Annotated in this window: 93 protein-coding genes, 1 pseudogene and 1 riboswitch (1 of these 95 running past the window's edge); of the genes and pseudogenes, 66 read left to right on the forward strand and 28 right to left on the reverse strand. The window is 73.8% G+C overall.

What is annotated here, in order from left to right; genetic code table 11:
• The 4 genes from ACF08D_RS00330 to ACF08D_RS00345 all read left to right on the forward strand — a co-directional run.
• On the forward strand, nt 1-1,320 hold a 1,320-nt coding region (locus ACF08D_RS00330), incomplete at its 5' end, for an alpha/beta fold hydrolase (RefSeq protein ID WP_392220095.1).
• Nucleotides 1,317-2,144: an ABC transporter permease gene (locus tag ACF08D_RS00335; RefSeq protein WP_392220097.1), complete on the forward strand. Its 828-nt coding sequence runs from the start codon at nt 1,317-1,319 to the stop codon at nt 2,142-2,144. The genes ACF08D_RS00330 and ACF08D_RS00335, both read left to right, overlap by 4 nt.
• A gap of 26 nt (nt 2,145-2,170) precedes the next feature.
• Nucleotides 2,171-3,442: a cytochrome P450 gene (locus tag ACF08D_RS00340; RefSeq protein ID WP_392220098.1), complete on the forward strand. Its 1,272-nt coding sequence runs from the start codon at nt 2,171-2,173 to the stop codon at nt 3,440-3,442.
• Nucleotide 3,443: 1 nt separating this feature from the next.
• A complete protein-coding gene (locus tag ACF08D_RS00345; protein WP_392220100.1) occupies nt 3,444-4,403 on the forward strand; it encodes a TauD/TfdA family dioxygenase in 960 nt (319 codons plus the stop codon).
• A gap of 136 nt (nt 4,404-4,539) precedes the next feature.
• Here ACF08D_RS00345 and ACF08D_RS00350 read toward each other — a convergent pair whose 3' ends face one another.
• Nucleotides 4,540-5,331, reverse strand: a complete 792-nt coding sequence (locus ACF08D_RS00350) for an FkbM family methyltransferase (protein WP_392220102.1) — start codon at nt 5,329-5,331, stop codon at nt 4,540-4,542.
• 196 nt (nt 5,332-5,527) lie between these two features.
• Here ACF08D_RS00350 and trpC point away from each other — a divergent pair, with 196 nt between their 5' ends.
• A complete protein-coding gene (gene trpC / locus ACF08D_RS00355; protein ID WP_392220103.1) occupies nt 5,528-6,334 on the forward strand; it encodes an indole-3-glycerol phosphate synthase TrpC in 807 nt (268 codons plus the stop codon).
• A gap of 49 nt (nt 6,335-6,383) precedes the next feature.
• Here the strand turns inward: trpC and trpD are convergent, their stop codons facing one another.
• Nucleotides 6,384-7,490, reverse strand: a complete 1,107-nt coding sequence (trpD, locus tag ACF08D_RS00360; protein ID WP_392220104.1) for an anthranilate phosphoribosyltransferase — start codon at nt 7,488-7,490, stop codon at nt 6,384-6,386.
• Nucleotides 7,491-7,624: 134 nt separating this feature from the next.
• On the opposite strand from trpD, the gene ACF08D_RS00365 reads away from it, so the two are divergent.
• Complete coding sequence (locus ACF08D_RS00365; RefSeq protein ID WP_392220106.1) at nt 7,625-9,019, forward strand: PLP-dependent aminotransferase family protein; 1,395 nt, start codon at nt 7,625-7,627, stop codon at nt 9,017-9,019.
• A gap of 25 nt (nt 9,020-9,044) precedes the next feature.
• On the opposite strand, the gene ACF08D_RS00370 is transcribed toward ACF08D_RS00365, so the two are convergent.
• A complete protein-coding gene (locus tag ACF08D_RS00370) occupies nt 9,045-9,656 on the reverse strand; it encodes an anthranilate synthase component II (RefSeq protein WP_392220108.1) in 612 nt (203 codons plus the stop codon).
• The gene (locus ACF08D_RS00375; RefSeq protein WP_392220109.1) at nt 9,653-11,173 is read right to left on the reverse strand and encodes an anthranilate synthase component I family protein; all 1,521 of its coding nucleotides are present in this window, start codon (nt 11,171-11,173) and stop codon (nt 9,653-9,655) included. The genes ACF08D_RS00370 and ACF08D_RS00375 overlap by 4 nt, the downstream gene beginning before the upstream one ends.
• A gap of 181 nt (nt 11,174-11,354) precedes the next feature.
• Here ACF08D_RS00375 and ACF08D_RS00380 point away from each other — a divergent pair, with 181 nt between their 5' ends.
• Complete coding sequence (locus tag ACF08D_RS00380; protein ID WP_392220111.1) at nt 11,355-12,734, forward strand: class II 3-deoxy-7-phosphoheptulonate synthase; 1,380 nt, start codon at nt 11,355-11,357, stop codon at nt 12,732-12,734.
• On the opposite strand, the gene ACF08D_RS00385 is transcribed toward ACF08D_RS00380, so the two are convergent.
• A complete protein-coding gene (locus tag ACF08D_RS00385) occupies nt 12,706-13,431 on the reverse strand; it encodes a thioesterase II family protein (protein ID WP_392220112.1) in 726 nt (241 codons plus the stop codon). The two genes, ACF08D_RS00380 and ACF08D_RS00385, sit on opposite strands and share 29 nt — an antisense overlap.
• Before the next feature lie 154 nt (nt 13,432-13,585).
• Between ACF08D_RS00385 and ACF08D_RS00390 the strand changes: the two genes are divergently transcribed.
• Genes ACF08D_RS00390 through ACF08D_RS00400 form a run of 3 tightly spaced genes read left to right on the forward strand, consistent with a single transcriptional unit; the run spans nt 13,586 to nt 17,279 of the window.
• On the forward strand, nt 13,586-15,016 hold the full coding sequence (locus ACF08D_RS00390; protein WP_392220114.1) for a cytochrome P450: 1,431 nt from the start codon (nt 13,586-13,588) through the stop codon (nt 15,014-15,016).
• Between the two features lie 26 nt (nt 15,017-15,042).
• Nucleotides 15,043-16,533, forward strand: a complete 1,491-nt coding sequence (gene miaB / locus ACF08D_RS00395; protein WP_392221171.1) for a tRNA (N6-isopentenyl adenosine(37)-C2)-methylthiotransferase MiaB — start codon at nt 15,043-15,045, stop codon at nt 16,531-16,533.
• 38 nt (nt 16,534-16,571) lie between these two features.
• Nucleotides 16,572-17,279, forward strand: coding sequence for a class III extradiol dioxygenase subunit B-like domain-containing protein (locus tag ACF08D_RS00400; protein ID WP_392220115.1), 708 nt, complete (start codon nt 16,572-16,574; stop codon nt 17,277-17,279).
• Between the two features lie 103 nt (nt 17,280-17,382).
• Here the strand turns inward: ACF08D_RS00400 and ACF08D_RS00405 are convergent, their stop codons facing one another.
• Together ACF08D_RS00405 and ACF08D_RS00410 are read right to left on the reverse strand one after the other, a co-directional pair.
• The gene (locus ACF08D_RS00405) at nt 17,383-17,646 is read right to left on the reverse strand and encodes an antitoxin (RefSeq protein ID WP_392220117.1); all 264 of its coding nucleotides are present in this window, start codon (nt 17,644-17,646) and stop codon (nt 17,383-17,385) included.
• Nucleotides 17,647-17,699: 53 nt separating this feature from the next.
• Entirely contained in the window at nt 17,700-17,951 is a 252-nt protein-coding gene (locus ACF08D_RS00410) for a hypothetical protein (protein WP_392220119.1), read from the reverse strand.
• Nucleotides 17,952-18,133: 182 nt separating this feature from the next.
• On the opposite strand from ACF08D_RS00410, the gene miaA reads away from it, so the two are divergent.
• The 6 genes from miaA (at nt 18,134) to hflX (ending at nt 26,425) form a co-directional block, all read left to right on the forward strand.
• Entirely contained in the window at nt 18,134-19,072 is a 939-nt protein-coding gene (gene miaA / locus ACF08D_RS00415) for a tRNA (adenosine(37)-N6)-dimethylallyltransferase MiaA (RefSeq protein WP_392220121.1), read from the forward strand.
• A 76-nt stretch (nt 19,073-19,148) separates the two neighbouring features.
• On the forward strand, nt 19,149-19,643 hold the full coding sequence (locus tag ACF08D_RS00420) for a hypothetical protein (RefSeq protein ID WP_392220122.1): 495 nt from the start codon (nt 19,149-19,151) through the stop codon (nt 19,641-19,643).
• A gap of 52 nt (nt 19,644-19,695) precedes the next feature.
• Entirely contained in the window at nt 19,696-20,583 is an 888-nt protein-coding gene (gene dapF / locus ACF08D_RS00425; protein WP_392220124.1) for a diaminopimelate epimerase, read from the forward strand.
• A gap of 206 nt (nt 20,584-20,789) precedes the next feature.
• On the forward strand, nt 20,790-23,063 hold the full coding sequence (locus tag ACF08D_RS00430) for a RelA/SpoT family protein (protein WP_392221172.1): 2,274 nt from the start codon (nt 20,790-20,792) through the stop codon (nt 23,061-23,063).
• Nucleotides 23,064-23,183: 120 nt separating this feature from the next.
• On the forward strand, nt 23,184-24,695 hold the full coding sequence (locus tag ACF08D_RS00435; protein ID WP_392220126.1) for a M1 family metallopeptidase: 1,512 nt from the start codon (nt 23,184-23,186) through the stop codon (nt 24,693-24,695).
• A gap of 236 nt (nt 24,696-24,931) precedes the next feature.
• The gene (gene hflX / locus ACF08D_RS00440; RefSeq protein ID WP_392220128.1) at nt 24,932-26,425 is read left to right on the forward strand and encodes a GTPase HflX; all 1,494 of its coding nucleotides are present in this window, start codon (nt 24,932-24,934) and stop codon (nt 26,423-26,425) included.
• Between the two features lie 149 nt (nt 26,426-26,574).
• On the opposite strand, the gene ACF08D_RS00445 is transcribed toward hflX, so the two are convergent.
• Nucleotides 26,575-27,759, reverse strand: coding sequence for a trypsin-like serine peptidase (locus ACF08D_RS00445; RefSeq protein WP_392220129.1), 1,185 nt, complete (start codon nt 27,757-27,759; stop codon nt 26,575-26,577).
• 294 nt (nt 27,760-28,053) lie between these two features.
• The gene (locus ACF08D_RS00450; RefSeq protein WP_392220131.1) at nt 28,054-29,241 is read right to left on the reverse strand and encodes a trypsin-like serine peptidase; all 1,188 of its coding nucleotides are present in this window, start codon (nt 29,239-29,241) and stop codon (nt 28,054-28,056) included.
• A gap of 298 nt (nt 29,242-29,539) precedes the next feature.
• Here ACF08D_RS00450 and ACF08D_RS00455 point away from each other — a divergent pair, with 298 nt between their 5' ends.
• The 5 genes from ACF08D_RS00455 to ACF08D_RS00475 all read left to right on the forward strand — a co-directional run bounded on the left by ACF08D_RS00455 (nt 29,540) and on the right by ACF08D_RS00475 (nt 37,863).
• Nucleotides 29,540-30,907: a diaminobutyrate--2-oxoglutarate transaminase family protein gene (locus ACF08D_RS00455; protein ID WP_392220133.1), complete on the forward strand. Its 1,368-nt coding sequence runs from the start codon at nt 29,540-29,542 to the stop codon at nt 30,905-30,907.
• A gap of 153 nt (nt 30,908-31,060) precedes the next feature.
• Nucleotides 31,061-32,953 (forward strand): IucA/IucC family protein, encoded by a 1,893-nt coding sequence (locus ACF08D_RS00460; RefSeq protein WP_392220134.1) that lies wholly within the window; start codon nt 31,061-31,063, stop codon nt 32,951-32,953.
• Nucleotides 32,954-32,995: 42 nt separating this feature from the next.
• Entirely contained in the window at nt 32,996-33,766 is a 771-nt protein-coding gene (locus ACF08D_RS00465) for a GNAT family N-acetyltransferase (RefSeq protein WP_392220136.1), read from the forward strand.
• 71 nt (nt 33,767-33,837) lie between these two features.
• Nucleotides 33,838-35,832 (forward strand): IucA/IucC family protein, encoded by a 1,995-nt coding sequence (locus tag ACF08D_RS00470; protein WP_392220138.1) that lies wholly within the window; start codon nt 33,838-33,840, stop codon nt 35,830-35,832.
• Between the two features lie 12 nt (nt 35,833-35,844).
• The gene (locus ACF08D_RS00475; protein ID WP_392220140.1) at nt 35,845-37,863 is read left to right on the forward strand and encodes an ATP-dependent DNA helicase; all 2,019 of its coding nucleotides are present in this window, start codon (nt 35,845-35,847) and stop codon (nt 37,861-37,863) included.
• A 352-nt stretch (nt 37,864-38,215) separates the two neighbouring features.
• Here the strand turns inward: ACF08D_RS00475 and lexA are convergent, their stop codons facing one another.
• Nucleotides 38,216-39,001, reverse strand: a complete 786-nt coding sequence (lexA, locus tag ACF08D_RS00480) for a transcriptional repressor LexA (protein WP_392220142.1) — start codon at nt 38,999-39,001, stop codon at nt 38,216-38,218.
• Between the two features lie 619 nt (nt 39,002-39,620).
• On the opposite strand from lexA, the gene nrdR reads away from it, so the two are divergent.
• Both nrdR and ACF08D_RS00490 read left to right on the forward strand, forming a co-directional pair.
• Nucleotides 39,621-40,133: a transcriptional regulator NrdR gene (gene nrdR, locus ACF08D_RS00485; protein ID WP_392220143.1), complete on the forward strand. Its 513-nt coding sequence runs from the start codon at nt 39,621-39,623 to the stop codon at nt 40,131-40,133.
• Between the two features lie 271 nt (nt 40,134-40,404).
• Nucleotides 40,405-43,314 carry a vitamin B12-dependent ribonucleotide reductase gene (locus ACF08D_RS00490; RefSeq protein WP_392220145.1) on the forward strand — a complete coding sequence of 970 codons (2,910 nt, stop codon included), beginning with the start codon at nt 40,405-40,407 and terminating at the stop codon, nt 43,312-43,314.
• Between the two features lie 108 nt (nt 43,315-43,422).
• Here the strand turns inward: ACF08D_RS00490 and ACF08D_RS00495 are convergent, their stop codons facing one another.
• On the reverse strand, nt 43,423-43,953 hold the full coding sequence (locus ACF08D_RS00495; RefSeq protein ID WP_392220147.1) for a TerD family protein: 531 nt from the start codon (nt 43,951-43,953) through the stop codon (nt 43,423-43,425).
• A 115-nt stretch (nt 43,954-44,068) separates the two neighbouring features.
• On the reverse strand, nt 44,069-45,028 hold the full coding sequence (locus ACF08D_RS00500) for a DUF1152 domain-containing protein (protein WP_392220148.1): 960 nt from the start codon (nt 45,026-45,028) through the stop codon (nt 44,069-44,071).
• A gap of 173 nt (nt 45,029-45,201) precedes the next feature.
• Between ACF08D_RS00500 and ACF08D_RS00505 the strand changes: the two genes are divergently transcribed.
• The 7 genes from ACF08D_RS00505 (at nt 45,202) to ACF08D_RS00535 (ending at nt 52,173) form a co-directional block, all read left to right on the forward strand.
• Nucleotides 45,202-45,807, forward strand: coding sequence for a YdbC family protein (locus ACF08D_RS00505; RefSeq protein ID WP_392220150.1), 606 nt, complete (start codon nt 45,202-45,204; stop codon nt 45,805-45,807).
• 122 nt (nt 45,808-45,929) lie between these two features.
• Nucleotides 45,930-46,589, forward strand: a complete 660-nt coding sequence (locus ACF08D_RS00510; protein ID WP_392220152.1) for a histidine phosphatase family protein — start codon at nt 45,930-45,932, stop codon at nt 46,587-46,589.
• 12 nt (nt 46,590-46,601) lie between these two features.
• Nucleotides 46,602-47,516 carry an ADP-ribosylglycohydrolase family protein gene (locus ACF08D_RS00515; protein WP_392220154.1) on the forward strand — a complete coding sequence of 305 codons (915 nt, stop codon included), beginning with the start codon at nt 46,602-46,604 and terminating at the stop codon, nt 47,514-47,516.
• A 248-nt stretch (nt 47,517-47,764) separates the two neighbouring features.
• Nucleotides 47,765-49,825, forward strand: a complete 2,061-nt coding sequence (locus ACF08D_RS00520; RefSeq protein ID WP_392220156.1) for a DUF4153 domain-containing protein — start codon at nt 47,765-47,767, stop codon at nt 49,823-49,825.
• A gap of 15 nt (nt 49,826-49,840) precedes the next feature.
• On the forward strand, nt 49,841-50,314 hold the full coding sequence (locus ACF08D_RS00525) for an NUDIX hydrolase (protein WP_392220158.1): 474 nt from the start codon (nt 49,841-49,843) through the stop codon (nt 50,312-50,314).
• 349 nt (nt 50,315-50,663) lie between these two features.
• Nucleotides 50,664-51,374 (forward strand): ribonuclease HII, encoded by a 711-nt coding sequence (locus tag ACF08D_RS00530; RefSeq protein WP_392220160.1) that lies wholly within the window; start codon nt 50,664-50,666, stop codon nt 51,372-51,374.
• A 133-nt stretch (nt 51,375-51,507) separates the two neighbouring features.
• Complete coding sequence (locus ACF08D_RS00535; RefSeq protein ID WP_392220161.1) at nt 51,508-52,173, forward strand: hypothetical protein; 666 nt, start codon at nt 51,508-51,510, stop codon at nt 52,171-52,173.
• A 754-nt stretch (nt 52,174-52,927) separates the two neighbouring features.
• Here the strand turns inward: ACF08D_RS00535 and ACF08D_RS00540 are convergent.
• Nucleotides 52,928-53,557, reverse strand: a complete 630-nt coding sequence (locus ACF08D_RS00540; protein ID WP_392220163.1) for a hypothetical protein — start codon at nt 53,555-53,557, stop codon at nt 52,928-52,930.
• Nucleotides 53,558-53,774: 217 nt separating this feature from the next.
• Complete coding sequence (locus ACF08D_RS00545; protein WP_392220164.1) at nt 53,775-55,955, reverse strand: RecQ family ATP-dependent DNA helicase; 2,181 nt, start codon at nt 55,953-55,955, stop codon at nt 53,775-53,777.
• A 202-nt stretch (nt 55,956-56,157) separates the two neighbouring features.
• Between ACF08D_RS00545 and ACF08D_RS00550 the strand changes: the two genes are divergently transcribed.
• The 5 genes from ACF08D_RS00550 (at nt 56,158) to ACF08D_RS00570 (ending at nt 63,877) form a co-directional block, all read left to right on the forward strand.
• A complete protein-coding gene (locus tag ACF08D_RS00550; RefSeq protein WP_392220165.1) occupies nt 56,158-57,720 on the forward strand; it encodes a DUF4192 family protein in 1,563 nt (520 codons plus the stop codon).
• 115 nt (nt 57,721-57,835) lie between these two features.
• A complete protein-coding gene (locus ACF08D_RS00555; protein ID WP_392220167.1) occupies nt 57,836-59,911 on the forward strand; it encodes a glycogen debranching N-terminal domain-containing protein in 2,076 nt (691 codons plus the stop codon).
• 130 nt (nt 59,912-60,041) lie between these two features.
• Nucleotides 60,042-60,812, forward strand: a complete 771-nt coding sequence (locus ACF08D_RS00560) for an NUDIX domain-containing protein (RefSeq protein ID WP_392220169.1) — start codon at nt 60,042-60,044, stop codon at nt 60,810-60,812.
• Nucleotides 60,813-60,935: 123 nt separating this feature from the next.
• On the forward strand, nt 60,936-62,807 hold the full coding sequence (locus ACF08D_RS00565) for an ATP-binding cassette domain-containing protein (RefSeq protein ID WP_392220170.1): 1,872 nt from the start codon (nt 60,936-60,938) through the stop codon (nt 62,805-62,807).
• Between the two features lie 182 nt (nt 62,808-62,989).
• A complete protein-coding gene (locus tag ACF08D_RS00570; RefSeq protein WP_392220172.1) occupies nt 62,990-63,877 on the forward strand; it encodes a FadR/GntR family transcriptional regulator in 888 nt (295 codons plus the stop codon).
• A gap of 585 nt (nt 63,878-64,462) precedes the next feature.
• Here ACF08D_RS00570 and ACF08D_RS00575 read toward each other — a convergent pair.
• On the reverse strand, nt 64,463-64,630 hold the full coding sequence (locus ACF08D_RS00575) for a hypothetical protein (protein WP_179166852.1): 168 nt from the start codon (nt 64,628-64,630) through the stop codon (nt 64,463-64,465).
• Between ACF08D_RS00575 and ACF08D_RS00580 the strand changes: the two genes are divergently transcribed.
• A complete protein-coding gene (locus ACF08D_RS00580) occupies nt 64,563-66,113 on the forward strand; it encodes an RNA polymerase sigma factor (protein ID WP_392220174.1) in 1,551 nt (516 codons plus the stop codon). The genes ACF08D_RS00575 and ACF08D_RS00580 overlap by 68 nt on opposite strands.
• Before the next feature lie 248 nt (nt 66,114-66,361).
• A complete protein-coding gene (locus ACF08D_RS00585) occupies nt 66,362-67,183 on the forward strand; it encodes a serine protease (protein ID WP_392220175.1) in 822 nt (273 codons plus the stop codon).
• A gap of 120 nt (nt 67,184-67,303) precedes the next feature.
• On the opposite strand, the gene ACF08D_RS00590 is transcribed toward ACF08D_RS00585, so the two are convergent.
• Nucleotides 67,304-67,531: a hypothetical protein gene (locus ACF08D_RS00590; RefSeq protein WP_392220176.1), complete on the reverse strand. Its 228-nt coding sequence runs from the start codon at nt 67,529-67,531 to the stop codon at nt 67,304-67,306.
• A 441-nt stretch (nt 67,532-67,972) separates the two neighbouring features.
• Here ACF08D_RS00590 and ACF08D_RS00595 point away from each other — a divergent pair, with 441 nt between their 5' ends.
• The 3 genes from ACF08D_RS00595 to ACF08D_RS00605 all read left to right on the forward strand — a co-directional run bounded on the left by ACF08D_RS00595 (nt 67,973) and on the right by ACF08D_RS00605 (nt 72,418).
• Complete coding sequence (locus tag ACF08D_RS00595; protein WP_392220177.1) at nt 67,973-70,090, forward strand: type IIA DNA topoisomerase subunit B; 2,118 nt, start codon at nt 67,973-67,975, stop codon at nt 70,088-70,090.
• A 229-nt stretch (nt 70,091-70,319) separates the two neighbouring features.
• Entirely contained in the window at nt 70,320-70,811 is a 492-nt protein-coding gene (locus ACF08D_RS00600; protein ID WP_392220178.1) for a DUF485 domain-containing protein, read from the forward strand.
• Nucleotides 70,808-72,418 (forward strand): cation acetate symporter, encoded by a 1,611-nt coding sequence (locus ACF08D_RS00605; RefSeq protein ID WP_392220179.1) that lies wholly within the window; start codon nt 70,808-70,810, stop codon nt 72,416-72,418. Before ACF08D_RS00600 ends, ACF08D_RS00605 begins: the two co-directional genes overlap by 4 nt.
• A gap of 90 nt (nt 72,419-72,508) precedes the next feature.
• Here ACF08D_RS00605 and ACF08D_RS00610 read toward each other — a convergent pair whose 3' ends face one another.
• Nucleotides 72,509-73,186, reverse strand: a complete 678-nt coding sequence (locus tag ACF08D_RS00610; RefSeq protein ID WP_392220180.1) for a response regulator — start codon at nt 73,184-73,186, stop codon at nt 72,509-72,511.
• Nucleotides 73,183-74,886, reverse strand: coding sequence for an ATP-binding protein (locus tag ACF08D_RS00615; RefSeq protein WP_392220181.1), 1,704 nt, complete (start codon nt 74,884-74,886; stop codon nt 73,183-73,185). Before ACF08D_RS00615 ends, ACF08D_RS00610 begins: the two co-directional genes overlap by 4 nt.
• A gap of 199 nt (nt 74,887-75,085) precedes the next feature.
• On the opposite strand from ACF08D_RS00615, the gene ACF08D_RS00620 reads away from it, so the two are divergent.
• On the forward strand, nt 75,086-76,180 hold the full coding sequence (locus tag ACF08D_RS00620; RefSeq protein WP_392220182.1) for a CobW family GTP-binding protein: 1,095 nt from the start codon (nt 75,086-75,088) through the stop codon (nt 76,178-76,180).
• Between the two features lie 28 nt (nt 76,181-76,208).
• Here the strand turns inward: ACF08D_RS00620 and ACF08D_RS00625 are convergent, their stop codons facing one another.
• A complete protein-coding gene (locus ACF08D_RS00625) occupies nt 76,209-78,662 on the reverse strand; it encodes a DNA topoisomerase (ATP-hydrolyzing) subunit A (RefSeq protein WP_392220183.1) in 2,454 nt (817 codons plus the stop codon).
• Between the two features lie 276 nt (nt 78,663-78,938).
• Between ACF08D_RS00625 and ACF08D_RS00630 the strand changes: the two genes are divergently transcribed.
• The 4 genes from ACF08D_RS00630 to ACF08D_RS00645 all read left to right on the forward strand — a co-directional run bounded on the left by ACF08D_RS00630 (nt 78,939) and on the right by ACF08D_RS00645 (nt 83,896).
• The gene (locus tag ACF08D_RS00630; RefSeq protein ID WP_392220184.1) at nt 78,939-80,294 is read left to right on the forward strand and encodes a M16 family metallopeptidase; all 1,356 of its coding nucleotides are present in this window, start codon (nt 78,939-78,941) and stop codon (nt 80,292-80,294) included.
• A gap of 26 nt (nt 80,295-80,320) precedes the next feature.
• Complete coding sequence (locus tag ACF08D_RS00635; RefSeq protein WP_392221173.1) at nt 80,321-81,688, forward strand: M16 family metallopeptidase; 1,368 nt, start codon at nt 80,321-80,323, stop codon at nt 81,686-81,688.
• A 287-nt stretch (nt 81,689-81,975) separates the two neighbouring features.
• A riboswitch (cyclic di-AMP (ydaO/yuaA leader) is annotated at nt 81,976-82,138 on the forward strand.
• 13 nt (nt 82,139-82,151) lie between these two features.
• Nucleotides 82,152-82,940 carry a M23 family metallopeptidase gene (locus ACF08D_RS00640; protein ID WP_392220185.1) on the forward strand — a complete coding sequence of 263 codons (789 nt, stop codon included), beginning with the start codon at nt 82,152-82,154 and terminating at the stop codon, nt 82,938-82,940.
• 260 nt (nt 82,941-83,200) lie between these two features.
• Nucleotides 83,201-83,896, forward strand: coding sequence for a GntR family transcriptional regulator (locus ACF08D_RS00645; RefSeq protein ID WP_392220186.1), 696 nt, complete (start codon nt 83,201-83,203; stop codon nt 83,894-83,896).
• Between the two features lie 232 nt (nt 83,897-84,128).
• On the opposite strand, the gene ACF08D_RS00650 is transcribed toward ACF08D_RS00645, so the two are convergent.
• A complete protein-coding gene (locus ACF08D_RS00650) occupies nt 84,129-84,410 on the reverse strand; it encodes an HPr family phosphocarrier protein (RefSeq protein ID WP_392220187.1) in 282 nt (93 codons plus the stop codon).
• A 176-nt stretch (nt 84,411-84,586) separates the two neighbouring features.
• Here ACF08D_RS00650 and ACF08D_RS00655 point away from each other — a divergent pair, with 176 nt between their 5' ends.
• The 4 genes and pseudogenes from ACF08D_RS00655 to ACF08D_RS00670 form a co-directional block, all read left to right on the forward strand.
• On the forward strand, nt 84,587-87,520 hold the full coding sequence (locus ACF08D_RS00655; protein ID WP_392220188.1) for a GNAT family N-acetyltransferase: 2,934 nt from the start codon (nt 84,587-84,589) through the stop codon (nt 87,518-87,520).
• Between the two features lie 201 nt (nt 87,521-87,721).
• Entirely contained in the window at nt 87,722-88,324 is a 603-nt protein-coding gene (locus ACF08D_RS00660) for a DUF5998 family protein (protein WP_392220189.1), read from the forward strand.
• The gene (locus ACF08D_RS00665) at nt 88,324-89,529 is read left to right on the forward strand and encodes an alkaline phosphatase family protein (protein ID WP_392220190.1); all 1,206 of its coding nucleotides are present in this window, start codon (nt 88,324-88,326) and stop codon (nt 89,527-89,529) included. The genes ACF08D_RS00660 and ACF08D_RS00665 overlap by 1 nt, the downstream gene beginning before the upstream one ends.
• An 81-nt stretch (nt 89,530-89,610) precedes the next feature.
• A pseudogene (locus ACF08D_RS00670) lies at nt 89,611-90,246 on the forward strand (thymidine kinase); the annotation flags it as partial.
• 163 nt (nt 90,247-90,409) lie between these two features.
• On the opposite strand, the gene ACF08D_RS00675 reads toward ACF08D_RS00670, so the two are convergent.
• Nucleotides 90,410-91,183 (reverse strand): VOC family protein, encoded by a 774-nt coding sequence (locus ACF08D_RS00675; protein WP_392220191.1) that lies wholly within the window; start codon nt 91,181-91,183, stop codon nt 90,410-90,412.
• 304 nt (nt 91,184-91,487) lie between these two features.
• Between ACF08D_RS00675 and ACF08D_RS00680 the strand changes: the two genes are divergently transcribed.
• Nucleotides 91,488-92,315, forward strand: coding sequence for a sulfurtransferase (locus tag ACF08D_RS00680; protein ID WP_392220192.1), 828 nt, complete (start codon nt 91,488-91,490; stop codon nt 92,313-92,315).
• A gap of 156 nt (nt 92,316-92,471) precedes the next feature.
• On the opposite strand, the gene sepH is transcribed toward ACF08D_RS00680, so the two are convergent.
• A complete protein-coding gene (gene sepH, locus ACF08D_RS00685; RefSeq protein WP_392220194.1) occupies nt 92,472-93,524 on the reverse strand; it encodes a septation protein SepH in 1,053 nt (350 codons plus the stop codon).
• Between the two features lie 466 nt (nt 93,525-93,990).
• Here sepH and ACF08D_RS00690 point away from each other — a divergent pair, with 466 nt between their 5' ends.
• Nucleotides 93,991-95,040, forward strand: a complete 1,050-nt coding sequence (locus ACF08D_RS00690; RefSeq protein WP_392220195.1) for a hypothetical protein — start codon at nt 93,991-93,993, stop codon at nt 95,038-95,040.
• A gap of 6 nt (nt 95,041-95,046) precedes the next feature.
• Here ACF08D_RS00690 and ACF08D_RS00695 read toward each other — a convergent pair whose 3' ends face one another.
• Both ACF08D_RS00695 and ACF08D_RS00700 read right to left on the reverse strand, forming a co-directional pair.
• The gene (locus tag ACF08D_RS00695; protein ID WP_392220196.1) at nt 95,047-96,390 is read right to left on the reverse strand and encodes a D-arabinono-1,4-lactone oxidase; all 1,344 of its coding nucleotides are present in this window, start codon (nt 96,388-96,390) and stop codon (nt 95,047-95,049) included.
• Nucleotides 96,335-97,597, reverse strand: a complete 1,263-nt coding sequence (locus ACF08D_RS00700) for an MFS transporter (RefSeq protein WP_392220198.1) — start codon at nt 97,595-97,597, stop codon at nt 96,335-96,337. The genes ACF08D_RS00695 and ACF08D_RS00700 overlap by 56 nt, the downstream gene beginning before the upstream one ends.
• 251 nt (nt 97,598-97,848) lie before the next feature.
• Between ACF08D_RS00700 and ACF08D_RS00705 the strand changes: the two genes are divergently transcribed.
• Both ACF08D_RS00705 and ACF08D_RS00710 read left to right on the forward strand, forming a co-directional pair.
• Nucleotides 97,849-98,976, forward strand: coding sequence for a ferrochelatase (locus tag ACF08D_RS00705; RefSeq protein WP_392221174.1), 1,128 nt, complete (start codon nt 97,849-97,851; stop codon nt 98,974-98,976).
• A gap of 10 nt (nt 98,977-98,986) precedes the next feature.
• Nucleotides 98,987-99,823 (forward strand): inositol monophosphatase family protein, encoded by an 837-nt coding sequence (locus ACF08D_RS00710; protein WP_392220199.1) that lies wholly within the window; start codon nt 98,987-98,989, stop codon nt 99,821-99,823.
• Nucleotides 99,824-99,971: 148 nt separating this feature from the next.
• Here ACF08D_RS00710 and ACF08D_RS00715 read toward each other — a convergent pair whose 3' ends face one another.
• Nucleotides 99,972-100,145, reverse strand: coding sequence for a hypothetical protein (locus ACF08D_RS00715; RefSeq protein WP_392220201.1), 174 nt, complete (start codon nt 100,143-100,145; stop codon nt 99,972-99,974).
• A gap of 379 nt (nt 100,146-100,524) precedes the next feature.
• Between ACF08D_RS00715 and ACF08D_RS00720 the strand changes: the two genes are divergently transcribed.
• From ACF08D_RS00720 to ACF08D_RS00735, 4 genes are all read left to right on the forward strand, one after another.
• The gene (locus ACF08D_RS00720; protein ID WP_392220202.1) at nt 100,525-101,178 is read left to right on the forward strand and encodes a response regulator transcription factor; all 654 of its coding nucleotides are present in this window, start codon (nt 100,525-100,527) and stop codon (nt 101,176-101,178) included.
• Between the two features lie 3 nt (nt 101,179-101,181).
• A complete protein-coding gene (locus ACF08D_RS00725; RefSeq protein WP_392220204.1) occupies nt 101,182-102,405 on the forward strand; it encodes a sensor histidine kinase in 1,224 nt (407 codons plus the stop codon).
• Nucleotides 102,406-102,799: 394 nt separating this feature from the next.
• Entirely contained in the window at nt 102,800-103,096 is a 297-nt protein-coding gene (locus ACF08D_RS00730) for a DUF4193 domain-containing protein (protein ID WP_003955561.1), read from the forward strand.
• 12 nt (nt 103,097-103,108) lie between these two features.
• Entirely contained in the window at nt 103,109-104,026 is a 918-nt protein-coding gene (locus tag ACF08D_RS00735) for a hypothetical protein (protein ID WP_392220206.1), read from the forward strand.
• Nucleotides 104,027-104,119: 93 nt separating this feature from the next.
• Here ACF08D_RS00735 and ACF08D_RS00740 read toward each other — a convergent pair whose 3' ends face one another.
• Nucleotides 104,120-104,686: a DUF3093 domain-containing protein gene (locus tag ACF08D_RS00740; RefSeq protein WP_392220207.1), complete on the reverse strand. Its 567-nt coding sequence runs from the start codon at nt 104,684-104,686 to the stop codon at nt 104,120-104,122.
• Between the two features lie 58 nt (nt 104,687-104,744).
• Between ACF08D_RS00740 and ACF08D_RS00745 the strand changes: the two genes are divergently transcribed.
• The 7 genes from ACF08D_RS00745 (at nt 104,745) to ACF08D_RS00775 (ending at nt 111,370) form a co-directional block, all read left to right on the forward strand.
• Nucleotides 104,745-105,320 (forward strand): PaaI family thioesterase, encoded by a 576-nt coding sequence (locus ACF08D_RS00745; RefSeq protein WP_392220209.1) that lies wholly within the window; start codon nt 104,745-104,747, stop codon nt 105,318-105,320.
• Nucleotides 105,320-105,832, forward strand: coding sequence for a dUTP diphosphatase (gene dut / locus ACF08D_RS00750; RefSeq protein ID WP_392220210.1), 513 nt, complete (start codon nt 105,320-105,322; stop codon nt 105,830-105,832). The genes ACF08D_RS00745 and dut overlap by 1 nt, the downstream gene beginning before the upstream one ends.
• 1 nt (nt 105,833) lies before the next feature.
• Nucleotides 105,834-106,598 carry a DUF3710 domain-containing protein gene (locus tag ACF08D_RS00755; protein ID WP_392220212.1) on the forward strand — a complete coding sequence of 255 codons (765 nt, stop codon included), beginning with the start codon at nt 105,834-105,836 and terminating at the stop codon, nt 106,596-106,598.
• Between the two features lie 326 nt (nt 106,599-106,924).
• Nucleotides 106,925-109,492 carry an ATP-binding protein gene (locus ACF08D_RS00760; RefSeq protein ID WP_392220213.1) on the forward strand — a complete coding sequence of 856 codons (2,568 nt, stop codon included), beginning with the start codon at nt 106,925-106,927 and terminating at the stop codon, nt 109,490-109,492.
• Nucleotides 109,489-110,175: a response regulator gene (locus ACF08D_RS00765; RefSeq protein ID WP_392220214.1), complete on the forward strand. Its 687-nt coding sequence runs from the start codon at nt 109,489-109,491 to the stop codon at nt 110,173-110,175. Before ACF08D_RS00760 ends, ACF08D_RS00765 begins: the two co-directional genes overlap by 4 nt.
• Before the next feature lie 34 nt (nt 110,176-110,209).
• Complete coding sequence (locus ACF08D_RS00770; protein ID WP_392220216.1) at nt 110,210-110,608, forward strand: OB-fold nucleic acid binding domain-containing protein; 399 nt, start codon at nt 110,210-110,212, stop codon at nt 110,606-110,608.
• A 3-nt stretch (nt 110,609-110,611) separates the two neighbouring features.
• Nucleotides 110,612-111,370 (forward strand): DUF3159 domain-containing protein, encoded by a 759-nt coding sequence (locus ACF08D_RS00775; RefSeq protein ID WP_392220217.1) that lies wholly within the window; start codon nt 110,612-110,614, stop codon nt 111,368-111,370.
• A gap of 118 nt (nt 111,371-111,488) precedes the next feature.
• Here ACF08D_RS00775 and ACF08D_RS00780 read toward each other — a convergent pair whose 3' ends face one another.
• A complete protein-coding gene (locus ACF08D_RS00780) occupies nt 111,489-112,169 on the reverse strand; it encodes a potassium channel family protein (RefSeq protein ID WP_392220219.1) in 681 nt (226 codons plus the stop codon).
• Entirely contained in the window at nt 112,169-112,837 is a 669-nt protein-coding gene (locus ACF08D_RS00785) for a potassium channel family protein (RefSeq protein ID WP_392220220.1), read from the reverse strand. The genes ACF08D_RS00780 and ACF08D_RS00785 overlap by 1 nt, the downstream gene beginning before the upstream one ends.
• A 366-nt stretch (nt 112,838-113,203) precedes the next feature.
• On the opposite strand from ACF08D_RS00785, the gene ACF08D_RS00790 reads away from it, so the two are divergent.
• The gene (locus tag ACF08D_RS00790; protein WP_392220222.1) at nt 113,204-115,252 is read left to right on the forward strand and encodes an APC family permease; all 2,049 of its coding nucleotides are present in this window, start codon (nt 113,204-113,206) and stop codon (nt 115,250-115,252) included.
• A 73-nt stretch (nt 115,253-115,325) separates the two neighbouring features.
• A protein-coding gene (locus ACF08D_RS00795; protein WP_392220223.1) for a class I SAM-dependent RNA methyltransferase crosses the window boundary here: on the forward strand, nt 115,326-115,343 show its 5' portion. The gene runs 1,308 nt beyond the window's last position; 18 of the gene's 1,326 nt are visible here — the first part of the coding sequence; the start codon lies at nt 115,326-115,328; its stop codon lies beyond the right edge, outside the window.

The raw sequence follows: 115,343 nt of genomic DNA on the forward strand, positions 1-115,343 counted from the left end.
GCGCCGGGGGCGAGCATGGACAGCATGAAGTCGCTGCGGCTGGTGAGTCTGGCGCGCAAGGCCGGGCTCCGGGTGAGCATCGCGGACGTCTTCGTCCATCAGACCGTCCGCGCCCTCGCCGCCACCCTCACGGAGCAACTCTCGCCCGCCGAGGAGGTGTTGTGCGGGATCGTGGCGGAGGTGCTGGGTGTGGCGTCGTTCGGGGTCGAGGAGAACTTCTTCGAGGCGCCGGGGGCGAGCATGGACAGCATGAAGTCGCTGCGGCTGGTGAGTCTGGCGCGCAAGGCCGGGCTCCGGGTGAGCATCGCGGACGTCTTCGTGCACCAGACGGTCCGCGCCCTCGCCGCCACCCTCGGCACCGAACCCGCCGAACCCGCCGAACCCGCCCCCCGGCCCGCCGCACCGCAAGGGCCCGCGCCGCGCCACAGCACCCGGGTCATGGCGGAGGCCATCGACGAGACCGACCGCCTCGGCCACGCCGACCCGTTCGCCCACCTCCTCAGCATCCGGCCGACCGGGACCCGGCTGCCCGTGTTCTGCCTGCACAGCGGCGTCGGGTTCGCCCTGTCGTACCTGCCGCTCGCCCGCCACCTCGGCGACGCGTACCCGCTCTACGGCATCCAGGCGCCCTGCGTCGTCGGCGACGCCCCACTGCCCGGCAGCGTCGAGGAGATCGCCGCCGACTACATCAGGACGATCAAACAGGTGCGGCCCGAGGGCCCCTACCACCTGCTCGGCTGGTCCCTCGGCGGGCTGCTGGCCTACGAGATCGCCGTCCAGCTCCGGCTCGCCGGCGACGAGGTGGGGCTGGTCGCCAACCTGGACTCCTACCCCCGCACCGGCGTCCAGGACGAACGCGACGAACAGAGCCTGCTGGCCTGGCTGCTGGAGGGAGTCGGACACCACCGCTCCGAGTTCGGGGACCGCGACCTCGTCCCCGGCGACGTCCTGGACGCGCTGCGGCGCGACAACAGCCCGATGGCGCGCATGGGGGAGCAGCGCATGACCCGGATGGTCGACCTGATGATCCACCACCAGGCGCTCAACACCCGCTACGCACCCCGCGACCTCGACGCCACCATGCACCTCTTCCTCGCCGAGCGGTCGGCGTGGGGCGAGGAGGGCGCCGGCCAGGTGGAGAAGGGCCCCGACAAGGACCGGCTCTGGAAGCCCTGGTTCACCGGCGACCTGCGCGTCCACCGGCTCCCCTGCACCCACGACGACATCCTCGCCCCGGAACCGCTCGCCGCGCTCGGCCCGGTCGTCGCCGCCGAGCTGGACCGCCTCCACCAGCAGCGGGACGGACGTGAGCGGTCATGACGACGGCGACGTACACCGAGGCCGGCCGCGGCGGCACCACCGCGGCCCTCCTCACCGAGATCCTCGCCGTCACCGGCCGCCGGCTGCGCCACCTGCGCCGCGCGCCCGGGCGGGTGATCGGCGTGGCGCTCAGCCCCCTGGTGTCGATGGTGATGCTCGGCTACCTCTTCCGGGACGCCATCCGCCTCCCGGCGGGCGGCTCCTACGGCGAGTACGTCTTCGCCGGCGGCGCCGTCCAGGTCGCCCTGGCCTGCGTCGGGCCCACCGCCGTCTCCGTCGCCATGGACATCAGGGGCGGACTGGTCGACCGCTTCCGGTCCCTGCCCATCAGCCGGTCCGCCGTCCTCGCCGGACACACCCTCGCCGACTGGCTGGTGGGGATGCTCGGCCTGGCCGTCGTCACCGGCGCCGGACTGCTCCTCGGCTGGCGGACCCGGACCGGGCTCCTGCCCACCCTCGCCGCGTTCGGGCTGATCGCGCTGTTCGTGTACGTGATGCTCTGGGTCGGCGTCCTGCTGGCGACGACCCTGCGCACCGTGGAGACCATCAGCGTCGTCACCCCGTTCATCGTCGTGGTCCTGCCCTTCCTGTCCAACGCCTTCCTCGCCCCGCAGTCCATGCCCGCGGCGGTCCGCCCCCTCGCGGAGTGGAACCCGCTCAGCGCCGTCATCGCGGCCTGCCGCGACCTGTGGGGCAACCCGGCGGCGACCGGCGGCAGTTTCCCCGCCGAGCACCCGGTGGCCGTCGCCGCCGTGACGCTCGCCGCGCTGCTCGCCGTCTGCTCCGCCGTGAGCCTTCGCCGCTACCGCACCGCGGGCTCCTGACCCCGCCGCCTGGAGGAAACCCAGCCATGACCACGCAGCAGCCCGCAGCGCCGTCCCTCGGCGCGTACGACCTCACCGACCCCCAGACGTTCCTCGACACCGACCACCACACCCTGTGGCGCCGGTTCCGCACCGAGAGCCCGGTCCACTGGCACCCGGCCGGCACCCCCGTGCCGGGCTTCTGGGTGGTCTCCACGTACGCCGACGTCGTCACCGTCTACCGGGACAACAAGCGCTTCACCTCCGAACAGGGCAACGTGCTGGCCACCCTGCTCCAGGGCGGCGACTCCGCCTCCCGCAAGATGCTGGCCGTCACCGACGGGCCGCGCCACCGCGAGATCCGCAACCTCATGCTGAAGTCCTTCTCGCCGCGCGTCCTGGAGCCCGTCGTCGCGGGCGTCCACCGCCGCACCCGCGAACTGGTCGACCGGGCCCTGGAGCACGGCAGCCTGGACTTCGTCACCGACGTCGCCGACCACATCCCCATCAACACCATCGGCGACCTGATGGACGTCCCGGCCGCCGACCGCGAACGCCTCGTCGCCTGGAACACCCAGACCCTCTCCCGGCACAGCTCCGAGGACAGCGTCCTCGACGAGGTGATGGCCCGCAACGAGATCCTGCTCTACTTCTCCGAGCTGGCCGCCGAACGCCGCCGCAACCCCGGCGACGACGTCATCAGCGCGCTCGCCACCGCCACCGTCGACGGCACCCCGCTGTCGGAGGAGGAGATCGTCTTCAACTGCTACAGCCTGATCCTCGGCGGCGACGAGTCCAGCCGGATGTCCTCCGTCGGCGGCCTCATCGCCTTCTCCGAACATCCCGGGCAGTGGCGCCGGCTGAAGGACGGCGACGTGGGCGCGGACACCGCCACCGAGGAGGTGCTGCGCTGGACCACTCCCGCCATGCACTTCGGGCGGCGCGCCCTCACCGACGTACCCCTGCGCGACCAGGTGATCCGGGCCGGCGACGTGGTCACCCTCTGGAACAGCTCCGCCAACTTCGACGAGGACGCCTTCGACGACCCGTACCGCTTCGACATCGGCCGCACGCCCAACAAGCACGTGGCGTTCGGGCACGGGCCGCACTTCTGCCTCGGCGCCTTCCTCGGCCGGGTCCACGTCAACGCCATGGTCGACGCCCTGCGCACCGCGGTCCGCGACATCGAGCTGCTCGGCCCGCCGCAGCGCCTCTACTCCAACTTCGTCCACGGCTACAGCGGCCTGCCGGTGCGGCTCACCGCCGAACCGGCGGGCCGGGTCCCCGCACCGGCCGCGGCGGGGGAGGTGACGGGCTGACATGCGGGAGGAGAGGAGAACGGCGGGCGGCACCACCCTGGCCGTCCTGTACGTCGACGAACCCCTCGGACAGGACGGCGCCTGGGACCCCGGCCGGCTCGGCGAGGTCGGCGACCGGGTGGAGGACCTGCTCGCCGAGTGCGGGGCGGTGATGCTGCGCGGCCCCGGCATCGAGGACGCCGACGGCTTCCACCGCGCGGTCAGCGCGTTCGGCGACCCGCTGATCGACAGCTACCGGGGCGGCAACACCCCGCGTGCCGCCGTCTCCGACGGGGTGTTCACGTCCACCGAGTACCCGGCGCGCTTCGACATCTCGCTCCACAACGAGCTGTCGTACGCCCACCGCTGGCCCAGCCGCCTGTTCTTCTGCTGCCTCCGGGCGCCGGAGACCGGCGGGGCCACCCCGGTCTGCGACGGGCACGCCCTGCTGGCGGACCTCGACCCGGAGGTGCGCCGGCGGTTCGCGTCGGGCGTGGTCTACCGGCAGCACCTGCACGGCGGCCTCGGTCTCGGCAAGTCCTGGCAGGACACCTTCGAGACCGGCGACCGGAAGGTGGTCGAGGACTTCCTGGAGGCGTCCCGCGCCCAGTACCGGTGGACCGCCGACGGCGGCCTGCGCGTCAGCCAGCACCGCCCCGGCATCCGCGTCAACCCGCTGACCGGGCGGGACGTCTGGTTCAACCAGGCCGACCAGTGGCACCCGTCGAACCTGCCCGGCGACGAGGCCGAGACGCTGCTGTCGCTCATCGACGACGTCGACGACCTGCCGCACTGGGTGACGTACGGCGACGGCTCGCCCATCCCGGACGAGGACCTCGCCCAGGTGCGCGCGGCGGCCCGGCGCAACCGGCTCGTCGAGCCGTGGCACGACGGCGACATCATGATCGTCGCCAATATGTCGGTCCTGCACGGGCGGGAGGCGTACACCGGCCCCCGCAAGGTGGTCGTCTCCATGACCTGAGGGGCGGCGCCCGGGAGGGGCCCGGCCACCGCCGGCCGGGCCCCTCCCGCACGCCGCCCCCCGGGCGGGCCGCGCACCCCACGGGCGGGCCGCGCCTCGGGCGGGGCTCGCCTTTCTCAGGCGGGCCGCGCCTTTTTCAGGCGGGGCGCGACGCGAAGACCGAGTACCGCCCCGGCTCCACCAGCCCGTCGTCCCCGAGCGGGGCGACCGTGAAACCCCGGGCGGTCAGCCCGGCGCACAGCTCGCCCAGCCGCCCGTCGGTCGCCGTGCCCGGCTCGTCGTGCACCTCCAGGGCGATGCGCCGGACCAGCGGCCAGTGCTCCTCGTCCAGCCCGCGCAGCACCTCCGCCTCCGCCCGCTGCACATCCACCTTCAGCATGTCGATCCGCTCCACGCCCTCCTCGGCGATCACGTCCGACAGCCGCCGGATCCGGCAGGCGTGGGACTCCTCGCGGAACCGGTACGCCAGCATCTCGTCCAGCAGGTCCAGGTCCTCGCCCCACTGCGCCACCTCCGGCCCGCCCAGCACCTGGCGCTTGACGAACTCCCGGTCGGTCGCGGTCGCCGCGTGCGCGGAACGGGCCGACATCGTCGTGTAGCCGGGGTAGTACGTGAAGGCCGCCTCGCCCTCGGCGTCGCCCAGCGCACAGGGGTGCAGCCGCGCCGGCACGCCGAACGCGGCCATGTTCTCCGCCAGTCGCGCGAAGACCGGCGGCAGTGGCTCGAACGCGTGGATCACGGCGTCCGGGCACTCCGCGCGCACGAACAGCGAGTACACCCCGATGTTGGCCCCCACGTCGAAGACCACGGCGTCCCGGGGGAGCGTCGTCCCGTCCGGGAGGTAGGCGCGGCGGACGAAGATCTCCTCGTAGAGGAAGGCCGTCTCATGGGCGTTGACGCCGGCGATCCGGCTCGGATCGATCTCCATGGCGCACTCCTGACTGGTCGCGGACAGGCGGCGGTTGCCAGGGTGCCGCAGCGCGCTGACGCCCGGCTGACGTGCCGGGACCGTCACCACCAGGGACTTTCGCCGAATGCTTAAGGACGTGGCCGCCCCCCGGACCCCTCCCTAGGGTCGGGCGTGTTCCCCGTCCCCGTACTCCCTCTGCTGCCGGAGGCTCACCATGAGCGTGCTCGACGAGATCGTCGAAGGGGTGCGTGCCGATCTGGCGGTACGCCGGAAGTCGGTGCCCGAGGCGGCGCTGCGCGAACGGGCCGCCGCGGCCGGGCCCCCCGTGGACTGCGCGGCCCTGCTGCGCGCCGGGGCCGGGGGCCCCAGGATCGTCGCCGAGGTGAAGCGGGCCAGCCCCTCCAAGGGCACCCTCGCCGAGATCGCCGACCCCGCGGACCTCGCGGCCCGGTACGCCGCCGGGGGCGCCGCGGCGATCAGCGTGCTGACCGAGGGGCGCCGGTTCGGCGGCTCGCTGGACGACCTGGACGCGGTCCGGGCGCGGGTCGCCGTCCCGGTGCTGCGCAAGGACTTCATCGTCACCCCGTACCAGCTCTGGGAGGCGCGGGCGCACGGCGCGGACCTCGCCCTGCTGATCGTCGCCGCGCTGGACCAGCCCCGGCTGGCCGACCTGGTGGCGCTGGCCGCCGAGATCGGCCTGACCCCGCTGGTGGAGGCGCACGACGAGGCCGAGGCGGAGCGGGCCGTGGCCGCCGGGGCGCGGATCGTCGGCGTCAACGCGCGGGACCTGCGCACCCTGGAGGTGGACCGCGGCACGTTCGCCCGGGTCGCGCCGCACCTTCCGGCCGGTGTGGTGAAGGTCGCCGAGTCGGGGGTGCGCGGGCCCCTGGACGTCGCCGGCTACGCGAGCGCCGGCGCCGACGCGGTCCTGGTCGGCGAGGCCCTGGTCACCGGGCCGGACCCGCGCGCCACGCTCGCCGCCCTGCTCGCGGGCGCCCGGCCGGTGCCGTCCGCCCGCTGACCCCGCCCGGCCGGTGCCGTCCGCCCGCTGACCCCGCCCGGCCGGGCCGTCACAGCCCGGCCGCCTCCGCCCGCTTCGTCGTGACGGCGGCCCACCGCTCCAGGACGGCCGCCGCCGCGCCGGAGTCGATCGACTCGGCGGCCCGCTCCACCCCCGCGGCCAGCCGCTCCGTGACCGTCCCCGAACCCGCCGGGCCGCCCACCCCCGCCGCCCCCTCCAGCGCCGCGATGCCGGCCGCGGCCGACAGCAGGACCGCGTCCCGCACCGGGCCCCGCGCCCCCGCGAACACCTCACGGGCCACCCGGGCGTTGCACGCCCGGTCCCCGCCCCGCAGGGCGTCCCGCGGCGCGAGCGCCATCCCCAGGTCCCGCGGATCGAACACCTCCCGGCGCACCACACCAGCACCGCCCGCCGCCGGACCGCTCACCGACCAGACCGTGGAGGTCGTGGTGACCGTCAGCTCGTCCATCCCGTCGTCGCCCCGGAACACCAGCGCCGACACCCCCCGCCGCACCAGCACGCCCGCCAGCAGCGGAGCCAGCCGCGCGTCCGCCACGCCCAGCGCCAGCCCCGCCGGGGACGCCGGATTGACCAGCGGACCCAGGGCGTTGAACACCGTCCGCACCCCCAGCTCCCGGCGCGGCCCCGCCGCGTGCCGCATCGCCGGGTGGAACTCCGGCGCGAAGCAGAAGGTGATGCCCGTCTCCTCGCACACCTCCGCGAGGTCGCCCGGCGGCAGCCGCAGCGCCACCCCCAACTCCTCCAGCACATCGGCCGATCCGCACGCCGAGGACGCCGACCGGTTCCCGTGCTTCACCACCCGCAGCCCCGCCCCGGCCACCACCACGGCCGACATCGTCGAGACGTTCACACTGTTCGAACCGTCCCCGCCGGTCCCCACGACGTCCACGGCGGGCCCCGGCACGCGCAGCGGGACCGCGTGCCGCGCCATCGCCCGTACCAGGCCCTCGATCTCCTCGACGGTCTCGCCCTTCGCGCGCAGCGCCACCAGCAGCCCGGCCAGCCGCACCGGGCCCGCGGTGCCGGACATGACCCCGTCCATCGCCCAGTCTGTCTCGTCGGCGGACAGGTCTCTGCGCTCCAGCAGTGCGTTCAGCAATTCCGGCCAGGTGGGGCCCTGCGATTCGGCGGTCACGGGAATTCTCCTTGGACGGCACCTTCGGACACTTCTCCGCCCAGTCTCCGAATGACGGCCAACACCCACCAGACCACTGCCCGGCGAGATGAGCGGACCAATTCGAGAGGGACCACTGCGAAAGGGGGAGGGCCATGGCCCTGCACATGGCGGTCGAAGTGGTCAGGGATTCCCGGACGTCCCTGACCGCGCAGATCCAGAGTTTCATCAAGAGGGAGATTTCCGAGGGAATTCTCCATCCCGGCACCCGCCTGCCGTCCAGCCGCAGGCTCGCCGGGGACCTGGACGTCTCCCGCAGCGTCGTGGTCGAGGCGTACGGGCAGCTCGTCGCCGAGGGCTACCTGGAGGCCACCCAGGGCGCCGGCACCCGCGTCGTCACCCACCTCGACGCCGCGCCGCCCGTCGTGCCCGCGCTGCTGGACGAGGCCCCGGTGCCCGCCGTCCGCTGGGACCTGCGCACCGGCGGGCGCAACCTCCCCGCCTTCCCGCGCCGCGAATGGCTCGCCTGCTACCAGCGCGTCCTGCAGGCGGCGCAGCCCGCCGACCACGGCTACCCGCCCCTGGCCGGCGAACCCGGCCTGCGCACCGAACTGGCCCGCTACCTCGGCCGGGTGCGGGGCGTCCGCGTCACCGCCGGCCAGGTCATGGTCGTCGCCGGCTTCGCCCAGGCACTGGGGCTGCTGTGCACCGTGCTGCGCCAGGACGGCGTCGACGCCCTCGGCATCGAGGACCCCGGCCACCCCGGCCAGCGCCAGTTCGTCCACGAGACCGGGCTGCGGCCCGTCCCCGTACCGGTCGACGAGGAGGGCATCGACGTGGACGCGCTGGCCGCCACCGGCGTCCGCGCGGTCCTGGTCACCCCGGCCCACCAGTTCCCCACCGGCGTCACCCTCTCACCGGCCCGCCGCGAGGCCCTGGTCCGCTGGGCGCGCGACACCGGCGGCCGGATCGTCGAGGACGACTACGACGGCGGCCTCTGGTACGAGCGCGGGCCCCGCCCGCTCGCCCTCCAGCGCCTGGCCCCCGAGCACGTGGTCTACGCGGGCACGGCCAGCAAGGCGCTCGCCCCGGGACTGCGCCTGGGCTGGGTCGCCGCCCCGCCGGACCTCCTCGCCCGGCTGCTGCGCACCCGCGCCCGGCACGACCTGGGCACCGACGGCCTCACCCAGCTCGCCTTCGCCGAACTGCTGCGCGGCGGACTGTTCGACCGGCACCTGCGGCGGCTCGGCGCCCACTGCCGCGAACGCCGCGAGGCCCTGGAGGAGGCGGTGCGCCGCCACCTGCCCGGCGCCACCGTCACCGGCCGCGCGGCCGGGCTGCACGCCTATGTGACGCTGCCCCGCCACACCGACGAGGCGGCGCTGGTGGCGGGGGCGCTGCGCCGCTCCGTGGTGGTGCGCGGGGGCTCCGCGTTCCGGGTCCGCCCCCGCCGCGACGCCCCCGCCCTGGTGGTCGGCCACGCCCATCTGCCCCGCGCCGGGGTGGCGGACGCCCTCCGCGCGATCGGCGCGGCGTACCCCGGCGGCTGACGCCCCCCGGCCCGCCCCGGGGGCGTCAGACGACGGCCGCCGCGGCCCTCGGCCCGCGGGCCGCGGCGAGGAAGTTCTCCATCATCGCCAGGCCACCGGTCGTCATGATGCTCTCGGGGTGGAACTGCACCCCCTCGACGGGCAGCGTCCGGTGGCGCAGGCCCATCACATAGCCGTGGTCGACCGCGACGGCGGTGGTCACCAGCTCCCCGGGCAGCGGGTCGGCGACCACCAGCGAGTGGTAGCGGGTGGCCTCCAGCGTGTGGCCCAGCCCGGTGAACACCCCCGCCCCGTCGTGCCGCACGGTGCTGGTCCGCCCGTGCATCACCTGGCCGGCCACCTCCACCCGCCCGCCGTACGCCAGCGCGATCGCCTGGTGCCCCAGGCACACCCCGAGCAGCGGCACCCGCCCGGCGAACCGGCGCACCAGCTCCACATGGCCCGACGCCGCCGGATGGCCCGGCCCCGGCCCCAGCACCACCGCGTCTGGCCGGGAGCCGGCCAGCTCCTCCGGGGAGCGGGTGCGCGAGCGCACCACCTCGGTCCGGGCGCCCAGCGTGCGCAGGTACTGGTCGATGATGTGGACGAAGCTGTCGTACGCGTCGATCAGCAGCACCCGTGTCCCCTGCCCGCTCACGGCAGCAACTCCTCACCGGTCAGCGCCCAGTGGGCGGCCCCCATCTTCGCCAGCGTCTCCCGCCACTCCGCCTCCGGCTCCGACTGGGCCACGATGCCCGCCGAGCTCTGGGTGGAGTACGTCGTCCCGTCGTACGCGACCGTACGGATGCACAGCGCGAACTCGCTCCACCCGCGCACGTCGACCAGGCCGACCGCCCCCGCGTAGCTCCCGCGCCGCTCGCGCTCCAGACCGTCGATGATCTCCATCGCGCGGACCTTCGGCGCCCCCGTCATCGTCCCCGCCGGGAAGGTCGCGCGCACCGCGCTCCAGGTGTCGACGCCCTCCTCCAGCCGCCCGGACACCGTCGACACCAGGTGGAAGACGTGCGAGTAGCGCTCCACCGCCATCAGCCGGTCCACCGGCTGCGTACTGGGCCGGCTCACCCGCCCGATGTCGTTGCGGCACAGGTCCACCAGCATGATGTGCTCGGCCTGCTCCTTGGTGGACTCGCGCATCTCCTTCACCCGCCGCTGGTTCTCCTCCTCGTCCGCGCCGCGCCGCGCGGTCCCGGCGATCGGCCGCATCACGATCTCGCCGTCCTCGATCCGGAAGAACAGCTCCGGACTGGCACCGATCAGCATGTGGCCCGCACGGGGCATCAGATACATGTACGGCGAGGGGTTGCGCGCCCGCAGCCGCCGGTAGACGTCCACGGGGGTGAGCGTCGTCGTCACGTCGATGCGGTGCCCGATCTGGATCTGGTAGATGTCACCGACCCCGATGTGCTCCAGGCAGGTGGCCGCCCAGTCCAGGAACGTCTCCCTGCCGACGCTGTCGCGCACCGACAGCGGCACGGGCGCCCCCGGCACCTCCGCCGCCCGCCCGCCGGCCCCCGGCCGGGCGGCGTCCCGGGCCGCCGTCACCACCGCGTCCGCCGCGGCGGCCGTCCGCTCCGGGAACGCGTCGCTGCGGGCGCCCAGCAGCCGCACCTCGCCCGTCACCAGGTCGTACCAGACGGTGTCCCGGAACAGCGTCAGCGTGATGTCGGGCCCGTCCGGTTCCTTGGTCCGGGCCGGCAGCGTCTCCATGTGCCAGACCGACTCGTACGCGAAGGACGTCAGGAACCCGAAGGCGTACGAGGCGGCCGGGGCGTCCGTGTCCACCGCGAACAGCCCCTGCGCCCGCGCCAGCAGCTCCCACACGTGGTCGCCGCCCCCGGGCAGCTCCAGCCGGCGCACCGCGCCCCGCCCCGGCGCGGGCCGCAGCCCCGCCCCCGCGGCGGCCGACACCAGCGCGTCCGCCACCCCCGGGGCGCCGTCGATCTCGACGTGACCGCCGAAGACCCTCAGCTCCGCCAGCCGCCCGAACCCGACGACCGCCCACCGGCGGTCGGGCTCCGCGCCGTCGGCGCTCTCGAAGAGGAAGACCTCCCCGTCCCCGTGCGCGACCCGCAGCCGCTCGTACACGTCGAGGGGATCGTGCGGGGGCAATCCGGTCGCGGTGACCCGCACCCCGATCCGTTCCGCTGCTGTCATGGTGAACTCCCGTCGGCATCCCGATGTCCGCGATCAGGAAAACAGCGGGCGCGGTGGCGTCGCCAGACCAATCGACCGCCGCCCGTGCGGACCACTTCCACAATTCCTTGACCCCGCACGGCCGGTGCACTGAGCTGAATATCCCGATCCATCCGGCCGGCGCAGAAGCGAGGAACCGAGGATGACGACCGAATTCACCGAGTCCTGGCGGGAATTCCCCGCGGCCCAGCAGCCGCACTGGCCGGACGAGGAGGAACTGCGCGCCGTGACCCGGTGGCTGGCCGCCGCGCCGCCGCTGGTCTTCGCCGCCGAGTGCGACCTGCTGCGCCACCGCATGGCGGCCGTCGCCCGGGGAGAGGCGGTCCTCCTCCAGGGCGGCGACTGCGCCGAGACCTTCGAGCGGGTCACCGCCGACGCCATCCGCGGCAAGCTCCAGACGCTGCTCCAGATGGCCGTCGTGCTCACCCACGCCACCGCCCTGCCGGTGGTGAAGGTCGGCAGAATGGCCGGCCAGTACGCCAAACCCCGCTCCTCGCCCACCGAGTCCAGAGACGGCACCGAACTCCCCTCCTACCGGGGCGACGCGGTCAACGGCCTGGAGTTCACGGCCGAGGCGCGCCGGCCCGACCCCCGCCGCATGCGGCGCATGTACGAGAGCTCCGCCACCACCCTCAACCTCGTCCGCGCCCTGACCACCGGCGGGTTCGCCGACCTGCGCCAGGTGCACGCCTGGAACCGCGGGTTCGTCGCCGGGTCACGGGCCGGCGAGCGCTACGAGCGGCTGGCGGACGAGATCGACCGCAGCCTCGCCTTCATGCAGGCGTGCGGCGTCGACACCGCCGGCCTGGACACCGCCGAGTTCTTCGTGGGCCACGAGGGGCTGCTGCTGGACTACGAGTCCGCCCTGACCCGCGCCGAGCCGGCGGTGGGCGCCGCCGGCCGGTCGTACGCCACCAGCGGCCACCTGCTGTGGATCGGCGAGCGCACCCGGGCGCTCGACGGCGCCCACGTCGAGTACTTCTCCCGGGTGCACAACCCGATCGCCGTCAAACTCGGCCCCACCACCGGCCCGGACACCGTCCTCGGCCTCCTCGACCGGCTCGACCCGCAGCGCGAGCCCGGCCGGCTGACCTTCGTCGTCCGCGCGGGCGCCGACCGGGTCCGCGACGTGCTGCCCGACCTGGTGGAGAAGGTCACCGCGGAAGGCGCCCTGGTCTGCTGGGTCAGCGACCCCATGCACGGCAACACCATCACGGCCCCCAGCGGCCACAAGACCCGCCGCTTCGACACCGTCCTGGACGAGGTGCGCGGCTTCGTGGAGGTCCACCGGGAGCTGGGCACCCACCCCGGCGGCGTGCACGTCGAACTCACCGGCGACGACGTCACCGAGTGCGTCGGCGGCGGCAACGAGGTCCTCGCCGAGAACCTCCACCACCGCTACGAGACGGCCTGCGACCCGCGTCTCAACCACACCCAGTCGCTCGACCTCGCGTTCCTGCTGGCCGAGATGTACCGCGACCGCCCCGCGCCCCTCACTCCCCGTCCGGCGCCGCGCCGATGAGGCCGAACGGCGGCTCGGCCGCCAGGTAGAAGTGGTCGCCGGGCACCGTGCGGAAGCGGAACGGCCCCCGCGTCGCGGCCCGCCAGGCGGCGACGCCGTCCGCCGGCACCCGCGGGTCGCGGTCCCCGACCAGCGCGGTGACGGCGCACCGCAGCGGGGTGCGCGGGCCCGGCCCGTACGAGGCCAGCATGCGGAAGTCCGCCCCGATGTACGGCATCACCAGCTCCACGAACGCCGGGTTGCGCAGCAGTTCGGCGTCCGTGCCGCCCAGCTCCACCAGCGTCCGCGCGATCGACTCGTCGTTCCAGGTGGTGGCCACGTCCGGGTCCGGCCGCAGCAGCTGCGGCGCCCGGGCGCTGGACGCGACCAGGTGCGCCGGCGCGTGGCCCGCCGCCTCCAGCGCCGCCACCACCTCGTACGCGACGATCGCGCCCATGCTGTGCCCGAAGAACGTGGTGGGCCGTCCGTCCAGCCACGGCAGCAGCGCCCCGGCGACGTCCGCCGCCATCGAGGCGAGGTCCGTGGCGGGCGGCTCCGCGATCCGCTCGGCCCGGCCCGGATAGCACACCGTGTGCACCTCGAACCCGGTGAGCGCCTTGGACCAGCCCCGGAAGAAGTAGGGCGAGCCACCCGCGTGCGGGAAACACACCAGCCGCCGGTCCGCGAACGGCCGTGCCTCGGCGCACTGTGTCCACATCGTCCTGCCCCCAACCCCTCGTCGTACGGGACGCCGTCGGTCCGCGCCCCCCACCATCCTGACCGAGGCTGACACACCACTGACGCCGTCACCTCCGGCGGGCGCGGCGCGTTGGGACCGGTGACCCGCCCGCGCCCGACCCGCCGGAGCCCCCATGACCACGCGCAGCGTCCCCCTCGTCCCGGTCGCCGGGCCCCGCGGCCTGCCCGGCCTCGGCAACCTGCCCGCCTTCGGCCGCGACCCGCTGGCCTTCCTCACCCGGCTGCGCGACGACCACGGCGACGCCGTGCGCTGGTCCCTCGGGCCCCGGCCCGGCCTCTTCCTGTCCCACCCGGCGCACATCGCCGAACTGCTCGCCGCCCGCGAGGACACGTACGACATCCTGGAGATCGGCTGGGCGTTCAAACAGGTCGTCGGGGAGAGCGTGATCATGAGCAGCGGCGCGGACTGGCGCCGCAAGCGCTCCCTGGTCCAGCCGGCCGTCCGGCCGCGCCAGGTCAGGACCTACGCCGCCACCATGGTCGACTGCGCCGCCACCGCGGCCGGGAGCTGGCGGGACGGCCGGCGGATCGACGTCCGGCGCGAGATGGCGCTCATCACCCAGCGCATCGTGCTGCGCTGCCTGTTCGGCAACGACCTCGGCGACAGCACCCGGGCGCTCGCCGACGCCATGACCGTCGCCGAGCACGAGATCGGCGCCGAACTGCGGAACATGTCCCTCTTCCTGCCCGGCTGGGTGCCCACCCCGGCACGCCGCCGGGTGCGCCGCGCCGTGGCCGTCATCGACACCGAGGTGCACCGGCTCATCCGGGCCCGGCAGCGGGAGCTGCACACCCGCCCGGCGGACGCGTCCGGCCGCGACGACCTGCTGAGCCGGCTCCTCGCCGCCCGCGACGCCGACGGCCGGCCCCTGACCCCCCGCGAGGTGCGCGACGAGGCCGTCACCCTCTGGGCGGCCGGACACGAGACCACGTCCACCGCCCTGACCTGGATCTGGTACCTGCTGTCGGCGTCGCCCGCCGCCCGCGACCGCCTCGACACCGAGCTGGACCGGGTGCTCGCCGGCCGGCCGCCCGCCATCGACGACCACGACCGGCTCGTCTGGACCCAGCAGGTCGTCAAGGAGGCCCTGCGGCTCTACCCGCCCGCCTGGCTGCTGGCCGGCGCCGCCCGCGAGGGCGCCACCCTCGCCGGGACGCCCGTCCCGGCCGGCACCCTCGTCTGGTGCAGCCCCTGGACCACCCACCGCGACCCCCGGTGGTTCCCGGGCGCCGCCGAGTTCCGCCCCGAACGCTGGGACCCCGACGCCCCCGACGCCGTGCCCGACCACGCCTTCTTCCCCTTCGGCGGCGGGCAGCGCACCTGCCTCGGCGCCCGGTTCGCCCAGGTCGAGGCGGTCCTGGTGCTCGCCACCCTCGCCCAGCGCTTCCGCCTCGACCTCCCGCCCCGAAAGGTGCGCCCCGGCGCCGGCCTGCTGCTCCAGCCGTCCGCCCCGCTGATCGCCACACTCCGCGCGGCGGACGGCGGGCGGACCGCCCCGGCCCAGCGGGAGGGCACGGCGCGACCCCTTACCCTGGACGGGTGAGCGGTAACGACGTGGCTGGCGGAGTAGTGGACGGTTTGAAGACGTACGAGGTGCGCACCTACGGGTGCCAGATGAACGTTCACGACTCCGAGCGCCTCTCCGGGCTGCTGGAGGACGCCGGGTACGTACGCGCCCCCGAGGGCGCCGACGGCGACGCCGACGTCGTCGTCTTCAACACCTGCGCCGTCCGCGAGAACGCCGACAACAAGCTGTACGGCAACCTCGGCCGGCTCGCCCCGATGAAGACGAAGCGGCCCGGCATGCAGATCGCCGTCGGCGGCTGCCTCGCGCAGAAGGACCGCGACACCATCGTCACCAAGGCGCCGTGGGTCGACGTCGTCTTCGGCACGCACAACATCGGCAAGCTGCCCGTCCTCCTGGAGCGCGCCCGCGTCCAGGAGGAGGCCCAGGTCGAGATCGCCGAGTCGCTGGAGGCGTTCCCCTCCACGCTGCCCACCCGCCGCGAGTCCGCTTACGCCGCCTGGGTGTCCATCTCCGTCGGCTGCAACAACACCTGCACCTTCTGCATCGTCCCGGCGCTGCGCGGCAAGGAGAAGGACCGCCGCCCCGGCGACATCCTCGCCGAGATCGAGGCCCTGGTCGCCGAGGGCGTCAGCGAGATCACCCTGCTCGGCCAGAACGTCAACGCGTACGGCTCCGACATCGGCGACCGCGAGGCGTTCAGCAAGCTGCTGCGCGCCTGCGGCACCATCGACGGCCTGGAGCGCGTCCGCTTCACCTCGCCCCACCCGCGCGACTTCACCGACGACGTGATCGCCGCCATGGCCGAGACGCCCAATGTGATGCCGCAGCTCCACATGCCGCTCCAGTCCGGCTCGGACACCGTCCTGAAGGCGATGCGCCGCTCCTACCGCCAGGAGCGCTTCCTCGGGATCATCGGCAAGGTGCGCGAGGCCATCCCGCACGCCGCCATCTCCACCGACATCATCGTCGGCTTCCCCGGCGAGACCGAGGAGGACTTCGAGCAGACCCTGCACGTGGTGCGCGAGGCGCGCTTCGCCCAGGCGTTCACCTTCCAGTACTCCAAGCGCCCCGGCACCCCGGCGGCCACCATGGACGGCCAGATCCCCAAGGAGGTCGTCCAGGAGCGCTACATGCGGCTGGTCGCCCTCCAGGAGGAGATCTCCTGGGAGGAGAACAAGAAGCAGGTCGGCCGCACCCTGGAGGTCATGGTCGCGGAGGGCGAGGGCCGCAAGGACGGCGCCACCCACCGCCTCTCCGGCCGCGCCCCCGACAACCGCCTGGTCCACTTCACCAAGCCGGAGCAGGACGTGCGCCCGGGCGACGTGGTGACCGTCGAGATCACCTACGCGGCCCCGCACCACCTGCTGGCCGAGGGCCCCACCACCGGCGTCCGGCGCACCCGCGCGGGCGACGCCTGGGAGAAGCGCAACGCCGCCGAGGCCGCCGCGCCCGCCGGGGTGATGCTCGGCCTGCCCCAGGTCGGGGTGCCCGCCCCGCTGCCCCCGGTCACCGGCGGCTGCGCGGTCGGCTGACGCCGCCGCACTCCGGTCCACCGGTTACGCTGCCGATCATGCTCGTCGCCGCCGCCGTCTGCCCCTGCCCGCCGCTCCTCGTGCCCGGCGTCGCCGCCGGGGCCGCGCCCGAACTGGACGCGGCCCGCACCGCGTGCTCCGACGCCCTCGCGGTCCTGGCCGCCTCCCGGCCCGACCGGCTGGTGGTGGTCGGCCCGGCGGCGGGGGAGGGGCTGGAGCGGTACCCGGCCGGGACGGCCGGCGGCTTCCGGGGCTTCGGCGTCCCCCTGGACGTGACGCTCGGCGAGGGACCCGGCGGTGACCGGCCGCTGCCCGCCCCGCTCGCCGTGGGCGCCTGGCTGCTGGCGCGGGCCGGCTGGGCCGCCGCGCCCGTCGAGGGCCTCGCCGTGGGGGAGGGGCTGCCCGCCGGGGCCTGCGCCGCCGCCGGCCGGGAGACGGCCGCCGGGGACGGGCGGCTCGCCCTCCTGGTGCTGGGCGACGGCAGCGCCTGCCGCAGCCTCAAGGCGCCGGGCTACTTCGACGAGCGCGCCGCCGCCTTCGACGAGCGGGCGGCCCGGGCGCTGGGCGCGGCGGACCCGGACGCCCTGATGGCCCTGGACGAGGGGCTCGCACGGGAGCTGAAGGCGGCGGGCCGGGCGCCCTGGCAGGTGCTTGCGGGCGCGGCGGACGGCGCGGGCCTGGCCGGGCGCCTGCTGTACGAGGACGCGCCCTACGGCGTGGGGTACGCCGTCGCCGCCTGGTCCTGACCGCGACGGCTCCGGTCCGGCGGCCCCCGACGACGGCGGACGGCCGCGAAGCGGTGGTGAGCGCTTCGCGGCCGTCCGTCGTGTGCCGTGTGCCGGTACGAGGTCAGGAGGCCGGCGGGGCCGGCGGCGCCGGAGGCGTGCCACCGGTGCCCCCGTCGTCCTTGTGGGCGATCCGGCCCAGGGCGTCCTTGGCCTTCCCCGTGCCCGATTCGATCTTGTCGCTGTACTTGCCCTTGGTCTTCTGGTCGACCATCCTGGCGGCCTTCTCCAGCCCTTGGTCGATCTTGCCCTCGTGCTGCTGCGCGAGATCGGTGACCTTGTCCTTGGCGGGGCCGAGCTTGGCCTTCAGCGAATCCAGGAAGCCCATGGGGCACCTTCCCTCGGTGTAACCGTCGGAAATGACCGTCGTCGGGACCGATCCTACTTGCGGGCGCCCTCGCCGGCCTCGCTGTCCGCCGCCTCCTCGGCCGACTGCTGCTTGGGGATCTCCACACCCTCGGCGGCGGCCTCCTCCGGCTCCTGAGCCACCGCTGCGGCATCCGGCTCAACGGCGGAGCCCGACGCCTCCGGCTCCGCGGCGCCCTCCGGCTCGCTCTCCGTCAGCGGGGCCGGTGCCGTCTCCTCGGCCGAGGGCTCGGACTTCTTCCGTCGAAACCGTGAAAACACACCCATATCCACTCCAAAGCGTACTCGTGCGGGCGAAATTCCGCCCCGCCCGGAGCGTCCCATTGCGTCGCCCGGGGGAGCCGGTCCGCAAACCGGCGGTCGGAACCTCGCAACAGGCAACGACGCCGAGGGCGTGCCGTCACGTCACTCGTTCGGGTACGGGTCTCCGGGTTTGCGAGACTGTGACGGTGAGAAGCACAGCTCCCGCCCCGCGGGTCATCGCCGTCGTCGGCCCCACCGCGGCCGGAAAGTCCGATCTGGGCGTCCACCTCGCCCAGCAGCTCGGCGGCGAGGTCGTCAACGCCGACTCCATGCAGCTCTACCGGGGGATGGACATCGGCACGGCCAAGCTGACGCCCGGGGAGCGCGGCGGCGTCCCGCACCACCTCCTGGACATCTGGGACGTCACCGAGGCGGCCAGCGTCGCCGAGTACCAGCGGCTCGCCCGCGCCGAGATCGACCGGCTGCTCGCCGCCGGCCGCACGCCCGTCCTCGTCGGCGGCTCCGGGCTGTACGTCCGCGGCGCCATCGACGCGCTCGACTTCCCCGGCACCGACCCCGCCGTCCGCGCCCGGCTGGAGGCCGAACTCGACGAGCGCGGCCCCGGCCCCCTGCACGCCCGCCTCGCCGCCGCCGACCCCGCCGCCGCCGAGGCGATCCTCCCCGGCAACGGCCGCCGCATCGTCCGCGCCCTCGAAGTGATCGAGATCACCGGCCGCCCCTTCACCGCCAACCTCCCCGGCCACGAGTCGGTGTACGACACCGTCCAGATCGGCGTGGACGTCGCCCGCCCCGAGCTGGACGAGCGGATCACCACGCGCGTGGACCGGATGTGGGAGGCCGGCCTCGTCGACGAGGTCCGCGCCCTGGAGGCCCGCGGCCTGCGCGAGGGCCGCACCGCCTCCCGCGCGCTCGGCTACCAGCAGGTCCTGGCCGCGCTCGCGGGCGAGTGCACCGAGGAGGAGGCGCGCGCCGAGACCGTACGCGCCACCAAGCGCTTCGCCCGCCGCCAGGACTCCTGGTTCCGCCGCGACCCGCGCGTCCACTGGCTCGGCGGATCCGCCGCCGACCGGGCGGAACTTCCGCGGCTGGCGCTGACGTTGGTCGAACGAGCGGTTACAGCCTGATCACGTCATGGCATCGGGACGCTCCGGCCGTCATTCCGGCGGTCGGGGGCGTGCCATCATCGAGCAACGATCGACCATGGAATCCGAGTGGGGAGGGCGCGTGGCGATGGAGGCCGGCCCTCGCGACAGACACCAGGAGGCACCGGACGGCATCCGGGTGCCCGGTGACGTCCCCGGCCTGAGCCCGGACGGCCCCGACCTCGCCGAGGACGGGACGCCGGAGATCACCCCCGGCGAGGTCGAGGTCGAACTGCGCCCGCAGCGCAAGCTGCGCATCTGGCAGCTCGCCCCCATCGTCGGCCTCGGCGTGATCGGCTCGCTGATGTTCGGCTTCCCCCTCGCCTTCGGATCGGGCGACGGCGGCGCCGTCCTCGCCATGCTCGGCCTGCTGCTCTGCGGCTGCGCCGCGGGCTGGGGCATGATGGCCGCCCGCCGCGTCGGCTACACCTGGCCGGGACTGCCCCCCCGGGGCTCGGGCCGCCGCCCCGACTGGCGCGTCGTCGCCCTGTACGCCGTGGGCGTCGCCGTCCCGGTCGTCCTCGCCGTCTGGCGCGTCGCCCGGCTGCGCTGACCGCCCCGGGCCGACCGGCCGCGAGCCCCGCCGCCGCCGTACGATTGACCTTGTGACCACCGATCCCGCGACCAGCGCACCCGTCGCCTTCCTCAAGGGCCACGGCACCGAGAACGACTTCGTGATCGTGCCCGACCCGGACAACACCCTGGACCTCCCGCCGGCCGTCGTGGCCCGGCTCTGCGACCGCCGCGCCGGGATCGGCGGCGACGGCGTCCTCCATGTCGTCCGCTCAGCCGCCCACCCCGAGGCGCGGGACATGGCCGGCGAGGCCGAGTGGTTCATGGACTACCGCAACGCCGACGGATCGGTCGCCGAGATGTGCGGCAACGGCGTCCGGGTCTTCGCCCGCTACCTCCAGCACGCCGGGCACACCACCGCCGGGGACGTCGCGGTGGCCACCCGCGGCGGCGTCAAGCGCGTCCACCTCGCCAAGAACGGCGACGTCACGGTCGGCATGGGCCGCGCCCTGCTGCCCGAGGAGGGCGTCACGGTCAGCGTCGGCGGGCGGAGCTGGCCCGCGCGCAACGTCAACATGGGCAACCCGCACGCGGTGGCCTTCGTCGAGAGCCTCGACCACGCCGGCGACCTGTCCGCCGAGCCGCCCTACACCCCGGCCGCCGTCTACCCCGACGGGGTCAACATCGAGTTCGTCGCGGACCGCGGCCCCCGGCACGTCGCCATGCGCGTCCACGAGCGCGGCGCCGCCGAGACCCGCTCCTGCGGCACCGGCGCGTGCGCGGTGGCCGTCGCCGCGGCCCGGCGCGACGGCACCGACCCGCTCGTCACGGGAGTCCCCGTCGAGTACACCGTGGACGTCCTCGGCGGCACCCTGGTGATCACCGAGCACCCCGACGGCGAGATCGAGATGACCGGGCCCGCGGTCATCGTCGCCGAGGGCCGTATCGACCCCGCCTGGTTCGCCGCCACGCGCGCGTAGCGCCTCCCGCCGCCCCCGCCCGGGCCGGTCCGCACGCGCCGCGCCACCATCGCTCGAATGGGTGATCCCGTTCACTCTGGGCGAGAGCGGGTCAGCGGCGCGTGGTGGGCTCGGTAGCATCAAGCACCGGCCCGGCGGGCACGCCTTGCCCGTCCCACCGCCGGTCGACGCCGTCGGAGGTGCCCATGAGCGCAGAGGCCGCCAATCTGAGTGCAGAGGCCACGAACCAAGCGCCCGGCCGTCGGCGCGGCCGCCCCAGGATCGACCTCCGGAGGCTCGGCCGCGCCGCACTGCTCGGCCCCGGCGGCGCCCGCGACCGGCTCTCCGACGCCATCAGCCACGTCGCCGAGGCGCACCGCGCCCACCACCCCGACGCCGACCTGTCCGTCCTGCACCGGGCCTACGTCCTCGCCGAGTCCTCGCACCGCGGCCAGTTCCGCAAGAGCGGCGAGCCGTACATCACCCACCCGCTGGCCGTCACCCTGATCCTCGCCGAACTGGGCGCCGAGACCACCACCTTGACCGCCTCCCTCCTCCACGACACCGTCGAGGACACCGAAGTGACCCTCGATCAGGTCCGGGAGGAGTTCGGCGAGGAGGTCTGCTACCTCGTCGACGGCGTCACCAAACTCGAGAAGGTCGACTACGGCGCCGCCGCCGAACCGGAGACCTTCCGCAAGATGCTCGTCGCCACCGGCAACGACGTGCGCGTGATGTCCATCAAGCTCGCCGACCGGCTGCACAACATGCGCACCCTCGGGGTGATGCGCCCCGAGAAACAGGTCCGCATCGCCAAGGTCACCCGCGACGTGCTCATCCCCCTCGCCGAACGCCTCGGCGTCCAGGCCCTCAAGACGGAGCTCGAGGACCTGGTCTTCGCCATCCTCCACCCGGCCGAGTACGAGCGGACCCGCGCCCTCATCGCCGGCAACGCGTCCGCCGGCGACGCCCTGGCCGCCATCGCCGACGACGTCAGAGCCGTGCTCAGGGAGGCCCGCATCCCGGCCGACGTCCTGGTGCGGCCCCGCCACTTCGTCTCCGTCCACCGCGTCCGGCTCAAGCGCGGCGAGCTGCGCGGCACCGACTTCGGGCGGCTGCTCGTCCTGGTCGGCGACGACGCCGACTGCTACGGGGCGCTCGGCGAGCTGCACACCTGCTTCACCCCGGTCGTCAGCGAGTTCAAGGACTTCATCGCCGCCCCCAAGTTCAACCTCTACCAGTCGCTCCACACCGCCGTCGCCGCACCCGACGGCGCCGTCGCCGAAGTCCTCATCCGTACGCACCAGATGCACAAGGTCGCCGAGGCAGGGGTCGTCGCCCTCGGCAACCCCTACGCCGCCCCCGCCGAGGGCGCCGACCCGGCGGCCGAGGACGGCGAGCGCGTCGACCCCACCCGGCCGGGCTGGCTCTCCCGGCTCCTCGCCTGGCAGAGCGCCACCCCCGACCCCGACACCTTCTGGACCTCGCTCCGCGCCGACCTCGCCCAGGACGGCGAGATCACCGTCTTCCCCCCGGACGGCGGCATGCTCGCCCTCCCCGCCGGCGCGACCTGCGTCGACGCCGCCTACGCCCAGTACGGCGAGGCGGCCCACACCTGCGTCGGGGCGCGCGTCAACGGCCGCCTCGCGGCGCTGGGGACGGTCCTGACCGACGGCGACACCGTGGAGCTGCTGCTCGCCGGCGGCGCCCGCCGGACGCCCGGCCCCGACGGCACCCCCGCCGAGGCGGGCGCAGGGGCCGGCGCGGGGACCACCGCAGGGACGGGCGCAGGGACCGGCACGGGGACAGCCGCGGGGGCCGGTGCAGGGGCCGGCACGGGGACAGCCGCCGGGGCGGGTGCCCCGCACGACCCGGTCGCGGGGCCCTCGCCGGACTGGCTGAAGCACGCCCGGACGCCCGCCGCCCGGATCGCCATCACCGGCTGGCTGGCCGCCCACCCCGAGGGCCCCGGGGTCCCCGCCGCCGCCCCCCGCCGCCCCGCCGGGGGCGCGGGCGCCGTCCCCCGGGCGGCCACCCGGTCCACCGCCGCCAGCGCCGTGGTGGCCGACCGGCCGGGCGCCCCGGTGCGGCTGGCCCGCTGCTGCACCCCCGTACCGCCCGACGCGGTCACCGGCTTCCCGGTACGCGGCGGGAACGTCACCGTCCACCGGGTCGGATGCCCCGCCGTACGGAGCATGGAGGCGGCCGGGCGCGAACCGGTCGGCGTGCGGTGGGGTGAGGCGGCGGAGTGCCGGGTCACCCTGGTCGCCGAGTCCTTCGGGCGCCCCCGGCTGCTCGCCGACCTCACCGAGGCCATCGCCACGGCCGGCGCGGCGATCGTCTCCGCCACCGTCGAGCCGCCCACCGAGCAGCGCGTACGGCACACCTACACGCTCCAGCTCGCCGACGCGGCCGAGCTGCCCGCCCTGATGCGCGCGATGCGCGACGTACCCGGCGTCTACGACGTCAGCCGGGGCCGCCACCCCGCCGCCACCGGCTGACCGGCACCCCCGCCCTCCCTCACGGCCCCGCCCCACCCCCGTACCGGGCGCGCGGTCCGTTCGGGTGCGCGGGGCGCGCGCCGTCACGGCCGGGCCCCGGCGCGCTGGTAGCGGTTGGCCATGACCCTCACATCGCGTGCCCCACGCACAGCCCGCACCTCGCGGCGCCTCCGGGCCGCCCTGGTGGCGGCGGCCTCGGCCGGCCTGATCGGCGCGGCGCTGCCCGCGCCCGAACCGCTCGGCATCGGCGACCCGCTCTTCCCGCACCTCGGCAACCCCGGCTACGACGTCCTCGCCTACGACATCGCCCTCACCTACCGGGGCGACAACAGCAAGCCGCTGGACGCCGTCACCAAGATCGACGCCATGGCCACCGACCGGCTCGACCGCGTGAACCTGGACTTCACCCACGGCACCGTGCGCTCGGTGCTGGTCGACGGGCAGCCCGCCGCCTTCACCCTCGGCGGCGAGGACCTGATCGTCGAGCCGTCCCGGGCGGTGACGGCCGGGACCCGGTTCCGGATCACCGTCACGCACACCAGCGACCCCTCCGGCCCCCGCAACACCGGCGGCTGGGTCCGCACCTCCGACGGCCTGGCCATGGCCAACCAGGCCGACGCCGCCCACCGGGTCTTCCCCGGCAACGACCACCCCTCCGACAAGGCGTACTTCACCTTCCGCGTCACCGCGCCCAAGGACCTCACGGTGGTCGCCAACGGGCGCGGCGTCGGCCGCACCCTCAGCGGCGACACCCGCACCTGGCTCTACCGCGGCAGCCGGCCCATGGCCACCGAGCTGGCCCAGGTCTCCATCGGCCGCTCCACCGTCCTGCACCGCACCGGCCCGCACGGGCTGCCCGTGCGCGACGTCGTACCGGCCGCCGACGCCGAGCGGATGGAGCCCTGGCTCAAGAGGACCCCCGCCCACCTGGAGTGGATGGAGGCCAAGGTCGGCCGCTACCCCTTCGAGACGTACGGGGTCCTCGTCGCCGACGCCGACACCGGCTTCGAACTGGAGACCCAGACGCTCTCCCTGTTCGAGCGCTCCCTGTTCACCCGCAGCAGCCTGCCCCGCTGGTTCGTCGAATCGATCATGGTGCACGAGCTCGCGCATCACTGGTTCGGCAACAGCGTCTCGCCGCGCCGCTGGGCCGACCTCTGGCTCAACGAGGGCCACGCCACCTGGTACGAGGCGCTCTACGCGGACGAGACCGCCCAGCAGTCGCTGGAGGCCCGGATGCGGCAGGCGTACACCGACTCCGACCGCTGGCGCGCCGCGGGCGGACCGCCCGCCGCACCCAGGCCGCCCGCCGCCGGACAGAAGATCAGCCTCTTCCGGCCGGTCGTGTACGACGGCAGCGCCCTCGTCCTGTACGCCCTGCGCCAGGAGATCGGCAAGGCCGCCTTCGAGCGCCTGGAGCGGCGCTGGGTCGACCGGTACGCGCACGCCACGGCGAGCACCGACGACTTCGTACGACTGGCCTCCGAGGAGGCGGGCCGGGACCTGACCGCCTTCCTGCGGGGCTGGCTGTACGGGGAGAGGACGCCGGCCATGCCGGGCCACCCCGACTGGCGCAGCAAGGCGCCCGTCAAGGGCTCCACCAAGGCTCCGGCCCCCGCCGCCAAGCGCTGACGGCCCCGCTCCGCGAGCGCCCGGACGAGGTTGTCCACAGGCCGCGAAACCCGGGTGACGGGCCCGGCCGCACCGTGCGACCATCAACGGGTCGGCGGCGCCGCCGGGCCCCGGATTCCCGGGGCCGGCCCCCGGGAATGATCCGGGGGAGTCACGCGTTGTCACTGACGAGCGACACCCACCCCGGTAGATCGGCGCACCGGCACCGATGCCCGGCCCATCGACGTAAGGATCCAATGACCTCCTCTTCTTCCCCTTCCCAGGACGCGCAGAGCTTCGCGGACACCACCCGCACCGAGAGCCTTCGGGCCGATGCCCTGATGGAAGAGGACGTCGCCTGGAGCCACGAGATCGACGGAGAGCGGGACGGCGATCAGTTCGACCGCTCCGAGCGCGCCGCGCTGCGCCGCGTCGCGGGCCTCTCCACCGAGCTGGAGGACGTCACCGAGGTCGAGTACCGGCAGCTGCGCCTGGAGCGCGTGGTGCTGGTGGGCGTGTGGACCTCGGGGACCGTGCAGGACGCGGAGAACTCCCTCGCGGAGCTGGCGGCCCTCGCCGAGACGGCGGGCGCGCTGGTGCTCGACGGGGTGATCCAGCGCCGCGACAAGCCGGACCCGGCCACCTACATCGGCTCCGGCAAGGCGAACGAGCTCCGGGACATCGTGCTGGAGACCGGCGCCGACACCGTCGTCTGCGACGGTGAGCTGAGCCCCGGCCAGCTCATCCACCTCGAGGACGTCGTCAAGGTCAAGGTGGTCGACCGCACCGCCCTGATCCTCGACATCTTCGCCCAGCACGCCAAGTCCCGCGAGGGCAAGGCGCAGGTCGCCCTGGCGCAGATGCAGTACATGCTGCCGCGCCTGCGGGGCTGGGGCCAGTCGCTCTCCCGGCAGATGGGTGGCGGCGGCGGTGGCGGCATGGCCACCCGCGGCCCCGGTGAGACCAAGATCGAGACGGACCGGCGGCGGATCCGCGAGAAGATGGCGAAGATGCGCCGGGAGATCGCGGAGATGAAGACCGGCCGGGACATCAAGCGCCAGGAGCGGCGCCGCAACAAGGTCCCGTCGGTCGCCATCGCGGGCTACACCAACGCCGGCAAGTCGTCCCTGCTCAACAGGCTGACGGGCGCGGGCGTCCTCGTGGAGAACGCGCTGTTCGCCACCCTCGACCCGACCGTGCGCCGGGCCGAGACGCCGAGCGGCCGCCTCTACACCCTGGCGGACACCGTCGGATTCGTCCGGCACCTGCCGCACCACCTGGTCGAGGCGTTCCGCTCCACCATGGAGGAGGTCGGCGACTCCGACCTGATCCTGCACGTGGTGGACGGCTCGCACCCGGCGCCCGAGGAGCAGCTGGCCGCCGTGCGCGAGGTCATCCGCGACGTGGGCGCGGTCGACGTGCCCGAGATCGTGGTGATCAACAAGGCGGACGCGGCCGACCCGCTGGTCCTCCAGCGGCTGCTGCGGGTGGAGCGGCACTCGATCGCCGTGTCGGCGCGTACCGGCGCCGGCATCGACGAGCTGCTCGCGCTGATCGACGCCGAGCTGCCGCGGCCGAAGGTCGAGATCGCGGCGCTCCTGCCCTACACCGAGGGCGCGCTGGTCTCGCGGGTGCACGCGGAGGGCGAGGTGCTCTCCGAGGAGCACACCCCGGAGGGCACGCTGCTCAAGGCACGGGTCCACGAGGAACTGGCCGCCTCCCTGGCGCCGTTCGTGCCCGCGGTGCACTGACCGCACGCACCCGCCGGCCGGTCCCGTCCGGTTCGGTCCGGTCCGGTTCGGTCCGGTCCGGTCCGACGAAGGCCCGCCCCCTCCGTGCGAGGGGGCGGGCCTTCGTCAAACCGCCCGGGGCTGCGTGACCGGGTGCGTCACGGGATCCCTCACTGCCCGGCGAACTTCTCGCTCATCATCGTGTAGATCCGCTCCGCGCCCCGGTCGAGGCGCGGGCCGGCCAGCCAGCCGGCCGTGACCGGCCCGATGGAGGTGTTGGACACCAGCGCCAGCTTCCCGCCCGGCTTGGTGATGAACCAGCCGCCGCCCGACGACCCACCGGTCATGGTGCAGCCGATCCGCCACATGGTGGGCGTGCCGGGCGTCAGCGTGAGGCGGCCGGGACGGTCGACGCACTTGTGCATCAGCGCGCCGTCGTACGGCGGGGCGGCCGGGTAGCCCCAGGCGCCCATCGCGGGGACGCTCGCGGCCTCCGGGGCGGCGAAGTCGACGTCGAGGGCGACACCGACGGTCTCCTCCAGGGACTTCCCGCCGTTCTCCGGCTTCACGTGCATCACCGCGTAGTCGTACGGGGCGCCCCCGCCGCCGGTCGGGCCGCCCTGGTCGATCCACTCGCCGGAGGTCGCGACCCAGTCGGCCCAGTAGACGCCGTAGGGGGCGACCTCTTGCGGCTGCGCCTTCTCCAGCGCCGCCGGGGTCTTGCCCAGGTCGTTGTACGCCGGGACGAAGGCGATGTTCCGGTACCAGCCGCCGGCGCTGCCCGCGTGGACGCAGTGGCCGGCGGTCCACACGAGGTTGGACTTCCCCGGGTTCGCGGGGTCCTTGACGACGGTCGCGGAGCAGACCATCGATCCCTCCGGGGCGTCGAAGAACACCTTGCCGACCGGTGCGGCGTTCTCGTGGTACGGCTTCTTCTCCGCCTCGGCGCGGACCGGCCGCGGCTCGGGGTCGGTGGCTCCCTGGTCGCCGACGCCGGCGCCGGCGGCCATCGTCTTCTGCGGGGACTCGGCGGACCGCATCCGCTCGGGCTTCCACAGGCCCTCGATCACCGGGTTGACGAAGTCCTTGGCCTCACGGAGCCAGGTGTCCTTGTCCCAGTTCTTCCACTCGCCGTCCTTCCACTTGTCCGGGTCGACGCCGTGCTCCCGGAGCTTGTCGGCGAGGTCGGCGGGGAGCGCGGCGCCGCCGTCCTGCCCGGAGCCCCGGCCGTCGGCGGGGCTCGCCGAGGCGGTCGCGCCGGCCCCCCGGTCCTCGGTGGGGCCACAGGCGGTGGCCGTCAGCGTGAGCGCCGCGGCCAGGCCGGTGACGGCCAGGAGCGGGCGTATGGAGCGCATGAGAACGATTCCCCCTGATGACGCGTGATGCGTGGTACGTAGTGCGTGGTACGTAGTGCGTGTGGCGTGGTACGCAGCGCGTGTGACGTGGTGCGTGGTGCTGCGGTGGGTGGGCTGCCCGGGTGCGGGGTGTCATGTGCCTGACATGGCCGACGCGGTCCTCCGGGACCGCGAGCCCGCACGGGCGCCACCACTCTATGGCGCCCGTGCCGGGGGCAGTTGCCGTACGGCCCGACCTGCACGGAGTCTCCACCGGCCGCCCGGATCCGCCCCCCGGGGCCCACCCCCCGGGGCCTACCGGCCCGCGAACTTCCCGCTGACCGCCTCGTACACGCCCTTCGCCTCGGCGCCGAGGCGCGGACCGGCCAGCCACCCGGCCGACACCGGACCGATCGAGGTGTTCGACACCAGCGCGGGGGCCCCGTCCCGGCCCTGCGCGACCCAGCCGCCGCCGGACGAACCGCCCGTCATGGTGCAGCCGATGCGGTACATCGTCGGCTGCGCGGCGTCCAGCGACAGGCGGCCCGGCCTGTCCGCGCACTGGAACATCCGCTGCCCGTCGAAGGGCGGCGCCGCCGGGTAACCGGTCGCCTCCATGCTCGCCACCTCCGGCGCCGCCGGGGCCGCGAAGTCGACCGGGAGCGCCGAACCGACCGTCTCCTCCAGCGACTTGCCGTCGCCGCCCTTCTCCGGCGTCACATGGATGACCGCGAAGTCGTACGGGGCGCCCTGGCCGCCGGTGGCCGCGCCCTGCGCGATCCACTGCTCGGAGGTCTGCGCCCAGTCGCCCCACCACACGCCGTACGGCGCGATCTCCTCGCGCGTCGCGCCCTCCAGCGCCGCGCCGGTCAGACCGCTGTCGTTGTACGAGGGGACGAAGGCGATGTTCCGGTACCAGCCGCCGTCCTTGCCCGCGTGGACGCAGTGGCCCGCGGTCCACACGAGGTTGGACTTCCCCGGGTTCGCCGGGTCCTTCACCACGGTCGCGGAACAGACCATCGAGCCCTGCGGCCCGTCGAAGAGGACCTTGCCCGCCTCCGGGACCGAGCCGTGGTACGGCGCCTTCACGGCGGCGGCCTCGACCGGCTCGGGCGTCGGGTCGGTGACCCCCTCGTCGCCCGCGACGTCCTCCTCCTCGACCGGCCGCTGCGGCTCCTCCGCCTCCCTCATCCGGTCCGGGTCCCACAGGTCCTCGATGATCGGATTGACGTAGTCCTTGGCCTCACGGAGCCAGGTGTCCTTGTCCCAGTTCTTCCACTCGCCATTACGCCACTTGTCCAGGTCGATCCCGTGCTCCTTGAGCCGGTCCTTCAGATCGTCCGGGATCGTGATCCGGCCGTCGGGCGACCGGCCGGCCGACGCGGTCGCGGAGGCGGCCGGGTCGCCGCCCGCGCTGTCGTCGCCCGGGCCGCACCCGGTGGCCGTCAGCGCCAGCGCCGCGGCGGCGGAGGCTGCGGCGAGCAGCGGACGAATGGGTCGCATGTCGTGATCCCCCTGGGACTTCGTGACTCGTGGCAGAGCACTCGTGGAGCGCGGTCCCCCACTATGCCGGTGCCCTGGGGGACGGCGTGCGGCAGGTCCCCGGTTCCCCGGCCGCCTCTCCCGGCCGCGCGGCCGGTGCGTCCCGTCCCAAGGTTCTTCGCCGCGACCCGTGATCCGGACGGGATGCCGTCGTTAGTACGTACGGGGGACAGAAGGTCGGCCTCCGTCGCCCGATCGGGGGCGGGCGGGCCGCGACCCCGAAGGGCAGCATCACCGTTCACCGGGAGGATCCGAAGCCGTGGCAGTGACCGAATCAGCCCCGGTGGCACCGACGTCCACCCACGAGGGCATCCTGCGCCGCCAGTCACTGCGCGAGTCCGCCGCCCGCACCTATGCGCGCTCCCTGCCGATCGTCCCGGTGCGGGCGCGGGGACTGACCATCGAGGGGGCCGACGGGCGCCGCTATCTGGACTGCCTGTCCGGGGCGGGGACCCTGGCCCTCGGACACAACCACCCGGTCGTCCTGGAGGCCGTCAAGAAGGTCATCGACTCCGGCGCCCCGCTGCACGTCCTCGACCTGGCCACCCCCGTCAAGGACGCCTTCACCACCGAGCTGTTCGCCACCCTCCCGCCGCAACTGGCCGACGACGCGCGGATCCAGTTCTGCGGCCCGGCCGGCACCGACGCGGTCGAGGCGGCGCTGAAGCTGGTGCGGCAGGCAACCGGCCGCCACGACCTGCTCGCCTTCACCGGCGCGTACCACGGGATGACCGCCGGGGCCCTGGCCGCCTCGGGCGGCGCCACCGAGGTGCGGGTCACCCGCCTGCCCTACCCGCACGACTACCGCTGCCCGTTCGGCGTCGGCGGCGAGCGCGGCGCGGAGATCGCCGCCCGCTGGACCGAGAGCCTCCTCGACGACCCCAAGTCCGGCGTCCCCCGGCCCGCCGGGATGATCCTCGAACCGGTCCAGGGCGAGGGCGGGGTGATCCCCGCGCCCGACGGCTGGATGCGCAGGATGCGCGAGATCACCACCGCCCGGTCCGTCCCCCTGATCGCCGACGAGGTGCAGACCGGCGTCGGCCGCACCGGGGCGTTCTGGGCGGTCGAGCACAGCGGCGTCGTCCCGGACGTGATGGTCATGTCCAAGGCCATCGGCGGCTCCCTGCCGCTGGCCGTCATCGTCTACCGCTCCGCGCTCGACGTCTGGCAGCCCGGCGCCCACGCCGGCACCTTCCGGGGCAACCAGCTCGCCATGGCGGCCGGCGCGGCCACCCTCGCGTACGTACGGGAGAACGGCCTCGCCCACCGCGCGGCCACCCTCGGCGCCCGGATGCTCGGGCAGCTCCAGGGGCTGGCCGCCGCCGACCCCCGCGTCGGCGACGTCCGGGGCCGGGGCCTGATGATCGGCGTCGAGCTCGTCGCCCCCGGCACCTCCGCCGACGTCCCGCCCCCGGACCCCGCGCTCGCCGCGGCCGTGCAGCGGGAGTGCCTCCACCGCGGGCTCATCGTCGAACTGGGCGGCCGGCACAACGCGGTGGTCCGCCTCCTCCCGCCGCTGACGATCACCGACGAACAGGCGGTGGCCGTCCTCGACCGCTTCGCCGACGCCCTGTCCGCCGCCGAGGGCACCTCACCCCGGCCCGGCGGACCGCCCCCCGCCCGCTGACCGTCCCCGACCGTCCCGGGCCGGGCCCCTCACCGCTGCGGCCGCCCCGGCCGGGCCCGCCCCACCGACCCGCCTCACCGGCCCGCTCCGGCCCGGCGATCCGGCCGCCCCCGTCCCGCCGCACCACGTCCCCTCGTCAGAAAGCGCCCTCCCGTGAACCCCACTCCCGTCCCCGAAGCAACCGGCGGCCCCCGTCCCGGCGAGCCGGCCACCGTGCCCCGCCAGCACGCGGGAGGGCACGAAGTCCTGACCGGCCCCACCCGCCCGGGCGGCGGCACGGCGGGCGCCCCCGGGACGTGCGCCGACCCGCTCGACCACCCCCGGGCCGAGTACGCCGCGGACGCCGCCGCCGCCGAGAACCTCCTGCGCTGCTGGGTCCGCGAGAACGACCTCCCCCGCCCCGCGGGCACCACCCTGCGCGTCCCCCTCGACGCGAGCGGCACCGCCCTCCTCGTCCCCGTCCGCTACTGGTCGCCCACCGGCTGGCACCGCTTCGGCCCGCCCGCCCTCGAGGGCGCCCCGCCCTCCGCCCCGCCCGTGGACGCCGTCACCATCGCCGCGCTCATCGGCCGGGAGGGCGACCGGGGCGGGGAGTCCGGCGCCGGGGGCCACCGGGACGGCGCCGACCTCGTCGGCCGGGTCGCCGACTCCACCCGCCGTACCGCGGACTTCATCGCCCACCGGCGCCGCCACCCCGGCCCCGCCCCCGACGCCGACCTCTTCCTCACCGCCGAGCAGTCCCTGCTCCTGGGCCACCCCCTGCACCCCACGCCCAAGAGCCGCGAAGGGCTCTCCGACGCCGAGGCCCGGCTCTACTCGCCCGAACTGGGCGGCTCCTTCCCGCTCCACTGGATGGCCGTCGACCGCTCCGTACTCGCCACCGACTCGGCGTGGACCGAACAGGGCCGCGCCCGCACCGCCGAGCACCTCACCGCCCGCCTCGCCAGCGGCCTCGCCCTCCCCGCCGGCACCGCCGCCCTGCCCCTCCACCCCTGGCAGGCGCGCGAGCTGCCGCACCGCCCCGCCGTCGCCGAGCTGCTCTCCGCCGGCCTCCTCCACGACCTCGGCCCGCACGGCGACCTTTGGCACCCCACCTCCTCCGTGCGCACCGTCCACCGCCCCGGCGCCCCGGCCATGCTGAAGCTGTCCCTGGGCGTGCGCATCACCAACTCCCGCCGGGAGAACCTCCGCAAGGAGCTGCACCGGGGCGTCGAGGTGCACCGGCTGCTGCGCACCGGCCTCGCCGAGGAGTGGCAGGCCGCCCACCCGAACTTCGACATCGTCCGCGACCCGGCGTGGCTCGCCGTCGACACCCCCGACGGGGAGCCCGTCCCCGGCCTGGACGTGATCCTCCGGCACAATCCCTTCACCCTCGGGGACGACGCCGTCTGCCTGGCCGGCCTCACCGCCCCCCGCCCCTGGCCCGGCGACACCGCGATGCGCTCCCGGCTGGCCGTCGTCGTCTCCGCCCTCGCCACCCGCACCGGCCGGCCCACCGGAGCCGTCGCCGCCGAGTGGTTCCTGCGCTACCTGGACCAGGTCGTCCGCCCCGTGCTCCGGCTCGACGGCACGGCGGGCGTCGCCCTGGAGGCCCACCAGCAGAACACCCTGGTGATCCTCGACCCCGACGGCTGGCCGCGCGGCGGCCGTTACCGCGACAACCAGGGGTACTACTTCCGCGAGTCGCACCGCGACGCCCTGGAGCGCCGGCTGCCCGGCATCGGCACCCGCAGCGACACGTTCGTCTCCGACGAGGTCACCGACGAGCGGTTCGCCTACTACCTCGGCATCAACAACGTCCTCGGTCTCATCGGGGCGTTCGGCGCCCAGCGCCTCGCCGACGAGCAGCTCCTCCTCGCCGCGCTCCGCCAGTTCCTCGCCGGCGCGGTGTCCTTGGGCTCCCCGCTGCCCGCCCTCCTGCTGGACAGCCCGACCCTCCGCTGCAAGGCCAACCTCCTGACCCGGCTGCACGGCCTCGACGAACTGGTCGGCCCCGTCGACACCCAGTCGGTGTACGTCACCATCGCCAACCCCCTCCGCCGCTGACCGAGGACGACCATCCGCCGAACCGCCGAGAGGACAGCGCCCGTGCCGCCCACCGAAGCGAGCCCCGACACCGGACCTCCCACCCCGGCGCAGGCCGGCCCGGGCACCGAGGACACCCTGGAGCTCCGGCTGCCGGAGGAGCTGATCGCCCTCCTCCCGCCCGACGGCCCGGACGCCCCCGGCGCCCCGGGCGGACCGGCCGGGGCGACGGCCCCCGCCGTACGCGGCCGAGCGGGGAGCGGCGACCAGCTCGACGGGGTCGCCGGCTGGGGCGCGGCCCCCACGCCGCTCGGACGGTTCCGGCTGGTCCCCGTGGAGATCGAGCGGGACCTGCCGCTGATCACCCGGTGGATGAACGACCCGGCCGTCGCCGCCTTCTGGGAGCTGGCCGGGCCCGCCTCCACCACCGAGAAGCACCTGCGCGCCCAACTCGACGGGGACGGGCGCAGCGTGCCCTGCCTGGGCGTCCTCGACTCCACGCCCGTCGGGTACTTCGAGGTCTACCGCGCCGACCTCGACCCCCTGGCCCGCCACTACCCGGCCCGCCCCCACGACACCGGCGTCCACCTGCTCGTCGGGGGAGTCGCCGACCGGGGGCGCGGGGTCGGCACCACCCTGCTCCGGGCCGTGGCGGACCTCGTCCTGGACCACCGCCCGCACTGCGCCCGGGTCGTCGCCGAACCGGACCTCCGCAACACCCCGTCCGTCTCCGCCTTCATGAGCGCGGGGTTCCGCTTCTCCGCCGAACTCGACCTCCCCGACAAGAGAGCCGCTCTGATGATCCGCGACCGCGCCCTGCGACACCTGCTGTGACATCCGCCGTGAACGGCCCGCGGCGCCACATACCCGTCCCGATCCGCAACGGTTCCCCCCGGAGGAGTCCCGTGCCGACATCGCCCGCCATCCCCGACGCCCTGGAGCCGACCGCCCCGGGGGCCGCCACGGCCCCGCCCGAACTGAACGCGGAGACATGGGCACGCGTCTCCCGCCGCCTCCTCGCCAAGATGCTCGGAGAGTTCGCGTACGAGGAGATCATCCAGCCGGTCCCCCTTCCGCCCCACGGCCCGGCGGACCCGGCGGACACGGCGCACGACGGAGGCGGTGGCGGTGACGACGGAAGCGATGGTGACGACGGTGGAGACGGCGGTGGCGAGGGCGGTTCCCTGCCCGGGGCGCGGCACGCGGCGAACGGCGTCGCGGCGGGACGCGTGGCCGGGGCGCCCCCCACGGCGTACGGGCTGACGCTCGACGACGGGTCCCGGCTCGCCTTCACCGCCCGCCGCACCGCCTACGGAAGCTGGCGGGTCGACCCCGACTCCCTCACCCGCGACGGCACCCCCTTCACCGACCCGCTCGACTTCCTCGTCCGGGCCCGCCACCTCCTCCGGCTCGACGGCGCCACCCTCGGCCACCTCCTGCGCGAACTGAGCGTCACCCTCGCCGCCGACGCCCGGCTGGAACACACCGCGCTCCCCGCCGCCCGGCTCGCCGACCTCGGCCACGCCGAGCTGGAGGGCCACCAGACCGGCCACCCGTGGATCGTCTTCAACAAGGGCCGGATCGGCTTCTCCGCCGCGGACACCGCCCGGTGGGCTCCCGAGGCACGCCGGGCAGAGCCCCTCCCGTGGATCGCCGTCAGCACCGACCTCGCCGCCTACCGGGGCGTCCGCTCCCTCGCCACCCCCGAGAGCCTCTACGAACGGGAGCTGGACCCCGGGGTGCGGGACGCGTTCGCCGCCGAGCTCCGCTCCCGGGGGCTGGACCCGGCGGCGTACCTCTACCTCCCCGTACACCCCTGGCAGTGGGACGAAGTCCTCCTCCAGCTGTACGCGCCCGCCGTCGCGCGCGGCCGGATCGTGCCGCTCCCCAGCGACGGCGACCCGCGGCTGCCGCAGCAGTCCATCCGCACGTTCCTCAACGCCGGCAGGCCCGACCGGTTCAGCGTCAAGCTGCCGCTGTCGGTGCTCAACACCCTCGTCTGGCGCGGCCTGCCCACCGAGCGCACCCTGGCCGCCCCGGCCGTCACCGCCTGGGTGCACGCGCTGCGCGACGGCGACCCCTTCCTGCGCGACGAGTGCCGGGTGATCCTGCTGGGCGAGGTCGCCTCCGTCACCGTCGAGCACCCGCTGTACGACCACCTCCCCGAGGCCCCGTACCAGTACAAGGAGCTGCTCGGCGCGATCTGGCGCGAGCCCCTGCGCCTGCCGCCGGGGGAGCGCGCCCGGACGCTCGCCTCGCTCCTGCACACCGACCCGCGGGGCCGCGCCTTCACCGCCGAGCTGGTGGAGCGCTCGGGGCTGCCCGCGGAGGCGTGGCTGCGGCGGCTCTTCGCCGCCCTGCTCCCGCCGCTGCTGCACTTCCTCTACCGCTACGGCACGGTCTTCTCACCGCACGGGGAGAACGCCATCGTCGTCTTCGACGACCAGGACGTGCCGGTACGGCTGGCGATCAAGGACTTCGTGGACGACATCAACGTCAGCGCCCACGCGGTGCCCGAGCACGACTCGATGCCCCCCGGCGTCCGGGACGTGCTGCTCACCGAGGAGCCGGGCTTCCTCACCCAGTTCATCCACTCCGGCCTCTTCGTCGGGGTCTTCCGTTACCTGGCGCCGCTCTGCGAGGAGCAACTGGGAGTGCCCGAGGGGGACTTCTGGTCACTCGTACGGGCTGAAATCCTGCGGCACCAGGCGCGCTTCCCGGAGCTCAAGGACCGGTACGAGCTCTTCGACCTGCTCACGCCCCGCATCGAGCGGCTCTGCCTCAACCGCAACCGCCTGCACCTCGACGGCTACCGGGACCGGGCGCAGCGCCCGCACGCCGCCGTGCACGGCACCGTGCCCAACCCGCTCGCGGATCCGGTTGTCAGTGCGGCGCCGTAGGGTGGACGGGCTATGACGAAGCCATCCCTCCCCGAGCTCCTCCATGCCGCCGTCACCGCCGTCGGCGGCGTGGAACGGCCAGGCCAGGTCACCATGGCCGAGGCCGTCGCGCAGGCCATCGACGACGGCTCCCACCTCCTGGTCCAGGCCGGCACCGGCACCGGAAAGTCCCTGGGCTATCTGGTGCCCGCCCTGGCGCACGGGGAGCGGGTGGTGGTCGCCACCGCGACGCTCGCCCTCCAGCGCCAGCTCGTGGAGCGCGACCTGCCGCGCACGGTGGACGCGCTCCACCCCCAGCTGCGGCGCCGGCCCGAGTTCGCCATGCTCAAGGGCCGCTCCAACTACCTCTGCCTGCACCGGCTGCACGAAGGCGTCCCGCAGGAGGAGGAGGACGGCCTCTTCGACCCCTTCGAGGCGGCGGCGCCCACCAGCAAGCTGGGCCAGGACCTGCTGCGCCTGCGCGACTGGTCCGACGACACCGAGACCGGCGACCGCGACGACCTGACCCCGGGCGTCTCCGACCGCGCCTGGTCCCAGGTCTCCGTCACCTCCCGGGAGTGCCTGGGAGCGTCGAAGTGCGCCTATGGCGCCGAGTGCTTCGCCGAGGCCGCGCGGGAGCGCGCCAAGCTCGCCGACGTCGTCGTCACCAATCACGCCCTGCTCGCCATCGACGCCATCGAGGGCGCGCCGGTGCTCCCGCAGCACGAGGTCCTGATCGTGGACGAGGCCCATGAGCTGGTCTCCCGGGTGACCGGCGTCGCCACCGGCGAGCTCACCCCCGGCCAGGTCAACCGCGCGGTGCGCCGGGCGGCCAAGCTGGTGGACGAGAAGGTCGCCGACCAGCTCCAGACGGCGGCCGAGGGGTTCGAGCGGCTGATGGAGCTGGCCCTCCCGGGCCGGCTGGAGGAGATCCCCGAGGACCTCGGGTACGCGCTGATGGCGCTGCGCGACGCGGCCCGGGCGGTGATCACCGCCCTGGGCACCACCCGGGACAGGTCCGTGCAGGACGAGGACGCGGTCCGCAAGCAGGCCCGCGCCTCGGTGGAGACCGTGTACGGCGTCGCCGAGCGCATCACCCAGGGCTCCGAGTACGACGTCGTCTGGTACGAGCGGCACGACCGCTTCGGGGCGTCCCTGCGGGTGGCGCCGCTGTCGGTGTCCGGGCTGCTGCGGGAGAAGCTGTTCGCCGAGCGTTCGGTGGTCCTCACCTCCGCCACCCTGAAGCTGGGCGGGGACTTCAACGGCGTGGGGGCCTCCCTGGGCCTGCCCCCGGAGGGCACGGCGGGCGCGGCGGGCGCCGAGGACGAGGACGTGCCGGTGTGGAAGGGCATCGACGTCGGCTCGCCCTTCGACTATCCCAAGCAGGGCATCCTCTATGTCGCCCGGCATCTGGCCACCCCGGGCAGGGAGGGCAGCCGGGGCGACATGATGGACGAGCTGGCCGAGCTGGTCGAGGCCGCCGGCGGCCGGACGCTCGGGCTGTTCTCCTCGATGCGGGCGGCCCAGGCCGCCGCCGAGGAGCTGCGGGGCAGGCTGGCCAAGCCGATCCTGCTCCAGGGCGAGGACACCCTGGGCGAGCTGATCAAGACGTTCGCCAACGACCCGGAGACCTGCCTGTTCGGCACGCTGTCGCTGTGGCAGGGCGTGGACGTCCCCGGCCCGAACTGCCAGCTGGTGGTGATGGACCGCATCCCCTTCCCCCGGCCCGACGACCCGCTGATGAGCGCCCGGCAGAAGGCCGTGGAGGAGGCCGGGGGGAACGGCTTCATGGCGGTCGCGGCCACCCATGCCGCGCTGCTCATGGCCCAGGGCGCGGGCCGCCTGGTCCGCGCCACCGGCGACCGGGGCGTGGTCGCGGTCCTCGACCCCCGGCTGGCCACCGCGCGGTACGGCAGCTATCTGCGGGCGTCCCTGCCCGACTTCTGGTACACGACCGACCGCAACCAGGTGCGCCGCTCCCTCGCGGCCATCGACGCGGCGGCCACCGAAGCGGCGGCTGTCGACGCGGCGGCGAAGGCCCCCGGGCAGTAGCCGAGCCGTAGCCGGGCAGTAGCCGAGCCTTCGCCGGGCAGCAGCAGGGAGGAGCGGACGGGGCGCGGGCCGGGCTCCGCACCCGGCCGCTCCCGGGGCTTGGCGCTCCCGGGTCCGGGCTCTCCCGGCCGTGCGCTCCCGCTGTGCCGCCCCGGCCGTTCGCTCCCGGCCGTGCGCCCCCGGCCGTGCGCTCCCGCTGTGCCGCCCCGGCTGTGCGCTCCCGTGCCGTCCGATCCCGGGCCGTGCGCCCCCGGCTGAGCGCCCATGGCTCCCGGCTCCCGGCTCCGGGCATGGCAGGACCCCGGGACCGGCGCAGTGGGTCCCGGGGTCCGGTCGGAGCCGGCGCGGTGGATCACACGCGCCGCAGTACCGCCACCACCTTGCCGAGGATGGTCGCCTCGTCACCAGGGATCGGCTGGTAGGCCGCATTGTGGGGGAGCAGCCATACATGGCCGTCCTCCCGCTTGAAGCGCTTGACCGTGGCCTCTCCGTCCAGCATGGCCGCCACGATGTCGCCGTTCTCCGCGACCGGCTGGCGGCGCACGGTGACCCAGTCGCCGTCGCAGATGGCGGCCTCGATCATCGAGTCACCGACGACCTTGAGGACGAACAGCTCGCCGTCACCGACCAGCTGGCGGGGGAGGGGGAAGACGTCCTCCACCGACTCCTCGGCGAGGATGGGACCACCGGCGGCGATACGGCCGACCAGCGGGACGTACGACGCGGCGGGCTTGCCCGTGGTGTCGGTCGGCTGGGTGCTGGGCTGGTCCGACCCGCGCACCTCATAGGCCCGGGGGCGGTGGGGGTCCCGGCGCAGGAAGCCCTTGCGCTCCAGCGCCATCAGCTGGTGGGCGACCGAGGAGGTGCTGGACAGGCCGACCGCCTGGCCGATCTCCCGCATCGACGGCGGGTAGCCGCGCCGCTGCACCGAGTCCCGGATGACCTCGATGACCCGCCGCTGCCGGTCGGTGAGGCCCGAGCTGTCCGCCCGGATGCCCGGAGGTCGCCCCGGCAGCGAGCGCGCGGGCTTGGGGCCCTCCGCGCCCGTGTTCGCTTCCGTCATGCCGTGCACCGGCTCGAGACGGCCCTGGGGGCGGTCCTGAGCGGTGATGGTGGCGCTGTCTGCGGTGGTGGTCACGTCGGCGGCCCCTCTCGAATGGTCTCCCACGCTGGACAACGGTAGTTGCTTTCGAAAGGTTGCGCCAAACACACGTTCGAGTGAAAAATCGAAGTTTGGCTTACGTGTACGTGTGGCGAGGTGTATGTGCGATCACTCGCCGCCCCGCCGGGGCCCGCCCGGACGCCCCATCCGCACGCCCCGTCCGAACGCCTCCGGCGCGCTTTTGCGCCGGTGACCCGCCGCCGTGTCCCCTCACCGTAACGTCCGCGGCCCGCCGGGCGGCGCCGGGGCCCGGCCGCGCGTGGCGGACCACCCGGCGGTCCGATCCGGGCGACCTCCCGCCTGGCCCCCCGAATCCGGGCGGCCTCCGGTGCCCGGCGCCCCGGAATCCGTGGCCCCGCCGCCCTCCCGTAGGCTTCGGGCGGCCGCCCGGCGCGCCGGTGCGCGACACGCGCTGGGTGTCCAATGGGCGGACCGACACCAGATCTAGTGGTTGGATTGGCTCGGCCACCCACAAGTTGTGGTCCCGGGTCTGGCGGGGTCGTGGTCATCGCCTATGCTGGTGGCTGCTTCGTACGGCTGGGAAATCCGGGCCCGGCGAGGCTGTTCCGTCGCGCTGTGTAAGGAGGGTTGGGAGATGCACTGCCCCTTCTGCAGGCACCCCGACAGCCGTGTCGTCGACAGTCGCACCACCGACGACGGGACGGCCATCCGCCGCCGGCGCCAGTGCCCCGACTGCTCCCGCCGCTTCACCACGGTGGAGACGGCGTCGCTCATGGTGATCAAGCGCAGCGGGGTCACCGAGCCCTTCAGCCGCACCAAGGTCATCTCCGGCGTCCGCAAGGCGTGCCAGGGGCGGCCGGTCACCGAGGACGCCCTGGCCAAGCTCGGCCAGCGGGTCGAGGAGGCGGTGCGCGCCACCGGCAGCGCGGAGCTGACCACGCACGACGTCGGACTCGCCATACTCGGACCGCTGCAGGAGCTCGACCTCGTCGCGTACCTGCGCTTCGCGTCCGTGTACCGCGCGTTCGACTCGCTGGAGGACTTCGAGGCGGCCATCGCGGAGCTGCGCGAGCAGCGGCCCGGCGCGGCCGAGGGCGGGACCGCCGAGGCCACCGGGATCCCGGTGCCGGCGAACGCCGCCGACTGACCGCCGGTCCCGCGAGGGACGGCCGCCGGGCGGTGCGGGACGTGCCGCCGGACGGTGCGCCGGGTGGTCCCGGCGCGGGCGGGAAGCGCCGTCGGCCGGGCAGGACGTGCCGCCGGGGGCGTGTGAGGGGTCACGGGTGCCGTGCGGGGCGGCCCCCGCGGCGACAGCCGAAGAACGTAGAGACGTAGAGACGCAGAGACGACAGGCGAAGATCCGTGCCCCGGGAAGACCTGGGCGCGTGAGGGTGTTTTGCCCGTATATGGGAGGCGGCATGACAGAGACGGCGAGCGGCCCGGCACGTGGGTCCCGTACCAAGGGGGCCAAGGTGAACAGGGTGAACAAGGGCCTGCGGATCGAGCGCATCCACACCACCCCCGGCGTGCATCCGTACGACGAGGTCGTGTGGGAGCGCCGTGACGTCGTCATGACCAACTGGCGCGACGGCTCGGTCAACTTCGAGCAGCGCGGAGTCGAGTTCCCCGACTTCTGGTCGGTCAACGCGGTCAACATCGTCACCAGCAAGTACTTCCGGGGGGCCGTCGGCACCCCGCAGCGCGAGACCGGCCTCAAGCAGCTGATCGACCGCATCGTGAAGACCTACCGCAAGGCCGGTGAGGACTACAGCTACTTCGCCTCGCCCGCCGACGCGGAGATCTTCGAGCACGAGCTGGCGTACGCCCTCCTGCACCAGATCTTCAGCTTCAACAGCCCGGTGTGGTTCAACGTCGGGACGCCGCAGCCCCAGCAGGTTTCCGCCTGCTTCATCCTGGCCGTGGACGACTCCATGGAGTCGATCCTCAACTGGTACAAGGAAGAGGGGATGATCTTCAAGGGCGGCTCCGGCGCCGGCCTGAACCTCTCCCGCATCCGCTCCTCCAAGGAGCTGCTCTCCTCCGGCGGCAACGCCTCCGGCCCGGTCTCCTTCATGCGCGGCGCCGACGCCTCCGCCGGAACGATCAAGTCCGGTGGCGCCACCCGCCGGGCCGCCAAGATGGTCATTCTGGACGTCGACCACCCCGACATCGAGGACTTCATCGAGACCAAGGTCAAGGAGGAGGAGAAGATCCGCGCCCTGCGTGACGCGGGCTTCGACATGGACCTGGGCGGCGACGACATCACCTCCGTCCAGTACCAGAACGCCAACAACTCCGTCCGGGTCAACGACGCGTTCATGAAGGCCGTCGAGTCCGGCGGGAAGTTCGGTCTGCGGGCCCGGATGACCGGCGAGGTCATCGAGGAGGTCGAGGCGAAGGCGCTGTTCCGCAAGATGGCCGAGGCCGCCTGGGCCTGCGCCGACCCCGGCATCCAGTACGACGACACCATCAACCGCTGGCACACCTGCCCCGAGTCCGGCCGGATCAACGGCTCGAACCCGTGCAGCGAGTACATGCACCTGGACAACACCTCGTGCAACCTCGCCTCGCTGAACCTGATGAAGTTCCTCAAGGACGACGGCGAGGGCAACCAGTCGTTCGACTCGGTGCGCTTCGCCAAGGTCGTCGAGCTGGTCATCACCGCGATGGACATCTCCATCTGCTTCGCGGACTTCCCCACCCAGAAGATCGGCGAGAACACCCGCGCCTTCCGCCAGCTCGGCATCGGCTACGCCAACCTCGGCGCCCTGTTGATGGCGACCGGGCACGCGTACGACTCCGACGGCGGCCGCGCCCTCGCCGGAGCCATCACCTCGCTGATGACGGGCACCTCGTACAAGCGCTCCGCCGAGCTGGCCGCCGTCGTCGGCCCGTACGACGGCTACGCCCGCAACGCCGAGCCGCACCAGCGCGTCATGCGGCAGCACGCCGACGCCAACGCGAAGGCCGTCCGCATGGACGACCTGGACACCCCGGTCTGGGCCGCCGCCACCGAGGCGTGGCAGGACGTGATCCGCCTCGGCGAGAAGAACGGCTTCCGCAACTCCCAGGCGTCCGTCATCGCCCCCACCGGCACCATCGGCCTGGCGATGTCCTGCGACACCACCGGCCTGGAGCCGGACCTCGCGCTGGTCAAGTTCAAGAAGCTGGTCGGCGGCGGCTCCATGCAGATCGTCAACGGCACCGTCCCGCAGGCGCTGCGCCGGCTCGGCTACCAGCCGGAGCAGATCGAGGCGATCGTGGCCCACATCGCCGAGAACGGCAATGTGATCGACGCGCCCGGCCTCAAGCAGGAGCACTACGAGGTCTTCGACTGCGCCATGGGCGAGCGTTCCATCTCCGCGATGGGCCACGTCCGGATGATGGCCGCGATCCAGCCCTGGATCTCCGGCGCCCTGTCCAAGACGGTCAACATGCCGGAGTCGGCGACCGTCGAGGAGGTCGAGGAGATCTACTTCGAGGCGTGGAAGATGGGCGTCAAGGCGCTCGCCATCTACCGCGACAACTGCAAGGTCGGCCAGCCCCTCTCCGCCAAGAAGAAGGAGCAGGAGAAGACCGAGGTCACCGAGAAGGCCGAGGAGACCATCCGCGCGGCGGTCGAGAAGGTCGTCGAGTACCGCCCGGTGCGCAAGCGCCTCCCCAAGGGCCGCCCCGGCATCACCACCTCCTTCACGGTGGGCGGCGCCGAGGGGTACATGACCGCCAACTCCTACCCGGACGACGGCCTAGGCGAGGTCTTCCTGAAGATGTCCAAGCAGGGCTCGACCCTCGCGGGCATGATGGACGCCTTCTCCATCGCCGTCTCGGTCGGCCTCCAGTACGGGGTGCCGCTGGAGACGTACGTCTCGAAGTTCACCAACATGCGCTTCGAGCCGGCCGGTATGACGGACGACCCGGACGTGCGGATGGCGCAGTCGATCGTCGACTACATCTTCCGCCGCCTGGCGCTGGACTTCCTGCCGTTCGAGACCCGCTCGGCGCTCGGCATCCACTCGGCGGAGGAGCGGCAGCGCCACCTGGAGACCGGTTCGTACGAATCGGCCGACGACGACGTCGACGTGGACGTCGAGGGCCTCGCCCAGTCCGCGCCGCGCCGGCAGGAGGCCCCGAAGGCCGTCGCCTCCGCCGCACCGGCGAAGGCGGAGGCGCCCGCCCCGCAGCAGGCGCACACCTCGGCGGAGCTCGTCGAGATGCAGCTCGGCATCAGCGCCGACGCGCCGCTGTGCTTCTCCTGCGGTACGAAGATGCAGCGCGCGGGCTCGTGCTACATCTGCGAGGGCTGCGGCTCCACCAGCGGCTGCAGCTGACGTACGAGAGGTGAGGGGCGCCGGCCACGGGCCGGCGCCCCTCACCCGTACGCGTGCTGAGGCGCGCCCTTGGGGTTGCCCCGCTCAGGCGGGCATGGGCCCCGGGGCTCAGGCGTGGTCCGCGCCCATCAGGGCGGTGAACTCCTGCGGGTCGGCGTCGAAACCGCGGACCGACCGGCGCCAGGTCCAGCTCCCCGTCCCGTCGCGGAGGAACTCCACCACGGTCACCGCGGTGGCCTCCCCGAGGTCCGCGAAGTCGTAGCTGTCCAGCTCCTGGTAGCCCTCCTTCACCAGGACCAGCGCGTTGGTGATGTCACCGAACGTCCTGCGCCCGCCGCTCTGCTGTATGGCCACGCCCACCACCACGCGCGCGTAGGCGGGCGCCAGCCGGTCCAGCTCCAGGGTCATGGCCTCGTCGAAACCGAAGCCCTGGCCGGTGCGGCTGTCCCGGTTCAGGGTGATCGTCCCGTCCGGCGAGCGGCTGCCGAAGTGCACCAGGTAGGCGGGCGCGCCCTGGGGCTCCTCCGCCCGGTAGACCCCGGCGATGATGTCCAGGTCGTGGTCGGGGGCGCCCGCGGGGCTCGGATCCCATTTGAGCGTCACCTCGACCTTGCCGACCCCTTTGTTGACGCTGCTCACGGCGTACCCCTCTCTCGTGCCCCTCGTGCCCCTCTGCGGGACACGGTCAACTCCCCGTGGATCACGGCTGCTTGCCATGGTGTCACGTAGGGTCACGTCACGCAGGGTCACACGGTCAGTGCGGAATCCGGCGAGGCGGACGCTGCCGGGGCAGCTCGTCGCGGAACTCCTCGATCCTGCTGCTCACCTGACGGATGAGGTGGGTGTCCTCGATACGGTTCAGATAGAGGCAGCGGCGGGCCAGCCCCTCCAGTTCGAAGGTGAAGCAGAGCGCCATCAGCGGGTTGACGAACAGCTCACTGCCACGCGTACGGGTGGTGAAGCGGACGTCCCCGAACGACCCCCGGACGGCGGCGGCTATCGAGCCGTTGACGATGCTCGGGTGGTCGGGCGTACGGTGCTGCGCGTGCGCCACCGCGTCCAGGTACAGGGCGCCCTCGCGGGAGGCGCGCGGGACGGAGAAGGCCCCCAGGTAGGCGCCGTCCCGCTCCAGGGCGGCGATGTTCTCCAGGACCAGGCCGTGGCTGACCCCGTGGTACGCGTCGACCCCGAAGCCGATCGAGACCACGAGCCGCTCGGGCACGTCCAGCCCCGCCAGGGCGGCCACACTGGCCATGTCCTCCTCCGGGGTGCCGAGCCCCGACTCGTCGCCCCGCATGAGGATGTCGGTGCCCCCGTCGACCAGGACGACGGCGTCGATCGCGTACTGCTCGATCAGCGCCCGGTACGCGGCCCGCAACGGCTGGACGCCGACCCGGGCGAAGGCGTGCACCGTGCTGGGGTAGCCGTGCAGCGCGAGCCACTCGGCGAGGACGCGCTCCGGGAAGTACGTCTGGTGCGGCGCCGAATCGGGCGTCACCACGGCCACGTCCGGGGCGAGCCAGTCGTCCTGGGGCAGCCCCTCCACGGCGCTGAAGGCCAGGTTGGCCAGGTGCACCTCCTTGCCCTGGTGCCGCAGGGCGAGCGCCAGTGGGAGCCCGGCGTAGATGTCGAAGCCGCCGCCGGCCCCGGCGACCAGGATGCGCCGGGCCGGTTCGAGGCGGGCGAAGAGCGGGTTGGTGTCCAGCGCGATCATGTGATCATTGTGCCGGGGAGTCGGGCGGAACGGCCGGGTCCGTGCGCCGCCGGCGTACGCGTACGGCGTCGTCACGCGGACGCCGGCGTACGCGGGGGGCGGCGCCGGGCGCCGGTGCGGGCGATGTGCCGGACCTGGACCGGCGCGGGTCGGCGGCCGCATACCATGGCGCGGTGCTGGTCAAGTGGATTCGCTGCACCGTGGTGGACCGTCGTGGGTTCGAGCGGGGGCAGCGGAAGTGGGCGGGGCTGCTGGGTGAGCCGGGATTCCGGGGACAGGGGGGCGGGTGGAGCCGTAGCCGGCCGGGCGTCGCCCATGTCTTCGCCTTCTGGGAGAGCCGCCCGTTCTACGACTCGTTCATGGCGCGCTCGCACGACCGGCTGGCGGCCGCGCAGTCGGGCACGTACAAGGACATGCAGGTCAAGCTGTTCGACCACCGCTTCGACGTGAAGACCGGCTTCGAACCGCGCTTCACCGACGCCGATGTCGTCCGGGTGGCGCACAGCAGGATCCACCAGGAGCGCGTGGAGCACTACGCCCTGATGCAGGAGAAGGTCTGGAACCCGGCGATGGCCGGCTCGCCGGGCATGCTGCGCGGCCTGTTCGGCGAGGCCCCCGGCAACGAGTTCCTGGTCCTGTCCATGTGGCGGTCGGCCGCCGAGCACGGCAAGTACCGCACCGAGCGCGTCGAGCGGCTGGCCCTGCGCGCGCAGATCGAGGCCGACGTCGCGGCGCTCACCGGCGACGTCGTGGACCTGGAGACGGCCTGGACGGTCTGAGCCGCCCGCCGGGCCCCGAGGCGACCGCCGTGGCCCGGGGCGGCCGCCGCTGCCCGGCGCCGGGCGCGCGATCCGGAGGCGCGGGCGCGCGATCCGGAGGCGCCGGCCCTAGTGTCGGGTGCATGGCACGACCGCGGCGCATCGTCCTCGTACGGCACGGCGAGTCGGAGGGCAACGCCGACGACACCGTGTACGAACGCGAGCCCGACCACGCGCTGCGGCTCACCGCCCGCGGACGGCGGCAGGCCGAGGAGGCGGGCCAGCGGCTGCGCGCGCTGTTCGGCGACGAGGGGGTGAGCGCCTACATCTCGCCGTACCGCCGCACCCACGAGACCTTCCGGCTGCTCGGGCTGGACCCCGATCGCGTACGGGTGCGCGAGGAGCCCCGGCTGCGCGAGCAGGACTGGGGGAACTGGCAGGACCGGGACGACGTCCGGCTCCAGAAGGCGTACCGGGACGCCTACGGCCACTTCTTCTACCGCTTCGCCCAGGGCGAGTCGGGCGCCGACGTGTACGACCGGGTCGGGGCCTTCCTGGAGAGCCTGCACCGCAGCTTCGACGCGCCCGACCACCCGCCGAACGTGCTCCTGGTCACGCACGGCCTCACCATGCGGCTGTTCTGCATGCGCTGGTTCCACTGGACGGTGGCCGAATTCGAGTCCCTGGTCAACCCGGAGAACGGTGAAACGCGCACCCTGCTGCTCGGGGAGGACGGGCGCTACACGCTGGACCGGCCGTTCGAGCGATGGCACACCCCCGAGCCGTACGGCACCACCGGATAGAGTGGCGGTGCGATGACCGCTGACTCCTCTTCCGACCGGCGCTTCGAACGCGCCCTGGCCAGCCTGCGCGGGCTGTCCGTGGGAGACGCCCTGGGCTCCCAGTTCTTCGTACCCGCCCACTATCCCCTGCTGAAGCGGCGCGACCTGCCGCCCGGTGACTGGCAGTGGACCGACGACACCGAGATGGCCGCCTCCGTGCTGGCCGTCCTCGCCGAGCACGGCCGTATCGACCAGGACGCGCTCGCCCGCTCGTTCGCCGAGCACCACGACTTCGACCGGGGCTACGGCCCGGCCGTCAACCGGATGCTGCGCCTCATCCGGGAGGGCGGCGACTGGCGGGAACTCGCCGCCGGTCTCTTCAAGGGCCAGGGCTCCTGGGGCAACGGCGCCGCCATGCGCATCGCCCCGCTCGGCGCCTGGTACGCCGACGACCCCGAGCAGGCCACCCACCAGGCGGAGATCTCCTCGTACACCACCCACCAGCACCGGGAGGCCGTGGTGGGCTGCATGGCGGTCGCCGCCGCGGCCGCCCTCGCCGCCGACCCGGCGGGGCCGCCGACCCCGGAGGCCCTGCTCGACGGCGTCGTCGCGCTCGTGCCGCGCAGCGCCGTGGGCGCCGGGCTGCGGCGGGCCCGGGACATGCTCGACTACGGGGACGCGGCGACCGTCGCGGCCGTCCTCGGCAGCGGGCGGCGCACCAGCGCGCACGACACGGTGCCGTTCGCCCTCTGGTCGGCGGCGCGTGCCCTGGGCGACTTCGAGCGGGCCTTCTGGACGACGGCGCAGGTCGGCGGGGACGTCGACACCACGTGCGCCATCGTCGGCGGGGTGGTCGCGGCCACGGCCGCCGGCGCGCCCCCGGCCGCCTGGCTGGACCGGACGGAGACGCTGCCCGGCTGGCTGCCGAAGGGCCCGGCGGGGCGCTGAAGCGCGGGTCGGGTGCTGCGCGCTGTCGGGCGGTACAAGCCGGTGCTTCACGGGTGGGTACGTCACGGGCCGGTGTGTCACGGTCCTGCCACAGGGTGGCCGGCGGGCGGGAACCGGCCCTCTTCCGGGCTACCCTTTCGGCCACGCCGCCGCTTTGATCATGACAAGTGTGCGCTGACTTACGCCGGGCCGTACGGAACCGCTCTCCCACGGGCGCGGGCGCGACGCCCGGCCGGGAGGGGGGTCCCGTGCCAGACACACCGTCCGCCACGCCGTCACCGGAGACGCCGGAGACGCCGGAGACACCGGGCACATCAGGTGCACCGGCCACACCGGGGGCACCGGGCGTACCGGGCGCACTGGCCGCACCTGGCGCATCAGGTGCACCGGCCACACCGGGGGCATCGGTCGCACCGGGTGCACCGGCCGCACCGGGTGCACCGGCCGCACCGGGTGCACCGGCCGCACCGGGCGTACCGGCCGCACCGGGCGTACCGGGCGTACCGGGCGTACCGGCCGCACCGGGCGTATCGGAGCCGGCTGAGGCGCGGCCCACCGAGCCGCAGGACGCCGTACCGGCGGGTGGTCCATGCGGTCCCGCCCCCACGACGACCGCTCCCGCCGCCGGGCAGCCCGGCGCTCCTCAGGGGCGCGCCCGGGCGGGGGACGGGTCCGTCGCCGGGTCCGTCGCCGGGTCCGCGCGCCCGTCGCCCTTCGCGCCTCCTCCGGTACGCGGCTACAACCCGCCGCCCACGCTCGACACCTGGCTGACGCGCATACGCCCGCGCCCGCCCGCCCCGATACCGGCCGCCGCCCTGTGGTCGGCCCTCGCCACCGCCCTGCTCAGCGCGTTCCTGCTGGGTGACGGCCTCGGGCTCAACCTCCTGATCGTCGCCGTCCCGGCCACGCTCACCGCCTACTTCGCCGCGAGGGCGGCCGGCCGCAGGATCCGGCCGTGGACCGCGGTGTGGGGAGCGGGCGGGCTCGCGCTGCTGGTGGTGCCCGCGCTGCGCGACGCGGGCTGGCCCACCTTCCTGGCCGTCGTCTCCGCCCTCGGTCTCGCCTCCCTCGCCCTGCACGGGAGCCGCTCCTGGCGCGGCATCCTCCTCAGCCCCTTCGGGCTCGCCGACTCCACCGTCCCCGGCCTGATCTGGGCGTGGCGCGGACTGCGGGAGCGGGCCGGAAGCGGGCAGGGCCGCGCGGGTGCCCTGCTGCGGACGCTGGCGGTGGCCCTCGGCCTGCTGGTCGTCTTCGGCGCGCTGTTCGCGGGCGCCGACGCGGCCTTCGCCGACCTCCTCGGATCGCTCCTGCCCGATGTCTCGGTCGCGGACGGCCCGTGGCGGTTCCTGCTGTTCGCCCTGGGGCTGGTCGGCGCGATCGCCGTCGCCCGCACGGCCGCGGCGCCGCTGCGCTGGGACCGTCTGAAGGCCCGCCCCGGCCGCCCGCGCACCCGGCTGGAATGGGCGCTTCCGCTCATCGTGCTCGCCCTGCTCTTCGCGGCGTTCAACGCCGTCCAGCTCGCCGTCCTCTTCGGCGGGTACGAGAAGGTGCTGCGCCAGACCGGCCTCACCTACGCCGATTACGCGCGCCAGGGCTTCTGGCAGCTCCTCTGGGTGACCCTGCTCACCCTCGTGGTGATCGCGCTGGCCCTCCGGTGGGCGCCTCGGGGCGGACCCCGCGACCGTACGCTCGTCCGGTCGGTCCTGGGCGCCCTCTGCCTCCTCGCCCTGGTGGTCGTGGCCTCGGCGCTGCGGCGCATGGACCTGTACGTCGACGCGTACGGACTCACCCGGCTGAGGCTCTCGGTGGCCGCCGTGGAGCTGTGGCTCGGGGTCGTCCTCGTCCTGATCATGGCGGCCGGGCTGCTCGGCGCCCGCCGGCTGCCCCTGCCGCGCACCGTCGCGGTGAGCGCGGCGGCCGGGGTCCTCGCCTTCGGGCTGATCTCGCCGGACGGGTTCGTGGCGGAGCGGAACGTCCAGCGCTACGAGCGGACCGGCAAGATCGACATCTCGTACCTCGACGGCCTCTCCGCCGACGCCGCCCCCGCGCTCGACCGGCTGCCCGAGCCCCTGCGTTCCTGCGCCCTGCGGCACATCGCACGGGACCTGCGCCCGGGCGACGAGCCCTGGTACGCGGTCAGCCGGGGAGAGGTCCGCGCCCGGGAGATCCTCGACGCGCGCGGCGTCTCCGTCGGCGGCTACTCCTGCACCCCCGGACGCGAGGGGACGGACCCGTACGGCGAGCGCGACCCGTACGGCGAGGACGACCCGTACGGCGAACGCGACCCCTTCGACCAGTACGACTACTAGACGGGTGCCGCGACGATGAGCACGCGCCGGTCCGCCGCCCGGATCGTCTGCCTGGACGCCGGCCACCGTGTCCTCCTGCTCCGCTGGCGCGACCCCTTCGACGGCAGGTGGCTCTGGGAGCCGCCCGGTGGGGGCGTCGAACCGGGCGAGACACCCCTGGTGGCCGCCCGGCGCGAACTGGCCGAGGAGACCGGCCTCGACCCGGCCGCGGTGCAGGACCGGTCGGTCCTGGTCGGGCGGGACGTCTGGTGGAAGGGCAAGCGGCGCATCGGTACGGAACGGTTCTTCCTCGCCCGGTTCGGGGCCGACCGGCCTCCCGTCGTACGCACCGGACTGCTCCCTCACGAACAGGCCACGCTCGGCACGCACGCGTGGGTCCCGTGGCCGGAGCTGGGGGACCTGCCGGACCCGCTGGAGCCGCCGCGGCTCCTCGCCGTGCTCGCGGAGCTCCTGCCGGACGGCCCCTGGCGCGACTCCGCTCCCGGCTGATCGTCCCCCCCGTCCGGCAAGGCAGCGGAACCGGGGCGGACTTGCCGGCCGGGCCGGGGTGTCCGGCTCCGGTTCCGGATGGGCGCCGCCAGGCGGACCGAGTGGGTGGGGGATGGCTGTTTCGGAGTTCGCACCCGCCATCACGTGGCCACCATCTGCCCGTTTTAAGCGCCACCCGGTGCCGAAGCTACTGTGCAAGAGCGAACCGGATTCGCGAGTGCGGCGGGCGTGAGCGACCCTCGCGCCATTCCGCTCCGGCGACCGTCGACGGGCTGCGGGAGCCGCACCGCCGGAGGATCGCAATCCGGGTGTCGCGGGCGGGGTCGGGCGGCGTAACCTGTCTGGCGCCATGCCGTACGAACCACCCACCCACACCGTCGAGCGCTCGATCAGGGCGACCACCGGCGCCAAGATCATCGCCGGAGTCGACGAAGTCGGACGCGGGGCGTGGGCCGGTCCCGTCACGGTCTGCGCCGCCGTCACCGGACTGCGCCGGCCACCCGCCGGACTGACCGACTCCAAGCTCATCAGCCCCAAGCGCCGCGCGGAACTGGCGCAGGAGCTGGAGAAGTGGGTCACCTCGCACGCCCTCGGGCACGCCTCTCCGGAGGAGATCGACGAGCTGGGGATGACCGCGGCACTGCGGCTCGCCGCCGTCCGCGCCCTGGACGCGCTGCCGGTGCGCCCCGACGCTGTGATCCTCGACGGCAAGCACGACTACCTGGGCCGGCCCTGGCAGGTCCGTACGGTGATCAAGGGCGACCAGTCCTGTGTCGCGGTCGCCGCCGCCTCGGTGATAGCCAAGGTGCGGCGGGACGCGATGATGGCCGAGCTCGGGACGGAGTCCACCCAGTGCGCCGTCTTCGGGTTCGGAGACAACGCCGGGTACCCCTCGCCGGTGCACAAGGAGGCGCTCCGGGAATGGGGCCCCACGCCGTACCACCGGCTGAGCTGGGCCTACCTCGACGCGCTGCCCCAGTGGCGACACCTCAAGAAGGTCCGCCTCTCCCCGGAGGCGGCCGAACTGGAAAGCGGGGGCCAACTCGGCTTCGACTTCTGACCGTCCGGCCCCGCCGCGCCGCCCGCCCCCCGGGCGCCGCACGCACGCGTGGCGTGTACGTGTCTCCGTGCGCGTCGCGTGTATGCCCCACCCGCCGGTGCCACTCGCACCGGTGTTTGATAGACATCCATTTATGCCTCTCATCCCCGAGGAGCCTCAGATTCACGAGAGTGCCCAGGGTCCCCGCGCCACTCCGGCCGCAGGCCGCCCCGCGCCGACCCCCCGACCCGTACCCGGTCCGCGTTCCGCGGCCTCGCCGCGCCCCGGCCGCCCGGGCCCCGGCCCGGCCAGGCCCGCGCCTCCGGCGTCACCGCGCCAGCACGGCGGTGCGGCCCCGTCCCCGGCGTCCCGCCCGTCCCGTCCGTCCCGTCCGGAGAATCGTTCCGCGACGGGTCCCGCGCCGTCGGACCGCCCCCAGATCCAGCTGATCCCCGCCCCCGCGGACGGCGCGCTCGACGCCGCCGAAGAGGCGGTCGACCTGCTGCTCGAAACCGGCCGCGCGCCGGGGGACATCCTGTTCCTCACCACCGGCGAGCAGCACCCGTGGACCACCCACGAGCTGTCCTTCGGCGAGGCCGCCTACTGGGCCCAGCAGGACGCCCGCGACGACGTGTTCTTCGCGGACGCCGCCGCCCTGGACCGTGCCTCGGCCCGGCCCGTGGTGGTCGTCGCGGTCAACGGCGGCGCCGACGACGCCGCCACCCACGCCCTCCCTGCGGCGCTGTCCCGCGCGGGCACCCTGCTCGTCGTGTGCGGTGACCCCGAGCGGATCAACACCGTCCTCGGCGCGGGCGTCTGACGCCCCGAACCGTCCCCCCGGCCCACGCCCTGCCGCCCCCGCGGCTGCGGGGCGAGGCCCAGGGCCGGTGGCCGAGGCCGCCCGCCCTCACGGGCGCGCACGACCGCGTTCCGGGCGCCGCCCGGCCCCACGTACGCGTGCCGTCCGCGTGACGGGCGGCCCGACCACGCGTGCGTACGCCATGTGACGGGCGTGGCGTGGTCGGTCCCACGAGGGCGTACGGGCCGGACGGGTGCGTCGGGCAATGCGTGTGCGTACGGGAGCGCCCGGCCTTACGGGCGCGTAAGGCCGTCTACGGGGCCGGCCCGAGGCGCCCGGTAGGGCGTGCGCGTAACCGGAGCGCCCGGCCTTACGGGTGTACACGGCCGTGCACGGGGGCGCCCGATCCCACGGCGTCGTACGGGTACGGCTGAGGCGCCCGGCCCACGGGTGTATGGCCACGAGCTGGGGGCCGCCCCGCCGGGTGCGTACGGCCCCCGTTATCGGCGTGGCCATCCTCGCGGGTAAGCGTCCCTTACCGAGGCGTGGGCGTGGCCGGGCCTAGGCGCGGCGAACGCGCCGGGGCGAGGCGGCTCCCCCGAGTTGCCGGCGGCCCCTGTCCGGCCAGTCCCGGGCGGTACGGCCGCAGAGGTGTGGTCCGCCGTCCCGGTGGCGCCGCCCCGGTACCCACTACCGGCCGCCGGGAGACGCACGACCTGGACGGACCACGCCTCCTGACGCACCGTCGGCGAACGCACCGTCGGTGAACGTGCCGTCAGCGGGCAGCCGTGCGCCGCAGGGGCTCCGACGCGCCGCTCGCGGTACGCGGAGCCGGCATCATCTCGTCCGCGCCGACACGGGCCAGGTCGCCGGGCGGCGAGGCGGAGTGCGGGCTGCGGCCCCCGCGACCCTCGCCCAGGACCTGCCATCCGCCGCGGGTGAGTGTGATGTACGCGCCGCAGCGCAGCCCGTGGAGCGTGCAGGCGTCCCGCAGGCCCCACATCCACGCTCCGTCCTCCTCCGTCCAGCGCTCGTCGCCGTCCCGGCAGTACAGAAGGACGGCCGTGCGCGCCGGGGTGCGGCGGCGAAGATCGTGCGGGATGACCCTGCGCAGGTGTGCGAGCAGGGAGTTGCGGAACTCCCAGCCGTCCGCGGGCACCGCGCGGCGCGCGAAGGACGCGCTGGCGGCGAGCCGCTCCTCGTGGTCGAGGACGGCCACCACGGCGGTCGCGGGCGTCGGGTGATGGCGCGCGTGCAGGCCGCCGACGACCTCGCGCGGATTGCGCAGCAGCGGAATACCGGCCGCCGCCCACTCGGCGGGTTCGAGCATGCGGGCCAGCCGGCTGGCTGAGGCGGCGGGCGTGCTGATCGAGGTGGCTGCGGACGGAGCGAATCCGAAGGTCACGGTCCTCCCTTCGCATACGCGCCCACAGAGCGGGCAGGGTCGAGTGAGGGACGCACCGGCACAGCCCTCCAGGACCGCGAACGGACCGTGCGGGAAGCGGAGTCCAATTCTTGCTGGCGGAACGGGCGGGCGGCAACGAGCAATTGAGGCCGCTGACTGGAATGAGCCGGTATGACACTCATATCCTTCCCCGTCGGGACCTTTCTGACGCGTCCGGTCAGCCCTGGACGGCGAGGACCAGCGGAAACACCCCCTCCGCTCCGGCCCGGCGCAGCAGGCGGGCCGCCACCGCGAGCGTCCATCCACTGTCCGACAAGTCGTCCACCAGCAGCACCGGACCGCCCGCCGAGGCGAGCCGCTCGGCCAGCGGGGGTGCGACCGTCAGCGCCCGGTGCAGCCCCAGCACCCGCTGCGCGCTGTTGGTCCGTGAGATCCGCGCGTCCGCCGCCTCCGGGACGTACTCGACGGAGCCGAGCAGCGGCATCCTGCCCACCTCGGCGATCCGCCGGCCCAGGGACTCCACCAGCTGCGGCCTGGCGCGTGAGGCGACCGTGACGACGCCCACCGGCCGCGCCGGAGCGTCCGCCGCCCCGGACGCCCAGCCACCCGGACCCCGGGCCCAGTCGGCCAGCACACGCACGATGGCGTCCACCACGTCGTCCGGCACGGGACCGTCCGGCGCGCCCGGCGCCAGCATCGGCCGCAGCCGGTTGCCCCAGCCGATGTCGGAGAGCCTGCCGAGCGCCCGGCCCGTGAAGGACTGCTCGCCCACGGGCAGCTTGCCCTTGAGGTCGACACCGGCGGCGGGCAGGCCCGTGGGCCACATCTTCCGCGGCTCGACGTCCACCCCGGGCCGGCCCAGCTCACCGCGGGCCGCGTCCAGGGCCGCCGCCGACACCTTGGGGTCGAACCGCGGCCCCGCGCAGTTGTCGCAGCGCCCGCAGCGGGCCGCCTCCTCGTCGTCGAGCTGCCGCCGCAGGAACTCCATACGGCAGCCGTCGGTCGCGGCGTACTCCCGCATCGCCGCCTGCTCCGTCTCCCGCTGGCGCGCCACCCACGCGTACCGCTCGGAGTCGTACGACCAGGGCTGACCCGTGGAGGTCCAGCCGCCCTTCACCCGGCGTACCGCGCCGTCCACGTCGAGCACCTTGAGCATGGTCTCCAGCCGGGTGCGCCGCAGCTCCACCAGGGGCTCCAGCGCGGGCAGCGACAGCGGCCGGTCCGCGTGCGCGAGCACGTCCAACGTCCGGCGCACCTGCTCCTCGGGAGGGAAGGCGACCGAGGCGAAGTACTGCCAGATCGCCTCGTCCTCCTTGCCGGGCAGCAGCAGCACCTCGGCGTGCTCCACGCCGCGGCCCGCGCGGCCCACCTGCTGGTAATACGCGATGGGGGAGGAGGGCGAACCGAGGTGCACGACGAAGCCCAGGTCCGGCTTGTCGAAGCCCATGCCGAGCGCCGAGGTGGCCACCAGCGCCTTGACCCGGTTGGCCAGCAGATCGTCCTCGGCCTGCTGGCGGTCCGCGTTCTCCGTGCGGCCGGTGTAGGAGGCGACCGTGTGCCCGCACTGGCGCAGATGGGCCGTGACCTCCTCGGCCGCGGCGACGGTGAGCGTGTAGATGATGCCCGAGCCCGGCAGCTCGCCGAGGTGGTCGGCCAGCCAGGCCAGGCGGTGCGCCGCGTCCGGCAGCCGCAGCACCCCGAGGCTGAGACTTTCCCTGTCCAGCGGCCCGCGCAGGACGAGTGCGTCGGTGCCCGCGCCGGTGCCGAGCTGCTCGGCGACGTCCGCCGTCACGCGGGCGTTGGCCGTGGCGGTCGTGGCCAGCACCGGAACCCCGGCGGGCAGCTCGGCGAGCATGGTGCGCAGCCGCCGGTAGTCGGGGCGGAAGTCGTGGCCCCAGTCGGAGATGCAGTGCGCCTCGTCGACCACCAGCAGACCGGTGGCGGCGGCGAGGCGCGGCAGGACCTGGTCGCGGAAGTCCGGGTTGTTGAGCCGCTCGGGGCTGACCAGCAGGACGTCGACCGTGCCGTCGGCGACCTCCTGCTGGATCGTCTCCCACTCCTCGGTGTTCGAGGAGTTGATGGTCCGGGCGCGGATCCCGGCCCGGGCCGCCGCCTCCACCTGGTTGCGCATGAGCGCGAGCAGCGGCGACACGATCACCGTCGGGCCGCTGCCGCGCTCACGGAGCAGCGACGTCGCGACGAAGTACACGGCCGACTTGCCCCAGCCGGTGCGCTGCACGACGAGCGCCCGGCGCTTGTCGGCGACCAGCGCCTCGATCGCCCGCCACTGGTCCTCGCGCAGCCGGGCGGTCCCGCTCCCGTCCCCGACGAGACGGGCGAGCACGGCGTCGGCGGCCGCGCGAAGCGTGCTGGGTCCTGCGTTGCTCGTCTGCTCCATGCCTCCATGCAACAGCACGGGTCTGACAACCGGCGAACCGGCGGCCGGGCGGCGTACCGGCACGTCGCGCGTCGCGCGGTATACCAGCGGAACGCCGTCGTGGCGAGCGGGCGGCCGGGGCTGTGGACAGCCGGTCGGCGCGGCGTCCGGCGGTTATCCACAGGGGTCGACGGACGCGGGAGTCCGCGGGACCGTCGTGACCATGAACAAGCATCACGAGATCACCGGACCGGCCGACGACCAGCAGCAGATCACCCTGCGCGGCCCGGCGGAACTGGCCGACGCCCTGCCGTACATGATGGGTTATCACCCGACCGACTCGATCGTGATGGTCGCGCTCCACGGCGACCGGGGGCGCTTCGGCGGCCGGCTCAGGCTCGGCATCCCGCGCTCGCCCAGGGAGTGGCCGCCCGTCGCCGAGCAGCTCGCCGACTGCCTGATCGAGGGCTGCGAGCGGCGCGGCTCACGGCCCGACGGCATCGTCGTCTTCCTCTGCCAGGACCCGGCCGGCGAGGAGACCGCGCGCGGCGTCATGGAGCGGCTGCGCCCGCTGGCCCAGCGGCTGCGCACCGCCTGCGGGTCGCTCGACGTCCCGGTCTACGAGGCCCTCTGCATCTCCGGCGGCAGGTTCTGGTCCTACTGCTGCCCCGACACCCGCTGCTGCCCGCCCGAGGGCAATCCCATGGGCCTGCCCGGTACGTCGGTGATGGCGGCCGCCGCGGCCTACGCGGGCATTCAGGTGCGCGGTTCGCTGAAGGACATGGAGCGGCGGCTGAGGCCCTGGCCGTACGAGGCCGCCGGGACGGCCGCGCAGGTGCGGGCGCTCGACACCGCGGGCGCCGACCTGGTGCCCCGCATTCTGCACCTGACGGGCCGCGAGGCGGTGCGGGCGGACACGATCCGGCTGGTCCGGACGCTCATGGGGCGCCTGGCGGACGGCCCGCGCCTCGCGGACCCGGTGGAGGCCGACGCCCGGGACGACGCGCTGATCGGCCACGAGGAGGCGGCCGCGGCGATCCTGGGCCTCCAGGACCGGGAGACCCGGGACCGGGCGGCGGAGTGGATGGAGGGCCCCGACGCGGCGCCCGCGCTCCGGCTGTGGCGCGCGCTGGCCCGCCGCTGCGCCGGTGCCTACGCCGAGCACGCGGCCGCACCGCTGACGCTGGCCGGCTGGGTCGCCTGGTCCACCGGTGACGAGCCCGCCGCCCGGGTGGCGCTGGGCCTCGCCCTGGAGTGCGACCCGGAGTACGTGTTCGCCCGCCTGCTGCACCAGGCGTGCAACGAGGGGCTGGACCCCGAGTCGCTGCGCCGGTGCCTGCGCGAGGAGCGCGAGGCCCGGGCGGCCAGGACGGGCAGCGCGCTCGAAGCGGGGGCCTCGCCGGGGGCGGGGGCCTCGCCCGGGTCGGGGGCCTCGCCCGGAGCGGGCGTCTCACCCGGGGCGGGAACGTCACCCGGGTCGGCGGCCTCGTCCGGAGCGCGCGTCTCACCCGGGGCGGAAGCCTCGTCCGGGGCGGGCGAGGCCCCCGTGCGGACGGCCGCCCGGCCGGGCGGCGCACCCGGCACCCGCTCCGCCGCGCGCCCCCCGGTCGGCGCCCGGACCGCGGGGCGCGCGGCGGCCCGCCGGGCAGGGCGCCGGACCGGGCGGCCGACCGCCGGAGGGGACGGCCGAGTCCCCGCCCGCGGGACGCGGGGCGACTCCCCGGCCGCCGCCCGCGGCCGGGTGGCCCGCCGCCCCGGAGGGCGTGGCAGCAGGAGCGGGCGATGACGGCCGTGACCCGGACCCGGGTGCCGCCGTTGCCCACAGTGGCGGAGTCGCCCGACCCGTGCCGTCGTACCTCCAGCGGCTGTCCGGAGCGCACAGAAGGCTCAGCACACCACCCATGGACCTCACCGTCCCGTCCCGGCCCACCCTCGCCCCGCCGCTGCGGCAGCCGCCCCCGGCGCCACCGGCTCCCGCACCCGCGGGTCCCGGTGTCCCACCGCCCGCGAGCCCCATGGGCCCACCGCCCGCCGTGCACGACGCCCTGGTCTGCGTGGCGCTCCCGTCCTTCGCCCTCTCCGCCCCGCACGGCCAGCTCACCGGCCACGGCATCGAAGGCGTCTACACCGCGGGCCGCCGAGTGCTCGGTCGCTGCCGGCTGCGGGTGGCCGGCCGGGAGCCCGTCACCCTGCAGGGCCGCCTCGTGTCCGCCGGGCGCGCACAGTTCACCGCCGTCGTCCCGGTCGCCGCGGGACCCGGCCCCGACCCGGACATCGGCATCGAACGGACCAGGGACGCGGACGGGACGGAGCGAATCACCTTCCGCAGCTCGGCGGGCCGCCCCGTCCGCGTCCCCGTCGAGATCGCCCTGGGCACCGACCTCGCCGACCTCGGCACCATCGCGTCCGGCCGGCCCCGGACCGACCTGCGCCCCACCGTCCACGAGGCGGGACTGCGCTGGACCGCCGGAGACGGCGGCCGGACCACCGTCACCGCCGACCCGCCCCCCGACACCACGCTGGCCTCCGCCGGACTGCTGCGCTGGGACCTGGAGGTCCGCCCCGGCACCCCCCGCACCCTCACCCTCGCCGTCCGGAGCGTCTCGCCCCACCGCCCGCGCCCCGTGGGCGCGACGCCCGGTCACGGTCTCACCGACGCCCACGCCGAGGGCGACGACCCCCGAGTGGACAGGCTCCTGCGCGCCTCCCTCGCCGATCTGCGGGCCCTCCTCGTCCGGGACCCGGCCCACCCGTCGGACCTCCACCTCGCCGCAGGGGTGCCCTGGCGCTGCGGCCCCGCGCCCGCCGAAGCGCTCTGGGCCGCGCGGATGGCCCTCCCGCTGGGCACCCGGCTCGCGGTGGGCACCCTGCGCACCCTCGCGCGCACCCAGCTCGGCGGCCCGGGCCCGGGAGCCGGATTCCTCCCCGGCCCGCTGCGGGACGCCGGCCCCCACCTGCCACCCGGCTGCACCGGCACCGAGGCGACTCTCGGCTTCCCCGCCGTGCTCGCCGAGGCCCGGCGCTGGGGGCTCCCGGAGCAGGACCTCGCGGAGCTGCTCCCCGCCGCCGAGCGCTGCCTCCACTGGCTGCGCACCACGGCGGGCGAGGACGGCCTGCTGGCCGACCCGGGCGACCGGGGCCCCAGCGGTCTCCAGCGGGCCGAGACGCAGGCCCACGCGCATCGCGCCGCACTCCTCGGGGCCGAGCTCCTGGAGGCGTGCGGGCGCCCGGGCGCGGACCACTGGCGCGACTGGGCCCGGGCCCTGCGCCTGCGCTTCCGTGAGGCGTTCTGGCTCGACGACCCGGCGGGCGGCCGGCCCGCCGCCGCCCGCACCCTCGCGGGCCGCCCCGTGCCCCACCTGGGAGGGACCGCCGCGCACCTCCTCGACACCGGACTGCTGGGCGGCGGGCGGTATGCCGAGGGGCTCCTCGACAAGGCGCAGACCGAGCAGCTCGCCCGGCTCCTGGGCAGCCCCGCCATGGACTCCGGCTGGGGCCTGCGGGGCCTCGGCGCCCGGGAGCCGGGACACAACCCCTTCGGTCACCGTTCCGGCGCGGTGCGGGTCCATGAGACGGCCGTCGCCGTCGCCGGCCTGGCCGCCGCCGGGCACGAGCGGGAGGCCGGCTCCCTGCTGCGGGGGCTGCTGGACGCGGCCGAGGCGTTCGCGTACCGGCTGCCGGAGATGTACGCGGGCGATCAGCGCACCACCGGCAGCGTCCCCGTGCCGCACCCCGCCGCCTGCCGTCCCGCCGCGATCGCCGCCGCGGCCGGGGTCCACCTGCTCGCCGCGGTGGCGGGCATCCGCCCCGACGCCCCGGCACGCACGGTCGCGCTGCACCCGCTGCGCGGCGCCCCCCTGGGCGCCGTCCGGCTCTCGGGGCTGTGCGTCGCGGGCGAGCCCTTCGCCGTCCGGGTCAGCAGGCTCGGCCTGGGCATGGTCGAAGAGGCCGCCCCCGGCCTCCAGCTGGGGGTCTGACCGGGTGAGCGCCGCCGTGCCGTACGCCGGCGGGCACCTCCGCGACATGGAGGCGGGGACGGGGGAGCGGAGGGCCGCCGGGATCACCGAGGGGCGTGTTTATCGTCAGGAAGACGACTATGATCGCCGCATGGCGCCCTACGATCCGTCCGCCTTCCCGCCCTTCGCCGTGACCGTCGACCTCGCGGTGCTCACCGTGCGCCGCCACGCCCTGTGCGCGCTGGTCGTCCGCCGCGGTGAGCCGCCCTTCCAGGGGCGCTGGGCGCTGCCCGGCGGGTTCGTCCGGCCCGACGAGGACCTCGGCGCCGCCGCGGCGCGCGAACTGGTCGAGGAGACGGGGCTGTGCGCCCACGACCCGGGCGCCCCGCTCCCCGAGGCCGGCAATGGCGCCCACCTGGAACAGCTCGCCACCTACGGTGACCCCGACCGGGACCCCCGGATGCGCGTCGTCAGCGTCGCCCACCTGGTGCTCGCGCCGGACCTGCCCGCGCCGCGAGCCGGCGGCGACGCCAACAGCGCCCGCTGGGCGCCGGTCGACGAACTGCTCGACCCGAAGGACGGCCGGGGCCGCGAGGGCGAGCCGCCCGCCCCGCTCGCCTTCGACCACGCGCGCATCCTCGCCGACGGGGTCGAGCGGGCCCGTTCGAAGATCGAGTACTCCTCGCTGGCCACCGCCTTCTGCCCGCCGGAGTTCACGGTCGGCGAGCTGCGCCGGGTCTACGAGGCGGTGTGGGGAGTCGCCCTCGACCCGCGCAACTTCCACCGCAAGGTGACGGGCACACCGGGGTTCCTCGTCCCCTCCGGCGGTACGACGACGCGTCAGGGCGGCCGCCCCGCACAGCTGTTCAGGGCCGGGGGAGCGACCCTGCTGAACCCGCCCATGCTGCGGCCCGAGGTCTGACACCGCCACCGCACCCGCCAACCCTGCGCAAAAAGTCCGAAATGCCGCGTTATCGTGCTGCGGTACCCGCATGCGCGCGTGTCACCCTGCCGCCGAGCGGTGTCCTCTACCGCGGGAGAAGCGATGCTCCAGGCAATCGGACTGACCAGCACCCCCCGCCGTGACCGTCCGCCCGCCGTGGACGACCTGACCTTCGAGGCCCGGCCCGGCTCCGTCACCGCGCTCCTCGGCGCCGCCGGATCCGGCAAGACCACCGCGCTGCGCATGATGCTCCAGCTCGAACCGGGCCGCGGCGTCACCTACTTCCGCGGCCGTCCGCTCCACCGCGTCGCTCACCCGGCCCGCGAAGTGGGCGTCCTCCTCGGCGACGTACCGGGCCACCCCGCCCGCACCTGCCGGGGCCAGCTGCGGATGCTCTGCGCCGCCGCCGGCGTACCCGCCTCCCGCGCCGACGACATGCTCGACATTGTCGGCCTCGCCGCCCTCCGCGACCAGCGCCTCGGCACCCTCTCCCTGGGCATGGAACGCCGATTCGCCCTCGCCGCGGCCCTGTTGGGCGACCCGCACACCCTGCTGCTGGACGCCCCGGCCGCCGGACTCTCCCCCCGCGAGACCAGTTGGCTCTTCAGCCTGCTGCGCGCCCACGCCGCCCACGGCGGCACGGTCCTCTACACCACCCGTGACCCCAAGGAGGCCGCCCGCACGGCCGACCACGTCGTCACCGTCAGCCAGGGGCGGCTCGTCGCCGACCAGGAGGCGACCGCCTTCGCCCGCACCCGCCTCCGCCCCCGCGTCGCCGTCCGCACCCCGCACGCCGCCCGCCTCGCCGCCGTCGTCACCCGCGAGGCACGCGCCGCGCAACGCTCGGTCGAAGTCGTCACCGAGGGGGGCAACCGGCTGAGCGTGTACGGCAGTGACTGCGCCCGCATCGGCGAGGCCGCGTTTCGGCACGGCGTCCTCCTGCATCAACTCGCCGACGAGACCGGCGACACGGCACCCGACCCCCTGCCCGCCCCCGCCCCGGCACAGCCCACTGCGACCGGGCCCGCGACCACCGTCCCCGCCCCCGCGCAGTCCCCGCGCCCGCGTACCGCGACCACCGTCCCCACCCCCGCGCAGCCCACCGCGACCGGACCCGCGACCACCGTTCCCGCCCTCGCGGAGTCCCCGCGCCCGCGTACCGCCCCCTCCTCGTCCGCGCCCCCGCTCCCGCGCAGGCCGCAGCGCGCGCCTCTGCGGCCCTTCCGCTACGAAGTGCGCCGGCTGGTCGGTGTCCCGGCGACCTACCTCGTCGCCGCCGCCACCCTGGTCACCTCGGCGGTCCTCGCCGCCCTGCTGGGCCGCTCCGGTGCCCAGTCCCTGCCCGCCGTCCTCGCCGCCTGGCCCGGGGTGCTGCCGCTGCCTCCCGCCGCCCTGGGCGCCGGGCTGCTCGGGGCCCTGTCCTTCGGCGAGGAGTTCCGCCACCCCGTCCTCGCCCCCGGCCGCGGCACCGTCCCGCGCCGGCTCGGGCTGATCCTCGCCAAGCTCACCGTCACCGCCGCCACCGCCCTGCTCCTGGCCGTCGCCGTGGCCCTCACCGACCTGGGGGCGCTGCGCCTCCTCTACGGCGCCGGTGCCGTTCCCGTGCCGGGGAACTGGCCCGCGCTCGGAGCCGGTTGGCTCGGCCTCGCCGTGGGATGCGCCTGGGCCGGCCTGCTGGCGGCCGGGATCTTCCGGGCGACCGCCGCCGGGATCGCCGCCGTGCTCGCGGTCCCCGTGGTGGTCGCCCCGCTCGTGCAGAAGGCGCTGGCGGGCCCTTCCGTGCGGTCCGTAGCGGGATTTCCGGCCCGGCTGCGCGAACTGACCTGGGCGCAGTGGCCGTACGAGACCGACCGCTGGCTGCTGGCCGCGGCGCGGGTGGCCGCCCAACCGGTGGGCACCGCGCTGCTGTTGTCGGTGGCCGCTCTGGTGTGCGCTTATCTGTTCACCGGCCTGCGCCGCAGGGCGCGTTGGTAGGTCAAGGACCGGCCATCGGTGACCGAGCGGTGACCCGGGCGCTGCAATCGGTCACAACTCCCTTGGAAATTGCCCGGTTCCTTCCGATAAGGCGTCAATTGGAGAGCGGGCGCCGATCACCCTTTCGTGTGCTTTTCACCAAAGACCTCAAGGGCCGTGGAAGCGGCGCCGACAAAGGATGCGTGAGTACCCTTGCGCACACCATGATGACCGCCGCCCGCTCCGTGGAGAACGGCCTCACGGCCCCGGGCGGACTCGACCGCTACCCCTTCGCGGAGGCGCCCGGCGCCGACCGCGTCGGCCCTCCCGCCTGGGACGGCGCCGACTCGGAGCTGGGCCGGGTGGGCCGGCGGACCGCCGGCAGCCGAGGCCGCGGACTGCACGGCCAACTCGTCCAGCAGCTCGGCCAGATGATCGTCTCGGGCGATCTGGGCGCCGACCGGCCGCTCGTGCCCGAGGAGATCGGTCAGCGCTTCGAGGTCTCCCGCACCGTCGTCCGCGAGTCGCTCCGCGTCCTCGAGGCCAAGGGCCTGGTCAGCGCCCGCCCCAACGTCGGCACCCGTGTCCGTCCCGTCAGCGACTGGAACCTGCTCGACCCGGACATCATCGAGTGGCGCGCCTTCGGGCCGCAGCGCGAGGACCAGCGCCGCGAGCTCGGCGAGCTGCGCTGGACGATCGAGCCCCTCGCCGCACGTCTCGCCGCCGGGCACGGCCGTGAGGACGTCCAGCAGCGGCTCGGCGACATGGTCGAGATCATGGGCCACGCCTTCGCCCAGGGTGACGCGATCACCTTCTCGCGCGCCGACGCGGAGTTCCACGGCCTGCTCATCCAGCTCGCCGGGAACCGGATGCTCGAACACCTCTCCGGCATCGTCTCGGCCGCCCTCCAGGTCTCCGGCTCCCCGACGACCAGCTGCGACCGCCCCACCGAGCCCTGCCTCGCGCACCACGCCCGCATCGTCGACGCCCTGGCCACCGGCGACGGCCCGGCCGCCGAGGCGGCCATGCGCCAACTGCTGACGGTCCACCCCGAGGTGGAGCGGGTCGTCCCCGCGCCGCGCGAGCACTGAGCGACCGGCGCGGAGCCCGTACGGCGCCCACACCGGCGCACGCCGGGCGCGTACCCGGCGCACAACCGGCGCTCAGGCCCCGGCCCCGCGCGGGCCCGGCGCCGCCGCCGCACCGGCACCCCCGCGCGCGTACGACCCGACGTACCGCACGACGGAACCGCATGACCGGACCGCATGACGGAACCGCGTCACGCGCCGGGCGTCACGCGTACGGCGCCATCGCGCGCCACCGTGCCACCGCGCTACCGGGACCGCAGTGACCACCCTGACCACCCCCGGCCACCGTGCCGGGACCGGGCTGATCGCGGCGTACGGCACGGGCCGCCGGTCCCCGGGAATCGCCCCGGGGCCCGGCCCGCCCGCCCCGGCCGGTGTTCCGCCAGGGGCCCAGTCGGGCAGGAGGGGGGAAGGCGGACCGGTGTTCGGGGGATGACCTCCTGGTCTGGGGGTATTTGGTTGCATACGGGGTGTGACTCGGGCCACGCGGATTGGGCGTAACGCTCCTCGTGGCCCTGCGATGACCTAAGAGGTGACAGCCGAGGAAGGAATACAGCCGCCGATGACGGCGCTGTCCAGCTCCGAGGTTCAGCCCGCGTCGTCGGCACATCCCCAGCCGACGGTCGTCGGCTCCGGCCCGATCATGGGCGGGGCCGGAAGCCGTTTCCATCGTTCCGAGAGGTTGTTCGTGTCGGCCAGCACATCCCGTACGCTCCCGCCGGAGATCGCCGAGTCCGAGTCTGTGATGGCGCTCATCGAGCGGGGAAAGGCTGATGGGCAGATCGCCGGCGATGACGTGCGTCGTGCCTTCGAGGCTGACCAGATTCCGCCAACCCAGTGGAAGAATGTTCTGCGCAGCCTCAATCAGATCCTCGAGGAAGAGGGTGTGACGCTGATGGTCAGTGCAGCGGAGTCGCCGAAGCGCACCCGCAAGAGCGTCGCAGCGAAGAGCCCGGCAAAGCGCACCGCCACCAAGACCGTCACCGCGAAGCCCGCCGTGACGAAGTCCGTCGCGGCCGCGGCCGCGGCTCCGGCGGCCGAGAGCGCGGACGCGCCGGCCGAAGAAGCCGGTACCCCGGCCAAGAAGGCGGCCACGAAGAAGACCGCCGCCAAGAAGACGGCGGCCAAGAAGACCGCCGCGAAGAAGACCACCGCCAAGAAGACCACCTCCAAGAAGGACGCGGAAGAGGTCATCGAGGGCGAGGAGCTGCTCGAGGACGTCGCGCCCGGCAAGGGTGAGGACGAGGAGGCCGAGGGCGAGAACAAGGGCTTCGTGCTCTCGGACGAGGACGAGGACGACGCGCCCGCCCAGCAGGTCGCCGTCGCCGGTGCCACCGCCGACCCGGTCAAGGACTACCTGAAGCAGATCGGCAAGGTCCCGCTCCTCAACGCCGAGCAGGAGGTCGAGCTCGCCAAGCGCATCGAGGCCGGACTGTTCGCCGAGGACAAGCTGGCGAACTCCGACAAGCTGGCCCCGAAGCTCAAGCGCGAGCTGGAGATCATCGCCGAGGACGGCCGCCGCGCCAAGAACCACCTGCTGGAGGCCAACCTCCGCCTCGTGGTCTCCCTGGCCAAGCGGTACACCGGCCGCGGCATGCTCTTCCTGGACCTGATCCAGGAGGGCAACCTGGGCCTGATCCGCGCGGTCGAGAAGTTCGACTACACCAAGGGCTACAAGTTCTCCACGTACGCCACCTGGTGGATCCGTCAGGCGATCACCCGCGCCATGGCCGACCAGGCCCGCACCATCCGTATCCCGGTGCACATGGTCGAGGTCATCAACAAGCTCGCGCGCGTGCAGCGCCAGATGCTCCAGGACCTGGGCCGCGAGCCCACCCCGGAGGAGCTGGCCAAGGAGCTCGACATGACCCCCGAGAAGGTCATCGAGGTCCAGAAGTACGGCCGTGAGCCCATCTCGCTGCACACCCCGCTGGGCGAGGACGGCGACAGCGAGTTCGGTGACCTCATCGAGGACTCCGAGGCGGTCGTCCCGGCCGACGCGGTCAGCTTCACGCTCCTCCAGGAGCAGCTGCACTCGGTGCTGGACACGCTGTCCGAGCGCGAGGCCGGCGTGGTCTCCATGCGCTTCGGCCTGACCGACGGCCAGCCGAAGACCCTGGACGAGATCGGCAAGGTCTACGGCGTGACCCGTGAGCGGATCCGCCAGATCGAGTCCAAGACCATGTCCAAGCTGCGCCACCCGTCGCGTTCCCAGGTGCTGCGCGACTACCTCGACTGATCCGGCCGACCCCGGCGGACACATCCGACCCCGTCGGACACATCCGCCGGACGGCCGCTCACCGGCCGTCCGGACGGCCGTCAGGCGGTCGTACGCGCCGTTCACGGCGGAGGGCCCGGCTCCCGGAAGGGAACCGGGCCCTCCGGCATGTCCGGCGGCCGTACGGGGGAGGGGGCCGCTGGGGTGCGCGCTGGGGCGCGCTGGCCGACTCTGGGTGAAGGTGGTTCACCGGAGAGTCAGGAGACCGCATGCGTCGCCCCATCAGCCGGAAGCGGACCGTGGCCGTGGCCGCCCTCGTGGCCGCGGCCGCGTCGCAGCTCAGTACGCCCGTGCCGGCCGCCGCCGACAGCGTCGTCGTCGGCGGGCAGCCGGTGGAGGCCGCCGACAGCCCCTGGGCGGTGGCGCTCTCCAGCCGTGACCGGTTCGGGGGTACGCGCGCGGGGCAGTTCTGCGGCGGCGTGGTCGTCGCCCCCACCAAGGTGGTCACCGCCGCGCACTGCCTGGGCTCCTCGGTGCTGGGCACGGACGCCAAGGAGCTGAACGACCTCAAGGTCATCGCGGGCCGCACCGAGCTGCGGGACGCCGGCGGGCGGGAGATCCCGGTGACGGCGGCCTGGATCAGCCCCGCGTACGACGCCACCACCCAGGCCGGTGACCTGGCCGTGCTCACCCTGGCGAGCGCGCTCCCGGCCACGTACGTGATCAAGGCGGCGCGGCGGGGGGATCCGGCGTACCGGGCGGGGACCAGCGCCTCGGTGTACGGGTGGGGCGACACCACGGGCAGCGGCTCCTACGCGTACGCGCTGCGCCGGGCCGGGGTGCGGGTGCTGCCGGACGAGGTGTGCGCCAAGGCGTACCCGCCGGACGCGTCGGGCGGGGGCTACCTGCCCGCCACGATGCTGTGCGCGGGCGATCCGGACGGGGGCAAGGACGCGTGCCAGGGCGACAGCGGTGGACCGCTGGTGGCCGGGGGGCGGCTCATCGGCCTGGTCTCCTGGGGCAGCGGCTGCGGGGAGCCGGGCAGTCCGGGCGTGTACACCCGGGTCTCGGCGGTGCTCCCGGACCTGTGAGGCACGAGGAGCCCGGCGGTGCGGTGACGGTATGAGAACGGGCGACCGCCCCCGGTGGTGGGGGGCGGTCGCCCGTCGGCCGGTCCGGGACCGGCCCTCGGCTCGTCGTGGATGCGAGTGTCAGCGGTCCTCTTCGACTGCGCTCGGAACGGCGGTGAGCCGGTCCGTCTCATCCTGTATTTCCGCGGCGATCTTCTTGAGTTCCGGCTCGAACTTGCGCCCGTGGTGGGCACAGAAGAGCAGTTCGCCACCGCTGGTCAGCACGACGCGCAGATATGCCTGGGCGCCGCAGCGGTCGCAGCGGTCGGCGGCCGTCAGCGGGCTCGCGGGGGTCAGAACAGTAGTCACGTCGCCTCTTCTCTAGCTCGACGAGCTGTCGTACCAGGGTCAACATCCAACCAGGCCGAAAACGTTCCCGCTCGTGGCTTTTCCCTGAAAGTTCTTCCAAGGAGGCTGTCTGCTACCGGTTGGCGGCGAATGAGCCGTATTGCTGTGCTCTACGGGTTTCGCGTTGCTTGTCTCGTTAAGTCTCGTTCAGCCCTCCCGGCTGGCTGCCGGTTGTTCATGAGGACGTGCCCGGAGCCTAAATGGTTCATGCCTGGAAGGGAACGTGATGTCCACGTCACTCCTTCGAGGGATCGAACACCCTTGCGACTCTGGACTAGCATGAGTTCTCACACGGGTGGCGTGACAACGGCTCTACCAGGGCTCTGTACGCTCTGACCGGTGACAGACGCCGGGCCTTTACCCCCACAGGCCACCATCCAAATTCAGCGAGGAGCGAACCGCGTGACCGCCGAGACGTCCGTGCCGTCCAGTGCGCTGCTGACCGCAGACCGTGACGGTTCCAACTACACCGCGCGGCACCTGCTCGTCCTTGAAGGACTCGAGGCGGTTCGCAAGCGCCCGGGAATGTACATCGGGTCGACCGACAGCCGCGGCCTGATGCACTGCCTCTGGGAGATCATCGACAACTCCGTCGACGAGGCCCTCGGCGGGTACTGCGACCACATCGAGGTCATCCTCCACGACGACGGTTCGGTGGAGGTCAGGGACAACGGCCGGGGCATCCCCGTCGACGTCGAGCCCAAGACCGGTCTCTCCGGCGTCGAGGTCGTGATGACCAAGCTGCACGCCGGCGGAAAGTTCGGCGGCGGTTCGTACGCCGCGTCCGGCGGCCTGCACGGCGTGGGCGCCTCCGTGGTGAACGCGCTGTCGGCCCGGCTGGACGTCGAGGTGGACCGCAGCAGCTCCACGCATGCGATCAGCTTCCGCCGGGGCGTCCCCGGGATCTTCACCGAGTCGGGCCCCGACGCCCCCTTCGACCCGGCCAACGGCCTGCGCAAGACCAAGCGCGTGCCCAAGACCCGCACGGGCACCCGCGTGCGGTACTGGGCGGACCGCCAGATCTTCCTCAAGGACGCCCGGCTCTCCCTGGAGAACCTGCACCAGCGCGCCCGCCAGACCGCCTTCCTGGTGCCCGGCCTCACCATCGTCGTGCGGGACGAGCGCGACCTGGCCGGGGAGGGCAAGAGCGAGGAGACGTTCCGCTTCGACGGCGGCATCAGCGAGTTCTGCGAGTACCTCGCCCAGGACAAGGCGGTCTGCGACGTGCTCCGGCTCACCGGGCAGGGCACCTTCAAGGAGACCGTGCCCGTCCTGGACGACCGCGGCCACATGACGCCGACCGAGGTCACCCGGGAGCTCGGGGTGGACGTGGCGCTGCGCTGGGGCACCGGGTACGACACCACGGTCAAGTCGTTCGTGAACATCATCGCCACCCCCAAGGGCGGCACCCATGTCAGCGGCTTCGAGCGCTCGGTCACCAGGACGGTCAACGAGGTCCTGCGCTCGGCCAAGCTGCTGCGCGTCGCCGAGGACGACATCGTCAAGGACGACGCCCTGGAGGGCCTGACGGCCGTGGTGACCGTGCGGCTCGCCGAGCCGCAGTTCGAGGGCCAGACCAAGGAGGTCCTCGGCACCTCCGCGGCCAACCGCATCGTCGCCAACGTGGTCGCCAAGGAGCTGAAGGCGTTCCTCACGTCCACCAAGCGCGACGCCAAGGCGCAGGCGCGCGCGGTGCTGGAGAAGGCCGTCGCCGCCGCGCGGACCCGGATCGCCGCCCGCCAGCACAAGGAGGCGCAGCGCCGCAAGACCGCGCTGGAGTCCTCCACGCTGCCCGCCAAGCTCGCCGACTGCCGCAGCGACGACGTGGAGCGCAGCGAGCTGTTCATCGTCGAGGGCGACTCCGCGCTCGGCACCGCCAAGCTCGCCCGCAACAGCGAGTTCCAGGCGCTGCTGCCCATCCGGGGCAAGATCCTCAACGTCCAGAAGTCGTCCGTCTCGGACATGCTGAAGAACGCCGAGTGCGGCGCGATCATCCAGGTCATAGGAGCGGGCTCCGGCCGCACCTTCGACATCGACGCCGCGCGGTACGGCAAGATCGTCCTGCTGGTGGACGCCGATGTCGACGGCGCCCACATCCGCTGCCTGCTGCTCACGCTGTTCCAGCGCTACATGCGGCCGATGGTCGAGGCGGGCCGCGTGTTCGCCGCCGTACCGCCGCTGCACCGCATCGAGCTGATCCAGCCCAAGAAGGGCCAGGACAAGTACGTCTATACGTACTCGGACAACGAACTGCGCCAGACGCTGCTGGAGTTCCAGCGCAAGGGCGTGCGCTACAAGGACTCCATCCAGCGGTACAAGGGCCTCGGCGAGATGGACGCCGACCAGCTCGCGGAGACCACGATGGACCCGAGGCACCGCACCCTGCGCCGCATCAACATCGGTGACCTGGAGGGCGCCGAGCAGGTCTTCGACCTGCTGATGGGCAATGACGTGGCGCCGCGCAAGGAGTTCATCACCAGCTCCGCGGCCACGCTGGACCGCTCCCGCATCGACGCCTGACCGGCGAGGCCGGCCGCGCCGCTACGGCGACGGGGGCCGGGGTGCCACCAGGGCACCCCGGCCCCCGTCGGCGTATCGGCGTGCGGCTCCTTTACCGCCTGGAGCGGGCGCCGGGCGCCAACATCACCTGATGGGGTGAACGCTCCCAAGAGAAGAGTCCGGGATGTTCCCGGTCTGCCCATCCTTGTGCACGCGGCCGAAACGGTTCGCCGACAAGGAGAGTTGACCGGTGGAGAACAGGGAAGGGCTCGATGCCGCGCCAGTGCGGATCGACGACCCGTGGTACGACGCGCTGGCGTCCGGCTGGGGCGAGGGGGACGGCACGGGGGCGCCACAGGTGCCCGCTCCCGCACCACCTCCGCCCGAGCGGCCCGGCGCGGCCGACATCTATCTGGAGGTGCAGCGCAGCGCGGCCTTCCAGGAGGTGCGCGGCCGGTACCGGCGCTTCGTCGTACCGGCCACCGCGGCCTTCCTCGCCTGGTACCTCGCCTATGTCGTGGCGGCGACGGCGGCGCCCGGGCTGATGGCCCGCCCGGTCGCCGGCGCGCTGAACGTCGCCATGGTCGCCGGACTCGGGCAGTTCCTCAGCACCTTCGTCCTGACCTGGGCGTACGCACGCCATGCCCGGCTGCACCGGGACCGCGCAGCGCTCGACCTGCGGTGGACCGTCTTCGACCGGGAGCGGGGCCAGGCGCCGGCCGGAGGGGCGGTCGAGCGGTGACCGGCGACCACCAGGCCCTCGCGCTCCTGCTGTTCAGCGCCTTCATCGCGGCCACCCTCGCCATCACCACCTGGGTGAGCCGCCACCGGCGCGGCTCGGCGGAGGAGTTCTACGCGGGCGGACGGCTGTTCTCGCCCCTGGAGAACGGCTTCGCGATCGCCGGCGACTACATGTCCGCGGCGTCCTTCCTGGGCATCTCCGGGCTGATCGCCCTCTTCGGCTACGACGGGATGCTCTACTCGGTCGGCTTCCTGGTGGCCTGGCTCGTGGTGCTCTTCCTGGTCGCCGAACTCGTGCGCAATTGCGGCCGCTTCACGCTCGCCGACGTGATCGCGGCCCGGATGCGGGAACGCCCGGTGCGGATCGCGTCCGGGACGTCGGCGGTCACCGTCTCGGTCCTCTACCTGGTGGCGCAGATGGTGGGCGCCGGCAGCCTGGTCGCGCTGCTGCTCGGCGGGACGAGCGAGGCGGCCCGCTCCTGGACCGTGATCGGCGTGGGTGCGCTGATGGTGGTCTATGTGTCCCTCGGCGGAATGCGGGCCACCACCTGGATCCAGATCGTCAAGGCGGTCCTGCTGATGGCGGGCGCGATCGCCCTCACCGTCCTCGTCCTGCTGCGCTTCCACGGCGACATCGGGCAGTTGCTCACCACCGCCGCCGAACGCAGCGGGCACGGCCGGGACTTCCTCGCCCCCGGGCTCAAGTACGGTGGGGACTGGACCTCCCGCCTGGACTTCATCAGCCTCGGGCTGGCGCTGGTCCTCGGCACCGCCGGGCTGCCGCACATCCTGTCGCGGTTCTACACCGTGCCCACGGCCCGGGCCGCGCGCCGCTCGGTCGTCTGGGCCATCGGGCTGATCGGGTCGTTCTACCTGATGACGATCGTCCTGGGCTTCGGCGCGGCGGCGATCGTCGGGACGGACGAGGTCCGCGCGTCGAACGCCGCCGGCAACACGGCCGTACCGCTGCTCGCCCTCGACCTGGGCGGGGGAGCGGGGTCGACCGGGGGAGCGGTGCTCTTCGCGGTGGTCGCGGCGGTGGCCTTCGCCACGATCCTCGCCGTGGTCGCGGGCATCACCCTGGCTTCGTCCGCCTCGGTCGCCCACGATCTGTACGCCACCCTCCGGCGCCGCCGCGGCGAGGGCCGGGAGGACGCGCGGCGGTACGGGGAAGTCGCGGTGGCGCGGGTCGCGGCCGCCGGGGTCGGCGCGGTCGCCATCGGGCTGGGCCTGCTGGCCCGGGACCTGAATGTGGCGTTCCTGGTCGGGCTGGCCTTCGCGGTCGCCGCCTCCGCGAACCTGCCGGTCCTGCTGTACTCGCTGTTCTGGCGGAACTTCACCACCCGCGGCGCGGTCTGGTCGGTGTACGGCGGGCTCGTCCCGGCGGTGCTCCTCGTGGTGTTCTCGCCCGTGGTGTCGGGCCACCCCGAGGCGCTCTTCCCGGGAGTGGACTTCCACCTCTTCCCCTTGCAGAACCCCGGCATGGTCTCCATCCCGCTGGGCTTCCTCGCCGGCTGGCTCGGTACGGTCACCTCCCCCGAGGTCCCGGACCCCGCCAAGCACGCCGAGACGGAGGTACGGGCCCTGACGGGGGCGGGCGCCGTGTAGCGCGGGCGGCGGGCGCGGGCGGGAGCACCCGGGAGCCGGCGGCCCGCGGCCGGGGGACGCTGCTGGTGCGCGGGCGCGGGTGGCCGAGGCTCAGGCGGTGCCCCAGGTGTAGCGGTGCTCGGGGCGGCCGGTCTCTCCGTACCGCAACGACAGGCGCACCCGCCCCGTCCGCTCCAGCAGCTTCAGATAGCGCTGCGCGGTCTGCCGGCTCACCCCGGCCCGCTCCGCGATCTCCTGCGCGGACAGCGGCCCGGCCGCGGCGAGCAGGACCTGGCGTACCAGCTCCGCCGTGGTGGGGGAGTGGCCCTTGGGGAGGGTGGGCTCGCCCGTGCTCACCGACAGGGCGCCGAAGATCCGGTCCACCTCCGCCTGCTCCGCCTCGCCGCCGCCGTCGAGCGTGCGCCGCAGCCCCGCGTACGCCTCCAGCTTGGGGCGCAGGCCCCCGAAGGCGAACGGTTTCACCAGGTACTGGAGGGCCCCATGGCGCTGGGCCGCCTGGACGGTGGCCACGTCACGGGCGGCCGTGACCATGATCACGTCGGTCTGGTGGCCGCGCCGGCGCAGCTCGCGGACGACCGCGAGGCCGTTCTCGTCCGGCAGGTAGTGGTCCAGCAGGACCAGCTCAACCGGTGACCGCTCCACGGCGGCCAGCGCCTCCGCCGCCGAGTGCGCCACCGCGACGACCTCGAAGCCGGGCACCTTGGCGACGTACGCCGCGTTGATCTCCGCGACCCGTACGTCGTCGTCCACGACCAGCACGCCGATCATCCGGCGCCTCCCGCCCCGGCGGCCGCGGCCGGGCCCGCCTCCGTCTCGTGGGCGTCCACCGTCAGCGCCTCCGGCAGGACGACCGTGAACTCCGCCCCGCCCGCGGGCGCCTCCGCCACCCGCGCGGTGCCGCCGTGGCGCTCCGCGAGGCGGCGCACCAGGGCCAGGCCCAGGCCGCGACGGGCGCCGTGGGCGGGGCGGTCCTTGGTGGACCAGCCCTCGGTGAACACCAGCTCCCGCCGCTCGGGCGGCACCCCGGGGCCGCTGTCGCACACCCGCAGCACCGCCGTGCGGCCCTCGGCGCGCAGCTCCACCTCGACGCGCGGCTCGGCGGAACCGGCGGCGGCGTCGAGCGCGTTGTCGACCAGATTGCCCACGACCGTGACCAGCTCGCGCGGCTCCACCAGGCGGTCGGGCAGCAGGGTGCCCGGCGTCAGGCGCAGTGACACGCCCCGCTCCGCCGCGACGGTCGCCTTGCCCACCAGCAGCGCGGCCAGCAGCGGGTCGTGCACCTTCTCGGTGACCTGCTCGGCCGTCGCCCGGTGCACGCCCACCACCTCGGTGACGTACTCCACCGCCTCCTCGTGCATCTCCAGCTCCAGCAGCCCCAGCAGGGTGTGCAGCCGGTTGGCGTGCTCATGGTCCTGAGCCCGCAGGGCGTCGATGAGGCCACGGGTGGCGTCCAGCTCACGCCCCAGCCGCTCCAGCTCCGTCCGGTCGCGGAGCGTCGCCACGGCGCCCCCGTCGCCGGTCGGCATCCGGTTGGCGATCAGCACCCGCTGCCCCCGTACGGTCACCAGGTCCTCGCCCTCCACCCGTCCGGCCAGGACGTCGGTCGTACGGCCCGCGCCGAGCGCCTCCTCCAGCGACCGGCCCCGCGCCTCGGGCCCCACGCCCAGCAGCCGCTGCGCCTCGTCGTTCAGCAGCCGGACGCGGCCGGAGCGGTCCAGCGCCACGACGCCCTCGCGGATGCCGTGCAGCATCGCCTCGCGTTCGGCCAGCAGCGCCGAGATGTCCGAGAAGGCCAGGTCGTGGGTCTGGCGCTGGAGCCGCCGCGAGATCAGGTACGCGGCCAGCGCCCCGACCGCCAGGGCGCCACCGGCGTACGCCAGCAGGCCCGGGATCGCGGCCAGCAGCCGGGCGCGGACACTGTCGTACTCGATGCCCACGGACACCGCGCCCACGACGCGGCCCGCCGGGTCCCGCAGCGGGACCTTGCCCCGGGCGGAACGGCCCAGCGTCCCGCTGTCGATCTCCATCACGTCCCGTCCCGCGAGGGCCTCGCTCGGGTCGGTGGAGACGGGCCGGCCGATCTGCGCGGGGTCCGGGTGCGACCAGCGCACCCCACGCCGGTCCATGATCACCACGTACTCGGCGCCGGTCGCCACCCGGATCCGCTCGGCCTCCGCCTGGACCGGCCCGCCGGGGGCCGGCGGGGTGGTGGTCACCGCGCCGGCGACCCGGCCGGACGCCGTGGCCTCGGCGATCGCCAGGGCCCGCCGCATGGCCTGGTCGTCCAGCTGGGCGCTGAGCGGCGCCAGGAACAGCCCGGTGGCCAGCACCGTCACGCCCACGACGATGGCCAGCTGCATCAGCAGGACCTGCGAGAACACCCGCTGCGGCCACCCGAACCGCAGCCGCCGCGCCACCGGGCCGGACACGGGCGCGGCAGCGGGCGGCGAGGCGGCGGCGGGAGTCATGCCCGAACGGTAAGCGGAGCCAGGCCCCCGGCGAAATGTCCGGCGTCACGCCCGCCCGCCACCGGCCGGCGCCCCGCCTATCCTGGGGCGCACCCGCGTGCGCCGAGCCACCGGCCACCCACCACCGGCCACAGGCGATCGGCCACCGGACGCGGAACCGACCGAGACGGGTGCCTCCGGGCACCGAGAAAGGCGCCCCTTGAGCAGCGTGCAGCAGATCCCCGTCGTCGTCCTCGCCGGCTTCCTGGGATCGGGCAAGACGACCCTGCTGAACCACCTGCTCCGCAGCGCCAGAGGCACCCGCATCGGCGTAATGGTCAACGACTTCGGCTCCATCGAGGTCGACGCCATGACCGTCTCCGGCCAGGTCGGCTCGACCGTGTCGCTCGGCAACGGCTGCCTGTGCTGCGCCGTCGATGCGAGCGAGCTCGACACCTACCTGGAGGTCCTCACCCGGCCGTCCTCCCGGCTCGACGTGATCGTCATCGAGGCCAGCGGGCTCGCCGAACCGCAGGAACTGGTCCGGATGATCCTCGCCAGCGACAACGAGCGCGTCGTCTACGGCGGGCTCGTGGAGGTGGTGGACGCCGCCGAGTTCGACGCCACCCGCACCCGCCACCCCGAGACCGACCGCCACCTGGCCATCGCCGACCTCGTGGTCGTCAACAAGGCCGACCGCGTCGGCCCGGACGAGCTGCGCCGCGTCCACACCACGGTGACCGGGCTCGCCGAACGGGCGGCGGTGATCGACGCCGCGTACGGCAGGATCGACCCCGAGCTGCTGTTCGACCGGGCCGCCCGGGACGACGACGGTGGCCCCCGCCAGCTGACCTTCGAGGACCTCGACGAGCTGTACGCCGTCGAGGACGCCCACCCGCACGCCGGCTACGACACCGTCTCCTTCACGGCCGCCGGGCCGATGCACCCCCGCAGGCTGCTGGACTTCCTCGACTCCCGCCCCGACGGCCTCTACCGGATCAAGGGCTTCGTCGACTTCGGCGACGCCGACCCCGCGAACCGCTACGCCCTGCATGCCGTCGGCCGCTTCCTGCGCTTCTACCCCGAACCCTGGCCGCGCGGCGGGGAACGCCTCACCCAGCTCGTCCTCATCGGCTCCGGCACCGACGGGGACGCCCTGCTCAAGGCCCTGGACGCGGCCCGCGTCACCGGCCCGGAGGACGCCCCCGAGGACCACAGCATGTGGGGCGTCCTGCGCTACGTACCCAAGGCACCGGACGCACCGCACCCCACGGACCCGGAGGACGCGGAGGGCGCAAGCCACACCCCGGAGTGACCCCCGCCCCTCCCGCGCCCCCGCCCCGCTAGGACGCCGGGCCTGCCAGGACCGCTACCGGCTTGGCCGGCGGGGTGCCCGAGCCGTCCCGGCGGGGGTCCGCCTCGGGCAGCTCCACCGGGGTGCCGTTCTTCTGCGCCGCGTACGCCGGGGCCGCGCCCGCCCACGCCAGGACCAGCATGTCCTCGCCCTTCAGGAACCGCTGGCAGCGCACCCCGCCCGTGGCCCGCCCCTTGCGCGGGTACTGGTCGAAGGGGGTGAGCTTCACCGAGGTGACCGCCGTCGGGTCCAGGGCGCCGGACGAGCCGGCTGCCGTGTACACCACGGCGTCCTGCGCGGGGTCCACCGCGGTGAACGACAGCACCCGGGCGCCCGCCCCCAGCTTGATGCCCGCCATGCCGCCCGCCGGCCGGCCCTGGGGCCGCACCTGGGAGGCCGGGAACCGCAGCAGCTGGGCGTCGCTGGTGATGAAGACCAGGTCCTCCTCGCCCGTGCGCAGCTCGACCGCGCCGGCGATCCGGTCACCGTCCTTCAGGCCGATGACCTCCAACTCGTCCTTGTTCGCCGGATAGTCCGGGACCACCCGCTTGACCACGCCCTGGACGGTGCCGATCGCCAGGCCCGGCGAGGACTCGTCCAGGGTGGTCAGGCACATCACCGCCTCGTCCTTCTCCAGCGTCAGGAACTCCGAGATCTGCGCCCCGCCCGACAGGTTGGGCGCGGACGCCGTGTCCGGCAGCTGCGGAAGGTCGATCACCGACAGCCGCAGCAGCCGCCCGGCCGACGTCACCACGCCGACCTCACCCCGCTGGGTCGCCGGTACCGCCGAGACGATCACATCGTGCTTGGCGCGCTTGCCGCCGCTGTCCGGCAGCGCGTCGCCGCCCGCCGTCCGCGCCAGCAGCCCCGTCGACGACAGCAGCACCCGGCAGGGGTCGTCCGCCACCTCCAGGGACGCCGCCGCGACCGGCGCGCCCGCCGACTCCAGCAGCACGGTCCGCCGGTCCGTGGCGAACTTCTTCCCGACGGCGGCCAGTTCCGACGACACCAGCTTGCGCAGCTCGGCGTCGGACTCCAGGATCCGGGTCAGCTCCTCGATCTCGCCGGTCAGCCGGTCGCGCTCGCCCTCCAGCTCGATCCGGTCGAACCGGGTCAGCCGGCGCAGCGGTGTGTCGAGGATGTACTGCGTCTGGATCTCGCTCAGCGAGAACCGCTCGATCAGCCGCTCCTTCGCCTGCGCCGAGTTGTCGCTCGACCGGATCAGCCGGATGACCTCGTCGATGTCGAGGAGCGCCACCAGCAGGCCCTCGACCAGGTGCAGCCGGTCCCGCTTCTTGCCCCGCCGGAACTCGCTGCGGCGCCGGACCACCTCGAAGCGGTGGTCCAGATAGACCTCCAGCAGCTCCTTCAGGCCCAGGGTGAGCGGCTGCCCGTCGACCAGCGCCACATTGTTGATGCCGAAGGACTCCTCCATCGGCGTCAGCTTGTAGAGCTGCTCCAGGACGGCCTCGGGGATGAAACCGTTCTTGATCTCGATGACCAGACGCAGCCCGTGCTCGCGGTCCGTGAGGTCCTTGACGTCAGCGATCCCCTGGAGCTTCTTCGCCGCCACCAGGTCCTTGATCTTGGCGATCACCTTCTCCGGGCCGACCGCGAAGGGCAGTTCGGTGACGACCAGCCCCTTGCGGCGCGCCGTCACGTTCTCCACGGTCGCGGTGGCGCGGATCTTGAAGGTGCCGCGGCCCGTCTCGTACGCGTCCTTGATGCCGGACAGGCCGACGATCCGGCCGCCCGTGGGCAGGTCGGGGCCCGGCACGTACCGCATCAGGGTCTCCAGGTCGGCGCCCGGGTGCCTGATCAGGTGGCGGGCCGCCGCGACGACCTCCCCCAGGTTGTGCGGGGGCATATTGGTCGCCATCCCGACCGCGATCCCCGACGCGCCGTTGACCAGGAGATTCGGGAAGGCGGCCGGCAGCGCGACCGGCTCGCGCTCCTGCCCGTCGTAGTTCGGCGCGAAGTCGACCGTGTCCTCGTCGATCGACTCCGTCATCAGCGACGTGGCGTCCGCCATCCGGCACTCGGTGTACCGCATGGCGGCCGGCGGGTCGTCATTGCCGAGCGAACCGAAGTTCCCATGGCCGTCCACCAGCGGCAGCCGCATCGAGAACGGCTGCGCCATGCGCACCAGGGCGTCGTAGATCGACGCGTCACCGTGCGGGTGGAGCTTGCCCATCACCTCGCCGACGACCCGGGCGCACTTCACGAAGCCGCGCTCGGGCCGCAGCCCCATCTCGTTCATCTGGTACACGATCCGGCGGTGCACCGGCTTCATGCCGTCCCGGGCGTCGGGCAGGGCGCGGGAGTAGATCACCGAGTACGCGTACTCGAGGAAGGAGCCCTGCATTTCGTCGACGACGTCGATGTCGAGGATCTTCTCCTCGAAGTCGTCGGGCTGCGTGGTCTTCGTGCTGCGGCGGGCCATCGCGGCTGCGGCTCCTTCACCAACAAGGTTGATCTGACGCGGACCATTGTGGACCGTCGCACTGACAACACCGACCGCGACCCGGAAGAGGGACGTCACGCGGATGCGGGAACTTCGCGGGGTGTCAGTGCGCTTGCATACAGTGGCAGCACATGAACGGCGGTCCGCGGCAGGTCGCGGCCGCCGCATACAGTGGCAGGACCCTCCGCGGCGGCGCGCGGCGGGGCCCGCCGCACAGCGGCACACGGCGATCACACAGCGATCGAAGGGACGTACATGCCCATGGGTCACACGGCCACAGCCCAGGCCGGCTCCGGCGGCCTCACAGCGACCGAGCACCGCCTCGCCAACGGCCTGCGCGTGGTGCTCTCCGAGGACCACCTGACCCCGGTCGCCGCGGTCTGCCTCTGGTACGACGTCGGCTCGCGCCACGAGGTCCAGGGCCGGACCGGCCTCGCCCACCTCTTCGAGCACCTGATGTTCCAGGGCTCGAAGCAGGTCCGGGGCAACGGCCACTTCGAGCTGGTGCAGGGCGCCGGCGGCTCGCTCAACGGCACCACGAGCTTCGAGCGCACCAACTACTTCGAGACCATGCCGGCCCACCAGCTGGAGCTGGCGCTGTGGCTCGAGGCCGACCGGATGGGGTCGCTGCTCTCCGCGCTGGACGAAGAGTCCATGGAGAACCAGCGGGACGTCGTCAAGAACGAGCGCCGCCAGCGGTACGACAACGTCCCCTACGGCACCGCGTTCGAGAAGCTGACCGCCCTCTCCTACCCGGAGGGCCACCCCTACCACCACACGCCGATCGGCTCCATGGCCGACCTGGACGCCGCCACCCTCGAGGACGCGCGCGCCTTCTTCCGCACGTACTACGCGCCGAACAACGCCGTCCTGTCCGTCGTCGGCGACATCGACCCCGAGCAGACGCTCGCCTGGATCGAGAAGTACTTCGGCTCCATCCCCTCCCACGACGGCAAGCGGCCGCCCCGGGACGGCTCCCTACCCGAGATCATCGGCGAGCAGCTGCGCGAGGTCGTCGAGGAGGAGGTCCCGGCCCGCGCCCTGATGGCCGCCTACCGGCTCCCGCACGACGGCACGCGCGAGTGCGACGCCGCCGACATCGCCCTGACCGTCCTGGGCGGCGGCGAGTCGTCCCGGCTGTACAACCGCCTCGTGCGCCGCGACCGCACCGCCGTGGCGGCCGGCTTCGGCCTGCTGCGCCTGGCCGGCGCGCCCTCGCTGGGCTGGCTCGACGTCAAGACCTCCGGCGGCGTCGAGGTGCCGGACATCGAGGCGGCCGTCGACGAGGAGCTGGCCCGCTTCGCCGCCGAGGGCCCCACGCCCGAGGAGATGGAGCGCGCCCAGGCCCAGCTGGAGCGCGAGTGGCTGGACCGCCTCGGCACCGTCGCCGGCCGGGCGGACGAACTGTGCCGGTACGCCGTGCTGTTCGGCGACCCGCAGCTGGCCCTGACCGCCGTCCAGCGCGTCCTGGACGTCACCGCCGAGGAGGTGCGGGAGGTCGCCGCGGCCCGGCTCCGCCCCGACAACCGGGCGGTGCTCGTCTACGAGCCCCTCGCCGCCGCCGACGACGATCAGGCCGACGACCAGGAAGAAGAGGGGGCCGACCAGTGAGCGACGCCGCTGTGTCCCTGACGTCCATGGAGTTCCACCCGCAGCCCCGCCCCGGGACCGCCGAGCCGTGGGCCTTCCCGGCCCCCGAGCGCGGCACCCTCGACAACGGCCTGACCGTGCTGCGCTGCCACCGCCCCGGCCAGCAGGTGGTGGCCGTGGAGATCTTCCTCGCCGCCCCGCTGGAGGCCGAGCCCGAGGGCCTCGACGGCGTCGCCACCATCATGGCGCGCGCCCTGTCCGAGGGCACCGACAAGCACTCGGCGGAGGAGTTCGCCGCCGAGCTGGAGCGGTGCGGCGCGACCCTCGACGCGCACGCCGACCACCCCGGCGTCCGGGTCTCCCTCGAAGTCCCGGTCTCCCGGCTGGGCAAGGCCCTCGGCCTGGTCGCCGAGGCCCTGCGCGCCCCCGCCTTCGCCGACAGCGAGGTCGAGCGCCTCGTCCGCAACCGGCTCGACGAGATCCCGCACGAGATCGCCAATCCCGCGCGCCGGGCCGCCATGCAGCTCTCCAAGGAGCTGTTCCCCGCCGGTTCCCGGGTGTCCCGGCCCCGCCAGGGCACCGAGGAGACCGTCGCCCGTATCGACGCCGCGGCCGTACGCGCCTTCTACGAGGCGCACATCCGCCCCGCCACGGCCACCGCGGTCGTCGTCGGCGACCTCACCGGGGTCGACCTCGACGCGGTGCTCGCCGAGACCGTCGGCGCGTGGACCGGCGACACGGCCGAGCCCCGGCCCGTCCCGGCCGTCACGGCCGACGACACCGGGCGGGTCGTCATCGTCGACCGCCCCGGCGCGGTGCAGACCCAGCTTCTCATCGGCCGGATCGGCCCCGACCGGCACGACCGCGTCTGGCCCGCCCAGGTGCTGGGCACCTACTGCCTCGGTGGCACCCTCACCTCCCGTCTGGACCGGGTCCTGCGCGAGGAGAAGGGCTACACCTACGGCGTACGGGCCTTCGGCCAGGTGCTCCTCTCCGGCCCCGAGGGCGACGGCGCGGCGATGCTCGCCATCAGCGGCTCCGTCGACACGCCCAACACCGGGCCGGCGCTCGACGACCTCTGGAAGGTGCTGCGCACCCTCGCCGCCGAGGGGCTGACCGACGCCGAGCGCGAGACGGCCGTGCAGAACCTGGTGGGCGTCGCCCCGCTGAAGTACGAGACGGCCGCCTCCGTCGCGGGCACGCTCGCCGACCAGGTCGAGCAGCACCTCCCGGACGACTTCCAGGCCCGGATGTACGCCCGGCTCGCGGAGACGGGCACGGTGGAGGCCACCGCGGCGGTCGTCAGCGCCTTCCCGGTGGACCGGCTGGTCACGATCCTGGTGGGCGACGCGTCCCAGATCCAGGAGCCCGTGGAGGCACTCGGCATCGGCGAAGTGACCGTCGTACGTGGCTGACTGACGCCCCGTCGCCGTCCGGCCGGGCCCCGGGCCCGTCCGGACGGCGACGGCGCAGCCACCCGTCGGCACGCCGGTCCGCCGGCTCCAGGACCCCGGCACCGCACGGTGCCGGGGTCCTTCCGTACCCCCGCACGACCCCCGGCCATATGTCCGCTTTGTTGCGGAGGTTCGGTGTCTGCGCTGTGGCGTGCGCTACAAAAAACCGTGTCTGTTTGGTGATTGAAAGATCGGCCGCTTAGCGTCTGATCGGCTGTCCGACCGGTACCCGCCGCATCCGCGGCACCGGGCAGCCATCGCCGAGTCCCCTGAGGCGCGAGCCTGGGGAGCCGGGGACCCACTCAGTCCCTGGGGTGAATCGGACGCCTTCGCACCCGTGCGGAGGGGCCCGTAGGAGACCTTCCTGCTCCGAACCCGTCAGCTAACCCGGTAGGCGAGAAGGAAGGAAAGGATCAGCCACTCCATGGCGTTCACCCGTGCCACCGGGAAGCACCGTGCCCCCAGCCGCCTGAGCCGCAAGAGCGCGCAGGTCGCCGGAGTCGCGGCCCTCGCCACCACCGGCGTCATCGGAACCCTCGCTTCCCCGGCACTCGCCGCCGCCCCGGACGCCGCCCCCGGCGCCCTGGAGGACACCGGCCTCAACCAGGTGGTCGTCACCGACAGCCTCGCCGAGCAGGTCGACGCCCAGGCCGAGGCGCAGGAGCTGGAGGCCCAGGAGGCCGCGGCCAAGGCGGCCGCCCAGGCCAAGGCCGAGGCGGAGGCCAAGCGCAAGGCCGAGGCCCGGGTGAAGGCGGCCCGCGAGGCCAAGGAGCGCGCCGACCGCGAGGCCGAGCGCCAGCGGCTGAACGCCTTCCGGCTCCCGGTCGAGGGCAGCTACGTGAGCACCGGTTACCAGACCGGTGGCGCCATGTGGTCCTCCGGCAGCCACACCGGCATCGACTTCCACGCCGCCTCCGGCTCCCAGGTGGTCTCCGTGGGCGCCGGCACCGTCGTCGAGGCGGGCTGGGGCGGCGCGTACGGCAACAACGTCGTGATCCGGATGAACGACGGCACGTACACCCAGTACGGCCACCTCTCCTCGGTCAGCGTCTCGGCCGGCCAGACCGTGATGCCGGGCCAGCAGATAGGGCTGTCCGGCTCCACCGGCAACTCCTCCGGGCCCCACCTGCACTTCGAGGCCCGCACGGGCGCCGACTACGGCTCGGACATCGACCCCGTCGCGTACCTCCGCTCGCACGGCGTCAACGTCTGAGACGCCCCGCCCGCTCGCGCTCACACCGAAGGCCCCGGTTCGCCGCCCGAACCGGGGCCTTCGCCGTTCCGCCGCTCTTTCCCCGCGCCGCGGCGGCTCCGGGGCGGGCGCTTTTCGGCCGGAAGGTATGGCCTGAATTCCCGGGGGCGGTCGGAAATTCCGCCGTCCTGCCATAGAGTCGGCATTCAGGCGTCCCGAACGGCTCACTTATCGGTGGGGCGCCGGCTGGGTTTTCGCGTGAATCACCTGGGGGTTCTGGTATGCGCATTCCGGCGCACTCGCTGTGCACCGCCATCCGCGACGACATCGTCACCGGGGTCCACGCGCGCGGCAGCCGCCTCACCGAGGAGCAGCTGGCCCGCCGCTACGGCGTCTCACGGGTGCCGGTCCGCGAGGCGCTGCGCACCCTGGAGTCCGAGGGCTTCGTCACCACCCGCCGCCACGTCGGCGCGTACGTCGCCGAGCCCACCGAGCAGGAGGCCGCCGACCTGCTGGAGATGCGCGCCCTGCTCGAGCCCCTGGCCGCAGCGCGCGCCGCGCAGCGCCGCACCCAGGCGCACCTCAAGGTGCTGCGCGGTCTGGTCAGGCTGGGGCAGGAGCGGGCCCGCCGGGGCCAGGGCGAGGACCTGCGCCCGCTGGACGGCTGGTTCCACGAGACGCTCACCCAGGCGTCCGGCAGCCCCGCGCTCACCGGGCTGCTGACCCAGCTGCGCCAGAAGATCGCCTGGATGTACGCGGTGGTCGACGCGCCCGCCCGGCCGGCGGAGGCGTGGGCCGAGTACGGCGCGATCGTGGACGCCGTGGCGCGCGGCGACGCCGAGCGGGCCCGTACGCTCACCGCCGCCCATGTCCAGCGGGCCGCGGCGGCCCACCGGCTGCGCCGCACGGAAGGGCCGGCGGGGCCGGCGGTGAGGACGTCGCAACACCGTGTAAACACCGCGAACGCCGGAAATTAACAGAGGCCCCGTAGAAATGAGGGGTGCGGGCCGGGGGAGGGGAATGAATTCCCGCCGCATGAGTGCCCCCGGTAATTCCGGTGCCGATTTCCCGAATACAGGGGGCGGGAGATCGAGGCGGGGCCGGACGGCGGAGGGGAAAGCAGGACGGAGTCGTACCGGCCGGAATTCCGGCCCGTACGACTCCGTCCCGTGTGGGGGGTTTCTTCGCGGGAGGTGCGACCCGGGAGGGTCAGACCGTCTCGGGAAGCTCCTCGAGCCCCTCGGCGACCAGCTTCGCCAGCCGGTCCAGGGCGGCGTCCGCGCCCTCGGCGTCCGAGGCCAGGACGACCTCCTCGCCGCCCTGCGCGCCCAGGCCCAGCACCGCGAGCATCGACGCGGCGTTGACCGGGTTGCCGTCGGCCTTGGCGATCGTCACGGGGACGCCGGAGGCCGTGGCGGCGCGGACGAAGATGGAGGCGGGGCGGGCGTGCAGGCCCTCGGCCCAGCCGACGTTGACGCGGCGCTCAGCCATGGTGTTGCCCTTCGAGTCTCGGAGGTTGTCTAGACCACTTCTGGAATCCAGTCTCTCATGTCCCCCGGGGTGCTCGGACCAGCCGCGTCGGGGCACGCGGACGGCGGCCACGCCGTCTCACCCGGGTTGTCCACAGGGCCCCCGCCACCGGCGGCCCGCGCCGTACTCTGGGGCCCATGCGGACCCCGTCGGAACAGCCGGAACACGTGTACCCCGACCACTGGGAGGCCGACGTCGTGCTGCGGGACGGCGGCACCGCGCGGATCAGGCCCATCACCACCGAGGACGCCGAGCGCCTGGTCAGCTTCTACGAGCAGGTCTCGGACGAGTCGAAGTACTACCGGTTCTTCGCCCCCTACCCGAGGCTCTCCGCCAAGGACGTGCACCGCTTCACCCACCACGACTACGTCGACCGGGTGGGCCTCGCGGCCACCGTCGGAGGCGAGTTCATCGCCACCGTCCGCTACGACCGGATCAACGACCAGGGCCTCCCCGCCCCCGCCCCCGCCGACGAGGCCGAGGTCGCCTTCCTGGTCCAGGACGCCCACCAGGGGCGGGGCGTCGCCTCCGCGCTGCTCGAACACATCGCGGCCGTCGCCCGCGAGCGCGGCATCCGGCGCTTCGCCGCCGAGGTGCTGCCCGCCAACAACAAGATGATCAAGGTGTTCACCGACGCCGGGTACACCCAGAAACGCAGCTTCGAGGACGGCGCCGTACGCCTCCACCTCGACCTGGAGCCCACCGACCGGTCGCTCGCCGTGCAACGCGCCCGCGAGCAGCGCGCCGAGGCCAGGTCCGTCCAGCGCCTCCTCGCCCCCGGCTCCGTGGCCGTCATCGGCGCCGGCCGCGCACCGGGCGGCGTGGGCCGCACCGTCCTGCGCAACCTCCTCGACGCCGGCTACACCGGCCGTACGTACGCGGTCAACAGCGCCCTCACCGGCACGGCCACCACCCTGGAGGGGGTGCCCGCCTTCCGCTCGGTCGCCGACATCGGGGAGCCCGTCGACCTCGCGATCGTCGCCGTACCGGCGGCACGCGTGCCCGAAGCCGTCGCCGACTGCGGCGAGCACGGCGTGCAGGGCCTGGTGGTCCTCTCCGCCGGGTACGCCGAGCAGGGCGCCGAGGGCAGGGAGCGCCAGCGCGAACTGGTGCGCCAGGCGCGGGCGTACGGCATGCGCATCATCGGCCCCAACGCGTTCGGCGTCATCAACACCGCGCCCGGCGTCCGGCTCAACGCCTCCCTCGCACCCCACCCGCCCGCCTCCGGACGGATCGGGCTGTTCACCCAGTCCGGCGCCATCGGCATCGCCCTGCTCTCCGGGCTGCACCGGCGGGGCGCCGGCCTGTCGTCGTTCATCTCCGCGGGCAACCGCGCGGACGTCTCCGGCAACGACATTCTCCAGTACTGGTACGACGACCCCGACACCGACGTCGTCCTGCTCTACCTCGAATCGATTGGCAACCCCCGCAAGTTCACCCGGCTCGCCCGGCGCACCGCCGCGGTCAAACCGGTCGTCGTCGTCAAGGGCGCCCGGCACAGCGGCAGCGCGCCCCCCGGCCACGCCGTCCCCGCCACCCGCGTCCCCCACACCACGGTCTCGGCCCTGCTGCGCCAGGCGGGCGTCATCCGGGTCGACACCGTCACCGAGCTGGTCGACGCCGGCCTGCTGCTCGCCGGGCAGCCCCTCCCGGCGGGCCCGCGCGTGTCGATCCTCGGCAATTCGGAGTCCCTCGGGCTGCTGACGTACGACGCCTGCCTGGCCGAAGGGCTGCGCCCCCGTCCGCCGCGCGACCTCACCACGGCGGCCACCCCCCAGGACTTCCGCGCCGCCCTCGCCGAGGCCCTGCGCGACGAGACCTCCGACGCGGTCGTGGTCACCGCCATCCCCTGGGTCGGCGAGAACGGCGCGACCGAGTCCGGCGGCGGCGAGGTGCTGGCCGCGGCCCTCCGGGCGGCCACCGCGGAGGCGCCCGCCAAGCCGGTGCTGGTCGTCCATGTCGAGATGGGCGCCCTCGCCGACGCCTTGGCCGCCGCCACCAGCACGGCGCCCCCCGCCCCCGGAGCACCACCGCCACCCGCCGCCCCGCCGGGCCGGGTGCCCGCGCCGGGCCAGGTGCCGCCGCCGGAGCGGGCGCCCGCGACCCCGCCGGGCGGCCGGCCTCCGAGCGAGCCCGGGGCCCCGGAGGGCGCCGCGCACCCCGAGGGCGCCCCGGCTCCCGAGGACGCACCGGCGGGGGAGTACCGCATCCCGGCGTACCCCGCCGCCGAGCGGGCCGTCCGCGCCCTGGCCGAGGCCGTCCGGTACGGGCAGTGGCGGCGCCAGGCGGCCGAGCCGGGGCGCGTCCCCGAGTACGAGGGCATCGACGAAGCCGGAGCCGCCGCCCAGATCGGCCGGGCGCTCACCGGCGCGGCCGACGAGCGGGGCGTCACCCTCACCCCCGACGAGGCCCGCGAACTCCTCGGGCGCTACGGCATCCCCGTACGCCCCGCGCTCCCCGCCCCCACCCCAGGCGACGCGGTCCGCGCCGCCGACGGCCTCGGCTACCCCGTCGCCCTCAAGACCACCGCCCCGCACCTGCGCCACCGCCCCGACCTCGGTGGGGTACGCCTCGACCTGGCCACCGAGGAGCAGCTGCGCGCCGCCTACACCGAGCTGACCGAGACCCTCGGCAAGCCCGAGGAGCTCCAGCCCGTCGTCCAGGCCATGGTGCCGCGCGGCGTCGACACCGTCGTGCGCGCCGCCATCGACCCGGCCGTCGGCGCGGTCCTGTCCTTCGGCCTCGCGGGCGCGCCCTCCGAGCTGCTGGGCGACACCGCCCACCGCCTCGTCCCCGCGACCGACCGGGACGTCGCCGAGCAGATCCGCTCCATCCGCACCGCCCCGCTCCTGTTCGGCTGGCGCGGCTCGGCGCCCGCCGACACCCAGGCCCTCGAAGAGCTGCTGCTCCGGGTCTCCCGGCTGGTGGACGACCACCCGGAGATCGTCGCCGTCGGACTGGAGCCGGTGGTCGTCGCGGCCCGCGGCCTGTCCGTGCTCGGGGCCACCGTCCGGCTCGCCCCGCCACCCGCCCGCACCGACCTCGGCCCCCGCCGCCTCCCCAGCTACTGACGACGACGGCGCTCACCGACGACGGCAGGCACCGACGAGACGACAGCAGCCACCACGAGACGACGACAGCCACCGCGCACCCGCTGCCCGCCCCCACCCGCTGCCCGCCCCAGCCCTCACCGGCGGTCCGTCGCCACGCCCCGCGCCGAACCGGCTCCCGAGCGTCCCTCGCAGTCACCGCACCCCCGTAGGATGGAGCCCATGGCGAAGACCGGTACGACGACCCAGGGGCTGCGCGCGGCGATCGAGCGCAGCGGCTACTACCCGGCCCTCGTGGCCGAGGCGGTGGAGGCCGCCGTCGGCGGGGAGCCGATCGCGTCGTACCTGGTCCACCAGGAGACCACCTTCGACGCCAACGAGGTGCGCCGCCATGTCACCGTCCTCGTCCTGACGGCCAACCGGTTCATCGTCAGCCACACCGACGAGCAGAACGCCGACACCAGCTCCCCGACGCCGTACGCCACCACCTCCACCGAGTCGGTCAAGCTGGACCGCATCTCGTCCGTCGTGCTGAGCCGTGTCGTCGCCAACCCCGAGTCGTACACGCCCGGCACCCTGCCGCGCGAGGTCGTCCTCACCATCGGATGGGGCGCCGTGTCCCGGATCGACCTCGAACCGGCCGCCTGCGGCGACCCGAACTGCGAGGCCGACCACGGCTACACCGGCAGCTCCACCGCCGACGACCTGAGCCTGCGCGTCAGCGAGGCGGGCGACGGCCCCGAGACGGTCCGGCAGGCGCTCGCCTTCGCGCAGGCACTCTCCGAAGCCACTGCAGCCACTGCGGCCACCGCGGCCAACTGCTGATGGTCCAGCCCGCACACATGGCGTCCGCCTGGCCCGACGAGCCCGAGCCGCTCGCCCTCGACACCGCGCCCGTCCCCGAGTACGGCTCCGGCTCGCTGGCCGACCTGCTGCCGACGCTCGCCGCCGGGCTCGGCGTCCCCGGCTTCGAGCACCGCATCACCGAGCTGACGCCCGCCGACCGGAACTGCGTCTTCCTGATCGATGGCCTCGGCTGGGAGCAGATCAAGGCCCACCCCGGTGAGGCCCCCTTCCTCTCCTCCCTGCTCGGCGGCTCGCGCGGCGGCACGGGACGGCCCATCACCGCGGGGTTCCCCGCCACCACCGCCACCTCGCTCGCCTCGGTCGGCACCGGACGGCCCCCCGGCGAGCACGGGCTGCCCGGCTACACCGTGCGCGACCCGGCGATCGGCGAGCTGATGAACCAGCTCCGCTGGAAGCCCTGGACCCCGCCGCACATCTGGCAGCCGTACCCGACCGTCTTCCAGCTCTCCGACGCCGTCGGCGTCCACACCGCCCAGGTCTCCTCGCCCACCTTCCGCGACACCCCGCTCACCAAGGTCGCGCTCAGTGGCGGAACGTTTCATGGGCGGCTCACCGGCGAGGAGCGGATGGACCTCGCCGCCGAGCAGCTCGCCGCCGGCGACCGGTCCCTGGTCTACACGTACTACAGCGAGGTCGACGGCAGCGGCCACCGCTTCGGCGTCGACTCCGACGCCTGGCGCGGCCAGCTGATGTGCGTCGACCGGCTGGTGCAGCGGCTCGCCGAGCAGCTCCCGCCCCGCAGCGCGCTGTATGTCACCGCCGACCACGGCATGATCGACATTCCCTTCGACGAGCGGTCCCGGATCGACTTCGACGAGGACTGGGAGCTGCGCGCGGGAGTCGCGCTCCTCGGCGGCGAGGGCAGGGCGCGCCATGTGTACGCGGTGCCGGGCGCCGCGAGCGATGTCCTGGCGTGCTGGCGCGAAGTGCTCGGCGAGCAGTTCTGGGTGGCGAGCAGGGACGAGGCGATCGCGGCCGGATGGTTCGGCCCGGTGATCGACGAGCGGGTGCACGGCAGGATCGGGGACGTGATCGCCGCCGCCCACGACGACGTGATCATCACGGCGTCCGTCAATGAGCCCAACGAGTCCGCGATGGTCGGGGTCCACGGCTCGATGACGCCCGTGGAGCAGCTCGTCCCCCTGCTCGAAGTCCGTACGTGACCCTGCCCCGCCGCCCGACCGTCCACCGCCCCGCGCACCGCCGCACCACCACCCGGACCCCCGAAAGGTCGTCACCACCCCATGCCCGAGCTGGTGTTCTTCTCCGGAACCATGGACTGCGGAAAGAGCACCCTCGCTCTGCAGATCGAGCACAACCGCTCCGCGCGCGGCCTGCAGGGCATGATCTTCACCCGTGACGACCGGGCGGGCGAGGGCAAGCTGTCCTCCCGGCTCGGCCTGGTCACCGACGCCGTCGAGGCGTCCGAGGGCTTCGACTTCTACGCCTACCTCGTCGCCCACCTCTCCCGCGGCGGCCGCTGCGACTACGTGATCGCCGATGAGGCGCAGTTCCTCGCGCCCGAGCAGATCGACCAGCTCGCCCGCGTCGTCGACGACCTCGAACTGGACGTCTTCGCCTTCGGCATCACCACCGACTTCCGCTCCAAGCTGTTCCCGGGCTCCCAGCGCCTCGTGGAACTGGCCGACCGCGTCGAGGTCCTCCAGGTCGAGGCGCTCTGCTGGTGCGGGGCCCGGGCCACCCACAACGCGCGCACCGTCGGCGGGGAGATGGTCGTCGAGGGCGCCCAGGTCGTCATCGGGGACGTCAACGCCGGGGACGAGGTGGGGTACGAGGTGCTCTGCCGCCGCCACCACCGGCGCCGTATGACGGCCGCGACCGCCCGCGCCGCCGCGCTCTCGCCCGACGTACTCCCGGTCCCGGCCGAAGAGTTGACGGACCGGCCCGACGAACCCGCTCACCAGGCCGGCGAACCCGCCCACCGGCCCGACGACTCCGCCCAGCACCGGGCCGGCGAGACTCCTCACCGGCCCGGCGGACCCGTCGCCCCCGCCGAGGGCCTCTCCGCCCCGGCCCTCCAGGTCAGCGCCGGGACGACCGTACGATCGTGAAGACGGCGCCCTCCGGGTCCGCGACGGTCGCCAGCCGCCCGGCCGGGTCGTCGTGCGGCGCCTCCAGCACCCGGCCGCCCAGCTCGGTCACCCGGTGCGCCGCCGCGTCGGTGTCCTCGACCTCGAACCAGGTCATCCAGTGGGCGCCCCGGTCGCGCGGCAGGGCGCTGCCCATGCCGTGCAGGGACGCCACCGGCCGGTCGCCCACCCGCAGCGTCACCACGTCGGCCCCCGGGGCGCCCGCGGGGTCGAGTTCGTACCCGAACACCGTCTTGTAGAACTTCCCGACCGACTCCGTCTCCTGCGTCAGCAGCTCGTTCCAGACGGGGGCGCCGGGGGCTCCCACGACCGCCGTACCGAGGTGGGCGGCGGCCTGCCAGACGCCGAACACCGCCCCGGTCGGGTCGGAGCAGATCACCAGGCGCCCCGCCTCGGCGGCGTCGAGCGGGCCGACGGCCACCGTGCCGCCGCTGCACCTGATCGTCTGGGCGGTCTCGCGGGCGTCGTCGGACGCCAGATAGGTGGTCCAGGCCGTCGGCAGGTCCCGGTCGGCCGGGAGCCGGCCGATGCCCGCCACCTCCGCGCCGTCGAGCACCGCGCGTACATAAGGGCCCAGCTGCTGGGGCCCCGGCTGGAACCGCCAGCCGAACAGCGACCCGTAGAACTCCTGCGTCACGTCAAGCCGGTGCACCATCAGACTCACCCAGCAGGGTGTACCGGGTTCACGCCGAGCCGCCTCGCTCATCGTCACTACGCTCCTCGGACCATCGTCGTGGCCGTGCAAGGGAAAGGGCGCGACGAGTGCCGGCCACGGGCTGTGGGCCCGGCTTCACGCCCCGTCAGATGCTTGCACCGACGGCCGCGCGGTGCGCCCCGGCCGCGCCGTGATACGGCGCGATCCGGCAGGAGGATGCCCGAAAAATCGCCGCCCATCCCCGCGGTCGCCCGCACGCTTTCCGCCCCCGTACCGCGAACGCCATGCGTCCGCGTACCGGGAACGCCCTCCGCTGCCGTACCGCGCGCCGCTCGTTCTGCGCGAGGATGGCGGCATGAATCCCTTGATCTCGGCATCCGAACTCGCCGGTGAGCTGACCGGCGGGCGCCCGCCGGTCCTCCTGGACGTCCGCTGGCAGCTCGGCGGCCCGCCCGGCAGGCCCGAGTACGAGGCCGGTCACCTGCCCGGCGCGGTGTACGTGGACCTCGACACCGAGCTGGCGGGAGCGCCGGGCCGGGGCGGGCGGCACCCGCTGCCGGACGTGGCGGAGTTCGGCGCGGTCATGCGCCGCGCGGGTGTCGGCGCCGGCTCGCCGGTCGTCGTCTACGACAGCGGCCAGGGCTGGGCGGCGGCCCGCGCGTGGTGGCTGCTCCGCTGGACCGGCCACCCGGACGTGCGGGTGCTGGACGGTGGCCTCGCCGCCTGGCGGGGCGAGCTGTCGACGGTGACGCCCGAGCCCCCGGCCGGTGACTTCGTGCCGGAGCCGGGCCGGCTGCCGCTGCTGGACGCGGACGGGGCGGCGGCCCTGGCCCGGACGGGCCTGCTGCTGGACGCGCGGGCGGGGGAGCGGTACCGGGGCGAGGTGGAGCCCATCGACCCGGTGGGCGGGCACATCCCGGGCGCGGCCTCCGCCCCGACGACGGAGAACGTCGACGAGAACGGCCGGTTCCTGCCGCCCGAGGTGCTGGCGGCCCGCTTCAAGGCGCTGGGTGCGGCCGAGGCGCCGGAGGTCGGCGTCTACTGCGGCTCGGGCGTCTCGGGCGCCCATGAGGTGCTGGCCCTGGAGGTCGCGGGCATCCGGGCGGCCCTCTACGCGGGGTCCTGGTCGGAGTGGTCCGCCGACCCCGCCCGCCCGGTCGCCAAGGGCCCCGCACGCGGCTGACGCCCGGACACACCCGGCCGGTGCCCCCGCCCGGTACTCCGCATGTCGGTTTGCCCGGTCACGCGGTCCGCGCGGTCACGCGGTCACGCGGTCACGCGGTCACGCGGTCCGCGCGGTCACGCGGTCCGCGCGGTCACGCGGGCGGGGACGTCCGGCCTACTCCTGCTTCTTGCGGCGCGTGCCGAAGACGATCTCGTCCCAGCTCGGGACCGCCGCCCGGCGGCCCGGCCGGACGCCGTCCGCCTCGGCCTGGCGGTCGGTGGTGCCGGTCAGCCGGTCGCGGTGACCGCTCACCGCGCGGGGCATCAGGACGTCCGCGTACGCCGAACCCGCGCCCGCCGATGCGGCCGGGGCGGGAGCCGGGGGCTCCTCCACGTCCGGTTCGTCGTCCGGCTCGGCGGCCACCGGGGTGTCGGCGGCGGGAAGCTCGGGGACGACCATGTCGCCCCGGAAGCTCGGCACCGCCTCCAGCAGGCTGGTCAGCGAGTCCCGCTCGGGCTCCTCCTCCGGCTCGGGCGCCGGGACGGGTGCCGGGCGCTCCATCTGCCGGTCGAGGGCGCGGTCCAGCGGCCGGTCGCGCGGGAGGCGTGCGATGCGCGGGACGAACGGGAAGCTCGGCTCCTGCACGGCCACCGCGTCGTCGGTCTCGCCGATCAGCGCCCGCGCCTCGTCGTCCACGGCCTGGACCAGCCGGCGGGGCGGGTCGTACGTCCAGCTCGCCGAGTGGACCTCGCCGGCCACCCGGTAGACCAGCAGCACCTCCCAGGTGCCGTCGTCGCGGCGCCAGGAGTCCCACACCACGGTGTCCTTGTCGGCGCCGCGCAGCAGCAGCCGCTCCTGCACCGCCTCGCCGAGCTGGGGGCCGGTGTTCTCGCCGGGCCGCCGGACGGGGGTCTTGCGCGCCCGCTCCGCCATGAAGGCGCGCTCCGCGAGGACGGGGCCCTCGAAGCGGCGGACCCGCTCGACCGGGATGCCCGCGAGCTGGGCGACCTCCTCGGCCGAGGCACCCGCGCGTATCCGCGCCTGGATGTCCCGGGGGCGGAGGTGGCTCTCCACCTCGATCTCGATCTGGCCGAGGCGGGCGCGGTCGTTGCGGACGGCGGCACGCAGCCGCTCGTCGATCGGAAGCGTGTACTCCGTGCTGTCAGCAGCCTTCAGCACCAGTCGTGTGCCGTCGTTGGAGACGGCCACGACACGCAGTTCGGGCATGGGGACCTCCCGGGTGGTGCCTGCCGACGTCACCTGCGTCGCTGCTTCCGCTAGTCGAGTGTGGCCTGCCCGGGTGCAGCCTGCCACAACCTTGCCGAGTTGCCCGGCGTGTCGGGCATGGGCCCTGGAACGCCGTTATGGCACGGTTACCTGTTTGCCACGCAGGGTGACCGGCCTGGTCACTGCGTACAGCAGGTTGCCGTGCGGTGCTGCGGCGCCGCCGGACGAGTGCCGGTTTTCGGCCCCCTCCCGTTGGTCCCGGATCCCCGAAAGGGAACGGGGCCCAGGGCTCGCCACAGTACTCCATTCGGGCCACCTGGGTGGACCGGCGCGCCGCCGAAGTTCTCCCCGCGTACGGCAGTTGAGTTGCCTGAACGGCCGTCATACGTGTGTTCCTTCACAGAATCCGCAGAAATGGAACTATTCGCTTCGCCCATAAGTCCCTTCTCCTTGCATGCTGGGACAGATGGGTGAACCGAGGCCGGAGATGGATCAGAAGGTGTACACACGTAACAGCCGGACAGAAGGGGCGCACGACGGAGCCGAGCGGGCCGAGCAGACCGGGCAGGCCGGTCGGGCCGAGCGGGCGGACGGGGCGGAGAAGCCCGGGAAGCGGCGGCTCGACCTGAACGCCGCCCAGGTCGCGGGCAGCGCCGTCGCGGCCGTCGTGGCGGCCAAACTGGCGTCGAAGATGGGGGTGTACGGCACCGTCCTGGGCGCCGGTGTCATCAGCATCATCGCCACTTGCGGCGGCTCGGTCTTCCAGCACGTGTTCCGGAGCACGGGCGAGCGGGTGCGGGGGGTCACCGAGGCGGCGCTTCCCGCGACCCGCCCCACCGGCCGCGGAACCCGCGCCTCCGGGAAGGTCCGGAGGTTCCGGGGTGCCGGCAGGGCGGGGAAGACCGGGAAGGCCGAGGAGGCGCGGCCGGACGCGCACGGGGTGTTCGGCGAGGCCACCACGTACGGCACACGCGTGCGTGGCTGGAAACGTTCGGCCGTGGCGGCGGCGCTGGTCTTCGGCGTGGCCATGGCCGGCATCACGGCGTACGAGCTGATATCCGGTCAGGACTTCAGCGGGGGCAAGGGGACCACCATCAGCGGCGTCGTCCGCGGCGGCGACTCGGGCTCGCGGCCCGACCCCGACCCCGGTTCACAGACCGGTGGTCAGGACGGGCAGCGTGACAAGCGTCACCAGCAGCAGGGGACCCCCGGCGCGACCGACCCGGACACCGGCCGGGACGGCGGCGGGGGCGGCGGGACGAACGACCCCTCGACCGACCCGGGCACCGGCTCCACCGACCCCACGCCCACCCCCACCCCCACGCCGTCCGGAAAGGGCGGGGGCCAGAAGGGTGGGGATCAGAAGGGCGGGGACCAGGACTCGTCGAGCGGCACGCAGGGTTCCGGCGGAACGGGCGGGCAGGACCCGGCGGACCCGACACCCCCGGCGTCCCCCGCCGACCCCACCCCGCCCACCGGCCCGGCGCCCTCCGGCGCCGGCGGGACCACCGGGTGAGGCCGGTCAGTCGCCCAGGACCCGCCGCAGGTAGTCGTTGCCGAAGACCCGCTCCGGGTCGAGCCGGTCACGCACCGCGGTGAACTCGGCGAACCGCGGGTAGACCTCCGCGAGGTACGCGGCGTCCCGCGTGTGCAGCTTGCCCCAGTGCGGCCGTCCGCCGTGCGCCGTCATGATCCGCTCGGCGGCGGTGAAGTACGCCCGGTACGGCGTCCCCCGGTACATGTGCACCGCGATGTAGACGGTGTCCCGGCCGTACGCCGTGGAGAGCGAGATGTCGTCCGCGGGCGCGGTCCTGACCTCCACCGGGAAGCCGACGCGCAGCGACGACCGGTCGATCATCGCCCTCAGCTCGCGCAGCGCGCCGACGGCCGCCTCCCTCGGCAGGGCGTACTCCATCTCCATGAACCGCACCCGGCGCGGACTTGTGAAGACCTTGTACGGGATGTCCGTGTACGTCCGGGCGGACAGCGCGCGGCTGGAGAGTCGGGCGATCGCGGGCACGGCCGCCGGAACCGCCCGGCCGACCGAGCTGACCACCTGGAACAGCCCGTTGGACAGCAGCTCGTCCTCGACCCACCCGCTCACCCGCCCGGGCGGCGCGGCCGGCCCGGCGCTGCGGTTGTTGCGCTTGGTGGTGCAGCTCCCGGTGTGCGGGAACCAGTAGAACTCGAAGTGCTCGTTCTCGGCGTGCAGCGCGTCGAACTCCGCGGTCACCCGGTCGAAGCTCATCGGCTCCTCGCGCGCGTGGAGCAGGAAGAGCGGCTCCACGGCGAGGGTGAGGGCCGAGACGACCCCCAGCGCGCCCAGCCCGATCCGGGCCGACGCGAAGAGCGCCCGCTCCTCCTCGGTCCCCTCCGCGGAGCAGGTCAGCACCCGGCCGTCGGCCGTCACCAGCTCCAGCTCCCGGATCTGCGCGGCGATCGACGCCGAGTCGCGGCCCGTCCCGTGCGTACCGGTGCTGGTGGCGCCCGCCACCGTCTGCTCCATGATGTCGCCCATGTTCGTGAGCGACAGGCCCTCGCGCGCGAGGGCCACGTTCAGCCGCTTCAGCGGAGTGCCCGACTCCACCGTGACGGTCATCGCGCGCCGGTCGACACGGCGGATGCCGGTCAGCAGGTCGGGGCGGATCAGCACCCCGTCGGTCGCCGCGATGGACGTGAACGAGTGCCCCGTACCGACCGTCTTGACCCGCAGACCCTGCTCGGCGGCGGTCCGCACCGTCTCCGCCAGCTCCGCCACCGAGGCGGGCCGCGCCTCCCGCACCGGCCGGGAGACCACGTTCCCCGCCCAGTTAGACCACGTGCTGCTGCTTCTCCGGCTGTTCCGGGTCCTGCTTGCGCTCGTCACGCCGCCCCTGCCCCTCCCGCGTCGGCACCGGCCTGCGCAGCCGGCGGTACCCCAGGAACCCCACCGCGGCCGCGAGCACTCCCGCGACGCCGGGCACCGCGTACCCCGCCGCCGCCCCGTGCGCGTCGACCACCCAGCCGGCGGCCGACGAGCCGAGCGCCACACCGACCGCGAGCCCGGTACTCGTCCAGGACATGCCCTCGGTCAGCTGAGTGCGCGGTACGTGTGCCTCGACGAGGGCCATGGTCGTCACCATCGTCGGCGCGATGGCAAGGCCCGCGACAAAGAGCGCCACGGCCAGGAACGGCAGGCTCCCGGCCAGTTGGAGGGGGATCATACTCACGGCCATCGCGCACACCCCCACGAGCCACCGGCGCGACGGCTCGCCCTTGAGGTGCAGCAGCCCGAAGACCGCGCCCGCCAGGCACGAGCCCAGCGCGTACACCGCCAGCACCAGGCTGGCCGCCGCCTTGTGGCCCGACTCCTCCGCGAAGGCCACCGTCACCACGTCCACCGCGCCGAAGATCGTGCCGGTGGCGACGAACGCCGCGACCAGCACCTGCAGCCCCCGGGAGCGCAGCGCCGAACCACGGGAGTGGTGCTCGGCCGGGTGCGGCTGCGGCTCCGTGGCCCGCTGCGCCGTCAGCCACCACACCCCGGCCGCCAGGAAGACCGCCGCCAGCAGCGGCCCCGCCTCCGGGAACCAGACGGTGGACAGACCGATGGAGACGATCGGCCCGAAGATGAAGCACACCTCGTCGACGATCGACTCGAAGGAGTACGCCGTGTGCAGCTCACGCGCCGAACCCCGGTAGATGGCCGCCCAGCGTGCCCGGGTCATCGCCCCGATGCTCGGCACACAGCCCGCCGCGGCGGAGAAGACGAACAGCGTCCACTCCGGCCACCCCTGCTGGGCGCAGACCAGCAGCCCCGCCACCGCCGTCACCGTGATCACCGAGGCCGGGCGCAGCACCCGCCGCTGGCCGTACCGGTCGACGAGCCGGGACACCTGCGGGCCCAGGACGGCGGCGGAGACGGCGAGCGTCGCGGACAGCGCGCCCGCGAGGCCGTAGCGGCCGGTGAGCTGGGAGACCATCGTGACGATGCCGATGCCCATCATGGCCAGCGGCATCCGGCCCAGGAAGCCGGCGGCGGAGAAGGCGGCCGTTCCGGGGGCCGAGAAGATCGCGCGGTAGGGACTGGGCAAGGGACTCTCCGGCCGGTGAGGCGTACATCGCGCGCGTGGAGTGCGTGGCGGGTTGCGGGGGGACAGCTGCGGGGTACGGGGGCACGTGCGGGGGCGTACGGGCGTGCGCGACCCGGTACGTAAGGCGTATGGGCAGCCTTCACAGCTTACGGCCGAACGGGTGACGACGCACGGCGGTTTTCCGGCTGTCAGAGCCTGGTGGCAGGATCGATGCCATGTCCGATGCCATGGCCGACCCCGTGTCCGACCCCGTGTCCGATCAGCGCGATCCCGCCCCGTACGACGCGCTGCTGCTGCTCTCCTTCGGCGGCCCCGAGGGTCCCGACGACGTGGTCCCCTTCCTGGAGAACGTGACGCGGGGGAGGGGCATCCCCAAGGAGCGCCTCAAGGAGGTGGGACAGCACTACTTCCTGTTCGGCGGCGTCAGCCCGATCAACGACCAGAACCGCGCGCTGCTCGCCGCGCTGCGCAAGGACTTCGCCGACGCGGGCCTGGACCTGCCCGTCTTCTGGGGCAACCGGAACTGGGCCCCGTACCTCACGGACACGCTCCGCGAGATGGTCACCGCCGGCCACCGCCGGATCGCCGTCCTCGCCACCAGCGCGTACGCCTCCTATTCCGGCTGCCGCCAGTACCGCGAGAACCTGGCCGACGCGCTCGCCGCGCTGGAGGCGGAGGGCCTGCCGCTGCCCCGGGTCGACAAGCTGCGGCACTACTTCAACCACGCCGGGTTCGTCCGCCCGATGATCGACGGCGTGCTGCGGTCGCTGGCCGAGCTGGACGAGTCCGTGCGGGCCGGCGCGCACCTCGCCTTCACCACGCACTCCATCCCGACCGCGTCCGCCGACACCTCCGGCCCGGCCGGGGAGCACGGCGACGGCGGCGCCTACGTCAGGGAGCACCTCGAGGTCGCCCGGCTGATCGCCGACGCCGTCCGGGACGAGACCGGTGTCGAGCACCCCTGGGAGCTGGTCTACCAGTCGCGCAGCGGGGCACCGCACATCCCCTGGCTGGAGCCCGACATCTGCGACCACCTGGAGGCGCTGCGCGGCTCCGGGGCCCCCGCGGTCGTCATGGTGCCCATCGGGTTCGTCTCGGACCACATGGAGGTCCTGTACGACCTGGACACGGAGGCCGCCGCGAAGGCCGCGGAGCTGGGGCTCCCGGTGCGCAGGTCGGCCACCGTGGGCGACGACCCCCGGTTCGCCGCCGCCGTGCGGGACCTGGTGCTGGAGCGCGCCGCCGCCGAGCGGGGGATCGCGGTCGAGCGGTGCGCCCTGGGCGCGCTGGGCCCCTCGCACGACCTGTGCCCCGTCGGCTGCTGCCCGGCCCGCGCCGAGCGCCCCGCCGCGGCCGGCGCCGACAGCCCCTACGCCTGAGGAGCCACCCGTGACCCATCCGCACGACACGCCTCCCCCGTCCGCCCCGGAGGACCCGCTCGCGGCGGAGCTGCTGGCCCTCGCCCTGGAGGCGGGCCGCCGGGCCGGCGCCCTGCTGCGGGACGGCCGCCCGGCCGACCTCGGCGTCGCCGCGACCAAGTCGAGCCCCATCGATGTCGTCACCGAGATGGACCTCGCCGCCGAGAAGCTGATCACCGCCTTCCTGGCCGAGCACCGGCCCGACGACGGCATCCTCGGCGAGGAGGGCGCCTCCACCGAGGGCACCAGCGGCATCCGCTGGGTCGTCGACCCGCTGGACGGCACGGTCAACTACCTCTACGGCCTGCCGACGTGGGCCGTCTCCATCGCCGCCGAACGGGACGGCCGGGCCCTGGTCGGGGTGGTGGAGGCGCCCATGCGGGGCGAGACGTTCCAGGCGGTCCTCGGCGGCGGCGCCCGGCTGAACGGCCGGGCCGTCCGGTGCCGGCCCGCGCCTCCGCTGGACCAGGCGCTGGTGTCGACCGGCTTCAACTACGTGGCCCAGGTCCGCGCCCACCAGGCCGACGTCGCCCAGCGCCTGATCCCCCGGCTCCGGGACATCCGGCGGAGCGGTTCCGCCGCGATCGACCTGTGCGACGTGGCGGCGGGACGCCTGGACGGGTACTACGAGCGGGGCCTCAGCCCCTGGGACCTGGCGGCCGGCGCCCTGATCGCCCGCGAGGCCGGCGCGCTGACCGGCGGCCGCCCCGGGACGCCCCCGACGGGCGAGCTGACGGTGGCGGCGCCCCCGGGCGTCTTCGAGCCGCTCCAGGCCCTCCTGGAGGACTTCGGCGCCTGGCACGACTAGCGCGGCGCACAAGGGGCCACACGGCCCCGGGACAGCCTGGTCCCGGGACCGCTTGGCCCGCCGACGGCCGCTCGGGCCCCGGGCGAACGAAAAGCCCCGGCGTTCCGCGGGAGTCCGCGGGTCGCCGGGGCCGACCCCGTTCGTTCCGTCAGGCGTTCGCGGTGGTGACCTCCACACCGTGCTCCGCCGCCAGGCGGTGCAGATCGTCGAGCTCCGCCTGCTCGACGTCGGCCAGGAAGTCGTCTCCCGTCTCGCGAGCCCGTGTGAGGTCGGTCTCCGTGGCCCTTATGCGCTGAAGCAGTCCAGCGGTGAAAGCGTCCATCGTGCGCCCCCTCGTCATGGGTCGGTGGCACGGGGGTGTGCCGAGGGTTGTCGGGTGATCACGCACAGCACCTCTGGCAGACAGAGCGTTTCGTGGCGCGCCACATACGGGGCGTGATCTCAGGTGTGCAGTCGTCCTCCCCAAGGGCTCCCGCTCGGAAACCTCAACCCCGCGGCCAATTCCGTTGATTCCCGTACCGCCCCGGCCCGCCCGCCCGCGCCCGCGGTCCGCCCGCAGTCCGCCTTACAGCCGGTTTACGCGCGTACGGGGCAGGATGGACACGCACAGTCAGTAGGAAAGACGTGCCCGGACAGGGGGTCCAGCCACCCCGTCCGGGCTCACAGGCCCCGCACCGGGGCTCGGGAGGAAGGACAGCGCCGTGCGCGTACTCGTCGTCGAGGACGAGCAGCTGCTCGCCGATGCGGTGGCCACCGGACTGCGCCGGGAGGCCATGGCCGTCGACGTCGTGTACGACGGGGCGGCGGCCCTGGAGCGTATCGGGATCAACGACTACGACGTCGTCGTCCTCGACCGCGACCTGCCGCTCGTCCACGGCGACGACGTCTGCCGCAAGATCGTCGACCTGGGCATGCCCACCCGCGTCCTGATGCTCACCGCCTCCGGCGACGTCAGCGACCGGGTGGAGGGCCTGGAGATCGGCGCGGACGACTACCTGCCGAAGCCCTTCGCGTTCAGCGAGCTGACCGCTCGCGTCCGGGCGCTCGGCCGGCGCACGACCGTACCGCTGCCGCCGGTCCTGGAGCGCGCCGGGATCAAGCTCGACCCCAACCGGCGGGAGGTGTTCCGGGAGGGCCGGGAGATCCAGCTCGCGCCGAAGGAGTTCGCGGTCCTGGAGGTCCTGATGCGCAGCGAGGGCGCGGTCGTCTCGGCCGAGCAGCTCCTGGAGAAGGCGTGGGACGAGAACACCGACCCGTTCACCAATGTGGTGCGCGTGACGGTGATGACCCTGCGCCGCAAGCTCGGCGAGCCCCCGGTGATCGTCACCGTGCCCGGCTCCGGTTACCGGATCTGACCCGTGGCCGCGACCCCCGCGCCCCCTCAGGCGCCCCCCAAGCCCACCTGGGACCCCCGGGAGCCCGTGCGCCCCTGGCTGCGCCCCACCATCCGGATACGGCTCACCCTGCTGTACGGCGGGATGTTCCTGATCGCCGGCATCCTCCTGCTGTCGATCATCTACCTGTTGGCCGCCCAGGCGCTCCACATCGGCAGCGAGCTGCCCTTCAAGATCGTCAACGGCCAGGTGACCAGCAACGTCTGCAACTTCCCGGTCGAGGCCGGCCCCGACGAGTTCAACCGGGCGATGAACTCCTGCGTCAACGAACAGCGCCAGCACGCCCTGGACGACCTGCTGCGCCGCTCGCTCTTCGCCCTCCTGGGCCTGAGCGTGATCGCCTTCGCCTTCGGGTACGCCATGGCGGGCCGCGTGCTGTCCCCGCTGGGCCGGATCACCCGCACCGCGCGCAATGTGGCCGGCACGGACCTGTCCCGCCGGATCGTGCTGGACGGCCCGGACGACGAGCTCAAGGAGCTGGCGGACACCTTCGACGACATGCTGGACCGGCTCGACCGGGCCTTCACCGCCCAGCAGCGCTTCGTCGCCAACGCCTCGCACGAGCTGCGCACCCCGCTGGCGATCAACCGCACCCTGCTGGAGGTGCACCTCTCGGACCCGGGGGCGCCCGTGGAGCTCCAGCAGCTGGGCAAGACGCTGCTGTCCACCAACGAGCGCAGCGAGCAGCTGGTGGAGGGCCTGCTGCTGCTCGCCCGGAGCGACAACGAGATCGTCGAGCGCAAGCCCGTGGACCTGGCGGAGGTGGCGTCGCGCGCCATCGACCAGTCGCGCGCCGATGCCGAGGCCAAGGGTGTGGAGATCCGCGGCGAGCGGGCGCCGGCCGTCGTCCAGGGCAATGGCGTCCTGCTGGAGCGGATCGCCCTGAACCTGGTGCAGAACGCCGTCCGCTACAACGTGGACCAGGGCTGGGTGGAGGTGACCACCGAGACCCGGCCCGGCCAGGCGGTCCTGGTGGTGTCGAACACGGGGCCGGTCGTCCCGGCGTACGAGATCGACAACCTCTTCGAGCCCTTCCGCAGGCTCCGGCAGGACCGTACCGGCAGCGACAAGGGCGTCGGGCTGGGCCTGTCGATCGCCCGCTCCGTCGCGCGGGCCCACGGGGGCCGTATCATCGCGGAGCCCCGCGAGGGCGGCGGCCTCGTCATGCGCGTCACGCTTCCGGTGTGACACGCAGGGTGAGCCGTCCATCGTGTTCGCTTCACGCGGAATTTCCCGGACTCCGTCCGGGACGTTCCCTGTGGGATCGATCACAAGGAACCCTATCCGGCCATCTACTCTCCGTGATCAAGAATTCCTCCGGAAAACCAGGAAAAGTCCGGGTTTCCGGGGGGTCGGATCACGGGAAGTACAGGGGGTGGCGCCTGTCGGGCGCGGCTCCCGGACCGTGTACGGTCCCGTTCGCCATCCAAACTCGATCACTCTCGAGGGGTCCGGTTGGGTGTCGATTGAGTAACAGACCTTGATGTGAGGCAAAATCTCCGCCTCAGGTCGGGCACAAGTCCGGCCTCTCACGCGTTACGTGCGCTGGAGACACCGCAACCACCCAGAGGGGGAGAGCGACATGGCAACGGATTACGACACCCCACGCAAGACCGACGACGACGTCGACTCGGACAGCCTTGAAGAACTGAAGGCCCGGCGCAACGACAAGTCGACCTCGACCGTCGACGTCGACGAGTTCGAGGCCGCCGAGGGCCTGGAGCTCCCGGGCGCCGACCTCTCGAACGAGGAGCTGGCCGTCCGGGTGCTGCCCAAGCAGGCGGACGAGTTCACCTGCATGAGCTGCTTCCTGGTCCACCACCGCAGCCAGCTGGCCCGCGAGAAGAACGGCCAGCCGATCTGCCGCGACTGCGACTGAGGTCCGTCGGCCGTGGCAGGCGACACCCCGTCTCGGAAGCGACGCTTCCGGCTCCATCGGAAGCCGGAGGCGTACCAGGGCGGCACAGGCCCGGTACCGGACGCACCGCACGACGCGTCCACCGAGCACTCCGCCCTCCTGCCCCCTCCCGGCGCGCGTGACGACGAGCGGGGCCCCTCGGCCTCGCTCGAAGCAGCCGCACGGGCGGGCGCGGGCACGCCGGCCGGGACCCCCGCCAAGGGCCGGCGCCTCGACGCCGTCAAGCGCGGCGTGACCAGGAGCCGCGAGGGCGCCAGGGCGGGCCTCGCCCACCTCGCCGACCGGATCGTCGAGAACGCCCCGCGCGTACCCGTGCGGGACCTGGACACCCTGCGCAAGCAGTTCCCCGGCCTCACGCCGGAACAGCTCGCGGACAAGCTCGTCGCGGGCGCGGCGAACGCCACCTCCACGGTGGGCGCCGGGATCGGCGCGGCGGCCATGCTGCCCGTACCGCCGGCGATGCCTGCCGAGCTGGCCGCCGAGATCACCAGCGTCGCCGCGATCGAGCTGAAGCTCATCGCCGAGCTGCACGAGGTCTACGGACAGCGCCCCCCGGGCAATCTGCGGGAGCGCGCGATGGCCTACCTCACCTCCTGGACGGAGGAGCGCGGCATCGACGTCACCAAGCCCACCACCGTCAACGCCGCCCTCGGCGGCCGGATGAAGCGCGAGCTGCGCCAGCAGATCATGAAGCGCATGGTGCGCAACCTGCCGAACCTGACGCCCTTCATGGTCGGGGCCGCGGTCGGCGCCGTGATGAACCGCCGCGACACCAGAAAGCTCGCCGAGCACATCCGCAAGGACCTGCGCCGCCGCCAGGTGCCCTGGGACGCCCTGCCGGCCCTGCCGCCGCTGGAGCAGCCGCAGAACCCCAAGGAGATCGGCTTCTGACAGCCGGCCCGGCCGTCCCCGTCGTGCGGCTGTTCCCGCCGCCGCCCGCGGCGGCACCGGACACGCCCCCGCACGCGCGCCGGAGCGCCGCGATCAGGCCGCCGGACCCCCGGTGCCCCGCTCCTCGCGCACGGCCGTCAGGGCCGCTGCCAGGGCCTTCGGGTCACGGCTCGACACGTACACGTACGGGGTCGGGTCCGCCGGGTCGGTGACCTCGACACGTACCGCCCCCGGGACGTACCCGCGCAGCAGCATGTACGCACGCGTGTCCGCCTTGTACGTCCGCCAGGCACGCGCCTCCTCGGCGTCCAGCACCTCGGGCTCGCCCAGCGCCGACACCGGGACGCGCGCGTCCCCGGCGACCAGCGAACCGGCCACCACCCGGATACGGGCGGAGCCGTACGCGCTGACCGCCGCCATCGCCAGCGCGCCCGCGACGATCAGGCCGGCCAGCATGGGCAGCACGCCCAGCGGCAGCATGATCAGCGCGCCCGACACCCCCACCAGGGCGGCCAGCAGCCACCAGGAGCGGGGAGCGGTGAGCCGCTCGTCGTACAGCGGCACGGACGCGGACACGGAACCAAGTACGGAGCCGGTCGCGGACGAAGGCTCGGACGAAGGTGCGGAGGCGGAGGCGGAAGCCGTCGCGGAGGGCTGCATACACCCAAGCTTGGCACGGCGCGACCGGCGGTCCCCCGCGCGGGTAAGGTCTCCCGCTGTGAGCACTGCACTGACGCCCCCGGCCGACGCCATACCGCCGGTACGGCACCCCGACGCGCCCGCCCCCGGCGAGCCGCTGGGCGCCCACTACGAGCACTGCTTCGGCTGCGGCGGCGGTCAGCCCCACGGGCTCCACCTGGAGGCGCGGGCCGGCGAGGGCGTGACCGTCACCGCCGGGTTCACGGTCACCACCGACCACCAGGGCGCCCCGGGCCTCGCGCACGGCGGCGTCCTCGCCACCGCGCTGGACGAGACCCTCGGCTCGCTCAACTGGCTGCTGCGCACCATCGCGGTGACCGGCCGGCTGGAGACCGACTTCGTCCGGCCGGTGCCGGTCGGCACGCTGCTGCACCTCCAGGCCGAGGTCACCGCCGTGCACGGCCGCAAGATCTACTCCACGGCGACGGGCAGGATCGGCGGCCCCGAGGGCCCCGTGGCCGTCCGCGCCGACGCCCTTTTCATCGAGGTCAAGGTCGATCACTTCATCGACAACGGCCGTCCGGAGGAGATCCGGGCGGCGATGGCCGACCCCGACCAGGTCCGGCGCGCCCGCGCCTTCGAGGTGAACCCCTGATGCAGAACCCCGTCGACGTCCTGATCCGCCGCGTGGACCCGGAGGTGCCGATTCCGTCGTACGGGCACCCCGGCGACGCGGGCGCCGACCTCGTCACCACCGAGGCCGCCGAACTGGCCCCGGGCGAGCGCGCGCTCCTGCCCACCGGGGTGTCCATCGCGCTGCCCGACGGGTACGCCGCCTTCGTGCACCCCCGCTCGGGCCTCGCCGCCCGGTGCGGAGTGGCCCTCGTGAATGCCCCGGGGACCGTGGATGCCGGGTACCGTGGAGAGATCAAGGTGATCGTGGTCAACCTGGACCCGCGCGAGACCGTGCGGTTCGAGCGGTTCGACCGGATCGCCCAACTGGTCGTTCAGCAGGTCGAGAAGGTCCGTTTCCACGAGGTGGCGGAGCTTCCCGGCTCGGCGCGGGCCGAGGGGGGCTTCGGGTCCACCGGCGGTCATGCCGCCACGGAGGGCTGGACGGGTGGGAATCGATACGCTTCGGTCGTATCCGACCGGGAAGGACAGTGACGTGTTCGGACGTCGCAAGAAGAGCGGTGCCGCTGCCGACGCGGCGGGCGAGGCCGAGCAGGTCGTCGACGAGGTCGGCACTGACGACGCGGCGGACAGTGAGCCGCGCCGGGTGAACCTTCCGCCGGCGCCCCGGCCCGACGGCCCGTGGGACGTCTCCGAGGTCACCAGGCCCGAGGAGGGCCGGGTCGACCTGGGCGGCATGTTCGTGCCCGGGGTCGAGGGCATGGAGCTGCGCGTGGAGGTCGCGGGCGACGCGATCGTGGCGGCGACGGTGGTGCTGCGCGACAGCGCCGTCCAGCTGCAGGCGTTCGCCGCCCCCAAGAAGGAGGGCATCTGGGGCGAGGTCCGCGAGGAGATCGCCTCCGGCATCACCCAGCAGGGCGGCGTCATCGACGAGGTCGAGGGCCCGCTGGGCTGGGAGCTGCGGGCCCAGGTGCCCGTGAAGCTGCCCGACGGCACCGGCGGGGTGCAGCTGGTGCGCTTCGTCGGCGTGGACGGCCCGCGCTGGTTCCTGCGCGGTGTCATCTCCGGGCAGGGCGCGGTGCAGCCGGAGGCCGCGGGCCTGCTGGAGCAGATCTTCCGGGACACCGTCGTCGTCCGCGGCGAGGGCCCGATGGCCCCGCGCGACCCGATCGTCCTGAAGCTGCCGAACGACGCGCAGATGGTGCCCGAGGGTGTCCAGCAGGAGGACCAGGAGTCGTCCCGCTTCTCCGGCGGCATGGGCCAGCTCCAGCGCGGGCCGGAGATCACCGAGGTCCGCTGAGCCCCGCGTACGGCGGACAGGCCGCGTACGGCAGCGCCCTCCGCGTACGGCGGCAGGGGCCGCGTATGACACGGCAAGGCCGCGTACGACCCGGCGCACGGGCCCCGTACGACACGGCACGGGCCGTCCCCGACCAGATCGGGGGCGGCCCGTGCCGTCGTTTCCGGTCCCGCCGGGGGCCTCCTTCGCAGGCGGCCACCCGCCCCGCCCCGCCATCAGAATCCCGTCAAAGACGCCCCCGGGCGGCCTCCCCGTCCCGTTCGCCCCGAACTCTGGTCGTAAGGTCTACGCACAAGCAGTCGAACGACAAAGACGACAATGGGGCCATGGGACGCGGCAAGCTTCGGATCTACCTCGGTGCGGCACCGGGCGTCGGCAAGACGTACGCGATGCTCTCCGAGGCGCACCGGCGCGTGGAGCGCGGCACCGACTGCGCCGTCGCGTACGTGGAGCACCACGACCGCCCCCGTACCCAGGCCATGCTGCACGGCCTCGAACAGATCCCGCGCAGGGAGCTGGTCCACCGCGGCGCCACCTTCGCCGAGATGGACGTCGACGCGGTGCTGGAGCGCCGGCCGGCGGTCGCCCTCGTCGACGAGCTGGCGCACACCAACGTCCCCGGCTCCCGCAACGCCAAACGCTGGCAGGACGTCGAGGAGCTGCTCGCCGCCGGCGTCGACGTGATCTCCACCGTCAACATCCAGCACCTGGAGTCGCTCGGGGACGTGGTCGAGTCCATAACCGGCGTACGGCAGCGGGAGACCGTCCCCGACGAGGTGGTCCGCCGCGCCGACCAGATCGAGCTGGTCGACATGTCGCCCCAGGCCCTGCGCCGCCGCATGGCGCACGGCAACATCTACCAGCCCGACAAGGTCGACGCCGCCCTCTCCAACTACTTCCGCCCCGGCAACCTCACCGCCCTCCGCGAGCTGGCCCTGCTCTGGACGGCCGACCGGGTCGACGAGTACCTCCAGCAGTACCGCGGCGAGCACAACATCCGCACCACCTGGCAGGCCCGCGAGCGCATCGTCGTCGGCCTCACCGGAGGCCCCGAGGGCCGCACCCTGATCCGCCGGGCCTCCCGCATGGCCGCCAAGGGCTCCGGCAGCGAGATCCTCGCCGTCTACATCGCCCGCAGCGACGGCCTGACCTCCGCCTCGCCCAAGGAGCTGGCCGTCCAGCGCACCCTGGTCGAGGACCTCGGCGGCTCCTTCCACCACGTGATCGGCGACGACATCCCCTCCGCGCTGCTGGAGTTCTCGCGCGGCGTCAACGCCACCCAGATCGTGCTCGGCTCCAGCCGCCGCAAGGCGTGGCAGTACGTGTTCGGCCCCGGCGTCGGCGCCACCGTCGCCCGCGACTCCGGCCCCGACCTCGACGTCCACATCGTCACCCACGAGGAGGTCGCCCGGGGCCGCGGCCGGGGGCTGCCCGTCGCCCGCGGCGCCAGCCTCGGCCGCGCCCGGATCATCTGGGGCTGGCTCACCGGCGTCGCCGGGCCCGCCCTGCTCGCCCTGCTGCTCACCCACATCGAGGCGGACCTCGGGCTCGCCAACGACATGCTGCTGTTCCTGTCGCTGACCGTGACGTCCGCGCTGCTCGGCGGCCTCGTCCCGTCCCTGGCGTCGGCGGCCTTCGGGTCCCTGCTGCTCAACTGGTTCTTCGCGCCGCCGCTGTACCGGTTCACCATCGCCGACCCGCGGAACGTCATCGCCATCGCCGTCTTCTTCGGCGTCGCCGTCTCGGTGGCCGCCGTGGTGGACCTGGCCGCCCGCCGCACCCACCAGGCCGCCCGGCTGCGCGCCGAGTCCGAGGTGCTGTCCTTCCTCGCGGGCAGCGTGCTGCGCGGCGAGACCGCGCTGGACGCCCTGCTGGAGCGGGTCCGCGAGACGTTCTCCATGGAGTCCGTGGCCCTGCTGGAGCGCGAAAACGACATCGAGCCGTGGACCAGGGCCGGCAGCGTCGGCCGCCGCCCCGTGGCGCGCCCCGAGGACGCCGACGTCGACATGCCCGTCGGCGACCACATGGCGCTCGCGCTGTCCGGGCGGGTGCTGCCCGCCGAGGACCGCCGGGTGCTGGGCGCCTTCGCCGCGCAGGCCGCCGTCGTCCTGGACCGGCAGCGCCTGGTCGGCGAGGCCGAGGAGGCCCGCAAGCTCGCCGAGGGCAACAAGATCCGTACGTCGCTGCTGGCGGCCGTCAGCCACGACCTGCGCACCCCCCTCGCGGGCATCAAGGCGGCCGTCTCCTCGCTGCGCTCCGACGACGTCGAGTGGTCCGAGGAGGACCGCGCCGAGCTGCTGGAGGGCATCGAGGCCGGTGCCGACCGCCTCGACCACCTGGTCGGCAACCTCCTGGACATGTCCCGCCTCCAGACCGGCACGGTCACCCCGCTGATCCGCGCCATCAACCTGGACGAGGTCGTCCCCATGGCCCTCGGCGGAGTGCCGGACGGCAGCGCCGAGCTGGACATCCCCGAGAGCCTGCCGATGGTCGAGGTCGACAAGGGCCTGCTGGAGCGGGCCGTCGCCAATGTCGTCGAGAACGCCGTCAAGTACAGCCCCGACACCGCCCGGGTCCTGGTGTCGGCCAGCGCCATGGCCGACCGGGTGGAGCTGAGGGTGGTGGACCGCGGCCCCGGGGTGCCCGACGAGGCCAAGGACCGGATCTTCGCGCCCTTCCAGCGCCACGGCGACGCCCCGCGCGGCGCGGGCGTGGGCCTCGGCCTCGCCGTCGCGCGCGGCTTCGTCGAGGCGATGGGCGGCACCATCACGGCCGAGGACACCCCCGGAGGCGGCCTGACCATGGTCCTCACGCTCAAGGCGGCGGCCACCCCGGCCCCCGCCGCCCCCACCCCCTCACCATCCCCTTCGCTGGAGAAAGCAGGCCCCTCATGACGCGGGTGCTCGTGGTCGACGACGAGCCGCAGATCGTACGCGCCCTCGTGATCAACCTGAAGGCGCGGAAGTACGAGGTCGACGCGGCCCCCGACGGAGCGACCGCGCTCGAACTGGCCGCCTCCCGCCACCCCGACGTCGTCGTACTCGACCTCGGACTGCCCGACATGGACGGCGTCGAGGTGATCAAGGGACTGCGCGGCTGGACCCGCGTCCCGATCCTGGTGCTCTCCGCCCGCCAGACCTCCGACGAGAAGGTCGAGGCGCTGGACGCCGGCGCCGACGACTACGTCACCAAGCCCTTCGGGATGGACGAGCTGCTGGCGCGGCTGCGCGCCGCGGTGCGCCGGGCCGAACCGGTCGGCGGCGCCGACGACGGCACCGTGGTGGTGGAGACGCCCGGCTTCACCGTGGACCTCGCCGCCAAGAAGGTGCAGCGGGACGGCCGGGACGTCCGCCTGACGCCCACCGAGTGGCACCTGCTGGAGGTGCTGGTGCGCAACGGCGGCCGGCTCGTCGGCCAGAAGCAGCTGCTCCAGGAGGTGTGGGGGCCGTCGTACGGGACGGAGACCAACTACCTCCGGGTCTACATGGCCCAGCTGCGCCGGAAGCTGGAGGCGGACCCCTCGCACCCCGAGCACTTCATCACCGAGCCCGGCATGGGCTACCGGTTCGAGCGCTGACCGGCCCGTCAGCGGGGGCCGGTACGCTTTCGGTATGAGTGCTGCACCGCGAACCGAGAAGCAGGCCGGCCGTTTCCGCCGGATGCTCGACCGGCTCTCCAGCTCCCAGGGCGAGCTGGAGTCGGAGGAGCTCCGCGAGGACACGCAGGCTTCGGGGTGCATCCGTATCTCGGACTGCGACGACCGCCAGATAGTGAAGGTGACTGGTACCTTGCGGACGGTCACTCTGCGTCCGCTCGCGGGCGTGCCCGCGCTGGAGGCCGAGCTGTTCGACGGCACGGCCCCGCTGGACGTGGTGTGGCTGGGCCGGCGCTCCATCGTGGGCATAGAACCGGGCCGCAAGCTGATCGCCTCCGGCCGGATCTCCATGAGCCATGGCCGCAGGGTCCTCTTCAACCCCAAATACGAACTGCGACCGCTCGGACAGGAGTAGCCGGTGACGTCACCCGACAAGCCGACCACCAGCGACCAGGACGCACAGGGCGCTCACGACTCCAGGGCCGTGACCGAGGCGGCCCTGTTCGACGCCTTCGGCGGAGTGCGCGGCATGGTGGAGACCGTCCTCCCCGGCCTGCTCTTCGTCACGATCTACACCATCAACAAGGACCTGCACCTGTCCGCGATCGCGGCGCTGGGCGTGTCCCTGGTGCTGGTCGCCGTCCGGCTGGTCCGCCGGGACACCGTGAAGCACGCCTTCAGCGGCGTCTTCGGTGTCGCGTTCGGTGTGGTCTTCGCGCTGATGACCGGCAACGCCAAGGACTTCTACCTGCCGGGCATGCTGTACACGCTGGGCCTCGGCCTCGCCTACATCATCACCACCCTGGCGGGCGTCCCGCTGATCGGCCTGATCCTCGGCCCGGTCTTCAAGGAGAACCTCTCCTGGCGCACCCGCAACCCCGGCCGCAAGAAGGCGTACGCCAAGGCGAGCTGGGCGTGGGGCCTGATCCTCCTCGCCAAGTGCGCGATCCTCTTCCCGCTCTACTGGTGGGCGGACACCACCCAGCTGGGCTGGGTGCTGGTGATCCTGAAGATCCCGCCGTTCCTGCTCGCGGTCTATCTGACGTGGCTGTTCCTCGCCAAGGCGCCGCCGCCGATCGACGTGTTCGCCGAGATGGAGGCGGAGGAGCGCGCCGAGAACGAGCGCAAGGCCGCCGCCGCGCGCCAGGCGGCCCAGTCGGGCACCCCGGAGGCCTGACGCCAGAGGGCGCCCCGCCCTCACGCGGCACCACGAAGGGCCCGCAGCCGGAAGCCGGCTGCGGGCCCTTCACTGTCCGTCCGTACGTCCGTCTGTACGGCGCCGGGCGGCGGCGGAGTCAGTCCGCCGGCGCGTCCTCGCGGCGCACCTGGAGCAGGTCCTCCAGCTGCTCCTCGCGGGCCTGGGCCGCGACGAAGAGCAGCTCGTCACCGGCCTCCAGCGTCTCCTCCGGGCTCGGCGTGAGGACGCGCGAGCCACGGATGATCGTCACCAGCGAGGTGTCCTGCGGCCAGGCGACGTCGCCCACCGTCGTACCGGCCACCGCCGACTCCGGCGGGAGCGTCAGCTCCACGAGGTTGGCGTCGCCGTGGCTGAAGCGCAGCAGCCGGACCAGGTCGCCGACGCTCACCGCCTCCTCCACCAGCGCGGACATCAGGCGCGGAGTGGAGACGGCGACGTCCACTCCCCACGACTCGTTGAAGAGCCACTCGTTCTTCGGGTTGTTGACCCGGGCGACGACCCGGGGCACCCCGTACTCGGTCTTGGCGAGCAGCGAGACGACCAGGTTCACCTTGTCGTCGCCGGTCGCGGCGATCACGACGTTGCAGCGCTGGAGCGCGGCCTCGTCCAGCGAGGTGATCTCGCAGGCGTCGGCCAGCAGCCACTCCGCCTGCGGCACCCGCTCGACCGAGATCGCGGTCGGCGCCTTGTCGATGAGGAGGACCTCGTGCCCGTTCTCCAGCAACTCGCCCGCGATGGAGCGGCCCACCGCGCCGGCGCCCGCAATAGCGACCCGCATCAGTGACCGCCCTCCTCAGGGCCTTCGGCGAAGGACGCCTCGACCTTCTCGATCTCGTCCGTCCTCATCATCACGTGCACCAGGTCCCCCTCCTGGAGCACCGTCTGGGACGTCGGCAGGATCGCCTCGCCCAGCCGGGTGAGGAAGGCGACGCGTACGCCCGTCTCCTCCTGGAGCCTGCTGACCTTGTGCCCGATCCACGAGGGGGACGTGTGGACCTCGGCGAGCTGTACGCCGCCGCTGGGGTCCCGCCACAGGGTCTCGGCGCCGGACGGGAGCAGCCGGCGCAGCATCTGGTCGGCGGTCCAGCGCACGGTGGCGACCGTCGGGATGCCCAGGCGCTGGTAGACCTCGGCGCGCCGGGGGTCGTAGATGCGGGCGGCCACGTTCTCGATGCCGAACATCTCGCGGGCGACCCGCGCCGCGATGATGTTGGAGTTGTCACCGCTGCTCACCGCGGCGAACGCCCCGGCCTCCTCGATCCCCGCCTCGCGCAGGGTGTCCTGGTCGAAGCCGACGCCGGTGACGCGCCGCCCGCCGAAGCCCGATCCCAGGCGTCGGAAAGCCGTCGGGTCCTGGTCGACGACGGCGACCGTGTGGCCCTGCTGTTCCAGGGTCTGCGCGAGTGCGGCTCCCACTCGGCCGCAGCCCATGATGACGATGTGCACGCTGCTTACCCCGCACTCCTGGTCACTCTGCTGACCTGCGAAAACACCCTGCTCACTCTTCTCTCTTCAGCCTGTGTGCGGTGTTGCCCGATGACGAGCTTAGGCCGCGACGGGGCAGTTGCCCTCATCCGAGGCGGCTGACGCGGCTGCGGCACCTTCCGGCCACCGCCGCCGACCGGTTGAAGGGGTGCCGTTCGAAGGACGCCGCCGAGGGACGGCGGGTTGCCGCGGAAAGCGGGTGCCGGTGGCACGTATCACAAGTTTTCGCTCCCTCCACGTGCCATCCGCGTTAAGGGATCGCAAGTTTCTCCGGCGAGGAGGGGTGTGGGTGCGCCACGCCCCTTTCCAGCGCTTACGATCCTCTGCGTGTCCAAACTGACCGACGTGCCCAAACGGATCCTGATCGGCCGGGCGCTGCGCAGCGACAGGCTGGGGGAGACCCTTCTTCCCAAACGCATCGCACTGCCCGTCTTCGCTTCCGACCCGCTTTCCTCCGTGGCGTACGCGCCGGGCGAAGTCCTGCTGGTCCTCTCCATCGCGGGTGTGTCGGCGTACCACTTCAGCCCCTGGATCGCGGTGGCCGTCGTGGTCCTGATGTTCACCGTCGTCGCCTCGTACCGGCAGAACGTCCACGCCTACCCCAGCGGGGGCGGCGACTACGAGGTCGCCAACACCAACCTCGGCCCCAAGGCCGGCCTGACCGTCGCCAGCGCCCTTCTCGTCGACTACGTACTGACCGTCGCCGTCTCGATCTCCTCCGGAGTCGAAAACCTCGGCTCGGCCATTCCGTTCGTGGTCGAACACAAGGTTCTCTCGGCCATGGTGATAATCCTCCTCCTCACCCTCATGAACCTCAGAGGTGTGAAGGAATCGGGGAAGCTCTTCGCCATTCCGACGTATGTCTTCGTCGCCGGTGTCTTCATCATGATCGCCTGGGGCGCGTTCAAGGGAATCGTCCTCGACGAGACGATGAAGGCGCCGACCGCCGACTTCGAGATCCGGCCCGAGCACGAGGGCCTCGCCGGTTTCGCGCTGATCTTCCTGCTGCTGCGCGCCTTCTCCTCCGGCTGCGCCGCCCTGACCGGCGTCGAGGCGATCAGCAACGGCGTCCCCGCCTTCCGCAAGCCCAAGAGCAGGAACGCCGCCACCACCCTCGCCCTGATGGGCGGCCTCGCCGTCACCATGTTCTGCGGCATCATCGGGCTCGCCATGGCCACGGACGTCAAGATGGCCGAGCAGCCCGCCCACGACCTGATCCGCGACGGCGTCCCCGTCGGCGACGGCTATGTGCAGAACCCGGTGATCTCCCAGGTCGCCGCCGCCGTCTTCGGCGAGCACACGTTCTTCTTCGTCCTGCTCGCCGCCGCCACCGCGCTCGTCCTGTTCCTCGCGGCGAACACGGCGTACAACGGCTTCCCGCTCCTCGGCTCGATCCTCGCCCAGGACCGCTACCTGCCCCGCCAGCTCCACACCCGCGGCGACCGGCTCGCCTTCTCCAACGGCATCGTGCTCCTCGCGGGCGCCGCGATGCTGCTGGTGTGGCTGTACGGGGCCGACTCCACCAAGCTGATCCAGCTCTACATCGTCGGCGTCTTCGTGTCGTTCACGCTCAGCCAGACCGGCATGGTGCGGCACTGGAACCGGCACCTCAGGACCGAGCGCGACCCCGCCGTCCGGCGCCGCATGATCCGCTCCCGGGCGATCAACACCTTCGGCGCCTTCTTCACCGGCCTGGTGCTGGTCGTCGTGCTCGCCACCAAGTTCACCCACGGCGCCTGGGTCGCCCTGCTGGGCATGGTCATCTTCTACGGAACGATGACCGCGATCCGCAAGCACTACGACCGGGTCGCCGGCGAGATCGCCGCCCCGGACGAGCCCAGCGACGACACCGTACGGCCGTCCCGCGTCCACTCGATCGTCCTGGTCTCCAAGGTGCACCGCCCCACCCTGCGGGCCGTGGCGTACGCCCAGCTGATGCGCTCCGACAAGCTGGAGGCGCTCAGCATCAACGTCGACCCGGCCGAGACCAAGGCGCTGCGCGCGGAGTGGGAGCGGCGCGGCATCAACGTCCCGCTCAAGATCCTCGACTCTCCGTACCGCGAGATCACCCGCCCGGTCGTCGAGTACGTCAAGAGCATCCGCCGCGAGAGCCCGCGCGACGCGGTGAGCGTGATCATCCCCGAGTACGTGGTGGGCCACTGGTACGAGCACCTGCTGCACAACCAGAGCGCGCTGCGCCTCAAGGGCCGGCTGCTGTTCACCCCCGGGGTGATGGTGACCTCGGTCCCGTACCAGCTGCAGTCCTCCGAGGTGGCCAAGAAGCGCGAGAAGAAGCGCCAGGACTGGAACGCCCCGGGCTCCGTGCGCCGTGGTCCGGCCACCGAGCGCCACAAGGAACCGACCGGCAAGAACTGACCGGACCGGCACGTAGACTGGAGGGCTGCCGCCGCCGCGGCAGCCCTCGTCAATTGCTTGGAGTCACCCCGTCATGCAGAACGCACCCGAG

The organism is Streptomyces sp. NPDC015131, from assembly GCF_043079975.1.
GTDB lineage: Bacteria > Actinomycetota > Actinomycetes > Streptomycetales > Streptomycetaceae > Streptomyces.

Bases quoted from the DNA above. Each gene is read 5' to 3' on its own strand.
- ACF08D_RS00515 (WP_392220154.1), top strand. From the start codon at position 46,602: ATGACCGCTGACTCCTCTTCCGACCGGCGCTTCGAACGCGCCCTGGCC.
- ACF08D_RS00420 (WP_392220122.1), top strand. From the start codon at position 19,149: ATGGAATCCGAGTGGGGAGGGCGCGTGGCGATGGAGGCCGGCCCTCGC.
- ACF08D_RS00740 (WP_392220207.1), bottom strand. From the start codon at position 104,686: ATGCAGCCCTCCGCGACGGCTTCCGCCTCCGCCTCCGCACCTTCGTCC.
- ACF08D_RS00410 (WP_392220119.1), bottom strand. From the start codon at position 17,951: ATGGGTGTGTTTTCACGGTTTCGACGGAAGAAGTCCGAGCCCTCGGCC.
- ACF08D_RS00565 (WP_392220170.1), top strand. From the start codon at position 60,936: ATGCTCCAGGCAATCGGACTGACCAGCACCCCCCGCCGTGACCGTCCG.
- ACF08D_RS00660 (WP_392220189.1), top strand. From the start codon at position 87,722: ATGGCGAAGACCGGTACGACGACCCAGGGGCTGCGCGCGGCGATCGAG.
- ACF08D_RS00500 (WP_392220148.1), bottom strand. From the start codon at position 45,028: ATGATCGCGCTGGACACCAACCCGCTCTTCGCCCGCCTCGAACCGGCC.
- ACF08D_RS00615 (WP_392220181.1), bottom strand. From the start codon at position 74,886: ATGACTCCCGCCGCCGCCTCGCCGCCCGCTGCCGCGCCCGTGTCCGGC.
- ACF08D_RS00575 (WP_179166852.1), bottom strand. From the start codon at position 64,630: ATGAGCGCCATCACAGACTCGGACTCGGCGATCTCCGGCGGGAGCGTA.
- ACF08D_RS00345 (WP_392220100.1), top strand. From the start codon at position 3,444: ATGCGGGAGGAGAGGAGAACGGCGGGCGGCACCACCCTGGCCGTCCTG.
- ACF08D_RS00445 (WP_392220129.1), bottom strand. From the start codon at position 27,759: ATGCGCTCCATACGCCCGCTCCTGGCCGTCACCGGCCTGGCCGCGGCG.
- ACF08D_RS00645 (WP_392220186.1), top strand. From the start codon at position 83,201: ATGCGCATTCCGGCGCACTCGCTGTGCACCGCCATCCGCGACGACATC.
- ACF08D_RS00450 (WP_392220131.1), bottom strand. From the start codon at position 29,241: ATGCGACCCATTCGTCCGCTGCTCGCCGCAGCCTCCGCCGCCGCGGCG.
- nrdR (WP_392220143.1), top strand. From the start codon at position 39,621: ATGCACTGCCCCTTCTGCAGGCACCCCGACAGCCGTGTCGTCGACAGT.
- ACF08D_RS00490 (WP_392220145.1), top strand. From the start codon at position 40,405: ATGACAGAGACGGCGAGCGGCCCGGCACGTGGGTCCCGTACCAAGGGG.
- ACF08D_RS00510 (WP_392220152.1), top strand. From the start codon at position 45,930: ATGGCACGACCGCGGCGCATCGTCCTCGTACGGCACGGCGAGTCGGAG.
- ACF08D_RS00375 (WP_392220109.1), bottom strand. From the start codon at position 11,173: ATGACAGCAGCGGAACGGATCGGGGTGCGGGTCACCGCGACCGGATTG.
- ACF08D_RS00525 (WP_392220158.1), top strand. From the start codon at position 49,841: ATGAGCACGCGCCGGTCCGCCGCCCGGATCGTCTGCCTGGACGCCGGC.
- ACF08D_RS00655 (WP_392220188.1), top strand. From the start codon at position 84,587: ATGCGGACCCCGTCGGAACAGCCGGAACACGTGTACCCCGACCACTGG.
- ACF08D_RS00545 (WP_392220164.1), bottom strand. From the start codon at position 55,955: ATGGAGCAGACGAGCAACGCAGGACCCAGCACGCTTCGCGCGGCCGCC.
- ACF08D_RS00335 (WP_392220097.1), top strand. From the start codon at position 1,317: ATGACGACGGCGACGTACACCGAGGCCGGCCGCGGCGGCACCACCGCG.
- ACF08D_RS00630 (WP_392220184.1), top strand. From the start codon at position 78,939: ATGCCCATGGGTCACACGGCCACAGCCCAGGCCGGCTCCGGCGGCCTC.
- trpC (WP_392220103.1), top strand. From the start codon at position 5,528: ATGAGCGTGCTCGACGAGATCGTCGAAGGGGTGCGTGCCGATCTGGCG.
- ACF08D_RS00680 (WP_392220192.1), top strand. From the start codon at position 91,488: ATGAATCCCTTGATCTCGGCATCCGAACTCGCCGGTGAGCTGACCGGC.
- ACF08D_RS00690 (WP_392220195.1), top strand. From the start codon at position 93,991: ATGGGTGAACCGAGGCCGGAGATGGATCAGAAGGTGTACACACGTAAC.
- ACF08D_RS00610 (WP_392220180.1), bottom strand. From the start codon at position 73,186: ATGATCGGCGTGCTGGTCGTGGACGACGACGTACGGGTCGCGGAGATC.
- ACF08D_RS00530 (WP_392220160.1), top strand. From the start codon at position 50,664: ATGCCGTACGAACCACCCACCCACACCGTCGAGCGCTCGATCAGGGCG.
- ACF08D_RS00780 (WP_392220219.1), bottom strand. From the start codon at position 112,169: ATGCGGGTCGCTATTGCGGGCGCCGGCGCGGTGGGCCGCTCCATCGCG.
- ACF08D_RS00665 (WP_392220190.1), top strand. From the start codon at position 88,324: ATGGTCCAGCCCGCACACATGGCGTCCGCCTGGCCCGACGAGCCCGAG.
- ACF08D_RS00765 (WP_392220214.1), top strand. From the start codon at position 109,489: ATGACGCGGGTGCTCGTGGTCGACGACGAGCCGCAGATCGTACGCGCC.
- ACF08D_RS00550 (WP_392220165.1), top strand. From the start codon at position 56,158: ATGAACAAGCATCACGAGATCACCGGACCGGCCGACGACCAGCAGCAG.
- ACF08D_RS00390 (WP_392220114.1), top strand. From the start codon at position 13,586: ATGACCACGCGCAGCGTCCCCCTCGTCCCGGTCGCCGGGCCCCGCGGC.
- hflX (WP_392220128.1), top strand. From the start codon at position 24,932: ATGACCTCCTCTTCTTCCCCTTCCCAGGACGCGCAGAGCTTCGCGGAC.
- ACF08D_RS00640 (WP_392220185.1), top strand. From the start codon at position 82,152: ATGGCGTTCACCCGTGCCACCGGGAAGCACCGTGCCCCCAGCCGCCTG.
- sepH (WP_392220194.1), bottom strand. From the start codon at position 93,524: ATGCCCGAACTGCGTGTCGTGGCCGTCTCCAACGACGGCACACGACTG.
- ACF08D_RS00625 (WP_392220183.1), bottom strand. From the start codon at position 78,662: ATGGCCCGCCGCAGCACGAAGACCACGCAGCCCGACGACTTCGAGGAG.
- ACF08D_RS00560 (WP_392220169.1), top strand. From the start codon at position 60,042: ATGGCGCCCTACGATCCGTCCGCCTTCCCGCCCTTCGCCGTGACCGTC.
- ACF08D_RS00405 (WP_392220117.1), bottom strand. From the start codon at position 17,646: ATGGGCTTCCTGGATTCGCTGAAGGCCAAGCTCGGCCCCGCCAAGGAC.
- ACF08D_RS00730 (WP_003955561.1), top strand. From the start codon at position 102,800: ATGGCAACGGATTACGACACCCCACGCAAGACCGACGACGACGTCGAC.
- ACF08D_RS00400 (WP_392220115.1), top strand. From the start codon at position 16,572: ATGCTCGTCGCCGCCGCCGTCTGCCCCTGCCCGCCGCTCCTCGTGCCC.
- ACF08D_RS00365 (WP_392220106.1), top strand. From the start codon at position 7,625: ATGGCCCTGCACATGGCGGTCGAAGTGGTCAGGGATTCCCGGACGTCC.
- dut (WP_392220210.1), top strand. From the start codon at position 105,320: ATGCAGAACCCCGTCGACGTCCTGATCCGCCGCGTGGACCCGGAGGTG.
- ACF08D_RS00675 (WP_392220191.1), bottom strand. From the start codon at position 91,183: ATGAGCGAGGCGGCTCGGCGTGAACCCGGTACACCCTGCTGGGTGAGT.
- ACF08D_RS00475 (WP_392220140.1), top strand. From the start codon at position 35,845: ATGACGAAGCCATCCCTCCCCGAGCTCCTCCATGCCGCCGTCACCGCC.
- ACF08D_RS00715 (WP_392220201.1), bottom strand. From the start codon at position 100,145: ATGGACGCTTTCACCGCTGGACTGCTTCAGCGCATAAGGGCCACGGAG.
- ACF08D_RS00340 (WP_392220098.1), top strand. From the start codon at position 2,171: ATGACCACGCAGCAGCCCGCAGCGCCGTCCCTCGGCGCGTACGACCTC.
- ACF08D_RS00770 (WP_392220216.1), top strand. From the start codon at position 110,210: ATGAGTGCTGCACCGCGAACCGAGAAGCAGGCCGGCCGTTTCCGCCGG.
- ACF08D_RS00760 (WP_392220213.1), top strand. From the start codon at position 106,925: ATGGGACGCGGCAAGCTTCGGATCTACCTCGGTGCGGCACCGGGCGTC.
- ACF08D_RS00380 (WP_392220111.1), top strand. From the start codon at position 11,355: ATGACGACCGAATTCACCGAGTCCTGGCGGGAATTCCCCGCGGCCCAG.
- ACF08D_RS00635 (WP_392221173.1), top strand. From the start codon at position 80,321: ATGGAGTTCCACCCGCAGCCCCGCCCCGGGACCGCCGAGCCGTGGGCC.
- ACF08D_RS00350 (WP_392220102.1), bottom strand. From the start codon at position 5,331: ATGGAGATCGATCCGAGCCGGATCGCCGGCGTCAACGCCCATGAGACG.
- ACF08D_RS00435 (WP_392220126.1), top strand. From the start codon at position 23,184: ATGACCCTCACATCGCGTGCCCCACGCACAGCCCGCACCTCGCGGCGC.
- ACF08D_RS00555 (WP_392220167.1), top strand. From the start codon at position 57,836: ATGGACCTCACCGTCCCGTCCCGGCCCACCCTCGCCCCGCCGCTGCGG.
- ACF08D_RS00535 (WP_392220161.1), top strand. From the start codon at position 51,508: ATGCCTCTCATCCCCGAGGAGCCTCAGATTCACGAGAGTGCCCAGGGT.
- ACF08D_RS00650 (WP_392220187.1), bottom strand. From the start codon at position 84,410: ATGGCTGAGCGCCGCGTCAACGTCGGCTGGGCCGAGGGCCTGCACGCC.
- ACF08D_RS00585 (WP_392220175.1), top strand. From the start codon at position 66,362: ATGCGTCGCCCCATCAGCCGGAAGCGGACCGTGGCCGTGGCCGCCCTC.
- ACF08D_RS00385 (WP_392220112.1), bottom strand. From the start codon at position 13,431: ATGTGGACACAGTGCGCCGAGGCACGGCCGTTCGCGGACCGGCGGCTG.